A 115,343-nucleotide genomic window follows, 5' to 3' on the forward strand; every position below is an offset into this window, starting at 1 on the left:
TAATAGATATAAGTACTAATTGTTTTTTACGTTTATAATTTATCACCGTAGCTCTTTTATTATTTAATAATTTTTCGGTTTCGTTCTGTTTAGTAGTTTCTATCTGCTCTGCATTTCTATCTTTTACATTAAGATAATCCAAGTATAATTTTAAGTAACCTCTTACGTATACTTCTCCCGGTAAAGCATCAAAATCACCCTCTTCTAAAGCTACTAAATATTTTTTTCTAATTTTTAAATCACTAGATACCTGATTTAAAGTTTTACCTGAATCTAACCTAATTTGCTTAAGCATTGACGACGTAATTTACTCAAGTTTTTGTAAGAATATTTCAAATTTCTTGTTTGCTAAAATAATTATATTTAAGTCTATAGTTTCTTGAGCTTTAATTTCTTTAATAAAATCAAGCAAATTTCTAACTAAGTTATTATTATAATTATCAATCCATAAATCTAAATCAATAGTTGTTTTAGATTTATTAATTATTTTTATTAATAATCTACGTTGTTTGTCATATAAATCATCTTTTAGCGATTGAATACCTAAGCGACGCCAAAATGAATCGTTCAATTGCCTATCACAAGCTTTACGTAACCAATCAAGACTAAACATATCACTTATAACAAAATAAGCTTTTGCTATCTCTTTATTATTCCCTGAAGTCTGTTTTGTTACATATATAATGTCAAATACTGAAATTAAATTGTCAAATGTAGCGATAGTAGCAGCCAATGATTCCTCTACCCCGCTAGTGGTATAATAATTTAATTTTTCTTCAAATCTTATTTTAGTTTCTCCGACTAATAAAGTATCTACCGTTTTTCTTAAGTTTTGTGCAGGAACTCTAAACTCTTCTATAGTTTCACTAATATTAATAGGATGTTTTAAATTTTTAATAAACCACGCAATACCTCGACGCATTAATTTCGTTATTTCGGTAAACATGTCGATTTTTACATTGTAATCAATATTAGTAGGTAGCTTACTTATCGTTTCCCATATATCATCAAGATCAAAAATTTCACAAATAATGGTATATGACCTTATTATATCACAAAGAGGAGCCCCAATCTCACGCTTTACAATACTAATAAGCGGTCCTCCAAGCTGATTCATTATTTTATTTATAGTAACAGTTTTAATAATCTCATGTTTAAGTGGATGAGATAAAATTTCATTACGAAACTTTTTTTGCATCATTTCAGGAAAATAATCTATAAGATATGCATCAAAATATTTATCATGGGAAAAAGTAGAATTAATTAACTCATGATAAGCAGATCTCTTACTATATGATAGCAATATGCAAAGCTCAGGACGAGTTAATACTTCACCGCTAATAGCTCTGCTATTCAATTCTTCTGCACTAGGCAAGAATTCATTTTCCCGCTCTAATACTTTTTCTTCTTCTAAAATATCTATAAATTGACTAAGTATATTAACAGTTAAAGTAGGAGATAGTTGCATAATTGTTATTGCTTCGGTTTGCTTATAATTATCAAGTAATACTAACTCCTCAACTTGCTTTGTCATATCGTTTAGAAGTTTATTACGTTCTTCTAAAGTAATTTTTCCTGAGGTTATCGCACTACTTAAAGCAATCTTGATATTTACCTCATGATCGGAGCAATCAACACCTGCTGAATTATCAATAAAGTCAGCATTTATGCGCCCGCCTTTTTTAGCATATTCAACTCTACCTCTCTGTGATACCCCAACATTACCGCCTTCTGCTATAACTTTTGCTCTAATTTCTTCACCGTTACATCTAAGGTTATCATTTGCTTTATCACCGATTTCTAAATTATTTTCCGTTTTAGCTTTGATATAAGTGCCTATTCCGCCATTCCACAATAAATCAACATCTGCTTTTAAAATAGCTTTAATTAATTCTTCCGGTGATAATTCATTATCATTTATATCAAGTAATTTTTTAATTTCCGGCGATAATTTTATTAATTTACTACTGCGTTCAAATACTTTGCCTCCTTTAGAAATAAGCTTAGAATCATAATCAGACCAATTAGACCCCTTTAAATTAAATAAACGCAAACGCTCATTAAAACTTGATAAAGGATCAGGAGTAGGATCAATAAATATATGTTTATGATTAAAGGCAGCAACTAACTTAATAGTCTCTGATCTGAGCATACCGTTACCGAACACATCTCCCGACATATCTCCTATACCTACGACGGTAATAGGGTCTTTTTGGACATCTAACCCTAAAGTTTTAAAGTGGTTAGTTACGGAAATCCAAGCTCCTTTGGAAGTAATAGCCATTTTTTTATGATCGTAACCTGCAGAACCACCGGAAGCAAAAGCATCATCAAGCCAGTAATTATATTCTCTTGCCACACTATTAGCATAATCCGAAAATGAGGCTGTACCTTTATCGGCAGCAACCACTAAATAAGGATCTTCTTTATCATAAATAATAACGTCTTTTGGATGTACTACTTTACCGTCAATGATATTATCAGTTATGTCTAATAAACCTCTAAGGAAATTCTTATAGCATTCTACCACTTTTTCCATATATTCATCACGAGTAAGCCCTTCCTCAGTAAAATGAACATAAAATCCGCCTTTAGAACCGACAGGGACAATAACAGAATTCTTAGTCATTTGTGCTTTCATAAGCCCAAGGACCTCAAGCCTATAATCTTCTGCTCTATCCGACCATCTAAGCCCTCCGCGTGATACGGGCCCGCCTCTTAAATGCACAGCTTCAAAATTTCTAGAATAAACAAATGCTTCGGCAAACGGAACAGGTTTAGGTAAATCCGGTACTTTTGAAGAATCAAACTTAAATGAAAAAATATGTTTATGTGGTTGATAGTAATTTGTTCTAGTAATAGCATTAACTATACCAAGCATATTACGTAGTACTTTATCTTCACTACTCATCTCAACGGTTACTAAGTAATTATTTAGTTTATCTTTAATTACGTCACAATTATTATCCGAATGTTTAGGATTAAATTTTATATCAAATAGATTTACCAACATTTTTGTATATTCGGGATGTTTAAGTAACGTTAACTGTACATAGCCTTTACCGTAACTAAATCCCGTTTGATGTAAATATCTTGTTAAAGCTTTGACGAGTTTAACTTGCTTCCAATTAAAACCGGCAAGCACTATTAATTTACTTAAAGAATCATTAGCAAGCATCCCAAGTGCCATTTTGTCTAAAGCTTCTTCAACATTTATTTTTAATTCGGTAATATTATCCTTTACAGGTACAATAGAAGTTAAGATAAAATTATATATCCAGCTTTCTTTGATTTCGAGAGCCTCCTTAATTGCAAAAGTTTGTTCATCAATTGCTTTAAAACCTAAATTTTCTATTGGCGGCAATATGTTAGAAAGTGCAAGTTTTACTTTTGGACTATATATTTTTAAGTAAAATTCCGTTTCATTTACAGAAACTAGATTAAACATACATTTTTGTGACTTACTTGCTTCCGTTAGATATTCAATATCTACTAAAGCTATTTCCGGAGAAAATTTTTGCCGATAATCTGCCGAAAAAACATTATCAAAAAGCTTTAAATTAATACCTGTTTGATACTCGCCGAATTTTTTAGAAAACTTAAAATAAAAATCTTCACTCCAACATGTAGAGATACGATCTAAATCTTGCTGTATTATTTCTGCTTCAAAATTTATTTTATGTTCCCCTTGTGCTTCAAGCGTTACAAAAAGATAAGAAAAATTACCGGCTACTTCGGTGATATAGTTGGATAAAATTTTACTACCGAATTTTTCTGCTAAATAACAATCTATCATATTATGGATTTCAGCCGTTAAACGTTCTCGTGGCAGAAAAATTATGATATTAAGAAAAGAACTAGACCAATCATATTGAATAAATAATTTAAGCTTCTTACTCATCATACTTGAGAGCATATGTAAACACATACAATATAAATCGCCTTGATCAATTTGTATTAAAGCTTCTCTCGGTAACGACTCCATTAAAATTCTTAACTTATCGGCATTATAACCAGATAATGCAAAACCGGCTTTCTCAATTACAAAATTAAATTTTTGTCGTAGGATTGGAATATTACTTATTGAATGGTAATACATATTTGAATTATATATACCGAAAATTATACTTCCCGAAATATATTCACCCGAAGAGTCAAAATTTTTCACTAAGATATAGTCGATTAAATTATCTGAATGGATAAGCGACGCACTATTTATTTTACCGAGTATTATTAATTGATTTTGATATAAAGGATTAGCAGAACATTTTATAATATCATCAATCTCGTCTTTTACTTCTTGCCATATTTGTGCTGCTCCTATTTCATTGCTTAATTTTAAAGATTTTACTTCAAAATCAAGAGTCCCTAATAAAACCAAATTATCGTTTTGTAACCAATTTAAGAATTCTTTAGCCTCTTTAAAATTTAATTTATAATTATCAATTATATTTTTAGATAAATCTTGTAATTTTGTGCGTAATTGCGGTAAATGGCTATAGCTTTGCTCTAACTTTTCTAATCTTTCATTTATAGCCTCGGTTAAAAATGTAGTAGTTTTATCGTCAAAATTTCCTAAAATGGTTAAATGTAGTATTGAGTCTGATTTTTCATCCGACACAGAATTTTCTAATATTTTTTCTAATTCTCCTTTACTATTTCGGACACAGTTTATTACCGGATGGAGTAAAAACTTAGTTTGTAAATTCATGTTTTTAAGCAGACATATGATAAAATCAACAATATGCGGCTTATTATCAAGTAATATCAAGACATTTATTGCCGGATCATTTTCGATAACTGCCTTTGTTATTGCTATTTTTCTTGCTCTTGCTATCCTTTGCTTAAAAAACTTAAAGGCTTCATCTGCAAAATTTTGGAATAATTTTGCTCTATTCTCAAAATCATAATCTATCGGAATATAATTTAAAAACTTTTGAACAAAATCTATATATATGGAACTTGACTCACGTTCCTTGCTAAGTTCTAGAATTTTAGTGTTATAATTCGGGATTTGACAATTTAAACGGCTAAAGTTTAAAGAGGTTGTTTTTGGGGTCATGATTTTCTTAAATAATAATATGATTATTTCTGTTGTTATTATATTATATAAAATAACTTAAGCAAGAGGCATAGAAAATAAGTGGAAACGATATTTGCACAAAGCTCTGCATTCGGTAAAGCAGGCGTAGCAGTTTTTAGGATTTCTGGTCCTAAAAGTTTAGAAGTTTTACAGCTACTTACCGGTAGAAAGGACTTTAAATCGAGATTAATGTATTATCAACAAATTACAGTCCCTGAAACTAAGGAGCTAATCGATAATGTTATGGTTGTTTATTTTAAGTCACCTGGTAGCTTTACCGGGGAAGACGTAGTCGAAATTCACACGCATGGCAGTAAAGCTATATCTATAATGCTGACAAATGCATTATTAAATATAGCTGGTATTCGTTTGGCAGAAGCAGGAGAGTTTACCAAAAGAGCTTTTTTAAATAACAAACTTGATTTAACAGCAACAGAGGGGATAGCCGATTTAATTAATGCCGAAACTATAATGCAGCATAAGCAAGCCATTAGACAAGCAAGCGGCAAACTTGAAGCATTATATAATAATTGGCGTAGTCAGCTTTTAAAAATTCTCTCTCTGCTTGAAGCTTATATAGATTTCCCGGATGAAGATATACCTGATACCGTCCTTAATGAAGTTACTAATACTCATACAATTCTTGTAAATACAATATCGGAATATCTTAATGATAACAGAAAAGGAGAATTACTACGAAGTGGTCTTAAGCTTGCAATTATCGGTCCGCCAAACGTTGGTAAGTCTAGCTTACTAAACTTCTTAATGCAGAGAGATATAGCGATTGTCTCAAATATTGCAGGAACTACTAGAGATATAATTGAGGGACATTTAGACATTGGCGGCTATCCTATTATTTTACAGGATACAGCAGGTATAAGAGAAGAAAGTAGTGACATTATCGAGCAGGAAGGTATAAAACGAGCTATAAATTCAGCTAAAACAGCAGATATTAAAATTATAATGTTTGATGCCGAAAAATTAGACTCCTCTATAAATGAAGATATTATTAATTTAATTGATGAAAATACTATCACAATAATTAATAAAATCGATTTAATCGAAGCTAGTAAAATCTTTTCTATTGAAAATAAATATAAATGCTTAAGAGTTTCAGTAAAAAATAATATTGCTCTTTCAAGTATATTAAAAAATATTGAAAATATTGCCGAAAATATGACAGGATTGACCGAAACTCCTTATATAACAAATCAGCGTCATCGTAACTATTTACAACAAGCTCTCTCACATTTAACGGCTTTTAGCTTAGATAATGATTTAGTTCTAGCAACTGAAGATATTAGAATGACGGCACGCTGCATCGGTGCAATTACGGGTGTTATCAACGTAGAAGAAATACTAGGCGAGATCTTTAAAAATTTCTGCATAGGTAAGTAATATTGTATAGCTCGTTCTATGTCATCCCCGCAAGGTATTATTGCATGGACACCAAATCATCATTGCGAGCGACTGTAAGGAGCGTGGCAACCTCATGAAACAGTAGATTTCTTGCATAACCTCCTTCTAAAGATAATTTGTACTTCAATCCGGTACTCACATCCGTTTCCTGTAAATTCCTCTTTATAAGATAGGTTATGCAAGAAGTCTAGTACAAAATGATTGCCACGTCAAGACTTTGTCTCTCCTCGCAATGACGAAAAAACGAAACATTACAGCATAACAATCATCTTTCTCAAATCTTTCCATATATTAATTTATTTTAACTTTATCTTGACAAAAACATTAACATACTTTAGAAACCACGTTTCATTAATTAAAGGAGTAACATTATGGCATCTATATTAAATATAAATTTTAAATGCGTTATGCCTATATTTAGCAATGAAATAGTAAGCCGTTTACCGGGTAATGTAAACCACATCATTCATAAATTAAGCAGTACTATATTTTCATCAGTATATAGTACTATTGAAGGAGCTTTTAAAAAAGGTTATATAGTGGATAATACACAGTGTAATTGGAAAAACATTGAACAATCTTTCAATGAGTCCCCAAATGATTTTTCAATACTATACCAAGAGTGCAACAATGGTTTAAATATTCCAATACATAATGTTTTTATCGATGCTGAAAATAATCCTCATATACTTTTACAACAAGCCGTAACACCTCATCAAAACGGTACGGTTAGTATTCTTAGTCAACTTTATAAAGTAATGAATGATTATATATTCTCTCAAGGCAATATTACCGAAACTAGCGGAGCTGATTTCTTAGGTTTAAATGAATGCACTAAAGAAGAAGCTATGAGTGCTTTACAAAACTATAACGCTTATAAAGAAACTTTAATCCCTCGTGAATCGTTTATAAATACTCTTGAAAATACTCTAAATCACTTAGGTCTCTCTTTAGATAATGTCTCTCCTACAGCACTAGGTCAAAATATTTTAGATCAACTCGGTAAAGCTTACACTGACCCTACTACTACAGAAAGACCTAACAATGATACAAATGACGGTGGATATAGCAGCGGTGCTTATATAGCTGGAATAGCATTAGGAACATTAGCTGTAGGTACGATCTTAGGGTATTGCATTAAATATGGATGGGATTGGTATAAGGGAAGAAATATAAAAAATGAAAATTTAGATTTAGTAATGAAGAATAAAGAATTAGCATTTGTAGAACTACTATATGAAAATTTTAAGCAGAATGCAGTTATATTCGATGAAGTTATAAAAATAAATAATTTAAATGATATTATAAAACTAGCAAAATCTATTAAGGAATATGAATTCTCAATACTACCACTAACTAATTTAAATAATGAAATTGTAAAATTAAATTCCCCATCCGCTATAGCAATAAACTTAGATGATTCAAGCGGAATATTGCATGAAATATGTAAGAGTCTTGGCGGTGATGATAGTTTTCAGACTATCAGCAACTTTGCACGCTTAATAACAATTATACGAACAGCAAATCCCAAGTCTGAAGAATATAAAGAAAGCATTATAGAAATATTTGAGATATTTAATCCTTGTTACACAGAGATTGACTATCAAAATTGCGAAATGCCGTTATTAGCCGATGTATCCACCATATAACTCCTTAGGTATAGAAACATAGAACGTTGTTAGTACCATAACAAACCATAATTGACTTTTTGAAAGTTATATATAAAATGATGCTTAGAGTAGCAAAGTGCTATTTCGGGGTGTCGAAACCTCTGCCAAAAGTGAGAACATTTCTTACAAAACTGATGCAATCCTCGACTTCACGGTCGGGATTATAATAGTTATGTCCAAGGTTTAAAGCTTAAGCTTAGAACCTAAAGGTTATTATGGCTATCGTTGATGGTTTTCTTACTCCCCCGACCGCCAAGAGTTTATTTCTCTTCGGTGGTTGAAACTTAAGCAGTTTAAGTTTAATTAATCGGGAACAAATATGTCTGACCACAATACTAAAACCATCTCAAGACTCATCATAGCATTTATTTTAAATGAAAATAAAAAAATCTAAGAGCCGAGATAGCAGATTTACTAGAAAGACCTATAACAAAAAGCTATATCGAAAGAATAGAACAACGTTTAACAGAATGAGAAAAAATATTTAGTAATGATTTATAACCTTGAAAATATCATCATCTCATTTTATTAACTACCTACTATAAAAATAAGCACTAAGATCATTATTAACCATTATGGTAAATAGTGCAAAAATAGCAAAAGACGGTAAGGTTTCTATACCAGTTTCATCATATTAATGTAGAGAGGTAGATGCTTTAAAAGGAGGAAGAACATACATAATCACACACGCCAATATTAGCATGATTATTCCTAGAATAATAGCTACTATATTAAAATTGCATTTATAAAAGTAATATTAACCTCCTTAATTAATTCGTGAGCAAATGAAGGTGGTAGTTGTTGAGCAAGAATTATTCCTTCACCGATTGAGTCATGAGCTATTTCTGCAATTGATACAGAAACACCGTGAGGCATTACTAAATTGTTACTATATATATAAAGACGTAATACTCACAATAACAGCTATACCTAATTCATATGCTGTTTCTTGTAATGCTGCTGCACCTCCAGATCTCTCTGCCGGTACTGCATGCATCATAACTGTTACGGTGTAGAGAGGCATAGACTACTTCCTATACCACGCAATCCAAGATATATAATATAGTATTCGATAATAAATCTCTATAGTCTAATATACTAGGTACAATCAATTATATAGTAGTAAAGATAAGCCTACTAAACATTATTACACGTGCGATAAATCGTGTGAATAAATATGGCATAACTAAAGATGCAATTAAAGCAAAAACTGCTGCAGGCAACATATAAAGACCTGCATACAAAGGACTTAACCCTTTGATAAACTGTAACCATAAGGACATAAGATACATTATGGATCCTAAGACACACGTAATCAACAAATAAACTATTACTCCTATACTAAAATTGCTAATTAAGAATAAATGCATATCCACTAACGGATCATCACTTTTAAGTTGGCATAACGTAAGGTAAATATTATTAGTAACACAATGCCAATTAATAGCATTCAGCCGGATGCTATATTCATAATACCGTATTTAGCCAACATCTTAATGCCTTGAACTAAAGCTGCCATCCCAAAAAACGATTGAAATACTCCTATCCAATCCCATGGGTTCATTACTAGGATTAGATGATTTAGGAATCCAAACTATACCAAAAGCAATAATTACTAATGCAATAGGTGCATTTTTATTAAAAAATGCAAATTGCCAACTTAAAAGCTCAACCAATACTCCTCCTAGTACTGGTCCTATAGCTGCTCCTACGGTTGCCATTATTCCCCACACGGATATTGCGATCATACGTTCATGTGTATTATAAAGTGGAAGGCATCATCACTGATCCTCCTAACCCAAGTAAAGCACGACATAATACTAATCCCCATGAGCTATCAAATACATAAACTAACATTGAAGCGATGGAAAAAACTAAAAGCCCCCAAAGTAATAATCTTTTACGACCAAATCTATCTCCTAATGCACCTGCGGTAATGAGAAGACCTGATAATACTAATGCATATGCATTGATTATCCATAATTGTTATAAATTAGATGGTTTTAAATCAAGGATTATAGTAGGCATAACAGCATACAAGACTGTAGCATCCATCGATACCAAAAGTAAGCAAATGCTTAAAATAATTAAAATATGCCATCTAAATTTATAAGATATAGATGATGAATTATCTTTAGCGATATATTCAGTTTGCAGAAATTATGGTACCATATGTGATAAGTTATTTAATAAGGGTTTTACTAAATCTATCTTTTTCGAGAACTATGGGACTGTTAACAAGTAATTTAATTAGCTTTAAAATTTCTTTTGTTAATAGTCCTAGGTTAATTCAGTTGGTAACATAGTAAGCAAGTCCAAATCAATTAACCATAACACAAGTAAATTTAACATCTAAGCATCACCTATTATGGAAGTCAAGATTTAATCTTACAAGCACAATAACATAAATAAAATTTGATTTTTCTTTCTCAAGCTTATATTTTAATTGGTAAGTTTATAATATGGAAATTTATGTCAAATACAGATAAGGAAAGAGCCATTGCCGCAGCACTCGCACAAATTGAAAAAAGCTACGGTAAAGGTTCGGTAATGAAACTAGGGCAGCGTCCGCATGTTGATATAGAGGCCGTATCGACCGGCTCACTTGGGCTAGATATAGCTCTTGGAATCGGCGGTGTTCCCAAAGGTAGAATCATCGAAATTTTTGGTCCTGAAAGCTCAGGTAAAACCACTCTAACATTGCATTTAATTGCAGAAGCTCAAAAAAAGGGTGGTACATGTGCTTTTATTGATGCCGAGCATGCATTAGACCCTGCTTATGCTAAAAAATTAGGCGTAAATATTGATGAGCTTATTATTTCACAGCCCGATACAGGTGAACAAGCCCTAGAAATTGCCGATACGTTAATTCGCTCCAGCGGTATTGATATGATAATAATAGATAGTGTTGCGGCTTTAGTACCGAAATCAGAGATTGAGGGCGAAATGGGTGATGCTCAAATGGCTTCTCAAGCAAGGTTAATGAGCCAGGCTTTGCGTAAACTTACTGCATCAATTAATCGCACCAATTGTATTACTGTTTTCATCAATCAAATCAGAATGAAAATAGGTGTGATGTTCGGTAGTCCTGAAACTACGACAGGCGGTAATGCCTTAAAATTCTATGCTTCTGTTAGGATCGATATAAGAAGAATCGGCTCCATTAAAGACAAAGAAGAAGTAATAGGCAGCCAAACCAAAGTAAAAGTAGTCAAAAACAAAGTAGCTCCTCCATTTAAAACTGCAGATTTTGATATAATGTACGGTTCAGGTATTTCAAAAGAAGGCGAGATAATCGACCTTGGAGTTAAGCTTGATATTGTTGAGAAATCCGGCTCTTGGTTTTCCTACAAGAACGTACGCATAGGTCAAGGGCGTGAAAACGTCAAACAATATTTAAAAGAACATCCACAAATTTCCAACGAAATTGAGAAAATAATACGTGAAAAATCGTCAAAAATTACTAATATAAATCTTGATCAAACGGAGGAAGCAAATGATTGATTTAACAGGTAAAACTTCCTTAATTACGGGAGCTTCAGGAGGCATAGGCGGAGCTATAGCGAGGTTACTGCACAAACTCGGAAGCCATGTAATTATTAGCGGTAGTAATGAGGAAAAATTAAAATCCCTTGGAAAGGTTGTAAAAGATAATTATACGATAGAAGTGTGTAATCTTGCCGATAAGGAAGAATGTAGCAATTTAATATCTAAAGCATCAAAGTTAGATATTTTAGTATGTAATGCCGGTATTACTAGCGATACGCTAGCAATTAGAATGAAAGATGAAGATTTTGACAAAGTTATTGATATTAATTTAAAAGCAAATTTTATTTTAAATCGTGAAGCAATAAAAAAAATGATACAAAACAGGTATGGACGTATTATTAACATCTCTTCAATAGTAGGAATTTCAGGTAACCCCGGGCAGGCTAATTATTGTGCTTCTAAAGCAGGTTTAATAGGTATGACCAAATCACTCTCTTACGAAGTTGCAACCAGAGGCATTACGGTTAACACAGTAGCTCCAGGATTTATTAAATCAGATATGACCGATAAACTAAATGAAAAACAAAGAGAAGCTATAGTACAAAAAATTCCGCTAGGCACTTACGGTATGCCGGAAGACGTGGCAAACGCAGTTGCATTTTTAGCAAGCGATCAGGCATCATATATTACCGGTCAAACTATACATGTAAACGGCGGTATGTTAATGGTATAAAAATTAATAAGATTATTTTGTGCTAGCATAAAATAATTTTTTGTGCTAGAAGTTCTTTTAAAGATAAAATGTGATGAATATTTTAAATAAATATTCATACAGTTAAAATAAAGTCTAATAGCTGAATCACCGCTATTATACAGCATATAAAATTAAATGATTTATGGAGTTCAAAATTATGAGTACAACGGATAAGATCGAACAGAAAGTTATTGAAATGGTTGCTGAAAAGCTCAATAAAGATAAATCGATAATAACTACGGATTCAAGATTTATAGAAGATTTGAAAGCTGATAGCCTTGATACCGTAGAGTTAATGATGGCAATAGAAGTTGAATACGGTATTGATATCCCTGATGATGAAGCCACTAAAATTAAAACCGTATCCGATGTTATACAATATATCAAAGAACGCCAATCTTAATCTGCATAACAAATCCCTAATAGATAATTAAAAATGTCGAATCAAAGAGTAAATAAAAGAGTAGTTATTACCGGACTTGGACTTGTTACTCCTGTTGGGCTTAATGTTAACTCGTCTTGGAAAAATATTGTAGATGGAGTAAGCGGTATAAAAACTATTACAGAATTTGACACTTCTAAACTTGCGTGTAAAATTGCCGGACTTATAGATAACTCTGAGCAAGATGGATTTAAACTTGAAAATTTCACACAAGCAGATGACATTAATAGACTAAGTAAAATGGATAAATTTATCCATTACGGAGTAGCAGCCGCAACCGAAGCAGTTGAAGATAGCGGCTGGTTACCCGACGATGAAAAATCTCGTGATAGAACCGGCTTGATATTAGGTTCAGGAATCGGCGGGCTTAAAATGATCGAAGATACCTCTATCAAACTTTATCAAGAAAATAACGGCAAAGTTAGTCCTTTCTTTATCCCCGCTTCATTAATTAATCTTTTATCCGGTCTTGTTTCTATAAAATACGGTTTTAGCGGTCCAAACCAAACGGCAGTAACAGCTTGCGCTACAGGGGCACATGCTATAGGCGATGCTATGCGTATGATAAAGCACGGCTATGCCGATGTTATGATAGCAGGCGGTGCGGAAGCTCCAGTTACACCTGTCGGAGTTGCAGGTTTCGTTGCTGCTAGAGCATTATGTACTAAATATAACGATAATCCTAAAAAAGCCTCAAGACCTTGGGATAAAGACCGCAGCGGCTTTGTTATGGGTGAAGGAGCAGGCGTTGTAGTCTTAGAAGAATATGAGCATGCCTTAAATCGAGGGGCTAAAGTTTACGGTGAAGTTATAGGATACGGCTCTACAGGTGACGCCTATCATATGACAGCTCCACATCCTGAAGGTAGAGGAGCTTATAGAGCGATGAGAGACGCAATGCTAGATGCAACTATCACGCCCGATATGATTGATTATATTAATGCACACGGTACTTCTACTACACTTGGTGATGGAATAGAATTAGCAGCCGTACAAAAATTATTTTTAGAAGCGAATCCCAAAGTTTTAATGTCTTCTACTAAATCATCAATAGGACATTTGCTTGGTGCAGCAGGAAGTGTTGAGTTTATCTTTTCAGCTCTTGCCATTAGAGACCAGATTGCACCGCCAACCTTAAACTTAGATACCCCTATGGATGAGGTGAATATGGATTTAGTTGCACTGAAAGCTAAGAAAACTAAGATAGATTACGTGCTTTCCAACTCGTTCGGATTCGGTGGTACTAATGCTAGTTTAGTGATTAAGAGTATACTCGTTTAATTTAAAAAATTGGCACAAAGTCCTATAAGCACTGTACTCACGTATTAAGTATACGTTCCGCTCCTCGTCTTATGGACTCCTTGTGCTTTTCCAAATTAAACTTCGTTTACCAACCTTTAACTTAAAGTCATTCCTGCGAAAGCAGGAATCCAGTAAAACATATAAAAACTTATTTTTATATGTTTATTCTATCAAATATGTAATTTTGTACCAATATTAAGGTTATTTTTCTAGATTCCTGCTTTCGCAGGAATGACATAAAAACTAGCCAATAATCAACTATGACCCCAATTTATTACATTAAAGACGGTAACTTAAGTTTTGCGGATAAAGTAATTTTATCTGATTTAGAGCTTTATTTGTACACAGGTGATAAGATTTGTCTTATAGGACGTAACGGCTGCGGGAAATCAAGCTTAATGAAAGTCATATCAGGTGATTATGAGTTAGATAACGGTGCATTATTTCAAGATCCTTTAGTTACAACCGGTTATTTAAGACAAGATATTTCTATAAAAACTCATCTAACTGTTTATGATTTTGTCTTACAACAAACAGATAGTACAAAAGAAATAGATAAATACCAAATCGATATAATTCTAGAAAAATTACAAATCAACGGAACAGATAATTTATCCACCTATTCAGGCGGTCAACTGAGCAGAGCAAGCCTTGCTAAAGCTTTAATATTAGAGCCGGAAATATTACTACTTGATGAACCAACTAACCATCTAGATATTGCAACAATCGAATGGTTAGAAGAATTTGTTAAATCTTATAACGGTGCTATTATTTGCGTTAGTCATGATAGAACATTCCTCTCAAATGTTACTAATAAAATTTGGTGGCTTGATAGAGGAATTTTACGTACATCCGATAAAGGATTTAAATTTTTTGATGAATGGCAAACAATTATCATAGACCAAGAAGAAGCCGCTCTTCGGAAATTAAATAAAAAATTATCTCAAGAAAATGAATGGTTAAATGCCGGTGTTACTGCTAGACGTAAACGAAATCAAAAGAGACTTGCGGATTTGAAAGCTTTAAGAGCAATAACACAAGAACAGACTGCAAAACTAGCTAGTTCAACACAAAGAGTTAGGGCAGAGCTTGCCGAAAATATAGCTAAAAGTAAATTCATTATTGAAGCAGATAATATTACTTTTAGTTATAAAAATACTAAAATTATTGATAATTTTAGCTTTCGTGTAAAAAACGGCGAGAAAATTGGTATAATCGGTGCAAATGGCTCAGGCAAATCTACCTTTATCAAACTACTAACAAAACAGCTTACCCCTGAAAGCGGCAAAATTATATATGGCGGTAATTTAGATATTTCATATTTTGATCAACATAGAGAAAAACTAGAGCCTAATCATACATTACAACAAACTTTATGTCCTACAGGCGGTGATCAAGTATTTTTGCCACACGGTAAAACCATGCATGTTGCCGGTTATTTAAAACAATTCATGTTTAATCCTAAACTACTTAATGCAAAAACCGCTATTTTATCAGGCGGTGAAGCTAATAGATTATTACTTGCAAAAATTCTAATGAACCCTGGCAATCTGTTAATTTTAGATGAACCGACTAATGACCTCGATATGGATAGTCTGGAAATTTTACTAGATATACTTACAGATTATTCAGGTACTTTAATAGTCGTGAGCCATGATCGTGACTTTTTAGATAGGTTAGTTACTAGAACTTTAGTTTTCGCTCAAAGTAAAATTCATGATTTAACAGGAGGTTATGAAGATTATAAGCAGTATTTTACTACCTCTCCTATAGCCAAAAAAGCTTCAAAACCACTACCACTAACTGCTCACAAAGAACCTCTAAATAAAAAGCTATCTTATAAATATCAGCGTTTGCTTGAAACATTGCCCAACTATATTGAAAAGCTAGAAATATCCATCAAACACTTAGAAAAAGAACTTGAAGACGTTAATCTATATTTAGATAATCCTCAAAAATATAACCGCATTACTAGCCAACTAATTAATGATCAAAACAAACTAGACGAGTTATTAAATCAATGGCTAGAAATATAAGATTAATTTTTATTAAAATTTTCTTGACTTAATTATTAACTTTTGTTAACGTTTTTTAGCGTTAATATTAAAGATGATGAGCATGTCTGATATAACAGCTACATTAAAATATAAATTCGATAATTTAAAAGAGCATCTTAACAATGCTTATTCTCGCTCTCAAATAGAAATAATTCTAGGAGAATTGAGTAGTTTACAAAGCGAAGCAGCTTCATATGGCTTGAATTTTGACATATCCAATCTAAAAGAGACTGCTGAAACTAAGCTCAAGCACTATGAAGTAGAACAATCTATTGAGAAAGCTAGGGTTCAAGAAGAAGAATTTCTAAAATCACAAAGAGCAAGAAAACTTGCCGAAGAAGAAAAAGAAATCGCACAAAGAGTTGCTGCACTTAATAATTTGCATAATGAATTTATAAGAAATATTACTAAAGATTCTAAAAGAATTGAAGAAAGTAATAAGCGTTTAGATAAGATAATAAATAAACTAGAAAAGGAAAACATTATTGATCATGAAGAGTTAAATCGTGAAATATTAACTCATGAAGAAATATTTAAACTAAATCAAGCGTATAAAGTATTACATAAAAACCATAAAAAAATAACTGAAGAACACAAACAAGCACATACAGAATTAAATGAATTAAATAAAACAATAACGAATTTATCACAACAATTACAAGAAAAAGGCTTAGCACCAAAAAAAGTTAACGAATTAAAAGGAGAATTAGAATTTCACCAAGAAATGTTAAAAATACATAAGGCATATGTAGAGAAGATTGAAAATAGTAAAAAAATATTAGATCAAGAAATTATTAAACATGAAAAAGAACACAACATAAATAAAGATAAAATAAAGAAATTAGGAAGTGATATTAAAGCGCGTTATAAAAAAGAACCAGAAAAATATTTAGATGCATATGAAAAATATTTAGTTCTAAAACATCAGCATAAAGCAATTAAGACAGACGGCGTTGTAAAAGATATAGAGCATCATAATAAAGTACTAAATAAAATTAACGTGGATAAAACTAAATCTTTAGCTAAAAAATCAGAGAACAAACACAAGTAAAAGATACTAATACTGGGAGTTTATCTCCTACTCGTACTCCTAATATTAAAGTTACAAATAATAAAACGAGGGGAATTTAACTAAATTAGTAATTATTATGTCTAAATTTAAACATTTAACTCCTGAACAAAAAAAAGCAGCTTTAGAAGCTGCAAAAGTACAATTTGAAGAACAACAGCAAAAACATAACGCAATATTTAAAGAAGCTATGCAAGCGAGTAGTCAAGTCCATCAATATAATCAAGATTTAGGTAATTGTGTGGATAATGCTTCCAAAGATATCAAACTTGCCGGTAAAGCTTCTAAAGGCGTATGTGAAATAATATAACATTCTAAAAGCTGTAACTATATAGTTGCAGCTTTTGTATCATTTTGAATTAAGCTCGAAAGACCTATTGCCTGTATTTTTTCTGACAATTTAAAGCTAATCTCACCTGGAAATATTACATTAATTTGATCAAGTTTTAAATCTTCTAAAGATATTTGCATTGATTTTGTAATGCTCGGTGTATTTGTATATTTAATTTCAAACCCCAAACGTTTCCCATTTTTAAAAATTAAAAGATCTATTTCCGCTCCATTATGAGATGACCAAAAATAACATTCTTCGGGTTCGGCTTTATAATATCTAACAATTTGTTCTAAGGCAAATCCTTCCCATGATGCACCTATTTTAGGATGGGTGCTTAAAGCTTCATAATTATTTAAGCCTAATAAAGCGTGATATATTCCACTATCTCTAAAAAAGATTTTTGGAGTCTTAACTTGTCTTTTTTTAAGGTTTTCATACCAAGGCTGCAAAATACGGATCATAAAAGTTCCCTCTAAAATATCTAAATAATGCTTTGCGGTATGATATGAGATAGATAAAGAATTTCCAAGTTCTGAAGCATTCAATATATTAGCGTGATAATGGCAAAGCATTAACCAAAACCTACGTAACTGCAGAGACGGAATTGTAAAACCTAAATTTGGTATATCTCTTTCTAAAAATGTTTTAATGTAATTCTGACGCCATAAAGCACTTAACTCTTCATCATCTGCAAGATATGATAAAGGAAATCCGCCGCGTATCCATAATTGCTGAGTACCTGACACTTCAGATAAGGTAAACGGTGTCATTTCAATATAACCTATTCTACCTGCTAGTGTTTCAGAACCTTGTTTAATTAAGTCTCTTGATGCACTGCCTAGTACTAAAAATTTAATATCAGTTGTATCAACAAGAACTCTTAAAATAGGGAATAGATTCGGTTTATACTGAATTTCATCAATAATAACAAATCCTTTTAGATCAGACAAAGCAAGCATCGGTTCATTTAATCTTGCTAAATCTAAAGGATTTTCAAGATCAAAAATATTGATTTTAGGAATATTATAAGCTTCTACGAATTGTTTAGAAAGTGTAGTTTTTCCGCACTGCCTTGGTCCTAACAAGGCACAAACTTTATGAGTTTTAAAATGTTTTATTATTGATGAAAGGAATTGTTGTCTAAACATTTAAATTAGTACTATGAAAATTAGAAACATAACGTCTAATGCTCAGTATAGAAAGAAAAAACGACAAAGTCAAAACGCTTTGTCTCGTGCTGCAACTATAATCGCATGTATTTTTTTAAGCGTCCGGTCAAAGTCATCGTTAGTAACTACATAATCATACTCATTAGCATGTGATATTTCGTTTTGTGCCGACTGCATACGTAATTTTATTGCTTCTTCATTATCGGTCGCTCTATTTCTTAAGCGTTGTTCCAATACTTCAATATTAGGAGGCAATACAAATATAGCAACAACATTAGTAGCATTTTTCTTAATACTCCGTGCTCCTTGCCAATCAATATCAAACAAAACATCCAAGCCTTGATTTAATAACATTTCGACATATTCTTTAGGCGTACCGTAATAATTATCGTATATTTTAGCATATTCAAGGAATTTATTCTGCTTAACTAATTCTTCAAACTCTAGACCGGTCTTAAAGTAATAGTTTATGCCCTCTACTTCTCCTAAACGTGGTTTTCTTGTAGTTGCCGAAATAGATAAACGCAAATTATTATCTATTTTCAATAATGCTTTAGCTAAACTCGACTTACCTGTACCTGAAGGGGAAGATAAAATTATAATCAGTCCTTTAGAGTTCCTCGAAAGTTCTACTTCTAGAGGTAATTTAGACATCGCTGCGGTGCTACGTTCCATGTCTCCTTTAAATTCCTCTCTATAAGCGCATTTCTGAAGAACCCTTTTATTTTTTGTTGTCATATTTTATGTTTTATTTCGTAGGTACAGCATATTTCAGAAAGATTTAGACAAGATGAATTTAAATGCAAACCTGCGAAAAGCAGTAGGTAAACTACGTGCGTGAGTACAGGCGAGTCATGCAAAATTCGCTTGTATCAAGCTTTATGAATTATTCTGTACTTTTCTTTTTATTACCTCATCCATAGTACAATTAAAATATTTTGCTATTTTTAAAATAGTATCTATTTCAGGGTTGAATTCACGATTAGCTTCCGCTCTCATAATTCTGCTAACAGTAGTATAAGGGATATTAGTGACTTCGGCAAGATATTTACGATCTATCTTTTCTTGTTTTAATTTTTCTTCTAAAAATTCTTTTACTTTAGTAGCAAGTGCCATATTAATAACCTCTGAATAAATAAAGGATAGATATATACAAAGTGTGTCGAGTATTACCAGCCTTGTTACATGGATCGAAAAGCCTACTCAATGTCATTCCCGCGTAGGCAAAAACCTAGTAAAACCATATAAAAACAAGTTTTTATATGGTTATTTTATCAAATATATAACTTCTGTAGCAATATTGAAGTTATTTTGCTGAATCCCCACCTACACGGGAAAACTTTGTTGCTAGTATTTTTTATTGTTATTTGGCCCCCCGTGGTCAAGCCACGGGGTGACACACCGGGGATTGTACCGATCTATGCAACAATGCCTACGCGGTAATGACATAGAGTACAAACAAAACAGAAATTACTCCTTAGGCAATAATACTTGTACAAATTCCGTTTTAGATAGATCAGCTGCTACGTTTACCATAACATCATGTTCTGTCACTTTAGACACATAGCCCACTAAAATACCTGCAGGATAAATATTACCGTATCCAGAGGTTACTATCTCCTCATCTTGCTGTACTAAATGATTGTTAGGCAAGTATAAAATTTTACTATTATTATTATTACCTGCTAAAATACCTTGTTCTCTTGAAGAATTAGCTTTAATAGGTATTCTAGAATTAACATCGCTAATTAACATTACTTTCGCATAATTATTACTCACTTCTATTACTTTTCCTACTAATTTTCCTGCATTAACAACGATTTGATCAGGTTCAATGCCTTGCTTTTTACCTGCAGAAATCAAAGCAGTTCTAGAAAAGGGATTAAAGGAAACACTCAGTAATTTAGTAGTAATATATTCAAATTCTTCTTCCTCAGCAATCGTTAACAAATCTTTTAATGCAATGTTTTCGGCTCTTACCAATTCTACTTCACTTTGTAAATGTTGTAATCTTGCTATCTCAAGTTTAAGTTCTATATTTTTTCGTTCTAAATCTTGAAAATAAACAAATTTTTGTGTTATTGAATTTATATATTCAAATATATCTTCATACACTGCTAAACCGATTGATACTATACTACCGGTTACTTCAAGTGATATACTAGATATTTTTTTAGGTGTAGCAAAAAATAAATATACAGACAATCCAAGCCCAAATATAACAAAAAAACGCTTAAGAGTATTTGATATTATTCTTATTAATTCTAATGAATTTGAAGAATTTTTTACTCTATTTGCAAGTATTGCCATTTTTAATCCTGTTTAAATAGTACATGTTTTAGCTTTGTAAAATCTTCAAGTACTTTTCCTGTTCCAAGTGCCACACAAGAGAGGGCATCATCTGCAACTATTACTGGCAATTTAGTGGCTTCACTAAGAACAAAATCAAGATTTCGTAATAATGAGCCGCCGCCTGTTAAAACAATTCCCTTATCAACTATATCTGAAGATAATTCAGGAGGTGTTGCTTCTAGTGCTACTTTTACCGCTTCAACAATTTGACTTACCGGTTCAATTAGACTATCAGCAATTTGTCTTTCGTTCAATATCATTTCTTTAGGAATACCGTAAATTAAATCACGTCCTTTAATTTCCATCTTTCTCGGCTCAGCGTTTTCATCTACATAAGCCGTACCTATTTCTTGCTTTATCTTTTCGGCAGTAGCCTCACCTATCAATAGGTTATAGTGCCTTCTTATATATGAGATAATAGCTTCATCCATCTTATCACCGCCGACTCTTACCGACCTTGCATATACTATGCCCCCTAGTGACAAAACTGCAACTTCGGTAGTGCCTCCTCCAATATCAACAATCATTGAACCGGTTGCTTCCGTTACGGGTAGCCCTGCCCCGATCGCTGCCGCCATAGGTTCTTCAATTAAATAGACATCCCTACCCCCTGCACTTTCTGCTGCTTCTTGGATAGCACGACGCTCAACCGGCGTAGAACCGGAAGGCACACAAATAACAATTGTCGGCCCAAAAAAAGAGCGACGATTATGTACCATTCTAATAAAATACTTTATCATTTCCTCTGCACCCTTAAAATCGGCAATAACACCATCTTTTAAAGGTCTTTTTGCTTCAATATCCGTAGGAGTACGCCCAAGCATCATTTTTGCTTCATGACCATAAGCATAAGGCACAAAAGCACCGTCTTTTTTTATTAACGCAATAACAGAAGGTTCCCTTAGAACAATTCCACAATTTTTTTGATAGACAATAGTATTTGCCGTACCAAGATCTATGGCCATACCGGAAGAAAACCCTTCCAAAAATTTCATTATCATTTTATTTTTTCTCTCTAAATTCTAAAAACACTTCTATAGAACTGTTAACAAAATAAACAGTCCCATAGTAAATAAAAATTTAATATAGACTAAGTTTAATTTGGAAAAGAGCAAGAAGCCTCGGAATTTTTGACCGCAGCGTAGAATACTAAGTGAGGATCAACAATGAGAAGCGACAATGCCAATTTTTCAAATTAAACTTCGTCTATATTAAATTTCTTTATAATGTAACATAATAAAGTTACTAATAAAAAATATTAGCATACTAGGTAATAAAATAGCAGCAATTAAAGACAAATTATTATAAGTAAGTATTTTTAATAATATTTCTGATAACGAATATGCTATAAAACCTGAAAATAAACCTAATAGCAGTATTTTTTCTTGGGAATTATCACGCTGTTTAAGACTAATAAAACAACTTGCTAAAATTACGGTTGCCACCATCATTATAGGTTTAAATAATTGCTTGTAATAATAAATTTGATAATTAATAGCCGGTAAACCTGAATTTAATAATTCATTAATTAATTTAGGTAAAGCCCAAATAGAAACCATTTCAGGACGAATAAATTTATTTACTAAACTATTAATTGATAAATTTGTCTGCATAGTTAAATTATTGTAAGCCTTAGTTTCTTCTGTTGTGAAAACCTTAACTCTATTTAAATGTAACATTTTATTTTCAATAATACCGTATAATGCATCAATTCTCTTTAAAAAAGAATTATTATGATCAACAAATAAAATTGTAATATTATTTAATTTTTTCTCGGCAACATTAATAAATTGTGTTTGGATAATTTGAGTTTCATCATTTAAAGATTCAAAAAATAATAAGCCTGATTTAGATATTATACCCTCACTCAAGGCTTTTTTAGTTAGTTTTGCTTCTAATAACTCATATTTTTGTAAGCCTATAGTACTGATAGGATTCAATATAGTCGTAAAAACTATACCTAACATTAAAGTTACAATACATGGAATAACAAGCACTTGCCAAATATGAATACCGCTAGATAACATAGCCGTTAATTCATTATTTTTTGTTAGATTTCTAAGAAAAAATAACATAGCGGTAAAACTAATTAATGAAGATACTTGACCTAGTAAATAAGGAATCTTATATAAGATAAGTCTCAAAACAAAACTAAAAGGAACATAAATATTTTTGAATTTTTGTAAAAGATCAAAAACATTTGAGATAATTAATAGCCCGATTAAAAGAAATAATATAATAAAGAAACACTTAGAATATAATTTAGTAAGATACCAAGAAAGTGTTTTTAGATTAATCATTATAAATTCAGTGCTAATGCGAATTTAAATAAGAATTTGTGTGGTGGGGCTGGTAGGACTTGAACCTACGACCACACCGTTATGAGCGGCGTGCTCTAACCAACTGAGCTACAGCCCCTTTTCATTTGAAATTTATATAATTATTATGCAGTTAAGTCTAGTAAAATTTTTATATTTTTGAGGTATCGCCTAAAAAACAGGGCAATATGATTCAGTGTTTTCATCATTGTGAGGAATTACAAAGTAATTGACAAAGCAATCTCAGGAGTTTGTTTTTATTTCATGAGATTGCCACACAGCCTATGGCTTGCAATGACGGTTTGGTATCCACGCATCAACGTTTCGCAATAATAACATCAAGTTATAAATAAAAAAAAGGCCGAGTAGTAAACTCGACCTTTTAGGATACTATAATTAGTAAATAATTTTAGTGGTGTACAACTGTTACAGCTCTACGATTATAGGCAAAAGCTTCTTCAGTATTACCCATCATAGCAGGTCTATCTTTACCATAAGAGATTGTATTTAATCTGTTATGATCGATTCCTTTATGAGCTAAGAATTTTTTCGCTGCTGCTGCTCTTCTTTCACCTAAACCTAAGTTATATTCTTTGGTACCTCTTTCATCGCAATGTCCTTCAACAGTAACTTTTACTTCAGGATGCTTTGATAACCAGCAAGCTTGTCTCTCTAGTTCTTCTTTAGCCTTTGGTGATAAATCAGAGCTATCAAAAGCAAACCATACTGCATTTCCTGCATGCTTCTCGAAATCTTTCATTAATGAAGTTTCTTCACTTTGGTTCATATTACCGTCAAATTGCGGTGCTCTTTTTGTTGTATTACACCCTGCAAGCACACATAATGCAAGAAAAGCTAATGTAATTTTTGTTTTCATAATTAAACTCCTTGAGATTATAATTTATTAATATTGAATTCATTTTAGCTAGTCATAAAACTAAACTAACCAAAAGCTATGTGAGTTAGTATATATCATTATTTTATTAGTTTAAAGGCTAAAATATTATAAAATGCAATTACTCATGTATAAATGTGGTAAAAATATCATTTAATACAAGTATATACTTTGGATAAATAGATAGATGCAGTTTAATGAGGAAAAGAGGAATCGATTTTGAAGCTTATAACCGCAGCGTATATATAATATGTGAGAATTATAAACAAATAAGTAGTGTTGCCAATTTTTCAAATAGACATCTTCAGAAACTCGCTTATAGAGAGGAATTTGAAGGAGACACGGCACGCAGAACCGCAGCGTACATAGAGGTACGTGAGGATTCGAGTACAGGATCAACGTACACATTACCTCTAGTAGTAGAGTTTCCGAAGATGTCTAATAAAACGAGTATATTCACCATCTAATGAATGCACTGCCCCAAGTAAGACCTGCACCGATAGCTGAAAATAGTAGAATATCACCTTTTTTTATTTTGCCTGATGCTTTGAGAGTACTCAAAGCAAGCGGAATAGAAGCAGCAGAGCAGTTAGCATGTTTGTCTACGGTTTTCACTACTTTATGCTCTTCTATATTTAATAGTTCAGCGAGTTTATTTATAATACGGATATTTGCTTGATGAGGTATAAAATAATCAATATCGCTTACACTGAATTGATTAGCATGCAGTAAATCTTTTATAGATTGTTGCATTTTTTCTATTGCATGACGAAATAATTTTTGCCCCTGCATAACTATTTTGCCACTAATACCGTTCATACTTACACCACCGTTTGTGTATAATATTTCATCATAATCAGCACCGCTTGAGAAGATATTACTATCTATTAAACCGGAATCATCACTACTACGCTGTAATATTACGCTACCGGCCCCATCACCGAATAAAACGCAAGTAGTCCTATCATTCCAATCTAATAACGACGTCATTTTCTCGGCTCCTATAAGCAAAATAGTTTTATATTTATCTGATGAGATAAGAGAATTTGCTACTTGTAAACCATAAACAAAGCCGGCACATACTGCTTGTAAATCAAAAGACGGTATATTAGTTAAACCAAGATAACCTTGAAGCTTAGAGGCAACCGAAGGGAAGCTATTATCGGGAGTAGTAGTACATGTAATAATTAAATCAATATCATTTACCGATATCCCTGCATCTGCTATAGCTTTTTCAGCTGATTTTAAAGCAAGATGGGAAGTATATTCTGTATCACCTGCTATATGACGCTGCGTAATACCTGTTCTTGTTCTAATCCATTCATCGTTAGTATCTACGAATTTTGCAAGCTCATCATTACTAACTATTTTTGAAGGAAGATACCCGCCGCAACCAATAATTTTACAGGTCATAAATCTTTTAGGCTACTTCTTCTTCAGTTTTAATTTTCTTTGTTACTACTAGACGATTATTATAAGTACCGTCGACTAAAGAAACGTGATGCGGAAGCTTATATTCACCGGTTTGCGAATCAACTATTACGTTAACTTTGCCAAGTGCTAAGTGCGAACGTCTCATATTACGTCTTGATTTTGATGTTTTTTTCTTTGGAACTGCCATTATTAGCCTCTCTAAATATAAATTAAAAAGTATTTGTCAAATTAGTGAAGCAGTATATTATAATCTTGTAATAAAATCTAGATAAAATTAAACTTATGAAAATTTTTATAACATACATTTTTAGTATATTAGCCTTTTTTTCCTTAAGCGGCTGCAAAACTATCGAAAATAGAGGGCACTCTATAGATGATTCGGCACTTGTAAAATTAGAGTCTAAAAAACTAAATAAAACAGAAGTCGTAGAGTTAATAGGTACGCCTACTATAGTACCGGAATATTCCCAAAATACCTGGTATTATGTTGAAAGAGTTATGTCTCAAAGAGCTTGGCTCAATCCAAAAATTGAAAAGCAGAAGATAGTAAAAATTACGTTTGATGCTAATAATTTTATGCAGGAAGTAGTAGTAATAGATGATTCTCATAGACAAGATATAGAAATAGTCCATGAATATACTAGGACATATGGAACAGAACTTAACGGACTACAAAAATTTGTTAAAAATTTAGGTAGATTCAATAAAACCATTGACGGAAATAAAAACAAAAGCAAAAATAAGAAAAAGAGATAAGTACCTTAGTCATCATTGCAAGATGGCTTATCTGTGTAGATACCTAATCGTCATTGCGAGCCATAGGCTGCGTGGCAATCTCATGAAATAACAACAAACTCCTGAGATTGCTTCGTCAATTACTTACGTAATTTCCTCGCAATGACGATTTGATACTCATGCAGGCGTAACACCAACACCCATAAAACAAAAAACTATCTAATATGATTTCGATATTTAGTAAATTAAAACAAAGTTTATCTAAAACTTCTAATAAAATATCGGAAGGTATCGACAAAATATTTTACAAGAAAAAATTAGATGCAGAAACTCTAGAAGCGCTAGAAGAGCTACTTATCTCAAGTGATATGAGTGTTTTGGTAGTAACTAATATTATTGAAGAATTTAAAAAGGTAAAATTTGACAAAGAAATAGATAGTGATACAGTAAAAGAAGCCCTTGCTAAATTAATAGAGCAGCAGCTATCAAAATCAGAAATTCCTTTTACTTTAAGCGAAAATAAATTAAACGTAATTTTAGTTTGCGGTGTTAACGGAGCAGGTAAAACCACGACTATAGGTAAGCTTGCTGCAATGTACTCGGTACAAGGTAAAAAAGTAGCAGTTGCAGCCTGCGATACTTTTAGAGCAGCTGCCGTAAATCAGCTAAGTACTTGGGCAGATAGAGCAAATGCACTACTTATTACCGGTGAAGAATCGGCTGACCCCGCAAGTGTTGCTTATCGCGGGATGGAAGAATCGATAAAACAAAATATCGATATACTTTTTATCGATACAGCAGGTAGGCTTCATAATAAGAAAAATTTGATGGATGAACTGTCTAAGATTGTAAAAGTTATAAAAAAACTAGACGAGAATGCCCCCACTCATAGCGTTTTAGTCATTGATGCTATTACCGGACAAAATACCTATAACCAAGTAGAACATTTTAATGATGCTACTAATTTGACGGGGCTTATCGTGACTAAACTAGACGGCAGTGCTAAAGCGGGCGTAATTGTCGGAGTAGTACAAAAATTTAATTTACCCTTATACTTTATCGGTATAGGTGAGAAGATAGAGGACTTAAAAATATTCAACCAACATGATTTTGCTAGAAATATAGTGGGGTTGTGAGGTTTTGCTACGTCATTGCCCGCACGAATATTGAGTCGTCATTGCGAGTAGCCGTAGGCTGCACGGTAATCTCATGAGGTAATAATAAACTCCTGAGATTGCTTCGTCAATTACTTACGTAATTTCCTCGCAATTACGATCTAATTAAAAATAAAATAATAAAATGACTCAAAAAAATACCTTATTACTCATAGACGGATACGGATTTGTTTTTAGAGCCTATTATGCACAACAGCCTTTAACTTCACCAAAAGGCGAGCCTGTCGGTGCTCTTTACGGTTTTACTTCAATGCTGCTAAAATTACTGAGCGACTTTAAGCCTAAACATGTCGCTGTAGTATTTGACAGCGGCGGGAAAAATTTTCGCCATCAGATTTATCCCGACTATAAAGCTAACCGCCCTCCACCCCCTGAAGATTTAATTGTACAATTACCTTTAGTTCGTGATGTTGCAAGTAACTTAAATTTTCCTATTCTAGAGAAGAACGGTTATGAAGCCGATGACATTATCGCAACCTTTGCTACTAAAACTGCTGCACTTGGCGAACATGTAGTCATTATCTCTTCCGATAAAGATTTATTACAGCTAATGACTGAAAACATCAAGATATATGATCCGTTAAAAGGGAAATATATTACGGAGGATGATGTGGTTAAAAAATTTGGCACTACTTCTGATAAATTACGTGAAGTAATGGCTTTAATCGGCGATAGATCGGATAATATTCCGGGTGTACCATCTATTGGACCAAAAACTGCAAGTAGTCTTATAACACAATTTGGTTCTGTAGAAAATATATTTAACTCTTTAGACCAAGTCTCAAGCGTAAAACAACGTGAAACTTTACAAAATTCAAGAGAAACGGCGTTAATTTCATGGCAGTTAATAGGGCTTAATTCTAATGTTGATTTAGATTTTCAGCTAAATAATTTAGAATGGTCACCTCCAAATAGCGATAAATTAACAGGATTTTTACAGGAATACGGTTTTAGATCTTTATATAAAAGAGTAGAAAATTTATTGGATATTAAAATTAACGACTACAAAGAGATAGCAAATAATAAAGTAACGGAAATAAAAGAAATTAATAATGCTAATGAGTTAGCAGACTTTGCTAAAGAAGCCACGAAAATAGGAATATTCGGGATATATTTATTACAGCATAAAGGAGCTAATCTTGCTTTTATTTTATCACTGCAAAACCAAAGCTATATTATTAAAATTTCAAACACTTTTCATGATCTATTTTCTTATAATACTAAAACTAATAACAACTGGTTTTCGGATATAATCTTCAATTTACTAACCGATAAATCCATAAAAAAAATTACTTACTCTCTTAAACCTCTACTTAAATTTTATGCAAACCAATCTCATGACATTACGGCTATAGAAGATTTAGAATTAATGCAGTATGCGTTATCTGCCGGTTTATCACAGAAAAATTTATTTAAAGAAGTTTTGAAAGAAACTTGGATAGAAAATATAATTATCGAATCAGCAAAAATAGTAATAAACTTTATCACACTTTATAAGCAAACTATATGGGAACTTAAAGACAACAAAACCTTTAGACTTTATAGCAACATTGATTTACCTATTTGTTTTATTTTAGATAAAATGGAGAAAGTGGGTATTACAGTAGATGCTAATTACCTAAAACAATTATCCGCTGAATTTGGAACAGAAATTCTAAAACTTGAAGAAGAAATTTTTGCTCTTAGCGGAACCAAATTTAATATTGGTTCGCCAAAACAATTAGGCGAAATCTTATTCGAAAAAATGCAATTACCTTTCGGTAAAGCTTCAGCTAAAGCAAGCTCTTACTCAACGGGAGCGGAAATACTAGAAAAACTTAGTGAGCATGGATATAATATTGCAGATTTGTTATTAAGATGGAGGCAACTAACAAAATTAAAGAATACCTACACCGATAGTTTGCCGAAACAGATAGATAATATAACACATAGAGTACATACGACATTTTTACAAACTTCTACCACTACAGGAAGAATTAGCTCACAGGAACCTAATCTACAAAATGTACCTATTCGCTCTAGTGAGGGGAATCAAATCAGACAAGCTTTTATTGCTGAAGAAGGTTATAAATTAATATCTGCCGATTATTCTCAAATTGAGCTTAGAATATTAAGCCATATCGCAAATATAGATGCACTAAAACAAGCATTTATCAATAAAGACGATATCCATACTCAAACTGCTTGTCAGATCTTTAACTTACAAAAACACGAACTAACTAGCGAACATAGGCGTAAAGCAAAAGCTATAAATTTTGGTATCATTTACGGTATAAGTGCTTTTGGGCTTGCTAAGCAATTAAACGTTACTAACGGCGAAGCATCCGCATATATCAAGAAATATTTTGCTGAATATAAAGGAGTACAAGAATATATGGAGCAAACAAAAGCTTTTGCAAGTAGCAACGGCTATGTCACAAATTGCTTTGGCAGAAAATGTTTTGTACCTCTAATTCATGATAAAAAGCTTAAACAATTCGCAGAACGTGCGGCTATTAATGCTCCGATTCAAGGAACTAATGCCGATATAATTAAAATTGCTATGATCAATCTAGATCAAGAAATAGAAAAACGTAAACTTAAAACAAGATTAGTACTGCAAATTCATGATGAATTACTATTTGAAGCACCGATTGATGAAGTAGAAATTATAACACCTATTATTAAAAAAATCATGGAAAATTCTACTAATATGGATGTACCGATTATAACCGAAATTAGAGCAGGTAATAACTGGATGGAAATTCATTGAAGGTGTATCATTCCTAGCTAAAGGCGGTGTTATTGCATGACTTGCTGTCATTCCCGCAAAAGCGGGAATCCAGCAAAATAACTTCAACATATAATACAGAATACATATTTGATAAAATAAGCATATAAAAATATATTAATATAACAGTTGAAGAATTTTAAAAGGAGCGTAATGTATGAAAAATTTTATATTTACGTCTGAGTCAGTTTCTGAAGGGCATCCGGACAAAATTGCCGATCAAATTTCAGATACAGTACTTGATGAGATGCTAAAACAAGACCCTAACGGTCGTGTTGCCTGTGAAACATTTGTAACCACCGGTCTAGTTCTAGTGAGCGGCCTAGTACCTATGTAGATATTGAGCAAATAGTACGTAGCAAGATACAAGAAATCGGCTATAATAATCCAAATTATGGATTTGACGGTAGCTGTTGTGTCGTAATTTCAGCTATCATTAACAATCACCCGATATAGCTATGGGTGTTGACAATGCAAATGACGATGAAATAGAGACCAAGGTATGGTTTTCGGTTATGCCTGTAATGAAACGGATAGTTTCATGCCCGCACCGATTTACTACGCTCATTTATTAATGACAAGGCAAGTATATTTACGTAAACAAAATATCGTGTCTTGGCTTAGACCCGATGCACAATCTCAAGTCACGTTACGATATGAAAATAACAAACCAATTGCCATTGATACAGTAGTTTTATCAACTCAGCATCATCCGGCAATACAACAAAAAGACCTTATTGAAGCAGTAATGGAAGAAATTATTAAACAGGCATTACCAAGCAATTTACTGCATAAAGACACTAAATACCTAATTAATCCGACGGGTCGGTTTTTATAGGCGGTCCCGTTGCAGATTGCGGATTTAACCTGTAGGGAATTTATCGTGGACAGCTATGGAGGAATGGCAAGACACGGCGGCGGTTGCTTTTCTGGAAAAGATCCAACAAAAATAGATAGATCGGCTGCTTACATGGCACGCTATATTGCTAAGAATATAGTAGGAGCAGGACTTACCGATCGCTGTGAAATACAAATATCCTACAATAGGCGTAGCTGCTCCCGTATCTGTTTATGCTGAAACTTGCGGTACTAGCACATTAAGCAACGAACAAATTACTAAGCTCATAACACAGCATTTTGATATGCGTCCAGGAAGAATTATTAAACATCTTAAGCTTCGCACTCCATGTTATCAAAAAACGGCTTCTTACGGTCATTTCGGCCGAGAAGACGCAAATTTTACATTGGAACAATTAGATAAAGTAGATATATTGAGGTGAGTAATTATTGACATTTATTCATAATACATGATTATTTTGATCTCTGCTTAACCAATTAGTTGAAAATATGGTTAATGTAAATAATGATAGAAAGTTCGGTAACTTAGAAAATTATGATAATCAACTTACAAATACTGCTCTAAACAAGAATAACCAAAATAAGCTGAAAGAACATTATGAAAATATCACTCAAGCCTTAAATAACATACGGAAATATGAGTATGAAGCAAAAGCAACTCAGTACTGCGAAATTCTTGACGATGCCCGTAACTATGATAAATCCACAAAAGATTATAATTTAGGCTCAGTTCATTTTATAACGGCTAAGCGTATAAAGCTTTAAATCCTGACGAAAATACAGGTAAAAAATTAGACCATTTTATGGATGGCTTAGATGAGATTTATAAGCAATCCTTTTTATGTAAATTAACTAGCTCAACTGAATTACCACCAGCAGAACAGTTAAAAAAATTTTTAGAAAAAACTACAGATGCAATATATGATAAACTGCAAAAAACCGGAGAAGCATATTTATCATATTCTAATGCTCCTACTAATACAGGATTACATACAAATGTTATAAAATATTCTAAAGAAAACGGAAAAAATTATCGTATATATATAATGCCGGTGCTGGGGTAAGAGCAGATAATTCAAAACTAAATCAAACACCAAAAGATCAATTAATACAGGAGTATTAGAAGATAAAAAATAAGAAGTTAAAACCGATAATACATTCAATAAAAATTCAGAACCTAAAAAACAAACTATCAAAAATCAATTTTATAAGTATTTAAGTAAATTAACGAGAAAATTGGGATTAAAATCCATAAGTAATTATTTTAAAGAATTAATTAAAGACCCAAATCTTGAGCAAAATATCAATTTAGAAAAAGAAGCAAAGTTAATAGCAGACAAACATCGACTAACAAAATATATGGAACTTAGCGATAATAAAAATAATAATGCAGTATTTAGCGGTAAAAAAACATCAAAGAATATTACTCAATTATATCAATTATAGATTCATTTTACTGTCAATTCAGGTATTGTCTATAAAAAGTTGACTCAAGGTTTCGATGTCATTCCTGCGAGGCATTGGCTTTGTTGCATGGCTCGGTTTTTTCGTCATTGCGAGGAAAATTACGAAGTAATTGTACGTCCGCAATCTCAAGTTTGTTATTATTTCATGAGATTGCCACGCAGCCTATGGCTGCTCACAATGATGACCCGATATCCACACAACAATGCCTTGCGGGAATGACAGTGGAAAACCGAACCACTCAACAACTACGCTATTTACTATATCCTTTTAAAATCTCAAAATCTTGCCCTTGGAGCAAGAATTTTTCAGGTAATGTAATTTTTGCTACAAAATTCTTTACATCTGCGCTTTGTAAATAGATTGTAGCTTTAGCATTACTCTGATCTTCATTATTTATACGAGCTGCAAGCAAGTTTACTATCTGCCGTAATTCTTCATGATTTTGTGGATAAAACTGTAGTTCAAATTGTTTATTATTAATTGCATCCTCAATTGATGAAAAGCTCTTTGCCGTTAGTTTTATTCCTCCCTCATCTTTAACTATGTCACAATTAACAACTACCAAACTTTTAACATCAAGTAAATGTACATAATCTTTTAAAACTTCCTCACTAAAAATACTAAGTTCAAAGATATTCTCAGGATCGGAAAGCACGAGCGTCACAAACCTACCTCTTGCCGACATACGGGAATCCTTTTTTTGTATTACACCGGCAAGATTTACTCGGTTAGTACCATCAGGTAAGTTATTATGCAAATCCGCAGTATTTAAAATATTTAAACGACTAAATATTTCTTGATATTCCGTAAGAGGATGATTAGAGATAAATAAACCCATAGCCTCAAATTCATAAAAGGCTAAAGTATTTTTATCGGCATAATCGCTTGATACTAAAATAGTTGGACTTAAACTAGAAACTTTAATTAAGCTAAATTGATTAGATTCCTGCTCTTCGTGATATGCAGTTGAATAAGAAAGCAATTTTGGAACGCTTGACAATAATTGCAATCGATTATCATGCAGCTCATCAAAACAGCCTGACTTGATTAAATTTTCCAATAATTTACTGTTAATAGATTTTGGGGGTAATCTTTCAATAAAATCAGTAATTGATTTAAACGCCCCTCTTGCTTTTCGCTCATCCGTTACTAACTTACCGAAATTCGGCGTAACTCCCTTAATAGCACCTAAGGCGAAGATTATTGCACCCGCGATGTTATACCGTGGCTTGACCACGGTATCTTTTGAAATTTCCTGGATACCACGATCAAGTCGCGGTATGACAGGCTTTACGCTATGCGGGATGACAGTGTCCGAAAACTGTACACTAAAATACCCTTCAGAAATATTAATATTAGGTGCAATAATTTTTATGCCGTTATCTTTTGCTTCTTGTAAAAATAAATTAATTTTATCGTGATTATTCAATTCAAGATTTAAGCATGCTACTAAAAATTCAGCAGGATAATTAGCTTTAAGATATGCAGTTTGGTATGAAATAACACCGTAAGACGCAGCATGTGCCTTATTAAAACCGTATCCGGCAAATTTAGCCACGGTCGCAAAAATGGATTTAGCTTGAGATTCCGAAATATTATTAGCAATTGCTCCTTTAACAAAAATTTCTTCCTGCTCCTCCATTTCTTTTTTTATCTTCTTACCCATTGCTCTCCGAAGTAAATCGGCAGCTCCTAGCGTATAACCTGCAAGAACCTGAGCAATTCTTTGTACCTGCTCCTGATATATCACCACTCCGTAAGTTTCTTCTAAGATTGGTTTCAATAGCTCATGTAAATAATCAGGCTGTTGTAATTTATGCTTACAAGCTATATAGGTAGGAATATTTTCCATAGGACCAGGACGGTATAACGCACCAAGAGCTATCAAATCATGTATAGAATCAGGTTTAAGGCGTCTAAGTGCATCTTTCATCCCGATACTTTCAAATTGGAAAACGCCTACTCCTTTACCTTTACACAACATTTGATAAGTCTTATTATCATCAAACGTCATATTGTTAAAATCTACTTCTATCCCTTGCTCTTTAAGCAGTTTCTTACAATCGGTAATAACCGTTAGGGTTTGTAGCCCTAAAAAATCAAATTTAATTAAACCGGCAATCTCGGAATATTTCATAGAATAACCGACTACCAGCATATCGGAGTTAGAATCTTTATATACCGGTACTATATCGACTAAATCAGTACCTGCTATTACGATTCCTGCAGCATGAGTTGAGGAATGCCTATGCAGCCCCTCAAGAATTAACGAAGTATCAATCACTAACTTAATTAACTCCGCTTCACCATCTAAATTATACAACCCATTACCTTTAGCGGCATTTGCAAGCTCCGGAACTTCACGCATTGCCTGTTCTAAGCTAACTGGATTAACTGCACTAAAAGGGACAAGCTCCGTTAGATAATCAGCGAATTTATAAGGTAAGCTAAGCACACGAGCGACATCCTTAATTACAGCCTTTGCCTGCATCTTACCGAAAGTTATAATCTGTCCTACTCTATTATTACCGTATTTGGAACGTACGTAATTAATTACTTCCTCACGCCTTTCCTGACAAAAATCAATATCAAAATCAGGCATTGAAATACGTTCAGGATTTAAAAATCTTTCAAATAATAAGCCAAATTTAATCGGATCGAGATCAGTAATAAGCAAGCTCCAAGCAACAACCGAGCCTGCTCCCGATCCTCTACCCGGTCCGACTAAAATACCCTCTTTTTTACTCCATTTAATAAAATCCGATACAATCAAAAAATAACCGGCAAAATTCATATTACAGATAATATCCAGCTCATAATTAAGACGAGCAAAATATTCGGTTTTCAATGCTTCTTGATTCTCTAACGCAATATTTTCAGATTTAAATTTTGCAGCAAGCCTTGCAAGCAACCCTTCTTTTGCATCTTTTTTAATTAAATCCGTTTCACTAATATCTTTGGTGGCAAAATTAGGCAGCATCGGCGGGTTTGCATGTGCGGCAAAATAACAACGCTCTCTTAAATTCACGGTATTTTGGATGGCACTAGGTAAATCGGAAAAAAGCTCTATCATCTCATGCGGTGATCTAAAATAACAATTTTCGCTAACTGTTTTTCGATCCAGATATTCTTTAGTAACACCGGCTGATATACATAACAATACATCATGTGCATCATGCATGCTTTTCTCACTAAACAAAACTTTATTAGTAGCAACAAGCGGAATAGCAAGCTCGGCAGCAATTCTAATATAACTATCCTCAATAAACTGTTCTTCCGGTAGCTCATGTCTCATAATCTCAAAGTAAAAACGATCTCCTAAAATTTCCTGTAATTTACGTGCAAACAGCATCGCTTGCTCCTCGTTGCGAGCTAGCAAGCATTTTCCGACAATACCGTCGGTATAACAGCATAATCCTATTAATCCTTCTTGATATTCGATTAAATCTTCAAAATTAATATGATCGCATATCTTACGATCATTTTTAGTAAAAGTAAGGCTTGATAGTTTGAGTAAATTTTTATAACCAGTTTCATCTTTAGCTATAAGCAAAATTTGAGCAAAAATATCTATATCGTATTTTATATTTAGAATAACTCCGTGTATCGGCTGCAGTCCTTTTTTTACTGCACATAATGCAAACTCTAATGAGCCGAATAAATTTCCCTTATCTGCCAAACAAATAGCAGGCATTTTATTCGATGAAGCAAGTTCTACTACCTTCTCAATCGTTAATGCACTTTCTAGAAAAGAATAAGAGCTTTGAGTTCTTAAATGAATAAATTCAGGTCGCATTTTAAATTAATGTTAAAGTTTATTGTCTTACTGTATGACTCCTTATGTCATTCCCGCATAGGCGGGAATCCAGGGTAAAGCGAGATAAATATTCCCGCCTACGCGGGAATAACATCGGAAGCCTTAACGACAAGACTAAATTTTACTTCCGACTGCATAATATCTAAAACCGATTTTTTTCATTGCTTCATTATCTAGTATATTTCTAAGATCAATGATTATCGGCGATTTTACTAAATCATAAATTTCTTGCCAATTAAGTTCTTTAAATTCTGACCATTCAGTTGCAATAACTATAATATCTACTGATTTACAGGCGTCAACTGCTGAATCTAAATATAGCAAATTTTTATGTTCCAAATTCTTTTTAGCATTTTCAAGACCGATAGGATCAAATGCTTTAACATATACATCTTTATTTAATAAGATCTTTACAATTGCGATGGCAGGGCTTGCTCTTACATCATCTGTTCCTGCTTTATATGTTAAGCCTAAAATTGCTATATTTTTACCTTTTAAATCTCCGTCTAACACAGTAGCTATTTTATCTACCATATTACTTGGACGCTGCTTATTACTTTTAATGACTGCCTTAAGAATCCTACAATCTATATGATGATTTTCTACAAGATTATTTAATGCTAGAATATCTTTTGGAAAGCACGAACCGCCAAAACCAGGTCCTGCATTTAAAAAATTTTGACCGATTCTTTGGTCAAGTCCTACACCTTTAGATAAATCTTTAATATTACCGCCGATTTTTTCACATAAATCAGCCATCTCATTAATAAAAGCAATTTTGGTAGCTAAGAAACTATTTGAAGCATATTTAATAAGTTCGCTCGTCACTAAATCGGTAACCACAAACTTTGCACCTTGTAAAGGTGCATAAATTTTTCGCAATATTTCCTCTGATTCTTTATTATTTACACCGATAACTATACGATCAGGATATAAAAAATCTTCTACCGCACTACCCTCTCTTAAAAACTCAGGATTAGAAGCAACATTAAATGAAAAGCCTCTTGATTTTAAATAAGCTATAATATTACTGCAACTACCCGGCGGAACGGTAGATTTTATGACTATTAAACAATCTTTATTTATATGCTCGAAAACTTTATCAATAGCATCATAAACATATTTTAAATCCGCTTCTCCCAACCCTTTTGAAGGTGTACCGACCGTAATAAATATTGCATCAGCATTGTGAAGTTCATTATTATAAATATTTGTAAATTTTAACCTATCAGATTCTAAAGCTTGCTTAAGATACTCATCAAGTTTAGCTTCATAAATCGGTAATATTCGCTTATTTAATTTGGATATTTTAACCTCATCATTATCAAGACAAGTAACATTATGACCTAAATAGCCCATAATAATACCTGAGACTAATCCCACATATCCGCTACCGATAAATGTAATATTCATAATTTTTTGTGATTTTTATATTAAATTTTAAAATTATACGTTATATTCCAAGTGTATACCTCAAATAAATGAAGAGTAGTATAGACGAAGCTCAATTTCAAAAAGTACAAGGAGTCCACAAGACGAGGAACAGAGCGTATACTTAATACGTGAGTACCGGAGTACTTGTAGGATGATGTAGCCAATTTTTGCAGTTCTACCCGAGTATATAAAGCTTTTATCATATTTCAATAGATTTACAAGCTCAAATGAATTTTATTAAAAAAACCTTTATTAGTATTTTTATAATTCTGATTTCATTATCTTTGGCTATAACTCTAACTGTTTATAGTGCAAATAAAGGACACTTAAATAAACCTTTGAAAAAAATAATTGAATTTTATTTAAGTAAAAATGATATAAAGGCTGTACTACATAATTTAGAATTTAAAGAAAACCGATTATCCATAGATAAAATTTCCTTAAGTCTTATAGATAATGCTAGAGGAGAAATTAACGATTTTCATCTTTTCTTTAATTTCAAAAATTTCTTCTCTAATTCGTTAATAGAGGCTAATTTTAATATCGATAAAATTTCCGTAATTTCAAATAACGATGAAGAGATTATAAATACTTCAACGACCGGTGATTATTCGTTAAATATAATTAAAAAAAATTCCCTAACCGACATACGACTAACTTCAATAAAAAGTGATATCCTAACTGATGAGCAAGGAGCAGACTTACCTCTAGGAAATGCTTTATGCTCATATAAAACCACCTATTCTAAAGATAATCCAAAGACTGTTAATTGCAAACTCACCTTTGGGAACAAAGCTTTTTTATCACTAAGCGGTATAATAACCAATAAAAATATCGATGCAAGTGCAGCTGCCGCAAATATGCCTTTAATAATTTATCAAACAGTCGAAAAAATCATTCCTAATAATCCTATAATCTCATATTTACGAGAACATATAAAACAAGGTTACATCCAAAACGGAGAATTAAATATTAAATTAGATAAAAAATTTTTTAAAAAAAATATTTTAGTAGAAGATAATTTAAAAGCAAATTTACATATCTCGAATTTTGAATATAAATATCATACAGATTTACCACCTTTGACTAAAGTTGATACTAATATAATCATTTCAGGACCGGAAATAAAATTTCTAATTAATGAAGCATATAGCGGTCAAAGTGTCATTTCAGACGGTATTATGACTTTCAAATGGGAAGGACTGGATAAATCACAATTTGTTTTTAATGCTACTGCTAAAGGTGAAATTAATGACTTAATTGCCTTTGTTCCAAATGATGCATATCAAAATATTAAAGCTCAAAATATTGATCTTAAAAAAATCAAAGGAACGGCAAATTCAATAATAGAGCTAATAATTCCTATTAGCCCCAATATCCCTAATAGCTATAATGTTTTGTCAACATTAACAAATATCTCTTTTAACACCTTAGACAATAATATCCTATTACAAAACGGTGAAGCCAAGGTATTTTTAAAAGATAATAAACTAAATATTAGCGGTAAAGGTAACATTAATAATTATGCAAGCAGCTTTACTTATGATCATGATATATCGGATAAAAATAATGAGTGTTTACTTAAAATAAAAAGCAATATTGCGGCAAATAATCAAAGATTTGGAGTATTTAAATTAATTTCAGGCAGCACCGTTTTAAATTTTGAGTATAAAAAACAGCATAATAATGAGAGTTTTATTACCGTTAATTCTAATCTTAATAATTTAGAATTTTATATAGATAAAGTATCTATTCATAAAAAATTATATAAAAAAGCCAATTTATATTTATATACTAAATTAAATGATAAAAATTTCGATAGAAATATTGTATTTAACCTTTCAGGGCAGGATAATCTAAAAATTAACGGTAATGCCTTAATTAAGAAAAATATTTATAATATTAATCTAGCCTCTGTTAAACATAATCATACGGATTTAAAAGGAAACATAATTATAGATAACCATAATCTTAATACGACACTTTATGGCAACAGATTAGATTTATCAAATGCTAATATGATGCAGTTTTTAGAAAAAGCGGAAGATTCTACACGTAATATTAATTTAAAAACTAATATATCAAAAATACTTTTAAAGAATAATATAATTCTAGATAATCTTGATTTAGCAATTAAATGTGATAAAGTGCGGTGTTTCTCCGGCTTTCTAAATGCTAATATTGATAATAAAAAAGTTAAGATGTCGCTTACTGCTAAGGAAACTTTTGAACAATGGTTCATTGAATCCGATAATGCCGGAGCATTGCTTAAGGGACTTGGAATGTATACCACTATGCAAAACGGTCAAATTAACATCAACTTAAATACAAAAAGATATGAAGTAAAAAAAGGTGAAATAGTGCCAATATTAGACGGCAAATTTTCTATAAAACATTTTACGGTAGTCGATACTCCTTTTTTAACACGGCTTGTTTCCTTTGTTTCGTTGCCGGGTTTTCTTAGTTCAATAACTAATAATAAAAATATTTTATTTGAAGATATGATCGGTCAATTTAATTATAGAGGAAATATAATTACAATTTTTGATACGGAAGCACATGGACCGTTCTTTGATTTTACTATGACAGGTAATATTGATACCAAGCAGCAATTAATTATGGTTAAAGGAAATGTTATTCCTTCCTTTTTCTTAATCAGCACTATTGTAACTAAAATACCGGTAGTCGGTAAAATATTTTCCAAAGTCGCTCCTTACTACCTAAAAATGAAATATTAAGTAACTATTTAAAGCTATTAGATTTCATGTACAAAATTTTTAATCATTCCTTTATGTCATTCCTGCGAGGCATTATTGCGTGTGTACCTAATCGTCATTGCGAGCGACTGAAAGCGTTGTTGCATGGCTCAAAAAACGTGTTCGGTGTCATACCATGGCTTGACCACGGTATCCAGAAAACAACTAAAAATACTAACAATATTAGTATTTTTAACTGGGGCCTGCTACAAACTTGCGGGATGACAGAAGTGGAAGCAAGCCATGCAACAAAGCCACAACTGCAAGGAGCGTGGTGGCAATCCAGAAATAATAATAGAATATTCTGTAAATCAGAATTTTTTACTGGATTGCTTCGTCGCAACTTACAGTTTTTCCTCACAATGAAGTTGAAGATCAATTCATGCAAGAATGACATAAATAACCATACATATTTAATCGGTATTTTACTTTTAGGCTTAATTTCCGGTCTTACGTTCAATTTAATTTTTTTTACAGTTCCATATCAATTATCCGAAGCAAAATACACCACTGATATAATAGGTTCGATATCACTAGCTGCCTTTCCGTATTGCTTAAAGGTCATATGGTCACCTTTTATAGATAAATATTCTATACCTTTTTTATGTTCTAAATTCGGTCACAGGCGTGGCTGGGCATTGGTATCACAAATATTTTTAATCCTAGCGATGACGGGGTTCTTAAACATAAGCCCTTGTAATAACTTATATATTACTGCAATTATCTTATTTATTATTTCATCCTGCAGTTCTACACAAGATATTGTACTTGATGCATATAGAATTGAGAGACCTACATCTAAAGAAGAGCTTTCAATGGCTTTTACCTTTAGTAGCATAGGGTTTCGTTTAGGTATGTTACTTGGCAGCGTCGGTACTTTATATTCATCAATTATTTTCGGCTGGAATACAGTATATAAATCGGCTCTATTCATTACTCTAATTGGACCTATAGTAATTTTATGTATCAAAGAACCACAATCACAAGAAATACACCATACAACTACTCATTTAATAGGATTACAACAATATTTTGAAGTTATTAAAAAAAGTATTATCTCCTTAAAAAATGAACAGCAATATTTACTGCTAATTATATTGTTTATCTTTTTATATAAGGCTGCGGATTCTATACCTATGGCTATGAGTTCGCCTTTATTGCTCGATTTAAGTTTTACTACTCATGAAATTGCCGTTATTTACAAAGCTTACGGGTTACTAATCATGATCGTCGGAGGAGCTTTAAGCGGCGTTTTAGCTGCAAAAATGGGTATATTTCATAGTGTCTTAATTGGTGGAGTTATTCAATTATTGTCACCTCTTATGTTTATGATTCTTGCTACTATCGGCTATGATATAAAGACATTTATAATAACTGTGACAGTACAAAATTTTTGTGCAGGCTTTGCAGGAACTATTATCTCTATCTATTTTGCTAGCCTTTGCAATAGTGAATTTGTTGCCACACAATATTCTATTATTGCATCTTTTAGCTCGCTTAGCCGTATTATTCTAGCTAGCCTTGGCGGTATTTGTGCAAAATATCTTACTTGGCCTGTATTCTTTTTAGGTAATACTCTGTTTAGCATGTTATTTATCCCGATATTTTATAAAATATATAGAAAGAAACTAGGCTTTGTGAATATTTCTAAAAACATATGACAATTATTAAAAAAAGTTTATAATATTGATATATATATTTCTGCGAAATGAAGAGTCAGAATTTTTATGAAACTATATAGTTTTCAAGAACATTTATTAGAATTAAAAATAAGGCTTCTTAGAATATTTACTGCTTTTATAATTATATTTGCTATTTGCTATTATTTTAGCGACAATATTTATAGTGTTTTATTAAAACCGCTTGCTAAGCTAAGCGGTGATACGGTACGAAATATAATTTATACAGGGCTTACAGAAGCATTTTTTACCTATATTAAACTTGCAGCTTTTACTGCTTTTACTATTATTATACCTATAATTGCTTTAGAGTGTTATTTATTTATCAGTCCCGGGTTACACCGCCATGAAAAAAAAATTATCGCTTTTATTCTTTTTATGTCGCCTATTTTATTTTGGTGCGGTAGTATTTTTGTTTTTTACTTTGTAATGCCGAAAGCTTGGAATTTTTTTCTTAGTTTTGAAAAACGTGATATGATCCTACCGATAGTTTTGGAAGCAAGAATTAGCGAGTATCTAAATTTAGTTATTCATTTAATTATTGCTTTTGGAGTCGCCTTTCAACTGCCAGTTGTGATAATGATATTAAATATACTAAAAATAGTTAAGGTACAAACACTCAAGCAAAAAAGATGCATTGCCGTGGTAATTAACTTTATTATTGCAGGAATATTAACGCCTCCTGACATTTTAAGCCAGTTTGCTCTTGCAATACCGCTACTTTTATTATATGAAACTTCAATAATTATATGTAATTTTATAGAAAAACTGAGGACACTAAATGTTAAATATCAAATGGATTAGAGAAAATAAAGAATTGTTCGATGAAAAGCTTAGCCAAAGATTTATTGAACCTATGTCTAGTAAAATTGCTATGCTCGACGGAGAGAAAAGAAAAATTACGAGTTTAATTCAAGAATTGCAGCATGCACGTAAGGTAAAATCAAAGATTTTAGGTAATATGGCCTCTAAAAGCGGCGAAGAATTTGAAGGGTTACAAAGAGATGTCAAACATATAAATGAGAAGTTGGAAGCACTTGAACATGATCTAAATAATAATAACGAATTAAATGAACTATTAAATATGTTTCCTAATATTCCGGACGAAGAAGTACCTTACGGAATGGATGCAAGTATGAATAAATTAGTTCGTACTTACGGAGAGACAAATCCAAATGCTTTGAATAAACAGCATTTTGAACTAGGTATAAAATTAAATTTAATGGATTTTGAACAAACTGCTAAAATTTCTGGAACTAAATTTGTAACGTTAAAAGGTGATTTAGCAAAGCTAGAACGTGCTTTAATTAATTTTATGATTGATGTTCATACTAAAGAGTGGGATTTCTTTGAGATATCACCTCCGGTATTAGTTCGAGATAATGCTATGTATAATGCAGGACAACTACCTAAATTTGCCGAAGAGTCTTTTGCAACAACCAATGGTTACAGACTAATTCCAACCGCAGAAGTATCTTTAGTAAATATGGTCGCCGATACTATTATACCAAGAGAAAAATTACCGATACGTTATGTTGCTTACACCCCGTGCTTTAGATCAGAAGCAGGTAGTAGCGGTAGAGATACAAGAGGTATGATTAGATTACATCAGTTCGGTAAAGTTGAGCTAGTATCTATTACTACCCCTGAAGAATCCACAAATGAGCATGAATATATAACTAATGCATCAGAGACTATTTTACAAAAACTGAATCTTCCTTATCGTGTTATGTTACTTTGCACCGGAGATATGGGATTTGCGGCAAAAAAAACCTATGATATAGAAGTATGGCTTCCGGGACAAAAGCAATATCGCGAAATTGCTAGCTGTTCTAATTGTGGAGATTTTCAAGCACGTAGAATGAAAGCAAGATATAAAGAATTCGGCAGTAACGAAACTACCTTAGTTCATACTTTAAATGCTTCAGGATTACCTATCGGAAGAACTATGGTTGCAATACTTGAAAATTATCAGAATGAAGATGGATCAATAACTATACCGGATGTCTTGATAAATTACATGGGAGGATTACAAAAAATCATTGCCTATAGTGAATAATTGTTTATTAAATATAAAATATAAAGTTTCTAGTTGTTGTTAAATTGGCTTTGTTGCATGGCTCTTATGTCATTCCCGCTTTCGCGGGAATGACATCGAGTAGAGACCTACGGCTGCTCGCAATGACGCCCCTAGCATCCACGCAGGCAAAGTTCATTAGTATATACTCCTGTGAAATGAAGAGTTATTATACGAAGTTCAACTTGGAAAAGAGCAAGGAGCCTGTAAGCCGAGGGGCGGAGCGTATACTTAATACGTGAGCATCCGAGGACTTACAAAGACGACGTAGCCAATTTTTCAAGTTGAACTAGTATACAAAACGATAATTTAAATTCAGGTTATTTGTGTTTAGTGGTTTACGAAAATTTGACAAAGATATATATAATTATAATGCTCCTAATTTTATACCTATAGCATGTCATTATAATGAAAATACTTTACTTACCAAAGACGGTAAATTACTACAAATTATCAAAATACACGGCATTACCTCAGAGAAAATAAGCGATAATATACAAAATTTACGTGAAATGGTTAGAGTTTCTATAAAAAAGAATATAACCGATTATGATTTTGCTTTTTGGCTACATACAATAAGAGAAAAACAAAACTTAGACGATTCAACGCCTTACAAAAAATTATTACCGGCAAATATTCATACCTTATGGCAAAGAAAAAACCATTGGAATGATAAATTCGTTAATACTTTATATATATCTATAGTACATGATTCTGCTAAAGTTAACATCACAAATTTTAACTCTTTAATAAATTCTTTATCTAATAAATTAATTACTGATTTTGAAAATAACTACTTAGATTCAGCTTTTCAAAAATTAGACAATGTCACTAATAATATTTTAAATGATTTAAACGAATTCGGTGCTGAAAAACTCGGTATAATATTTGAAAATGATAATGTTTTTTCTAATCCTTTATTTTTATATAATCGCATAGCTAACCTTAATAATAATGATTGTTTGGTACCTATAATAGATTTATCCGATGCAATAGGTAGAAGTATTTATACAATTAGCAGCGATAAAATGGTAGTTACGGATCATGAGAAAAATAATAAATTCGTTTCTTTACTATCTATAAAAGAATATCATGAAACTCCTTCTAATACACTGGATAAATTTTTACAGTTACCGATTGAATTAATAATAACTGAAATATTTTACTTTGTTAGCAAAAAACAAGTAATATCCAAATTGCGTGGTCAAGATTATATTCTAAAAATTACTAACGACTCAACTTTACTTAATCACAAAGGGATTAATAAGCTTAAGGCAGCTAATTTAGATTTTCAATTTTGTAATCAGCAAGTTTCAATTGCCATTATAGAAGAAGATGAAAATAAACTAGATGCAGCCGTAGCTAAAGCATCAACCGAACTTTTTAAACTTGGTATTATTCATGTAAAAGAAGATATTAATATTGAGCCAATATTTTGGTCGCAATTACCTGCTAACTTTGCCTTTATACGTAGAATGTCGCCATTATCCGTAGAGCATATTGCTTCTCTTACCGCTCTTCATAATACTACACTCGGTAATCAATATAATCCTTGGGGTAAGGCTATAACTTTACTGCGAACCGAGAAAGGTACTCCATATTTCATGAATTTTCATGATAAAACGAATAAAGGTAATACTTGCATCTTTGGTACGGGGAAAACCGGCAAAACCGTATTATTGAACTTTTTAATATCAGAATCGACTAAATACGATCCAACAATAATTTATATCTCTAATAATAATGATTCTAAAATTTTTATCGAGGCAATAGAAGGCAAATGGTTAGAACCGGACAAACAAATTATCAATCCATTTTTAGTAGATGATACAGAAAAATCACAAGCATTTATTTTAGAATTTTTAAAATTAATCAGTGGTCATTATATTTCACCTCTTAGCGAAATAGAGATATCCTTTCTAGAGAAATTAAAAAATAAAATTTTATCAATTGAAAAAGAAAAACGTATTTTTTCCGATATTTTAAAATTAGAAGATTTTAAGGAGGAAGGAGGAATACAAATACTTGATAAACTTAAAGTTTTTACCGAAGAACAATTATATTCCGGATTATTTGACGGATCGTCTCTTAACATTGAAGAAGGGAAAGTTATAGGGTTTAATTTATATAAACTTTCTGATGAGCCGTTTTCTAAACAATTTTACCCGACGGAGAGAAAATTTTTAGAACAATTTAATAATAATTTAAAGAAACACCAAAGTATTAGTGCAGCAGTAATTTATGCTTTTACTTATCATTTAAGTCTAGTTGGCACAAAACCTAAAATATTTGCTGCCGATAATTTTGATCAACTTTACAGACCTGAGATTTATTATGATAATATAAATTTAATCTATAATAATTTGTCTCAAAATAACGGTATTTTCGTCAGTAATTTCAATTTTATTTATCTTAAGTCATATCCAAAATATACTATAAAACCTTGGCTTGATTTAATTAATACTAAAATTATTCTACCGTCTGACGTTAAAATAGAAGATTTAGATAAAATTTTAGGTTTAAGCAAGCCGGAAATACGAAAATTATCACAGCTAATGCTTTCTGCAAGAATGTTCTTAATTAGTAAGGATAATGAATCGATAGCTTCTGAATTAAGTATTGCCGCTTTAATAGGAGTTGTCCGTATTTTATCAAGCAGACAGGAGGAAATGGATATTTATAAAAAAATACTTGAACAACACCAAGGTCCTCCGGATAATTGGGTTAATTACCTATATAATGAGTTAAATACGGACTAATATTTCACTCTGTCATCCCGTGATTTATTATGGGATCCAAAAAAAATTAAAAAGGACTGGATCCCGCTACAAGCTCGTGGGATGACAATAATTTATTATGAACTATAAAAACAACGAGCATAAAGAATACTCAAAGTGTTAAAAAAATATTTACTATTTTTCTTATTTTCATTTTTCTCATTTAATGTATATGCATCTATTTGGGATGATATAGTCACTTGTCTTAGCGATCCATGTAATTGCGGTCAAAGTGAGAGAACGGAAATTTGGAATAAGGATGGAGGCATCAATGCAAAGCCAAGAGGACCTTTTAAACCAGGCACATTATGTCCTCCTTGGAATAAAAGCGACGGTCGCAATAATGATACTTGTTTATTAAAATTTGATTACCCAGGTATATTTATCGGTTTTTTACTCAATAGATGTGCAGAAGAAGCCCCTGATAGTAGTTACTTTACTCCAAAAATTCGTATTAGAATTCAAAGCTGTAATGCCATAGCTTGTTGGCACCAAAACTCTACTTTAAATTGGGATGGAGAATGTGTAGTATGGCCTACAGGTTACGGTATACCTCTAACTAGAGTCTGTGCTAGAGTTGCCGTACCGGATATGCCTCCACCTCCCGGGATCAATGCCCCACCTTCCCCTGCAGATCCAGGTTATACCGATGGAGTACATCTCAATAAAGTCGGTTATACAGAAACTGATAATAAGATAATCGGTATAGACGGAAAAATAATTACTTTAAAACCTCCTAAACTTTGTGCTTATAGCGATCCTGGACTTGTTAACCTTGTTTCAGATTCCGGTGTACATCTTGATCCGATGGACTGGAATCCTAACCGTCAACCTCTTCATCACACTAACGAACTTAGCCCTATTGCAAAAGTATTAAAATTTTTAGTTGAAACGATAAAAGGAGTAAGTTTACCAAGTTTATTAGGGCAGCTTCTTGGTATGATAGATCAAAATTCAGAATTTATAAAAGTACTTCAATCAATACTTAATGCAATAGGAGAGATTTTTAATTTTTTTCCTACTTTAATAATAAAAATTATTGAAGCACTTGGGTCATTAAACGGTTCTGTAGATAGCTATTCTTTTGGTTGTGTACAATTACCTTTAGGGCCTTTTCCACCACCATATTGTCCAAATTTAGATTATATTACCACTAATGCGAGTGCTCATAATGTATGTAGCATAAAAGATGCAAGCGGCCAGTTTGACCAATCTTCTACTAATCCGGCTTGTGTAGTGCCATCTAATATTAATGTTAAAAACAATATTGTTAATAATACCATACGTGTTAGCTTTAGCAATCTTGTTCCACTTTGCACGAGTTCTCGCTCTGACCTCAAAACTTGTGTAGAACCACGTAATATAGATTTTTCTTCAGCAAAAATTACTCATACTAATACGGCTTTTAAAGATTTAATTAAATCGTGTAAGAATACTTCAGGCAACACTCCATGTATTAATACAGAAATTTCTACGCCATGTAGTGTTACGGCTAACGGTTGTAATGAGGGGTTTAGAATAGTATATTCGCAGAAAATTGGAAATGTAGAAACACCCAGCGATTACTACATAAGCGATATACCGGACTGTCCAAGTTCTAATTCAACTACCTGTCAAAAAGTGTGGGGAGTTAATATCGGCGAATTTAAGGATGTAAGCGTAAAATTTCCTGAGGTACAAAAGCAAGATACAACTAGCTTAATGCCTATAAAGACAGATGTCATCTTAAAAGACAACAAAGGTAAAGATAGAAAGCTTTATGTCTCTATTAGTAATACCGAAGACGATAAGCAAAATCCTAATAATATTTGCTTATTTGAGTCCGGTAATTTAATAGATTGTGTACCGCGAGTAAATCATTCTTACAGCTTAGCTGCTTATGAATGTGCAAAGCAATATGCCGGAATTACCTGTACTAATAATAGCAATCCCAACGATGCTTATTATAAACCACAATTCATTGCGTCAGTACAAGTAAGAGAAGGCGACAATATCATAGATGAAACAAGCACTCTTGTAACGCCGTTAGCATACGCCGGACCTCCACCTCCCAACCCCACTGACACAGAAAGCATAGTAATGCTTGCCGGTTATAAGTATAGTTCTTCCGTTGCGTTTATACCTAAAGATTCAAAGGAAGATAAATATATTGCTATGCCGTTTTCAGGAGAGAATGCTCTAAATCAGTTGACTATTCACGGTAAATATAAAGACGATAAAGTACCTTATGATAGTAATGGAAATCCTTACTCAAGTGCGGTATATTTAAAATATTTAGAATATATAAACGGTAAATATATCCAAGGTGGAACGCATGCCTGCTTGATGCCGAAAAATTTCCAACATTGTAACCCTATGCTGCGTCCTACTTTACCTGATGGATCACCTATGCCCGGTTACAATCATGACTCAACAAATTGTGTACTTGCTAAACTCCACAACAACGATACTATAAATTGTAAAGATTTTAAAAAAAAATATAACGTTAAATATCCAAATCTTGGCTTATGTAAAAAAGATATAGATCTAACGCGCTGTACTCTAGAAGAAACAGTGTCAGGTCCAGGAAGAGGTATTACAATTTATACTTGCAATATAAATAAGATTCCGAGTAAATGCTATACCAATAACGATAAGGCTAATACTCCAATATGTGTTTTAAGTAGGGATTATACAGATAGAATCGAGCCGAAACCTAACATAGGACCAATATTAGTACCGGTAGATCCTTCAAAATATTATACAGTGACATATACAAAAGGAGATAACAATACTCCTCCTGAGCCGACATATAACGCTGAGACTGAGGATGTAAGAGATAAAACTTGGCAAGAGCTAAATCTTTGTGTTCCTATATTAGTACCTACTTGTGCTAAAATTCCTAGCACAGAGAAAGCTCCTTCCGGTAACAATCACGGTAATGCAGAATGGCCTGAAAGCGATATAGGAGAACTTGCAAAAGGAAAATGCCCGACGAATTGGAGACCTATTGATCCTAATAAACCTTTAGAACGCCATTGTTTATCATATTTTGATAGAAAGGTTGTCGAGTTTGAACCTTTAGGCCACAATGTCGGCTGTAGAAAATTTAAAGGATTCCCCATAAAAGTTGGTTATAACGACTTTCCATCAGACCAATTACTTGAGACCCCTTATAATCCGGTAACTAAAATAGGTGACTATATCTTCAACAAAAAACCGGTACCACATGGGAGCATTATGGCATTTCCAAAGGATGGAGCACTTATAGCTGCAACAAATAAACCGGACAATACAATATTGCATACTGTAGAATTCAAAGTAACTTTAGATGCAATAATGGACGATATTGAGTATTTTGCAGTAAAAGATTTATGGTATAATGATTGCACATTAATATATGTCAACGGCACAAAGTTACTTAGCTTCCCTACTAACATTGATTCTCTAGATGAGAAAAGGTACTGTAACAATGGAAATAACCAAGATCAAACATTACAAGCTAAAAATTTACCGATTGATATAAAGCGTTATTTAAAACCAGGAGAAAATACTATAAGATTCCAGCTAAGAGTTATGTTTGAGGGAGGACTATATTTCCACATGCAATATAAAATGAAGAGATAAATAAATGAGTTGGATTATTTTTTATACGGTAATCGCTGCTTTACTGATTCTCGATTTGGGAATAATACAAAAAAAAAATACCATAATGAGCTTTAAAGCAAGCGTACTTTTTAGTCTTTTCTATATTGTAATAGCTTGTTTATTCGGTATCTATGTTTACTATAATACGGGGATAGATCATGCTCGTGAATATTATACTTGCTTTCTCATTGAGAAAGCTATGTCACTTGATAATATTTTTGTTATCTCTATTATTTTCCAATTTTTTAAAATTCCCTGGCAATATCAACATCGTGTTTTATTTTTCGGTATAATAGGCGTAATAATATTCAGAGCCGTAATGATTTACGGCGGTATTATTCTTATAAATAAATTTGCCTGGTTATTATATATTTTTGCCGTAATACTTATTGCTACAGGTATAAAAACTTTCTATGTATCACATAAAACTTTTGATATACAGAATTCTTATATTTACAAGTCAATAATAAACAATCTAAATATTACCCCTAACCTTGAAGGGGATAAATTTGTTGTTAAACGTAATAACAAACTATATTGCACTCCCCTTTTTATATCTCTAGTACTGATAGAAGCAATAGATTTAGTCTTTGCTATAGATAGTATACCGGCAATATTCGCAATTACTAATGATGTTTATATAATTTATACTTCAAATATTTTTGCTATTTTAGGGCTTAGAGCGTTATTCTTTTGTTTAGCAGAAATTGTAGAACGTTTCAGTTATATAAAATATTCTTTGGCTTTAATTTTAATATTTATCAGCTTTAAAATATTTATTCATCATTATATAGCGATTCCGGAATATGTTGCGTTCACTGTGACTATTACTTTATTACTATTTGGTATAATTGCTTCCATAATTAGGAAAAATATGATTGACCATTAATAAAGGGGGTATATAATATTTTTTTATTTTTTAAGCAATTATAATGACTAAATTACTAAAATTATTTTTTATTACTATCATCATTTTTAATAACATTGCTTTCGCAAAAGAAACAGGGTTCTATATACGAGTAGAAGGCGGAATAATTGAACCGGTCGTTAGTAAATTCCGACATAAACACTCAAATACCGAAATAATTTTAAAAAAATCAAGTATGTATAGTGGAAAAATAGGCTATATAATATATCCAAAGATAGCTATTGAATTCTCAGCAACTTATCAACCTAAATATAGTCTGCATTACGTATTACCTCAGCAAAATTTAAGTAATGGTCTCACTATTCCTAAAACCCCAGGTAATACTACCGTATTATCAAATATATATATGCTAAATCTTATTTATGATTTAGAAAAAATAAAAACTTTCACACCTTTTGTAATACTTGGAGGTGGAATAGCACAAGTAAAAGTTAAGCCTACCTCTTCTAGGTGGAGTGTTATAAATAGCGATTATTTTAAAGTAAGAAAAACTCATAAAAATTGTGTTGCTTGGCAAGCAGGTCTTGGAATTTCACAAGATGTAACTTCAAATTTAAGTATTGATGCAACTGCAAAATTACAAACGGCATATAGAGTAAGAATTAATTATGATACGCTTGATATGAAAACGGGGCAATTCGTGCCAACAAATCCTATCAAAAAAACTATAGCCGTTGGAGAATTTGGCATAGGATTTACTTATAGATTGCCATTTTAATAATTCTGTGAAATATTTATATGAAAGCTACAATGTCATCATCCCACGGGATGACACGAATAATTCAACTACATAAGGGAAAAATATGTCTCCAAAAGCTACTAACTCTTCTTCTACCCCTAACGGTCATGATAAGATGGCAAAAAAAACACATTCCGCACAATCCGTTGTTAACGGTGCGGTTTCAGATCATAACACTTATGATGAAATACCTTATGAAAGCTACCCATATGCTCTTACAAATCCTTATCACTTAAGTACACTTGCAACTCTTTTCGGTGTAAATGCTCCTGAAGTCGAGAATGCAAAAATATTAGAGCTTGGTTGCGCAGCAGGCGGTAATTTAATACCACATGCAGTTCTTTATCCAAAAGCTTATTTTGTTGGGGTTGATTTGTCTAAGGTACAAATTGACGAAGCAAATAAAAATGTTAAAACGCTAGGATTAAAAAATATAGAGTTCCATCATTGTTCGATAACTGATATTAACGATTCTTTCGGTAAGTTTGATTATATAATTTGCCATGGTGTAATTTCTTGGGTACCAAAAACCGTTAGAGATAAAATTTTTGAAGTTTGTAATAAAAATCTTAGTCCAAACGGAATAGCATATATTAGCTATAATACCCTCCCTGGCTGGAATATGGTCCGTACTATTAGAGATATGATGATGTATCATTCTAGCTCATTTGCAAATGTACGGGATAGAATAGCTCAATCTAGATTGTTACTAGAATTTGTTAAGGATAGCTTAGAAAACTCTAAAACTCCTTATGCAGAAACATTAAAAACCGAAGCAGGGCTACTTGCTAAACAAACCGATCATTATTTACGTCATGATCATCTAGAAGAAGAAAATGCTCAATTCTACTTCCATGAATTTATGAATGAAGCAAGAAAGCACAATTTACAATATTTAGCCGATTGTAATCTTTCGACTATGTATCTCGGTAATATGCCGCCGAAAGTAGTAGAGCAGTTAAAAGCGGTAAACGATATAGTTAGAACCGAACAATATATGGATTTCATTACGAATCGTCGTTTTAGAACCACTTTACTATGTCATAGTGATGTGAAAATTAATAGAAATATTAACAATGATGATATAACGAAATTTAATATAATCTTTAATATAGTGCCTGAAAAACCACTCAAAGAAGTAGATCTTAATAATACTTCCGAAAATTTAAAATTCTTCTTAAACGGCAATCAAGACTCTAACTTAACAACTAGTTCGCCTTATATGAAAGCTATTTTATACACTTTCAGCGAAAATCTAAATAACCCGTTAAGCTTTGAGAAAATAACCACTGAAGCTAATAAAAAGCTACATAATACTAAATTAAACGAAATCAAAGCTGAGCTTTTAAATAATGCAATGAAGCTAGTACTACAAGGTTATATTAGTATTACAAATCAGAAGCATCGAAATAACCCTGAGCTTGATAAGCCTAAAACAACAAAAATGGTGATACATCAAGCAACCCATACACCTTCTATGTGGGTTACAAATTTAAAACATGAACCGATCGGCGTTAATTTCTTTGAGAAGTTTGCACTTAGATATATGGATGGTAAACATGATAAAAAAGCAATCATTGAGGCTGTACTTGGTCATGTAGAAAAAGGCGAGCTAACTTTAAGTAAAGAAGGTCAAAAAGTAGAAAACAAGGAAGAAATACGCAAAGAACTAGAAAGCTTATTTATTCCGATGATCAAGAAATTTTCTTCTAATGCTTTGTTGGTGTAGCCAATTTGCACTCTGTCATACCGTGGTCTTGCCACGGTATCCATGATACTAAACAAAAATTATTTATTGATTCTCCTACGCCAATGGCGTATAATTATTATGAGTAAAAAACTGATTTCAGTTGTTGAGCTTCCAGAGTTTCAAAAATTCGCTAAGAATAATTTAAATGAAAAAGAATGCTTTAAAATAATACATTACATTGCTGCTAATCCTGACCAAGGTGATATAATCAAAGGCACTGGAGGTATAAGAAGAAAGTTATGATTTACTTTAAGTAGTAATAATAAAGGTAAAAGTGGCAGTATAAGAATAATTTATTTTTACTACAATGAAAATATGCCGGTATTTTTAATAACCGGTTTTATAAAAAGTAAGATGGAAAATATTAATCATAATAGTTGTAATGAATTAAAAAAACTAACTGAAGAATTGGAAAATTATATGTCGGACGCGGCAAAAATAAATAATAAAAATACTAATCAAACCGACAAAAGTATATTAATTGGAATGCAAGAGGCTGTTTTATACACTAAAGGAAAATTAAAAGCAAATAAACATGATATAAAATTATCTAATATAGACGTGCATGAAGCAAGAGATAAGTTAAAATTAACACAACAACAATTTGCTACAACATTTGGAGTGAGTGTTGCAACTTTAAGAAACTGGGAACAAGGCAGAAGATTACCTACCGGAGCTGCAAAATTACTTCTTAAGATTATTGAGAAAGAACCTAATGTTGTAAAACGAGTTTTACGAGGATAAAATAGAGATAAGACACAACCTATATAAACACCATGCCTATATTTTTTTATTTATTTGCAACATTAATAACTATCAGTAGCGTATGCGTTGTCTTAAGCAAAAATTCCGTATATTCAGTATTATGGTTAATTTTTGCATTTATCAACGGTGCAGGGCTTATGATTTTGCTTGGAGCAGAATTTTTAGCTATGATGCTGATAGTGATTTATGTTGGAGCTGTAGCAGTATTATTCTTATTTGTGATAATGATGCTAGATATGCATTTTAATAAGACAATAACGCAGCTAAAAGCAAATCTAGCTTTAAGTATTTTTATAGCTTTGATTATGTTTGCCGATTTAGTAATAATTATTTTACTTGGTACTAAAAATATTAATTTCAACTCCAATGTATCGTTTACCATAACAAATAATATCTCAAATACTAAAGCAATAGGAGGCGTACTCTACACAGACTTTATGCTACCGTTTCAAATGGCGGGCCTTATATTATTTGTCGCTATGATTGCATGTATTACGTTAACACTAAAGAAGCGTGAGGGAGTAAAACGTCAAGATATATCAAAACAACTACGTCACAATAAAGAAAATACTGTATTAATGACAAAGCCTATTCTAAATAAAGGTGTTGAGAATATTAAATATGAATGAATATATTTCGCTTAATCATTATTTAATCTTAAGCAGCTTAGTTTTTACTATCGGAATGTTTGGATTATTTATGCATCGCAAAAATATTATCAATATATTAATGTCTATTGAGTTAATGCTGCTTGCAGTTAACATAAATTTTGTTGCATTTTCCGTATATATGCAAGAATTATCGGGACAAATTTTTAGTATTATAATCTTAACCGTAGCAGCTGCCGAAACCTCAATCGGGCTTGCAATATTACTAATATATTTCCGTAATAAAGGCTCCATTGAAATTACCGACATTAATCAGATGTGGGGATAATGATGTATCAAAATATTTGCATAATGATCATCATGTTACCGCTTGCATCTAGCATAATAAACGGGTTATTCGTAAGGGTAATAGACAAAAAATTAGCGCAAGTAATTGCAACCGGCTTTTTATCTTTATCTGCCTTATTCTCATTAATAATATTTTGCGATGCAGGCTTAGATGGGAATATAATCCATATTAAATTATTACCATGGATTGAGGTTGGAAATTTTAAAGTAAATTGGTCGATTTATATCGATCAGCTAACTAGCATAATGTTTATAGCCGTAACATGGGTGTCAAGCATCGTGCATATCTACTCGCTTGGCTATATGGCCGAAGATAAGGGGATTATACGCTTCTTGTCTTTTCTTTCTTTATTCACTTTTTTTATGTTAATGCTAGTATCTAGCGATAATTTCTTACAGTTATTTTTCGGTTGGGAGGGCGTCGGCATTTGCTCATATTTACTAATAGGTTTTTGGTATTCAAAAGAATCAGCTAATAAAGCAGCGATTAAAGCTTTTATAATAAATAGAGCCAGCGATTTTGCTTTTATCTTAGGCATAATGACGATTATTATTTATTGTGGCTCAGCAAATTACAAAGATGTATTGTCATCTGCAGAATTATTATCTAATATAAAAATATTTTTACATTTTTCCATTCTAGACATTATTTGTTTATTATTATTCATCGGTTGTATGGGTAAATCTGCACAGATCGGTTTACATGTATGGCTTCCTGATGCGATGGAAGGACCGACTCCGGTATCTGCACTTATTCATGCAGCAACCATGGTAACGGCAGGAGTATTCTTAGTAGCACGCTGCTCTTATTTATTTGAATATAGCCCTTTAATTCTACAATTTATTACGATTATCGGCGGTGTTACTTGTCTTTTTGCTGCAAGCATCGCTATTATGCACAGCGATATCAAGAAGATTATTGCTTACTCAACTTGTAGTCAGCTTGGTTATATGTTCATGGCGTGCGGAGTATCTGCCTATAATAGCGGAATATTTCACTTAGTAACTCATGCCTTTTTTAAGGCCTTATTATTCTTATCAGCCGGCAGCGTAATACATGCCGTTCACGAGCAGGATATTTTTAAAATGGGTGATTTAAGAAATAAAATGCCGGTAACTTATGGCAACTTCTTAATCGGCTCACTTGCACTAATAGGGATTTATCCTTTGGCAGGATTTTACTCTAAAGACTCGATTTTAGAAGCGGCTTATAGTAGCGGCTCGTTTATGTTTATTTTTGGAATAGCAGCAGCAATACTTACCGCTATTTATTCAATGAAGATTATTATGTTGGTATTTCATGGCAAAACTAAGCTAGAAAAAGATGTTTTTGAGCATGCTCACGAACCGGCTAAAGTAATGAATAATCCACTTATATTACTTGTCGCCGGGAGCTTTTTTAGCGGTATGATCGGCTATTATTTACTTGCTATGGACAAACCAAACGGTTATTTCCATGCAAGCCTATTTAATTTACATATTTATAAATTACTAATTAGCCACCCGCCTTTATATATTAAGCTACTACCTATGGCAGTCGGTATAGTGGGGATTGTTACTGGGATTTACTTATATAAGTCAAGTACTGTTATGTCATTCCCGCAAACGCGGAAATCCAGTAAAAATATTAAAAACGCCTGGATCCTGCGGTCAAGCCGCGGGATGACACCCCTTGTATTAATTTCCAACATATTACGCAATAAATATTACTTCGATGAAATATATAATTGCTTAATTGTGAAACCTATTAACTGTTTAGCTTCTTTATTTTATCTTGGCGATCAGCAAATAATCGATCGTTTTGGACCAAACGGTTTTTCACGAGTCGTTAATTACTTGAGCGTTCTTACCGGCAAAATACAAACAGGATATGTTTTTAATTATGCTTTGTATATAGTATCATTTATTGTTGTAACAATTAGTTATTTTGTTTGGAAAAACATAATGTACTGATGTTATTTGCGTTAAAAACTAAAACCGTCATTGCGAGCGAACGTAAAGAGCGTGGCAATCTCATGAAATAATAACAAATTCCTGAGATTGCTTTGTCAATTACTTCGTAATTTGCTTCGCCATGACGGAAAAAAACTCATAAAATCTTAAAGAATGTTAGAATTACCTATTATATCTATCAGTATTTTTCTGCCGCTAATAAGCGTGCTATATATTTTGCTGTTTATTAGTCAAAGTAAAAAAGCAGATAAACCGATATATATAATGTATGTTGCAGTGCTTAGTTCTGTTTTAACATTCATCTCAACTATCTATATTTTAATAGAGTTTGACTCCTCAAACCCCGCTTATCAATTTGTTGAACGCTACGCTTGGCTTGATAAGATCGGGCTTGAATTCCATGTAGGCGTTGACGGTATATCAATATTTTTTGTGGTTCTAACTTCTTTTCTTACTCTTATTTGTATAATTGGAAGCTTATTTACCGTTAAAAAATATATTAAAGAATACTTGGTATGTTTTTTATTAATGGAATCTTTTTGTATAGGGGCATTTACCTCGGTAAATTTACTATTATTTTATCTGTTTTTTGAAGCAATATTAGTGCCGATGTATATTATTATCGGCGTATGGGGTGGCAAGAATAGAATATATGCGGCTCTTAAATTCTTCTTATACACGTTCTTTGGTTCTGTATTTTTCCTACTTTCATTAATTTATATTTATAGCAAAATGCATAGCTTTGATTTAACCTATCTCTTTCAGCTTACCGATAATATTCCATTATTTGCTCAGCAAATTTTATGGTGGGCTATCTTTATTGCTTTTGCCGTTAAAATCCCTATTATTCCTTTTCATACTTGGCTACCCGATACACACGTACAAGCTCCAACCAGCGGCTCGGTTATTCTTGCCGGTATTTTGCTAAAACTCGGCGGTTACGGTTTTTTAAGAGTATTACTACCTCTATGTCCAAGTGTATCACAAGAATTTGCAATTTACGTACTTTACCTTAGCGTTATTGCTATAATATATGCATCACTCGTTGCGCTTGCTCAAAAAGATATGAAGAAGATGATAGCATATTCATCTATTGCACATATGGGATATGTTACGATAGGTATTTTTAGCTTTACTAAAGCTGGAGTTAGCGGAGCAATATTTCAGATGCTTAGCCACGGTGTGATTTCTTCATGTCTATTCTTAATAGTCGGTACTTTGTACGAAAGATTACATACAAAAGAAATAGCTAAATATGGTGGTGTAGCAAGTAAAATGCCGGTGCTTGCCGCATTTTTTATGATTGCAATGCTCGGCTCTGTCGGGTTACCCGGAACTAGTGGATTTATTGGAGAATTTTTAAGCCTGCTTGGGATTTATAAGGTGAATGTAGTAGCAACCTTTATAGCAGCTCTCGGCATAATCTTCGGGGCGGTTTATATGCTGAAATTATACAAAGAAGTAATGCTCGGTGAAATTACCAATAAAGAAATTATGCATTTCAGAGATTTATATAAATACGAAATAATCTCAATAGCTCCTTTAATATTATTAATTATTTACTTTGGTCTAATGCCGAGTTCTATTTTAAATGTATTTAGCTTATCGGTGGAAAATTTGCTGGTAAAATTTTAATTGCTTACAAAAAATATAAATGCTACTCTAATTATAGAACTTAAAAGTGAGATTTATATGAAAAATAGCAAAAGAAACTAAAAAAAATAAACCATGAATTAAACAACGCAACTAAAAAACTAGGTCAAGAAACTAATAAGGTAACAGGCATAGATATAAGTCATGTGGTAAATCCTGATGCATCAGATCATAAAGAAGCTTGAAGAGATGCTCGTGAGAAACTTGGAATTGGTCATAATAATCAACAATATAATACAGAATTAACGGACTACATCAGAAGAGCATCATGAAAATTAAATTTATTAAAAAGCAACAGATATCACACCGTGGTCAAGCTACGGTATGACAAGGACATGCTATCACTTCATCAATTACAATTTAAAAACTTATTTGATCTAAATATTACTTTTCTTCCTTCTTCTATAACATATATAAAAGGAGCTAACGGTTGTGGGAAAAGCTCGTTGCTACGAATGATAGCAGGAATTATGCAACCGAGTAGCGGTAATATCTACTATAGAAACTGTAATATTAACAATATAGCTAAACTTTACTGCACTTATATCGGTCATAATTTAGGTCTAAAATCAGAAATGACTGTTTTTGAGAATCTAAAATTTTGGTCAGAAATTTATAATTCCGCTGCAACCCTATATGCTGCTATTCATTACTTCAAATTACACGACTTATTAGATAAAAAATGCTATAGTTTGTCTAGCGGAATGCAGAAAATCGTAGCCATAGCAAGGCTTATTGCTTGCCAATCTGACTTATGGCTACTTGATGAAGTTGAAACTAACTTAAGCAAAGAAAATAGGGCTTTACTCAATAATCTAATTGTCATGAAAGCAAATAGCGGTGGTATTGTTCTTCTATCCTCTCATCTAGAAAGCTCTATAAAATCTGCACAGATATTACGGCTTGATTAATTATTATTGTTTTGCGTATTTTTATAAATCTCCCAATGTACAATAAAAAATATAAGGCTAACTATAATCCAAATTGAACAATTAATTATTATACTTACAGCATGTGTTTTAGTAACTTTATATATTATTCTTATAACTAATTCTCTTGTCTTCTAGCTCTTTTGGAGGCTTTTAATTGTATAAATCCTTATCATATGATTTTAGCTTTAAATATTGCTCATTAGTACTATATATTTTATGAGTTTCTCTTATTCCAGTAGGAATATAGCTTTTTAGTTTTTATAATTAAGATGAATAAAAGTCAAAAAAAAGAAAAGCAATAATTAAATTACAAAGGTTTATGAAATCTCGAATGCAAGGTTCGAATTTTCATGATATATTTTTTTAATTTAACTTTTTTGAAATGAACCTATTAACAGAATCACAATAGCATAATATACGTATATATTCCGAATAAATGAAGAGTAATTAAACGAGTATATTACCTATACTCGTAATCTTTGTGTAGTTTACTAGCGAGTGCCTGTTCCCATCTATCACCATTTTGCAGTAATCTTTCCTTATCGTAAATAAGTGCGGTATGAGTTAGACTTGCAAACTCAAAATTAGGACCTTCAACTATTGCATCTACAGGGCAAGCTTCCTGACATAATCCGCAATAAATACATTTTGTCATATCTATATCATAACGAGTAGTACGCCTGCTGCCGTCTTCTCGTTCGTCCGCTTCAATTACTATCGCTTGTGCCGGACAAATCGCCTCACAGAGTTTGCACGCAATGCAGCGTTCTTCACCGTTTTCATAGCGACGCAGGGCATGTTCACCCTTAAATCTTGGACTAATAGGGCTTTTTTCATAAGGATAATTTATGGTAACTTTGGGCTTAAAGAAATACTTTAAAGTCAAAGCCATCCCCCTTACTATCTCATATAGAAAAAACGATTTTAAATAGTTTATCATAAAAATTATATATTAAAGATCGATGTATTTCTGCGGGGCATCACCCGCATGGATACCGAGTTGTCATTGCGAGCAGCCGTAGGCTGCGTGGCAATCTCGTCAAATATCCTGAGATTGCTTCGTCAATTACTTAGTAATTTCCTCGCAATGACGGGTAAACCGATCAAGCAACAATTACAATAACACCTAAATACTCGGTAAATTATCTGTATAAACAAGCACACTTGATACTAACACTACCCAAAATAAAGTTAGAGGTAAAAATACTTTCCAGCCAAGTCGCATTAATTGATCATAGCGATATCTTGGTAAGGTCGCTCTAATCCATAAAAAACAAAACAATAAGAATCCAACCTTAAATACAAACCAAAAGAACCCCGGAATACAATCTAACCACGATATATTAAAGGGCGGCAAGTAACCTCCTAAAAAGAAAGTCGTAGTCATTGCACTAACTAATATCATATTAGCATATTCACCTAGAAAAAATAAAGCAAATCCCATAGAGGAATATTCAACATTATAGCCAGCAACTAACTCCGATTCTGCTTCAGGTAAATCAAAAGGTAATCTATTTGTTTCGGCAAGCACCGAGATAAAAAACACGACACCCATAGGTAGTAGCATTAAATCAATCCACCACGGTATTGTTCTTTGTGCTTCAATGATCTCACTTAAATTGAGAGTACCGGTAGTAAGTAGCACGGTAATAATAACCAGCCCCATCGACACTTCATAAGAAATCATTTGGGCAGAGGAACGTATAGCTCCTAAAAAAGCATATTTTGAGTTACTAGCCCAGCCAGCAATAATAATGCCGTAAACACTTAAAGAAGAAATAGCAAGAATATATAAAACACCTACATTAATATCTGCCAGAACTACGCCCTTTGCAAAGGGTATAACTGCCCAGCCGATTAAACTTAATATAAAAGTTATCATCGGTGCTAAAATAAATAATATTTTATCGGCATTGGTTGGAATGATCGGCTCTTTGAATAAGAGCTTAACCGCATCGGCAATAGGCTGAAGTAATCCAAACGGACCGACAACGTTAGGTCCTCGTCGAAGCTGCATTAATCCAACAACACGACGCTCTGCATATGTTAAATACGCAACGCACAATATTAAAGGGATAGTAATTGCAACTACCTTTAGAGCGATGATAATTAACGGAAAAATATATTCAAAAAAGAGTTCTAGCATGATTGTACTCTTATTATATCATTCCCGCAAAAGTGAAAATCCAGAAAATAATTTACAAAAAAAGAGCTGGATTCCCGCTTTTGCAGGAATGACATACGGGGTGAGAATAGCATATTTTTCATCATGCCGCCTCCTCGTCTCTTGCTTCCTTAGCTTCAACGCACTTAGCCATAGTGACCGAATTTTTACTAATCACGTCAGTCATATAATAATTAATAGGTTCTGCAGTTATAGGCTCTTTTGATAACTTATCTTTAGAGCTAAACTTACTAAATTTATTTTCTATAATTCTATCAATACTAGCAAATACCTTATATTCTTTAGCAAGTCTTACTCTTACTTCTTGCAAATTATCCATTCCGATATCTATTTTTAGATAACCGGCAAGTTCTTTAATAATTTCTATATCTTCTTTAGCTACCCCTACAGGCGATACTGCTTTTTCTGCTATTTGCGGTCTACCTTCTAAATTTACGTAAATTCCGCTCTGCTCGGTATAAGCAGCCGCAGGTAAAATTACATCAGCACTGCTAGCACCTGCGTCCCCGTGATGTCCTTGATATATTATAAAGGTCGATTTCAGCTTATTAAATGGGATGGCGTCCGTTCCAAGTAAATAAGCGAGTTCCAACTCTTCGAGCTTAATAGGAGTATTAAAACCAATATCAAGACCGCCAACTATAGAAGCGTGATTATGCAATATATTAAAACCTTTCCAATCATCACGCATAATATTATATTCAGTCACTATCTTATGAATAAGCGACAATATAGCATATCCGTCATCTCTTGCATATACACCGTCACCTACTATAATCATCAGATATTTTGCTGCTTTTAAGACTTTCGTAAACTCATGAGTACCAATAGCTAGCCCCTCAATAATCTTAATATCACTTCCTAAATCCTGAATTTTATAGGTTTGGTTATGCCCCCCACCTATTCTTGCTACTTTTAGTGAGTCGGCACGTACTCGCATACCTATTCTACTATTTAATACTGGAGCTATTTGCCTTGGATTTGCTCCGATTAGCAAACATAAATCAGCCTTTTCTATCCCTGCAATAGTAGTATTAAATAAATAATTGCCTCGCTGCATGGTATCTAGTTTATAGTCAAACTGATTAACACTGTAATTATTAGAGCCAAGCTTTTGCAATAATGTTTTTAACATAAACATTGATTCGACAGAAGAGAGAGAACCAGCAATAGCAGCAATCTTTTCTGGTTTTACGGATTTTATTTTATCCGCTACTGTCTTTAAAGCTTCACTCCAGCTAGCTTCTACTAACTTACCGTTTTTTCTGATATAAGGACGATCCAAGCGCTGATATTTTAAACCATCATAACTAAAACGATTCTTATCCGAAAGCCACTCTTCATTTATTTCTTCATTAACACGAGGTAATATCCTCATTACCTCATCACCTCTACTATCAATACGAATATTAGAGCCTTCGGCATCATGCACTCCAATGCTAGCGGTATGTTTTAGCTCCCATTTACGAGCTTTAAAAGCATAAGGCTTAGAGTTCAAAGCACCGACGGGACAAATATCGATCATATTACCGGAAATTTCGGAATCTAAAGTTTGCTCTAAATATGAAGTTACTTCAATGTGTTCTCCACGGTGAATAGCGCCCATTTCCTCTATTCCCGCTATATCGCTTGCAAATCTAATACATCGTGTGCATTGTATGCATCTAGTCATCGCTGTTTTAATCAACGGTCCCATATATTTATCTTTAATAGATCTCTTATTTTCGTGGAATCTATTAGTACCTTTGCCGTATCTGAAAGCCTGATCCTGTAAATTACACTCTCCGCCCTGATCACAAATAGGACAATCTAAAGGATGGTTAATCAGTAAAAACTCCATCACCCCTTCACGTGCTTTTTTTACCATCGGCGTATCGGTATGAATAACCATACCGTTACTTACCGGCATAGCACAAGAAGCTATAGGCTTTGGTGATTTTTCCATTTCAACCAAGCACATACGACAATTACCAGCAATTTTTAGACGCTCATGATAACAAAAATGAGGGATTTCTTTTCCTGCTTGTGTACAGGCTTGATAAACGGTGCTACCTTCTGATACTTCTATTTCAGAACCGTCTACATTCAGCTTTATCATTTTTATTTTATCCAATAAGTCATAGGGTTTGGGTATGCTTTGTCTTCTATCATATATTTAAAACCGATGGCAACACGAAGTATATACCAAACAGCGAGTATAACGTATAGTACTACTCCAATCATGATAAACGTAAATATAAAACATACAATCCACCCAAGAACCCCAAGGCAAAAAGTACGAAATAAAAACACGTAATGACTAATTGCAAAGTTATCGCCTTTATCTTTGTTAAGATATGCAAAAAATACCCCGATTAATGGCAATATCGGAGCTACGATCCCGCATAAATATAATATATATACCACAATTAAATTTTTCTTACCGCTCTCGGTATATTCTTTAAGATGCTTGTCCATATTTTTACCTCTTTATGTCGTTCCCATGTGGCGTTGTTGCATGGCTATCTGAATTGTCATTGCGAGCAGCCGTAGACTGCGTGGCAATCTCATAAAATAATAACAAACTCCCAATATTACGCACGTACAATTGCTACGCAATTTCCTCGCAATGACGATACCAGCAAACTACCCCTTCAAACTCTCTACCACAAAATGCATAATACTGCCGTGCTTTATATAATTTATCTCATTATCCGTAAATATTTGCAATATTAAATCGATTGTTCTTATTGCACCGGTTTGTTTTTTTATCACGCATTTAACAGGATGATAAGAGCTTATATTCTCGCTTAAGCCTGTAATGTCAATAGTTTCTGAACCGTCTAACTTTAAATCTAATCTTGTATTATTGCCGGTAAAAGTTAGCGGTAAAATACCCATACCTACTAAATTTGATCGATGTATTCGCTCAAAGCTCTCGGCAATCACTGCCTTTACACCAAGCAAACCAGGTCCTTTTGCTGCCCAGTCTCTAGATGAGCCGCTGCCATATTCTTTACCTGCAAAAATCACTACCGATACATCATGAGCTTTGTAGTCCATAGCTGCATCGTAGATAGTTTGCTGCGTGCCGTTTAACTGGTTTATGGTAAACCCGCCTTCTACACCTTTACACATCTCATTTTTTATACGAATATTAGCAAATGTGCCACGCATCATTACTTCATGATTTCCTCTACGTGATCCGTAAGAGTTGAAATCTAGAGGCTCTATATGATGGTCCGTTAAATATTTAGCAGCAGGGCTGGTTTTACTAATACTACCTGCCGGCGAAATATGATCGGTAGTAATAGAATCACCGAGAATTGCTAGAATTTTTGCAGATTTTATATCTTGTATATTATTCTTGCTGCCTATATCCTTAAAATAAGGCGGATTATTAATATAGGTACTATTCTTATTCCAGTTATAAGTAGAACTATTAGTAACCTGTAAATCTTTCCACTCTGTCGTTCCGCTAAATATATCAGAATATTTTTCTATAAACATAGAGGAATTAATTGAATTTGCAATAACTTCATCTATCTCTTCTTTGCTTGGCCAAAGATCTTTTAAATAAATATTTTCTCCTATGGGCATATTTGTTAGATCTATATTAAGAGTGCCGCTAAGTGCATATGCTACGACTAAAATAGGCGAACCGAGATAGCTTGCTTTAGTAAGCGGATTAATTCGCCCTTCAAAATTCCTATTACCAGATAAAACAGAAGCAACAACTAACCCGTTTTTGTTAATAGTTTCCTCTATTTCTGGATTGAGAGGTCCGGAATTACCGATGCAAGTAGTGCAGCCGTAACCTACTAGATTAAACCCTAATTCATCTAAATATTTATCAAGACCACTAAGCTTCAAATATTCCGTTACGACTTTTGAACCAGGAGCAAGAGAAGTTTTAACCCAAGGTTTTACCTTTAACCCGTGTTCTAGTGCTTTTTTAGCAAGAAGTGCTGCACCAATCATAACCGAAGGATTAGAAGTATTAGTACAGCTAGTAATTGCTGCAATTACCACATCGCCGTTACCAATTTCGTAATTCTGATTTGCTACGGCATATTTTTTATCAATGTCTTTATTTTCTAAAGCAAAATTCGGTAATTCATATTTAAAATTACTTGCTACATCATTTAAGTTTACTCGATCTTGCGGACGTTTTGGACCGGCAAGTGCACTATGTACCATAGATAAATCTAGCTCTAAAACCTCAGTATATTCTACCGCATGTTCAAAATCATACCAAAGATTCTGCTCGGTTGCGTATTGCTCTACTAATCTGATTTGCGTTTTTTCTCTACCTGTTAGCTCTAGATATTTTATAGTTTCTTGATCAATCGGGAAAAAGCCGCAAGTAGCACCGTATTCAGGCGACATATTAGAAATAGTAGCACGATCGGCAATCATTAGGTTTTTAAGACCCTCACCGAAAAACTCGACAAATTTACCTACTACTTTCTTTTTCCGCAACATCTCGGTAACGGTTAAAACTAAATCGGTTGCGGTAGCTATACCTGTTAATTTTCCTGTTAGTTTTACCCCAATTACCTCCGGCAGAATCATAGTAAGAGGTTGACCTAGCATGGCAGCTTCTGCCTCTATTCCGCCGACTCCCCAACCAAGCACCGATAAACCGTTTACCATAGTTGTATGGCTATCCGTTCCAACTAAACTATCAGGATAAAGGGTGCCGTCTTTATGCCACACGACTTTTGCTAAATATTCTAAATTTACCTGATGACAAATACCCGTACCCGGCGGCACTACTTTAAAATTATTAAATGCTTGCTGCCCCCATTTAAGAAATGCATAACGCTCTATATTACGTTTCATTTCCATTTGAACATTTTTATTGAATGACTCCTTAGCTGCATAAGAATCAACGCTTACGGAATGGTCTATTACCAAATCAACAGGAATAAGCGGGTTAATTTTTAACGGATCACCTCCTATTTTCTTCATCGCATCACGCATAGCCGCCAAATCTACAATAGCAGGCACACCAGTAAAGTCCTGCATCAAAACTCTTGCCGGCATAAAATCTATTTCCGCATCAGATTTTTTAGTTTTTAGCCATTCTTTAAATAAAAGTAAGCTTTGCTTTGAACCATTAGAACGTAATACATTCTCAAATAATACTCTTAAACTATATGGAAGCTTTTTTAAGGGAAGATCTACATCGCTTGCCGCTTTATTTATATCGTAAATTTTGTATGAAGTATTATCAACTGATAACTCTTGTATATATTCTGAATTATGTACTTCTGACATTTGTTTCTCACTTGATTATGTGGAATAAACATCGTCATTGTGAGCAGCCGTAGAACTGCTTGGCAATCTCAGGAAGTTTGACAAGATTGCCGCGTCACTTCTCGCTCCTCACAATGACGGAAAAAAGCCTTGCAATGACATTAAAATAACCTTATCCCAAAACGTAGATTTTTCAAACAAATTAATGTTGATCTGATAAAGTTTTTTGAAGATCGAGAAGCTTAGTTGCTATTTCCGCTTCACTTAAATTCGTAACGTTAATAGCCGTTTCCGTAGCTATATTAATATAATTTGCCGTTACTTCGGTTACACCGCCGGAAATAAGATAAGTGTTTTCGGATTTATGCATATCATCTATATAAACCTGCACTAAACCGGCTTTTAAACTAACAATCATCGGAACGTGACTCGGCAGCACTCCAAACATACCCTCCTCACCCGACATTGTTACTATTTTAGCTTGCTTTTCCAATGCAATACTTAAAGGAGTAATTATTTTGACTAGAATTGTTGCGTTCATAGAATAATATAGTAAAATTACTACGTCATTCCCGCCTACGCGGGAATGACATCAACGTCACTTCAACGTTTGCGCCTTCTCTATAGCCTCGTCTATAGTTCCGACCATATAAAAAGCAGCTTCCGGTAAATCATCGTATTTACCCTCTACAAGTCCTTTAAAGCCTGCGATAGTATCAGCTAGATTAACAAATTTGCCTGCAGCTCCGGTAAATACTTCAGCGACATGGAAAGGCTGCGATAAGAAACGCTGTATTTTTCTAGCACGTGCCACGGTTAGTTTATCTTCTTCGGATAGCTCATCCATACCTAAAATAGTGATAATATCCTGCAACGATTTATAAGTTTGTAAAACCTGCTGCACTTGTCTTGCTACACTATAATGTTCTTCACCAACAATCATCGGATCAAGTACCTGCGAATTACTATCTAACGGATCAACTGCCGGATAAATCCCAAACTCAGCTATCTGACGGCTAAGTACCGTTGTAGCATCTAAATGTGCAAAAGAAGTAGCAGGAGCAGGATCAGTTAAATCATCCGCCGGTACATATATAGCCTGCACGGAAGTTATTGAGCCGTGCTTAGTAGAGGTGATACGCTCTTGTAGTTCGCCCATATCGGTTGCAAGAGTAGGCTGATACCCTACCGCTGACGGAATCCTACCGAGTAACGCCGATACTTCAGAACCTGCTTGAGTAAAACGGAAAATATTATCTACAAAAAACAAAACATCTTGCCCTTCATTCATATCTCTAAAACTCTCGGCAATGGTCAGACCGCTTAACGCAACTCTTGCCCTTGCTCCCGGCGGCTCGTTCATTTGTCCATAAACTAAAGCTACTTTTGACTTTTCAGGCTCTGCAAGGTTAATAACACCCGAGTCAATCATTTCATGGTAAAGATCATTACCTTCTCTAGTTCTCTCACCAACTCCTGCAAATACCGTATAACCGCCGTGTGCTTTAGCTACGTTATTAATAAGCTCCATTATAAGCACGGTTTTACCGACTCCTGCACCACCGAATAGTCCTATTTTACCACCTTTAGTATAAGGAGCAAGTAAATCAATAACTTTAATACCGGTTACTAATATATTACGCTCGGTTGACTGATTGGTAAAATCAGGAGCAGGCTTATATATAGAAGAAATATTTGAGCTTTTAATGTCTCCTTTACCGTCAATCGGCTCACCTACAACATTCATAATACGCCCAAGCGTCTCAGTACCTACAGGAATACGAATAGGACTGCCTGTATCTATTACTTCTACGCCCCGCACTAACCCTTCCATAGAATCCATAGCAATACAACGCACTGTATCATCACCTATATGTTGTGCTACTTCCAGGACTATCCTTTGTTTATCGTTATAGCACTCTAGAGCATTTAAAATTTCCGGTAACTTACCGTTATTCGTAAATTTTACATCCACCACCGCTGAAATAATCTGAGTAATTTTTCCAATATTTTTTGTCATGATTTTTTCTTGTGTTAAAAAATATAATACAAATAAAATGAAGAACAGATAGACGCAGTTTAATGTGGAAAAGAGCAAGGCGTTTCATATTTTTTGACAGCGTATATACTAGTACGTGAGGATCAAAAAATATGAAACAACGACGCCAATTTTTCAAATTAAACGAGTATATCTAAACCGCTTCTGAACCGGCTATAATCTCTATTAATTCCGTAGTAATAATAGCCTGTCTTGATCTATTTAGCTTTAAAACTAACTTGCTTATTAAATCATTAGCATTATTTGTTGCATTTTCCATAGCAGTCATTCTAGCTCCCTCCTCACTTGCTCTACTTTGTAGTAAAGCATAATTTATTTGGGAATTCACATATAAATTAATGAGATTAGAAATGAGATTTTCTCCCTCATATTCATAATTATAGTCAATTGATTTGGACTCGCCTACTATGTCACTCGTCGCGCTCCTATTATTTATAGGCTTCGCTCCTCGTTCCTTGTATCCGAATCCGACTAAATTAACTATAGGATTATCTATCATAGAATCATCCTGATATTTTGCTACTGGTAAAATCTGTTGTCTAGTCATAATTTGAGTCATTGCGTTCTTAAATTTATTAAAATATATAACACAATTACTAACTTCTAGATTTTCTACTGCCGACATAATTTTTTGTTTTACTTGTAGCATCAGATTTTCATCATGAATTTTGGGTAACTCAAAATAACTATCAATATAATTTACATATTGCCTTTTTAGTGCTTCGTAACCTTTTTTTCCAATAATGATAAGTTTTATTTGTTCGCCTTTATTTTCTAACTCTTTAATATCATTCTTAACTTGCTGAATTATACTGTAATTAAACGTTCCGCATAAACCACGCTGTGATGTCATAACTATCAATAAATTTGCTTTATTCGGCACGGTATTAAAAAATTTCTGCTCTTCTATAGATAACTCATACATATCAATTGATAATATAGCAGACATCATTTTACTAACAGCCTCAATATAAAAATTTGAATTGGCTATTTGACTCTTTATTTTTGCCATTTTAGAAGCTGATACTAGTTGCATTGCTTTAGTAATCTTTTGTGTAGATTTAACGCTTTTAATTCTAGTTCTTAACTGCTTTAAATTTGACATATTTATTTAGTATTTTTATGTCATTGCGCGGAACGAAGCTTTGTTGCAATCTCGTCAAATATCCTGAGATTGCCACGCTCCTTTCAGTCACTCGCAATGACGATTTAGTATCCACACAAAAACAACATCATCTCATTTAACAAATTCCTTAACGAAGTTTTCTAAAAATGCTTTCAGTTTCTGCTCGGTTTCTTCGGTTATACATTGCTCGTTTTTTATTGATTCCAAAATATCTTTTTTATTTAACCTTATCTCCGTAAGCATTTTATCTTCAAATTCTTTTACTTTCTGAAGCGGGACATCACTTAAATATTTCTTAGTGCCGACATAAATACTTACTATTTGTTCTTCTACCGGAAAAGGATGATATTGAGCTTGTTTTAATATCTCAACTAATCTTTTACCGTGATCGATTTGTGCTTTAGTGGCAGGGTCTAAATCTGATCCAAATTGCGAGAAAGACTCAAGCTCTCTAAATTGAGCAAGCTCTAGCTTTACCGAACCTGCTACCTGCTTCATAGCCTTTATTTGTGCTGCAGAACCAACACGGCTTACCGAAATACCGACATTAACGGCAGGTCTTACGCCTTTATAAAATAGCTCACTTTCTAAGAAAATTTGACCGTCGGTAATCGAAATAACATTTGTTGGGATATATGCGGATACATCACCTGCCTGCGTTTCGATTATAGGAAGAGCAGTAAGTGAACCGCTGCCTTTTTCCTCTGACATTTTAGCAGCACGCTCAAGCAACCTTGAATGCAGGTAGAACACGTCGCCGGGATAGGCTTCTCGCCCGGGAGGTCTTCTAAGTAATAATGAGATTTGTCTATATGCAACGGCATGCTTACTTAAATCATCATAAATAATAAGTGCGTGCATGCCGTTATCACGAAAATATTCGCCCATACTACAGGCAGAATAAGGGGCAATGAATTGAAGAGCTGCAGCTTCCGAAGCAGTAGCCGAAACAATGAGTGTATAGTCCATGGCTCCGGCATCTTCTAGTTTTTTTACTATTTGTGCAACACTTGATCTTTTCTGCCCAATAGCTACATAAATACAATAAATTTTATCACTTTCATTAGTAAGTGAATGAGCTTGTTTTTGATTAATAATAGTATCAACGGCTATAGCTGTTTTTCCAGTTTGCCTATCACCGATTATTAACTCTCTTTGTCCTCTACCTATTGGGATTAACGAATCTATAGCCTTTATTCCGGTTTGTACGGGTTCACTCACGCTCGTTCTTTCTATTATCCCCGGAGCCTTCATCTCGATATGTCTGTACTCTTTACTTGCAATATCGCCTTTGCCGTCAATAGGATTACCTAGAGCATCAACAACACGACCAAGCAAAGCTTTTCCTACCGGTACTTCTAAAACTTCTTTAGTTCTTTTGACATTATCACCTTGCTGTACTTGGTTATCATCCCCCATAATTACAGCACCGACACTATCGTTTTCCAAGTTTAAAACAAGGCCCTTAACACCGGATTTAAATTCTACTACTTCACCGGATTTTACATTAGCAAGACCGTAAATTTGGGCTATACCGTCACCGACGGTTATTACCTGCCCTACTTCCTCAAGCTCACTTAAGCAATTAATATTAGCTATTTCCTTTTGTAATATTTCAGCTACTTCAATAGGCTTTAGTTTCATGTGGTTTATGTCTCCTAATTTTCTTGTCATTGCGAACGAGCATTGCCCGTGTGGATACCGAGCCGTCATTGCGAGCAGCCTTAGGCCTCGTGGCAATCTCATAAAATATCCTGAGATTGCTTTGTCAATTACTTCGTAATTTCCTCGCAATGACTATATAAATATCTATACAGCAATATTAACTGTCTTTAAAACTTTCGTTATTTTCTCTAAACTACCTTTTATTGAGTAATCTTGCAACATACTATCATATTTAATTACAATACCGCCAATAATAGTATTATCTATATCAAATAATATTTCTGTTTTTTGATTTAATTCTTTTTCTATACGAGATTTAATCCACTCCTGCTCTTTAGGTTGTAACTTATTTGCAGAAATAACCTGAACTATCTTTATGTTTTTACTTTCATATAGTAAAGTATTATAAGCATCTACTATATTAGATAAAATAGCAGTACGCGAATTTTTTACCAATAACAATAAAAAATTTTGTACTATTGTGCTAATTTTGATATTTTTTGCTAATGAATTAACTGCGTTAATTTTGTCGTTCTTATTTACTATAGGAGAAAATAGGAACTCTCTAATATCAAAATTATCGGTAATTATACGGTTTATAGAAGTAATTTCTTCAAAGATCTTATCTTGTATATTATCAACCATAGCGTTATTAAATAACGCTACTGCATAATTCTTGATTAAATTACCTTTGTTCATTTTCTTAATTTATATCTCCGAAGTAAAATGAAACGTATATACGAAGATCAACTTCAACAAGAGCAAGGAGTCTATAAGGCGAGGAGCGGAACATATACTTAATACGTGAGCACCACAGCTCTTATAAGACGACGTAGCCAATTTTTGAAGTTCATCGAGTATTATATATGTATTGCCCTATCATAAGCAGAGAATACTGATTCATGCATCATTTCCGATAAAGTCGGATGCGGGAAGATAGTGTTAATTAAATCCAACTCCGTTCCTTCTAAATTTTTTGAAACCACATATCCTTGTATTAATTCCGTAACTTCCGAGCCTATCATATGAGCTCCAAGCAACTCACCCGTCTTAGCATCAAATATAGTTTTAATTAAGCCATCGCTATCACCGCTTACTAAAGCCTTACCGTTAGCTATAAAAGGAAATCTGCCTATTTTAAGTTCATAACCTAAGGTTGTTGCTGCTTCTTCAGTCAAACCGACGCTTGCTATTTGCGGCGAAGAATAAGTGCAACCAGGAATATTATGTTTATTAATAGTATGCGGTTTTAAGCCCGCTATGCTTTCCGCTGCAATAATACCTTCATGGCTTGCTTTATGAGCTAAACAAGGCACTCCTGCTACATCGCCTATAGCATAAATTCCTGATACCGCAGTTTGCATTAACCCGTTAGTAGTTATATAGCCGTTTTCTACTTTAATTTTTGTTTTCTCAAGACCTAAATTTTCCGTATTAGCTGTAATACCTACTGCCATAAGTAAAATTTCAGCTTGTAATTTTTGTGTTTTATCTGCTAACTCTAACTCAACTTCTATCTTATCTTTTGATTTTGTTTGCTTAATTAACTTAGCATTTGTAATAATTTTTATACCTTTCTTCTCAAAGTTCTTATGAGCGATTCCGCTAATTTCCATATCTTCAGCAGGCAATATTCTATTATGTGCCTCAATTACTGTAACATCCACACCAATACTATTATAAAACGAAGCGAATTCTATACCGATTGCACCTGAGCCGACAATAATCATAGATTTCGGCACATGCTGAGGTATCATAGCTTCTTTAGAAGTCCAAATTTGTTTACCGTCAGGCTTAAAGCCTTTTAAAACCCTAGATCTTGCGCCGGTAGCTATAATAATATTTCCTGCTTTTACTGTAGGTTTATCATTTATATTTATTACCTTATTTCCTGCAAGACTTGCTACTCCATCTATCACGGTCACTTTGTTTTTTTTCAGTAGTAATTTAACACCGCCTGCAAGCTTATTTGAAATCTCTCTTGAGCGTTCGACTATTTTCTTAATGTTGATTTCAGCACCTTTAGCATCAATTCCATAATCTTTAGCATGTTTTATATATTCAAAAACCTCAGCAGATTTAAGCAGGGATTTAGTCGGTATACACCCCCAATTAAGACATACCCCACCCAAATGCTCTTTTTCTATTAATACAACTTTTTTCTTTAATTGTGCTGCTCTAATTGCTGCAACATACCCACCTGGACCACCGCCTATAACGGCTACATCATATTGTTCCATTTTATTTTTATTTTGTTAGTTTGTTTGTTATGAACATTAACGTCATTGCGATGAGATGCACAGCATCGACGCAGCAATCTCAGGAATCATACGCTATCTCCTGAGATTGCTACGCTCCTTTCAGTCGCTTGCAATGACGAAAATGGAAATGACACTAGAGTATACTACTCTTCAGCATCCATCTATTCTTTTCATGCACCTTAATTCGTCCAATAATCATATCGGCTGTACCCTCATCGCCCTCTGCTTGTGCTACTTTGAGTCCCTTATATAATGTATCTCTAATAATATCTTGATCTTTTGTTAGACTTTTAAGCATTTCATTTGCCGTTGCGTTTAGATTTGCCTCATCTATAGATGCAAGTTTTATTAAATCTGATAATGCGGGAACTTTAGCATTTAAACTTCTTATTCTTTCAGCAAGCTCATCTAAGCTTTCAGCTAAATCTTCATACTGCCCCTCAAATAATAAATGTAGACTTCTAAACTCTGCTCCTTCTACATTCCAATGATAATTTTGTGTTTTAAAATATAAAGCATAGCTATCTGCTAAAATTTGTTCTAAAGCTTTTACTACTTGCATAATACCCTTAAATTTCTATGAACTTTTTGACTTTATAACATTTCTTTAGATACTTCAAGCGATATTGAAATTTATATAATTTCACCTAATTGCAATTATTATATATTAATTATTAATTTTTGTTAATAATTTCTTGACTATCAAATAAGTACTGCTGACTATGCCCTTCAATTTTAAAAATCCAAAGGAATAGCAAAATGATACATCAATTAACTTCATTTTTAACCACTGTGGCAAGAATTACTATAACAGTAAGAGCAACAATTGGAGATCAAGAATATAATATGCTTCAAATAGGATATAACGGAGAAAATTATTATATAGATCCTACTACAAAAAATTTAATTGTATCGAATTGTCCTAAAAACAATATGGCAGCGATGGAGTATAGCAAAGGAATTGAATTATTAAATAACGATATAATAATAATGGAGACAATATACGAGATTATATATTAAAAAAAACAAGGTGATAATACTTTTATGTATGAGGAAGCATTGATGAAAATATGTCAAGAAAATTTTCGTTATTATTTTGATCCACAAAATTATACTAAAATTTAAAACCCTACTATTGAGTATATACTTAATACTGCAGCAACTAATAACCCTATTACTATAGGTTATAGTAAAGGATGCAAAATATTTGAGGTACTTAAAGGAAATAATTTGAATGGAATTTCTTCAGAAATAAAGGATTTAATATCTAACCCGATATCTAGCACTACTCAAGGTACTAACACAATAGAAAACTTATTAGAACTCATAACAAAAGACTTATCTGAAATAGCAGCTAATCCGATTAATAACACAATAACAAGCTCTACTGCCGAAATTTCTGAATCAATCTTTTCCGATAACACCGAAAGTTAGACTGAAACGGGAATAAATTTAATTAATAACACCGTAGCAACCCTTACTAATACTGCTTTCAATACAACTTACAACTTTCAAGAAAATATGTTTGATGAGAGTGATAACGATAATTCCTTAGTTGCTCAATATATAAGCATTGGCACAGCTGTAGTTGCCTCCATAGCTGTTATAATAGGTGTAGGGGTAACTTGGGGGGTATGTTAGAAATAAAAACGCAACAAAAGCTAAATTAAAACAATATATTGATGAAATTGAAGCTGAAAAACTTGCTGCTGAAATTAATGAAGATGTTACTACTGAAAATAACACTCTACTTGATAATGATCATGCTGTGGTAGATATGACTGGAGTCTCTATGAAGAAGAAGGTACTTTAGTATAGATAACCTAGAGTATTGCTTTTTAATCAACAACCAATAGCAAATTCACTTTTGGTTGTTCCTCGAAAATAAAAATTGAGATTTATTTCAATTCTTGATTTATCAATTCTTTTAGCTTTTCTTTCGCTGCTTCTTTAGAACGTTGCCCTGCATAAGAATAATAATTTTTATTATCTTCAATGAAATGTACAAAGAAAACTGTTCTGTCATTTTTTTGTAGCCAACCTATAAACCATCCAATTTTACGATCCTTTAACTTTACAGTTCTATCTTGGCTAAGTTTATTACCACTACCTGTTTTACCGTAACGCTTCCAACAATCTACAAAATCTTCAATAAACAAAATATTTTTAGTCATTTCTTGGGCTTGAACACTTACAGGCAATTTATTCTCTGCTAGTTTCTGAAGAAAAGCTAATTGTTCTTACGGTGAAATTTCTAAAGAACTAGAAAGCCATACATTAGTTAAACAGTTATTCTTGCCTTTATCTCCTCCTGAAATATCACGATTACCATAATCACATTATGTTACATAATCACGAAATTTTTCAATACCTAATTCTTTAGTAATAATCTGCGAATACCAAACACAGCTATTCTTCATCCAATCTTTAGGTGTTTGGGATTGTTTCCAAACTTCAAGATAGTCAGCATATCCTGCTTTAACAGGTAATTTTGGATGAGTTTCATCAATTAAAAACCCATCATCATAACCCATTAAACTTATAGCAATTTTAAATGTTGAGCATGGAGCATAACGAGACTCACAATTACCTTCTTGTTTTATAATTTTCATTAACTAAAAAACAATCCGCTTGAGTTATAAAAGTTATAGTAAGTGATATTAGGGCAGTGAGATATAAAATAATTTTTTTCATAGGTTAAAATAAAAATAGGTGGTTTTGTTGTATGATACCGATGTCATGCCCGCGGAAGCGGGAATCCAGGAAAAAAGCAGCAATACAGCAAATTTTAAAAATTAAAAGTTCTATTTATCGTGCACCCTGGATTCCCGCTTCCGCGGGCATGACATAGAAAACAGGGAATGACATCGGCTTAAACTAATTATACAGTTTAGTAAATTTCCTGCGATTGATCTTCCTTACTCGGTACATAATCAAAAATATCATTATTATCTTGATTATCAATCATATATTCATTCTCAAGCATCTGAACATTATTTACTTTAAATGCTTCTATAACAGTACCGCTTGGTGTAATTTTACCAGTTGCTCTATCTACGGCAATTAGCTTAATTGAATCTGGAACTTTGAAAGGCAGCGATGGCTTATCCTTATAAGCATTACTCATAAAATCAATAAAAATCGGTAATACTACGTTTGAGCCTGTTGCTCTTTTTCCAAGCTCTTTCGGTGTATCATAACCCACATAACTGCCGACTACTATTGTGGGTGTAAAACCTACAAACCATGTATCTTTACTATTGTTACTAGTACCAGTTTTTCCGCCGATAATTTTCCCTAACTTCTTCGCAGCATAACCGGTACCTCTATCTATTGCTCCGGTTAAAAACGAAGTAATTTGATAATCACTAGCTTCATCCGTAACTCTATAGATATATTCTTTCGGTATTTCTAATATTGCGGTATCTAAATTACTATCCGAAACATTACAAGCAAGACATTCTCTATCATCTCGCCTATAAATAATTTTACCGTTACGATCTTTAATTAATTCTACAAAATGAGGCTCAACTTTTTTACCGCCGTTAGCAATAATTGCATAAGCATTAGTCATTCTGCTAAGTGTGGTTTCAATTGAACCAAGTACCATAGAGTAAACTTTTTTTGGTTCATTATTAATACCGAAACGCTTAATTATATCAACGATTTTTGTAAGTCCTACGGCAGTTGCAACTCTTACGGTTATAAGATTACGAGATTTTTCAAGACCAGTACGCATAGTGATTTCACCTAAAAACTTACCCTCATAATTTTTAGGACGCCAACTAGGCATCCCTGGACCTTGCGAAATCTCAATAGGTCCATCATTAAAAATCTGATTCGGCTTAACACCGTTTTCAAGAGCTGCTAAATAAACAAAGGTTTTACTCAAAGAACCGGGTTGACGCAGTGCTTGAGTTACTCTATCAAATTTACTTGTGGAAAAATCATAACCGCCAACGCTTGCAAGTACCTGTCCGGTATTTGGGTTCATAACCATAATAGCACCGTTTATTTCAGGAATCTGACGAAGAGCATACCCCTCTTTTATAGCCTCAACCACTATCACATCACCTTTTTTAAGCAAGGTCTTAACTGATTTAAGATTACTTCTTGCCCATTTCATTTCAGCAATAGGCATCTTAGATTTACTGCCGTCTATAAGTCCAATCTCTACATGATTATCGGCTACATCTAGAACTACAGCTAATTTATACTCTAAAAGCGATGGAGGAGTTGGTAGTTTTTTTAGCTCTCCTTGCCAATTATCAAGAGAAATATTAGCTATAGGCTTTCTAAAACCACGCCTTCTATCAAACTCCCTTAGACCTTTTCTTAGAGAGTTTTCAGCTAATTGCTGCATCTTTGCATCTAAAGAAGTAATGATAGTAAGACCTCCGGTATAAAATTCTTCCTGACTATTTAACATCCTAATTACTTCTTCTCTGACCTGTGCAGCATAATAATCTGCCGTAACAGTTTCTTCCTTAGCTCGTTTACGTAAAACTATCGGGCTATCCATAGCTTCTTTCGCAGCATCTCTTGTTATATAACCATCTTCAAACATACGTGCTATTACGTAATCACGACGAGCTTTTACTCTAGCATAGTTTCTCTCAGGATTAAGTTCGGAAGGGGCTTTAGGCAGTGCCGCAATAAAAGCTGATTCTGCAATAGTAAGTTCCTCTACGGATTTATTAAAATAATTTTGTGCAGCTACCGCAACACCGTATGCACCACGACCAAAAAATGTTTGATTAAGATATAATTCTAAAATTTGATCCTTAGTAAATACTCTTGAAATCATATAAGAAAGAATCGCTTCTTTAATCTTACGTTCAAGAGAAACTTCGTTAGTTAGCAGAAAATTTTTAACCACTTGCTGAGTAATGGTAGACGCTCCTTCCATACGCCTATTATGTAAATAATTAGATATGTTTAAAAATGCCGCTCTAACTATTCCAAACAAATCAACGCCGGGATGGTTATAGAAATTCTTATCCTCAGCTGCAATAAAACTTTCTATTAGCGAACTCGGTACGCTATTAATCGGTACAAACACACGACGTTCAAAAGCGTACTCCTCCATTAATTTGCCGTCACGGGAATAAATACGCGTTACCGACGGCGGATAATAACGTGCAAGCTGTGAGTAATCAGGCAAATCACGTGAATAGTGGTATATTATATAAGCAGTAATCCCGCAACCTACTAAAATAAGGAAGACAAAAATTTTTAAACAAAAAAGAAGAGATTTATACATGACTTATAATATTTCGCCGGTTAAACTATTAAGTGAAGCCTTAGTAATTTTTACATCAATGATTTTACCAAGTAAAGACTTATTAGGGTTTTGGATATATACGGACTGCATGTATGGAGTTTTACCTATTATCTGGTCGTCGAATTTACCATTGCGATCAAATAGAACTTTCATAGTACTACCAACACAACTTGTATTAAAAGCTAGTTGCTGAGCCATGAGTTCTTGTTGTAATATAGTTAATCTCTCTGATTTTATATGTTCAGGTATTTGGTCGGTTCTAGTTGCACCAGGTGTGCCGGGACGTGGGCTATATTTAAACGAATAACACTGACCGTATTTTACTCTACGGACCAAATCTAATGTATCTTCAAAATCTTCATCTGTTTCACCGGGAAACCCGACAATAAAATCAGAGGATAAAACTATATCAGGCCTTGCTTCTCTTAAGCGATTAATTATATCAAAATAATATTCCCGATCATGTTTGCGGTTCATGGCTTTTAATATTTTATTTGAACCTGACTGCACCGGTAGATGTAGAAACGGCATTAATTTAGGTTCGGTGCCGTACAGCTTTATTAGATCATTATTCATATCTATCGGGTGTGAGGTGGTATAACGTAATCTCTCTAAATTGGGAATTTGTGCTAGATGTTTGAGTAAATCGGCTAGACTAAATATTTTATCTGCAGGACCTTTACCGTGATATGCATTGACATTTTGTCCAAGTAACATAATTTCTTTAGCACCGCTACTAACTACTTTTAGTGCTTCTCTGTAAACCTGCTCTACATTTCTTGAAAATTCAGCACCTCTAGTATAAGGTACTACGCAGAAAGTACAAAATTTATCGCACCCTTCCTGTACCGATATAAAGGCACTTGTTCCTTGCGGATATAATTGCTCAGGTAGCTGATCAAATTTTGCTTCTTCAACAAAATCAAGATCGATTAAGTGTTTTTCATGTCTAACGACTTTTGAGATTAATTCCGGTAGGTTATAATAAGATTGCGGACCGACAACAATATCAACATAAGGAGTTCTTGTAAAAATCTCCTCCCCTTCCGCCTGTGCAACACAACCAGCTACAACTATTATTGCAGACCTTAAACCTTGTTTTGTTCTGGTATCTTGTAGTTTCTTAATACGACCGAGTTCAGAATAAGTTTTCTCAGCTGCTTTCTCTCTGATATGACAAGTATTTAGAATAATAACATCTGCTTCTTCAATATTTTCAGTAGGTTCATAGCCAAAGGGATAAAGCAAATCCTGCATCTTAATGGAATCATAAACATTCATCTGACATCCGTAGGTCTTAATATAAAGCTTCTTACTCATAATTTTATATATATATCTTTAAACTAAAAGCCTAGTATACGAAGATCAAATTCAAAAAGAGCGAGGAGTTCACAAGGCAAGATGAGCTGCGTATAACGTAATACGCGAGAACCGAAGCTCTTGTAGAACGACTCAGCCAATTTTTACAGTTCATCGAATATACTAAAGGTTTATATTATACTATATTTATATCAATCTTTAAACTAAAACCTTAATGGGCATTGCTCAATAACTATAGATATCTTTAAAAGCCCAGTCATTGCGAGGAAAAACTGCAAGTTTTGACGAAGCAATCCAGTTAAAAATGCTAATATTTAGATTTTTATTATTTTTGCTAGATTGCTACGCTCCTTGCAGTCGCTCGCAATGACGACTCGGTATCCAGGCAGGTAATACTGAGTTAGTAATGACACTCAATCCTTACGGATTAATTCTTGCTGTACAGATTCTTGCGGTGATTTCTTTTAATTTTTCTATTCTTTCAATAAGACAAAGCAGCTGTTCTTTAGTAATTTTATAGTTTTTATCATATCTTGCATCAACATAAGCTTTTTCAAGAAGCTCAAAACACTTTTTTTGTTCTTCGGTTAATTGAAGAAATACACTCCATAATTCATTGTCATAATTTCCTGCCATGCTACCTAGTTCTTGTAAATTATGTAATTGAGGTTTGTAGTTTGAGGAAACTAATAAAATAGTACTGTAAAGACTTTCTGTAGCTTGATGAAGGTCAAAGGCTGATAAAAAGCATACTACAAATCGCTTAAATAAGTAGTTGCCCCTTTTAAAAAACCTTTACCTCTACCAATCGCTCCAAGATAAATCTTTAGCCTCGCTAAGTATAAATTCACCGCTATCATATATAAAGAATACCTTCTTTTTTTATATCGGTATAAAAATAACGTCCTTTTTCTAACTGCCTACTTATTTCCTCTATTGACTCTAGAATTATCGATATTCTTGAATCATACGGAATAATTTGCTTAGGGTTTATTATTCCTGTGTTTTCTAATCTTATATATTTATATTATCTTTTAATCTTAAAGCAGTGTATCCTTTATATTTACCTTTTTTCAGAATTATCAAAATATCAGTATCGCTATGATAGCCGTAAGGTAGATCATGTACCCAATCACCTCTAGCAAAAGAGCCGTACAAGAAATCATAGCGATTTTTCCTGTGCAATATCTAAAATCTGCTGCACTATAAAATTAAGCCTTGCTCTAATTTTAAGAGAACGTTCGGGCAAGGTGGTTTTCATTTAAATATCTATACTTTATATTTTTCTGCTTTTAGCTTTTTTATTTCTTCTATTGTAAGCTTAATATATCGTGCTATTTTCTCTATAGGCTCATTCCCTATTAGCATTTCTTTTGCAGTTTCAATTTTCTCTTTTTCTATGCCCTTCTCCATCCCGGCATTAAACTTTTCTTCAAACTTATCTATTTCTTGTTATATAGCCATTTCAGCTCTAAAATAATCATCATGCTCTTGTTCTGTCCATTTATATTGCTCTAAACTTGCATATGCCGATAACACAATTTCATTTTTAATCTCTTTTGGCGGTTCTTGTTCTTGCGAAGCATATTTTAATAAATGCAACCATTCATCGGTATCATCTTTAAGATCATTTTTTTAAACTTCCCTAGTTCAATAAATACATAAGTTAATGAAAACAAATATTATTTATGGATATTGCTTTCTTTTATATGATGATAGCTAATATACGGCAATTCATCAGGCAAAGCTTTTGCTCCTATGAGAGCAATTATTACTACCGGCAATAAATCCTTATGTTTCATACCCTTCTTAATTTGACTAACGTAGGTATAACAACCGTAAAGCTGCGTTCTATTAAGATAATCTTGCTCCATTTTACGCTGCATCTCGATTATATACCATCTACCGGTTTCATCTTTAACTTTTATATCGAACAAACTTCTTTGCCCTTCAAGAAATACAGGTAACTGTTCAGTAGTTATATAGCTTAAATCTATGATTCTATCTCCTTGCGATAACCTAAGAAGAGAGGTCAATAAATTTATTAATTTTACTTTATCGCTAAATAGTTTTTTAAATGCGATATCATTTGTACCGTCTAAATATCTTTGGATAAATAATTATATCTTTGGTAAATCTTTATTAGCAAATTAACTTCAGGCAGTAAATTACTTTTACAATTTATTATCGGTACTAGGCTTCTTGTATCACCTATCTTATAAAGAGGCACTTGAAGGAAACACGGAACACAGCACTGCAGCGTACATAAAAGTACGTGAGGATGCGAGTACCGGATTGACGTACAAATTACCTTTAGAAGGAGGTTATGCAAGAAGCCTATTAATACCTATCATTATCATCATACACTCCCCAAATTACTTTCTTGGAAATCCAACCTGTGTAATCCTTACATGTAATTTGGCAGAATTGTTCTTTACATTTTTTCAAACTACAACGAACTTTTGGCATTAATTTTGCTATAACTCGGCTTTTATGGTCTGCGGATTTGGTAAGTTCTATTTCCTTATCAGAAGTAATAACTACTGATCTTTTACCTGATAAAACGCTTGAATGTATCCAACCACCTTCGCCGTTAATGTCACGTACTTGTCGCCATTGCTTGTACTCTGCAGTTATTTCTACCGGTTCGCCTTTTTTAACAAAAACCCATTCTACGGCAGATTTAGTAGTTGGTCCGCTCCTTGCATTTACTTCATTAGATTTTATTGAAACAAATCTCGGAATAGGCAATTTTTTATTATCGGCATTAATTGTTGTTGATAATATTACAATAATTAAAGTAATAAGAATTTTAATCATTATCTTCCGCTTCAGATAAAGCATCCTCTTTTTTTGCTATTATATAATTACCAAGCCTAAATTGTACTTTTATTCTATTAATTTCCTGCTCACTAATACCTATATTTTTTAGGACTGTTCCACCTATTTGTAATCCAGTCTCATAACTTTCTGGAATAATAGTTGTGGCACCTAAATCATAAAACTCTCTAGCATTTTTTAAATTTTTTAACTTAACGACAACCGGTATATCCTGATAATTACCACTAATTGTTTTAAGCGATTTCTTGATAGTTACTTGATTATTCATAGTAAGTATTATAGCGAATGCTCTTTCCGTACCTAATGCCTTTAGAGTATCGGCTTGCGATACATCACCTTTAAAAACCGGCAAACCGTTTGATAGCTCTTCTTTTACTCTATCATCATCTAAATCAAGTATTACGTAACTTATACCTTCTGCTTCCAAAACTCTTGCTACCATTTTACCGGTATTACCGAGTCCGGCAATAATAATATGGTTTGTTAAATCTCTTGCCCCAAGCTCAATCATTTGAGTCGGAGTTTTACCAAGTCCTTTATCAACTTTCTCAGCAATCTTTTGCCCTAAAGCTGCGAGTAATGGAGTAAGTGCCATAGTAAAAGTAACTACGAGTAATAATATATCGGCAGTACTTTCTTCTAATACTCCACTATCTTTACCTAAACTGAATAATATAAAACCAAACTCTCCACCTTGCGATAATAATAAACCTGAATAAAAAGCAACTCCTTTATTAAAACCGAATAAAATACAAAAAGCCGTTATGATTAAGGTTTTTATACCTATTAAAGCAATAGATAAAGTAAGAATATGAGATATTTTTTCATACATTTCTAGGGCATCGATATTCATACCCACGGTCATGAAAAACAATCCTAAAAATAAACTTTTGAAAGGATAAATACTTTCCTCTGCCTGCAATCTAAATTCAGTTTCTGCAACTAATACTCCGGCAACAAACGCTCCTAGAGCTAAAGATAAACCAAATGTTTCGGTAGCCCAAGCAGCAGAAAGTACTATTAACAAAGTCATCGAAATAGGTAACTCGCTTGCATTATTACTTTCTGATGAAATGAATGAAAATACAGGACGAAGAAAAACACGACCGACAATAAATATTGTAAGTAAGGCCGTTACGGCTTTTAAGAGTGCAATACCAAGAGCCGCTGCAAGCGAGGCTTTATTGTTACCGGCAAGTAACGGAACTATCACAAGCAATGGCACTACGGCCAAATCTTGTAGTAACAGAATAGCTAAAGAAACTCTTCCTATTTGCGTTGATTGACTACGATTTTCCTCAATCACCTGCATAACAAGTGCTGTAGATGAAAGGGCCAGACCACCGCCGGTAATAATAGCCGCACTACTATTGCCGTCTATAAGCACCATTGCACCGGCAATTACTATAGCGGTTGTTAAAACTTGCAAACTACCGAGACCAAATACATATCGTCTCATAGCTTTTAATCGCTCGAAGGATAACTCAAGTCCTATCGCAAATAATAGAAATACTACACCAAGTTCACCTAGTAACTTAGTTTGGTCATATGTTACGATTTTTAAACCGTGATCACCTATTGCAGCTCCGGCAATTAAGTAACCAAGTACCGGACTTAATCTAAGACGCTTAAGTATAGCCACGATAAAAACCGCAGTACCGAGTAAAATTATAACGTTAATAAGAATATGATCGTTCATCTTTTCCAAATTTCTTCTAACTTAAAATGCTCCCGTACTTCAGGATAAAAAATATTAATTAAAATAGTACCGGCATCTATTAGTACCCATTCTGATTTACCAAGCCCCTCAATATTACTATTTATACCAGCATTATTTTTTAATTCTAAAGCTACATATTCAGCAATTGCTCCAACATTTTTAGTCGAACGACCGCTAGCAAATATAATATAATCGGCTAATTTATGTTTTCCTGTTAAATCAATTACCTCAATATCTTCTGCTTTTTTCTCACTTAAACATTCTAAGATAAATAATTTTAATTCTTCAGTTTCTTTTTTCATAATAATTAATAGAATGACATAATAATATTAATTATTATATGCATAAGAGTCGATTTTATCAATGAATGTTTAAAATTCTATAATAAAAATTCATATAAAGCTTTACTTTAAGCAAAAAAACTTTAATTAATACTTAAATTAATATTGATAAAATAATGGCAATATCTGTAGAAGAGTTAGAAAAAATACTTAAAGAATCATTTCCGAACAGTACAATGAAAATTACTGATTTAGTAGGAGATCAAGACCATTATGCCTTAGAAATATCAGATGTTCAATTTAATGGACTTTCTTTAATTAATCAACATAAATTAGTAAAAAACGCCCTGTCTGAAATATTAAATAAAAAACTACATGCAATTACCATAAAAACTATCGCAGTTCCCGAAAAATAATTACAAATATTAATATGATAATCCTTGTATAAATTCAACTTATTATTTAATTTTATGCAAACAGCTGATTATATAGTAATCCGCTATTCGGTGTGTAATTAAGAATAAGGATTTTAAAATCCTTATTCTTAATTGATGCGGGTTTTTAGAAGTTTACTTTAAATCTTAGCGTACCGAACTGGGCATGGTATTTTTTAGCTAAGTTCAGACTGTAATGCACTCCGTACTCCATTCTACCCTTCTTAATTACTGCACCTGCCCCTAAATCATATAGCATTTTAGTAGGTTTGCCAGTACCGGTAGAGGCTCATTAAGACCGTTAAGATCTGCAACGATTGCCGGTGTTTTACCTTTGAAATCGTAATTAATAAAGGCATGAATTTGCGGTCTAATTATGCATTCATCCTTATAGTAGGTTGTCTTAATTTCACCGCCGAGTATACCTTCAACCTTGTTATATTGACGTTTCTGAATAGTTAGGTTTTGGAAAGAAGTACCGTATTCCTGATAACCGAAATCTTTAATCTTAGTAAGCCTGATTCCTGCCATCGGTGCAAATGAAGTTTCTTTCCATAGATAATTATAACCCCCAACTACTTGACCGCTATAAAAAGTTGAATTATATTTACCGTGTGCTGTTTCATAACCGCCTATAATATTACGTAGTTCATTAGTTTTAATATCACTTCGTGCATAGATGGTTACGCCTTCTATAAATAGGTTATTTATAAAGCTATATAAACCGTATATAGAGCCCATATTAGTTCCGACCTTAGTAGTATTGCCGGCTTTAGCATTTTACGTAACTTCGTATCGACTCTAATAAGCAGCACCCAGAACTATATTATCGTTTATAACGGTATCAATCCCGATTGAGCCACCGGTAGATTTAGCTTTATAAAGTCCGTTAAAGGCTTTTTGTACTGCCTTACCGTAATACAGGCTAGCCCATACCCCGTAAATGGAATTATTAGCTTTACTTTCATCAAGTTCACAATCACCGCCTCCGACAACTACACCTCTCTTACGTGATGTAGCATCTTCTGCTGTAGGATTCGTAGCATTGTTATTTTCATCTTCAAGAGCCTTAATTCTCTCCCTTACTTTTTGATTAGCGGTACTAGTATTATCTTGTGCAGCATTAAAGCTGTCATTCGCTTTAGCACGACTTATTCCGCTACCTGAGCTTCCACCGCTACTTGTACCTGCAGAATTATCTCGGCTACTACCTATAGCAGACATATCGCTACCGGAACTACTTCCCATGCCGTTACTATTATTAGCGGGAGAAACACCTGTTGCTTTAGGATTACAACTATTACCGTATGGACTACTTCCGCTGTTGGTTACACCGCCTTTAGTTGTACCTCCCAAACTAGAACTGCTCCCTTGTGCTGAAGAGTTACCGCTATTAGCAGGAGCAATACCGGTTGCAGCAGGACTATTATAACTTGAGCCACCGGCACCACTCTAACCACTAGCAGCCGTTGATGGACTGTATACATCCGAACCGAAAACTGAACTATTGTAGCTTGAGCCACCTGTTGACGGACTGTTATAACCCGTAGTACCTCCAAAGCTACCGCCTCCTCCAGTTGATAACTGGTTAGCGCCTAAGTTTGAAGTTGGAGTCGTTACGACCGAAGCATTCGGACCGTAAGGATTGCCTCCGACATTAGCAGGACCGTTAGGACCAAATTCGCCTGTGCCTGTAACCGGAGTAGTCGGAGTATTATATCCCGCCGGATTGCTAGGTGTTACGTCGTAGCTGCCCGGAGTGGTAGGCGGAACATATAACTACACTACCGCTAGTTGGTGGCGGCTGTAGAGGGTTAAAACCTCCAACACTCGAACCGACGGAAGGACCCCATTGGGGTAATAAGCGGAGTAGTTATTCTATGTATTTCATTTGAAGGTCTTTGTAATTATAGGTAATAGATGTTCAACGACTTCTCATCTTTGCCCTACAATGGTATTTACTATAACATTACCAACAGTAGTATTTATTAAAATTTTGATGATATTATCTATTGTTCATCTCCTGTTGGTTCTATCGTTAAAAGTACAAAGGAATTACCTGTAATTTGCCATCTGACAAAACCACCTTCATTAGCGGTTACATTAAACGGTAAGCTTACAGAATTACCAACTATGATATTACCTCCTGCCGTGGTGATGATAGGATAAGCACTACCTTGCCCAATAGCAAACGGATTATTTTGTGCAGTTAAAAATACTTTAATTGAAGAAACATTTGATAAATCAAAGGTACTACCGCTTGCGAGTACTATATTACCGCTATTAGCGTTGCCTGTTTGCCCTGCATTTATAGTATCATAGAAGACATTTATAATAAGCTCACCGGTAGGAGTAGCAGAACCTGTATAAGTAACTTTATTATTACCAAGATCGAACAGTTATATTACTTCCTGAGATATTGCCCCCGACATTTACGCTAGTATTATCACAGGTAAACACCATTGTTGCTTGATCGGCAACTTATAGTATTTGCTCCTAAATCTGATGCAATAATAAAAGCGGTTTTCTTCGGTGCAAAAGTAATAGTATTAGTGCCTGTTACCGCTTTTTGTAACTATACATCATCATCGCATTTATGACTACCGCCATTAATCTGTGCTTGTACAAGTGCAGCATTAGTGTATTCCGCTGAAGAGTTGCTGCTGCTCCCTTTGAAGTTCTCTGAAACGATTTTTGTTTTGTAATGAAATTTTGTTGTTGCTCTTGGCACTTTAACACCACCGACCGTGGCTGACGGAATGTCTAAACTTCTACTGTTATAACCGGTAAATACCGCTGATTTACCAGCATCAATAGTAATATCTTTAGCATAGGTATCCCCTTTTACCGTGCCTTTATTACTACTGCACTAGTTTAAGGTTTAAATTCTCACCGCCTAAATCATCGGTCAAACCATTATTAGCGTTAAATATTGCCGTACCTTGATTATTAGTCTTGGTTGTTATACTCGAGTAAAAATCTTCGCTATCGATTGTGATTTTACTGTCTACACCCTTGAACTGAACAGTTTTAAGGTGATTTGAGTCTGTGAACCTACCGAACCACTACCGCTAGCTCCAGTTGTTAAATCATTTGATATTGCAAGAGTATGGATTTTATTACCTGTGGTCGTAATTGATTCATTTATTATACTTGTATTATTAAGGCTTAAAGTTGCAGACTGAGCAGTAGTAAATGAAATCGAGCCTGTTTTCACGGTACCTTGAATTGTAACATCACCCCCGTCTATTTGAACTATATCGACCATTCCTTTAGTACCTATACTACCGGAATAAGTAATAGCAGTCAATTCATCAAAAATCACCATGCTCTATCCTCAGGATTTAAAAACAAAAGGAGAAAAGCTTGATCCTTCAGAAATATCTAAACTATTCGTTGTTTCCTTAAATTTTATGTCGCCAACATTTATTAAAATTATATATCCTGCATTAATACCTCCTGTACAATTTAATATATCACCGCTAATAGTTATATCACCCACTTTTGAAGTACTGCTACCTATAGCTCCACTAACGCTGCTTGGACCGGTAAACATTAAATCCACAACTTTACCACCTGTGATGTTAATACCACTGGTTAAATTAGTTGCTTGAGTAAACACTTATTACCCGTGCCGGTTCCTTGGATTTCAGCAATTGACATATTACCGCCGGCATTAATCGTAACGGTGCTGTTGTCAACACCCGCTTTTAACATTGCAAGGTTCGTAATTGTATTCGTTGAGTTTCCATTACCGTCAACTGTACCTATAGTACCGTTAGTACCTCCGGTACTTGTTATATTACCGGTAATAGCTAATGTTATATTATTTGCTATATCACTAGCAAATATTGCTACGGTACCGACATTATTTTGGAAATTCATATTACCGTCAATCTTTACAGCCCCAAACTCGCTATTAATAGGACCGGAAGGAGTGGAGAAAAAAATTTGATCCAAACTTTGATCCTATAGCAACTTTTGCAACGGATACGTCGATATTTGGGGTATTAAGAGCAGTTATTACCAGTGTTCCGTGCCCTGTAAGTTGTACTTTACTCACCGGATTTGCTTTTGTTCCGATAGCATACTTATTAGCCATACCATCTATTGTTAACTTGGTATTAGCATTTCTTGCATTTATCTCAACTACACCGGTATTTGGAACAACTGGCTCTATATTACCTGTTAACTCTATAGTACTGTTTTTGCCGCTAGCTACGGTAGTCATTAACTTTAAAACAGATGCGGGATTCACGAATGTAACACCTGGTGCATCTAATGGAAAATCACCGTTTAATGCATCAAGGGCATAAACGGCTGGTCCAGCATTAACCTCACCGATATTAATTTTGGCAATCTTAGCCGAGGTAAGTGATGCATCGGCAAAAACCCCGCCAGCAGCAATATTAAGCACTGCAGTATTAATCATATCAAGTCCATTTGTACCTAACGTAGCATTAGTACCCACAACGCCGACATTACCACTAACATTTATAACAGCAAAGGTTTGCCTTTGTGCCAAGAGTTTCATTACCCAAATTACCCTACAAAGTTAACACATTGTTATTAGGTATAGTACTAGAAGTACTACTTAAATTGACGCTACCGCCTCCACCGGCAAACCCATCGACACTATTCATAAAGGTAACTTGTTGATTTTTACTAGTAGTTAAACCAAATACGGATTTAGTATTATTCAAATTAATATCACTTCCTAGCGTTAAAGCCTTGTTAGATACATCTATCGTAAATGCCGCGACTGCATTTCTCTGCCCGATATTAATTGTGTTTACCATACCTATACTTGAATCAGTAGCCATTAAAGTAGTACCGGTAGTATAAACGTTTAATGTTCCTGTGTTCCCATTTTTGATTTGGCTGTTAAGTAAATAACCTGCAGGATTTGCTCCCGAAAACTCTAAAACACCGCCATTGGTAAAATCCACGTTACCGCTTTTTGTAAGCGAGTCTTGTAAATTCGCCACAGCATTGTTACCAAGTGTTAAAGAAGTAGCGGATACACTTTTTTGCAAGATAAACGTTTTATTACCTGCTGCATTAACAGTAATTGCTCCAATATTATTTATGACTCCGGTAACGTTACCGCCTCCTAAAAATACTAAATTACTGTTAGTTGCTGCACTACTTGTCACTGCTACTAAAGTACCGGTATCATTAACGTTAACCGTACCTGCAGACCCTTTAAAATCAGTCTGTCCTGTAATAACTGTTGTGTTAATAGTTCCGGCCCCGCAAAAAGTTGCATTACCGGTAATATTGCCTGTATATGTTCCTGTTCCAACAGTAACATTACCCGTAGTATTTGTTGTAAGTTGGCCTGCTCCGACCGCAGCATTACGCGTACCTACTCCTAAAACATTAACAATGCCGTTAACACCTCCGCTACTTGTTACTGCCGCTAAATTACCGCCCGCAGCAAGGTTTATTGTACCGGCATTATTGCCTTGAACATTTAATATATTAACCGGATTTATAGCTCCTACATTACCGATAACCGTACTATTACCGACAAAATTTAATATATTCACACCTCCTCCTAATTTATTATCTATATTACCACCGGTAGTCCCACCAACATTCTTACCATCAACGATTGTTACTTGTGCGGCCGTACCGTTAAAATCTATATCAGAAATTACATCTTGCTAAAATCGTACTAACGAGTTCTGCGTAAATTGTACTAATCCTCCCGCGCCAGTATCCAATCCACACCATACGGCGTTTCTACTCCTATATTAATAGGCTGATACTGGTTCCCTATCTGAATAGTTTAGGCAAAGATGGTTCCTGTAATTGTAGCTGGAGTGTGATTTAGAGGAGCTCCTATCCCAATCGGTTAAAAATTTGTTAAGCCTTATTGTCCCTCCTGTTCCATTACCGCTACCTGCATTAAGTGCAATTTCTCGGCTACCGGAAGCCACTTGTACTCTTAATTGACCATCTACATCATTTGCTGGAACTAGGTTGAAGCTAGCCACAAATTCTGCAGCATTTGGCGATTCATTACTTACGTCATAAGTAGCATTTTGGCCGCCGAACTTGATACTATGTCTATAGGTTGTATATCCATAACTTCATTAACGTAAAGACCTGCGGCTGGTGAAGTATCAGTAGCAAAATTAAGTAACTTATTATTTGCAATATTAAAAGTTTTTGCCTTAATCCAACTTGGATGTTTAAATTGAAAGTCAGTGTCAATCTGTAATGTAAGATCTGCCTGGCCTTGAACAGAAGTTACTATACTACCTGAACCTGAGATAAAGGCGATGCTATTATCACCAGTAGGAGGAAAAAGTAGATGTAGCCTGAAAAATCAAAGTACTAGCTAAATCGTTAAAATTAAAGCTGTTAAAATAGTAAGTCCTGGTGCTTCTCCTGGTCCTGGAGCAACAGGAGGAACCACTGCAAGTACTTGTGCATTTGTAACTGGCGTACCTGTTAAAGTGATATTTATAGAGTTAGGGACATCTACAACACGCCCGACATTGTCTTTAGTAAGATCAACAGGTATAACCGGTCCAAAATATGTTATTTGGCACAGTCATTGTTGCATTATTAAAGGTATCTAAAGATATAGAAGGAATTGCTGGCACATCTACAGTAAAATTATTTACTTCGCCAAGGGTTACAAATGAACCTGGTACATATGCTCCTCCGCCAAAAGCACTACCATCAGCTACTGAGCCACCCCCTACTGTTACGATTCGGTTAGCAGTACCAAGGGCACTAACTAGTGCTAGCAAGCATCAATGCCGCAATTGATGTAAACATGCCTTTTTTTTATTATGATTTTGTTATATAAATAATATATTACTTTTAATTGCAAAACATTAATTAATACTAAAAATATCTATAAAAATACTTATAAATAAGGTATTTTCTATATAGAAAAGTAACTGATGATTACTTTTTCTTGTTTAAAATAAATTACACTTTATGTACTTTTTATAGAAATTCGGTAAATCGTATATAAAAATTAAGAAATACAAGGGTAAAACCTATCTATTTTAGCTTCTTAGTGAAAACCGCAAAACTTTATTAATTTTTGTACCTCTTATGTCATTCCTGCGAAAGCAGGAATCCAGTAATCTTTAATGTCATCCCGCAACTTGATTGCGGGATCTCAGGACACAGTCTGTTATACAAGATCGGGGTCAAGTCACAGTATAACAGCAAAAAAGACTGGATTCCCGCTTCCCCACGGGTATGAACCATAAGGGCCATACAACAAAGCCGCAGGACTAATACAATGACGCTTAGAACCTAACAAAACCACTTTTTCTAGGTAAAATCTATAAATTTTTACATAAACAAATTGATTTGCTACGAATAATAGAGTATATAGTATAGATATAATTAATTATCGGGGCGTAGCGCAGCCTGGTAGCGCATCTGGTTTGGGACCAGAGGGTCGGGAGTTCGAATCTCTCCGCCCCGACCATAAAAACATAAATTATAATGTCAAAAGACGACCTCATTCAGTTTACAGGTACAGTACTTGAACTTTTACCTAATGCTACTTTCAGAGTAAAGCTTGAGAATGATCATGTAATTATTGCTCATACTTCCGGTAGGATGCGTAAAAATCGTATCAGAATATTACTAGGAGATAAAGTTATGGTAGAAATGACTCCTTATGATTTAACTAAGGGGCGTGTGATTCATCGTCACTAGTCTTTATAAGTATGAAGCAGAACAGAAAAAACCTACCGATTATATTAGCATCAAGCTCTCCTGCAAGAATTGAGTTACTAAACAGAATCAAAATTATCCCTTCACAAATTATTCCGGCAGATATAGACGAAACACCTAATTTGCGTGAATTACCCGCTCCCTTAGCCATAAGACTTGCTTACGAAAAAGCTATAAAAATTGCATCTCAAATAGAGGAATCAGCTATAATTATAGCTGCCGATACCGTAGCAGCAGTAGGTAGAAGAATATTGCCGAAAGCTACTACTTATGAAGAAGTCAAGAATTGTATTAAGATGTTATCCGGACGTCGTCACCGTGTCTATACCGGTTTATGTATTATCAAAAAAGAGAATGATCAGCTTACAGTGAGACAAAAAATAGTTCAGACTATTGTTAAGTTCAAAAAATTAAGTGATGAAGAGATTAATTTTTATTGTTCTTTGGATGAGGGAATAGATAAAGCCGGCGGATGTAAAATTTCCGGTTATGCAGAAGCTTTTATCTCATTTATTTCCGGCTCATATTCAAATGTTATGGGATTACCTTTATTTGAAACAGTAAATGCTCTAACTTCTTTAGGTTTTAGATGTTCAAGTATCATGCCTGCAAAAATGAATTATTGTCATTCCGCGACTTGATCGCGGAATCTAGTTAAAAATACTAAAATTATTAATATAATAATTTGTTTTTCTAGACCCCGTTGTCAAGCCACGGGGCGGCATTAAATGTTTTTGGATTCCTGCGATCCACGCACATAAATTACCTAGCTACTTAATTCCCAGGCTCATCCAAATGACTTCTCTCATAATTTTCATGACGCTCTTGAGCTTCAATACATAATGCAGCAATAGGTCGTGCTTCTAATCTTTTTATACCTATTGGGTTGCCTGTTTCTTCACAGTAACCATATTCCCCATTTTTAATACGTGATAATGCTTCTTCTATTTTACTCATTAATTTACAATATCTATTTCTACTACGAAGCTCAAAAGCTCTTTCTGTTTCATGAGTAGCACAATCGTTAAGATCGGATTCTTTTAAATTTGCTTCCTTTAAATGATTTAAAGTCTCTTGAGATTCCTTTAATAAATCCTCTTTCCATATTAAAAGTTTTTGTCTAAAATATTCTAGGTGATTAGGACACATATATTCTTCATCTTGAGAAGGTTTATATCCCATAGGTAATTTAGGTGTTTCTAGCATATTAATATCTCAATATTAACTGTAATATATTATGTTTATAAGGTTTTTAAAATAATATATAACTTAAAATTAAGCAGATTATGAATATTAATATATTTTATTTTTTAATTGGATATGCGGTAGTATATACAGCTTCTAAATGCTTTATACTTGTTTTAGTATAGTTTTGTGTAGTAGATAGACTTTTATGACCTAATAGTGCTTGAAGAGAGCGTAAATCTGCACCATGCTCAAGCAAATGTGAAGCAAAACTATGTCTAAATGAATGAGCAGTTAAATGCTGCGGTAAACCATAAAAATGCTTTAATTTAATTAATTCACGATTAAATACCGATGGTTGCAATTTCTTACCCTGCTTTCCTCTAAATATGGGTTCATTATCACCTAACTTATACGGCAATATTTCTAAATATTGGGTAATTAAATTTTTAGCAATCGGTAACCACGGAATTATTCTTTCTTTACTACCTTTACCTATTATTCTTATAAATTCTAGATTTTGTAGATGAAGTTTCGTAATTGATAATGCTTCCGATATACGTAGACCTGAAGCATATATAAGGACAAGTAGGGCTTTATTTCTAAGTTCTACCCACTTAACATTCCCGTATTCTTCAATATGTTCAAGTGATATTACTACATCATCTTCCGATAAAGCTTTTGGTAACAATTTAGTCTTTTTAGGAGATTTTATAGAAAAAATTATATGACTATTTAATTGTGTTGTTTTCTCTAAAAACCTATAAAAATTTTTTACTGCAGATAAACCACGTGAAATTGAAGAAGCGGTAAAATTATCACAGTTACGTTTTGCAAGCCAACTTCGGATTAATCTGATATCTGCGGTTTTAATATGATTTATCGTTACAAGCTCTGAATTATAATAATTCATAAACTCAAGAAAATGCTTAAGGTCATTATTATAAGAAATTACTGTATGATTAGAGTAATTTCTTTGCAAAACGAGGTATTTTTGCCACTTATTTATTAACGCTTGAATTGATGTATCTAACATTTATAAAAATTTATAAAATTATGAGTTAATAATTGTTAGCATTAAACTTAACTATTTTTAATATTATTCTTAATGCTAACAATTATTAACTCATAATTTTATAAATGTGAGCATGAATTGAGAATTTATACATATACGTAACCTATAAAACACAAAAAATTTTTTAGGATAATGAATAATGTGAAATAATACACAATTTTAGATTTAATGAAATCCTATATGAATCCAGAATTTTATATGAGTTCTATAAAAAATATCCCTAGTGTAGATCTAGCATCTATCACAAATACAATGCAAAGAGCTATGAATATTCTTTTAATAACTAACCAAATTGCTACAGAAAGCATGCTATCTTTGCTTAAGAAAAATTCCGAAATTATACAAAATAATGTTAATACTATTTTGAATACTACTAAAGAAGCAGCAACTTCTAAAGATTTCAAACAAGCTAGTAAATGTCATCAAAAATGTTTAAAATCTATTTATATCTTTTAGCTACTGGATTCCTGCTTTCGCAAGAATGACATAGTGGGAATCTCCTCTCAGTTGCTCGCCTTTCTGTTTAACCAATTTTGTAAATAAGATTCTGCTAGCTCCTGATCTTCTATAATAATTACATTTTCAGCATTACGTTTATCGGCAGCAGCCGTGAAATTAAACGAACCGGTTATTACTTTCTTTTTATCAATAATTATAACTTTATTATGAGCGATTCCCGGTACTTTATCTATATATACATCAATTTTTGCTCGTTGTAATTCATGTAATTTAGAAAATTGTTGCTTTAAATTACTACGATCAAGCAATATTCTAACCTTTACTCCTCGCGCTTGTGCATTAATAAGTGCAGTAGTAATTAACGCATCGCTCATACCGTATGCCTGCATATAAATAGATTCTTCAGCTTTATCTATCTGATTGGCTATAAACTTAGTACAACCGGCAGGCGGAGTAAAACATGTACTAACTTTACTTCTTGAAAGCTCTGAAATATTGTAATGCTTTATTTGCAGAGCAGATAAAGCTAATGATTTTTTACTTATTAGATTAGTAAAATAATCCGGATTCTGTCCATAAATACCTAAAGCAATTCCCAAAATAAAGGCAATAGATATTTCTATAAATTTATTATTTTTTCTCTTCATGACTTATTTATATTTTAGGCATTGCATAGATCGGCTTTTCCGTCATTGCGAGGAAAATTACAAAGTAATTGACGAAGCAAAATCTCATGAGATTGCCATGCAGCCTATGGCTGCTCACAATGACGATTTAGTATCCCCACAAACAACACCTACTTCCTTACGTAACTTCCTGGAGCTTCTTCAATAACCTCTAGATTCTGATAATCTAAAGAATCTACTAGCTTATTATTATTATTTTTTATAAGCCAATTAAGCCAATAATTCCACCATGAGCCTTTATATTCTGTAGCTTTCATAAGCCACTCATGACTACTGAAACTTAAGTCGTCATTAAACCGATAATTATATTTAGCACTAGCGGGAGGGTTAACTACAACTGCTACATGCCCTGAATCCGTGAGACAAAAAATCTTATGTCCGTTTAATAATACGAAAAAAGAGTTACAATTAACTTTTCCAAGATCTATTTTTGTTCAGAGTACCTCTAAATTATTAGACTCTTTTAGCAAGTTATTGCAATATGTATTTTGTAAATATTCCTCATACATTTTTGCCAGCAAATTAGTAGAATCCGCATTCCAATATAGCAAATCAAAAGGCATCGGTTTTTTACCGAGTAAGTAATTATTGACAAAAAACGTCTAAATTAAATCATTAGCCCTACGTGAGGATCAAAAAATATGAAACAACAACGCCAATTTTTCAAATTAAACGAGTATACCTTATATCTTTAAACGATTCCACATACTATTAACCTTGTCGATAACTTCCTGACTCATTTCTATTTTTTTACCCCATTTTCTATTTGTCTCAGGGTATATTTTATCGGTTGCATCTATTCCCATTTTACTACCAAGGCCTGACTCAGGAGATGCAAAATCCAAATAATCTATCGGGGAATTATCTATAAAGCTCGTATCACGCCTTGGGTCGCTTCTTGTTGCTATTGCCCAAATTACTTCTTGCCAATTACGAACATCAATATCGTCATCTACAACTATAATAAACTTACTATACATAAAGTGCCGTAAGTAAGACCAAATCCCAAGCATTATTCTTTTAGCATGACCGGGATAGGATTTTTTAATCGATACTACCGCAACTCTATATGAACAACCTTCAGGTGGAAGCCAAAAATCGACTATTTCCGGAAATTGTTGCTGTAATATAGGAATAAAAATTTCATTTAATGCTTCACCTAAGATTGATGGCTCATCAGGCGGTTCTCCTGTATAGGTACTTAAATATACTGGATTTTTCTTCATCGTTATTGCGGTAACCGTAAATACAGGAAATTCCTCAACATCATTATAATATCCGGTGTGATCCCCAAAAGGACCTTCAGGCAAATACTCCTCTAAACTTACATAGCCTTCCAGAACTATTTCACTATGTGCAGGTACTTTGAGGTCAATAGTTTTGCATTGTACCAACTCTACTTTTTTATTACCGAGTAAACCAGCAAAATTATACTCCGAGATATTCTCAGGTATCGGCATAACTGCTGCCAAAGTTACCGCTGGATTTGCCCCGATAACGATAGCAGTAGGAAAAGGTTCTTTTTTTGCTTCTTTCCAACGTTTATGATGCTCTGCTCCCCCCCGTAACTTTAACCAACGCATCAATAGCTTATTTTCTGAAATAACCTGCATTCTATATATGCCAAGGTTGTAATTATCGATTTTATCTTTTGTTGGACCTTTAGTAAATACTATACCCCAAGTAATTAAAGGCGAAATATCATCCGGCCAACATCTTTGGATCGGCAATATATTAATATTCGGTTTGTCAATGACGATTTCATGACAAGCTGCTTTTGATACGGTTTTAGGAGACATAGCAAATATACGCTTAGCAAGCGGTAACATTGACAATGTTTCTTTAAAAGATGCGGGTGGTTGCGGCTGTTTAAGGAATGCTAGTAAAACGCCAAGTTCTCTTAATTCTTTGGGTGACTTAAGTTTAAGCCCCATACAAATACGATTTATACTAGCATAAAGATTAGTTAGAACAGGTATGTCGGACTTAATGCCGTCGACTTTTATAACATTTTCAAAAAGTAATGCAGGTCCGCCTTGTGCTAATACTCTTCTACTAATTTCAGTAATTTCTAAGTCAGTTTTAACCTCAAGAGCAATACGCTTTAACTCACCGTTTTTTTCTAAAAATTTTAAAAACTCCGGTAAATCTTTAAAGCTCATAGTTTTTTTTTGTTTATAATGTGCGGCTTATTTTATCGTCATTGCGAGCAGCCATAGGCTGCGTGGCAATCTCATTAAATATCCTGAGATTGCTTCGTCAATTACTTCGTAATTTCCTCGCAATGACGATACGGTATGACCTGATGGATTTCGCTACTTACTAAAATTAGCTTTTACCTGCATATCATTCTGAATAATTGTGTAGTTAATTAGCTCATCAATTACAGAATTTTTAATATTATATATTATATTTTTTTCTGAATTGACATGAATATTTTTAGCTGTTAATTCATCGATACTGCTAGATTTAATATGTGCAAAATATACTTCATCACCTACTTGAAATACAGGCGTATTACTTCCTATTGTAGTATTAAAAATTGATAATAATATTTCAGGAGTTAGTGTTAGATCATTTTCCATTTCGGATCTAATATAGCTTTTTTTGCTTATTTTTATTCCGGTAGCTTTAAGCTCTGTTATGTTCTCTTGATCTGCATTATATTCCTTTGCTAAATCCTTGATAATTTTTAAGTTTACATCTGCAATATTCCGCTTTATCCAAGCTTTATTTACCTGCTCTTTAATAGCATCAAATTCAGGTATTTTTGCCGGCTGAATAGATTTTAATTCTACCAATATAAGATAGCTTTTATCCTCTGTTTCTATAGGATAAGATAATTCACCTTCCGAAAGCTCAAAAATATTATCGGCACTTTCAGCAATTATTTTATCTTCAATAAGCTCTGCATAACTGATATAGTTAACGTTTTGTATCGGTAGCTTATATTTTTCGGCAATTTCAACTAAGCTAGAACCGGCTGCCGTCTCATCTTCCAGCTTTTTAGCAAACTCCATATTAAGTATGTCGATTTTTTGAGCCTTTAATAAATCATGTAATTGTTTTTGTACCGCTTCAAAACTTTGATCACCGAATTCATCTTTATTTTCATTATAAAATTCTAACAACTCATCTTGAGTAACTGAGACTTTTAAATCCTTAATATTAGCTTTAATATAAGAAAAGCTGCGTTTCTCAGGTACCTCAAACGCGGTTTTATTATCTTGGTAAAAATCCTTCAATTGCTGACCGGTAGGAGTAGGGATTTGTAAATCTTTCGGTTTATTTTGTAAATCTATTTGTATTAATTCTACTTCTCTTTTTTCAGCCATATAATCTACTATATTGTCAGTCATAGCTTTAGGAACATAGAAACTTTCTATAAAAGTACCAACAAAAATATTTTTTAGAGCTTTTTCTTTGAAGTTTAATAAATATTTTTCTTCATCCATATAAGAATTTCTAAAATAAGTTTTAAAAATTTTTATATTGAAAACACCTTGCTCATTTTTAAAAACCGGTGATTCTTTAACTAAAATTTTAACTGTATCATCACTTAGATCTAAGTCATAATAACTCACTAAATAATCTAAGACATTATCGTAAACAAGCCTTTTTAGGATTCGGTTATCAATATTTAACTGTGCTATTTCTTCATCCGTTAAACTTGTTCCCGTTTGCTTACTTATAGCATTAATTTCTAAAGATTTTGCTCTCAAAAAATCTTCCTGGGAGATATTTTTCACATGAGAAAAAGTAACAATATCGCCGCTTCTTCTTCCATTTAATACATCTTTAATACCAAAGCCGACAAAAGCAAAAGCTATCATTGCGAATAAAACCCGCATTATAAAACTATCGGCAGTTTTTCTAATATTATTTAACATAATTTTTTATTTAAGTTTTTATCTTCATTGCAAGGAAATTACGAAGTAAGTGACGAAGCAATCTCATGATATTTGACGAGATTGCCACGTTGCTTCGCTCCTCGCAATGACACTTCTCAAAACTACATTATAAAGCAAAAAAGCCTATATAGTCAAACTATATAGGCTTTTTTTATGATTATAGAACGGTTAATTAAAAATTAACACGAACTTTTACACTACCTTGCTGAGCGAAATACTTACTTCCGATATTGGTATCGTAGTTAATCCTGTATTCCATCATTTTATGCTTAGCAGTAACACCGACACCGACATCAAAACTTGTTTTGCTTTGCTTAAAGCTGTTGGTTGGAAGAGGAGCAGTCATACCTTGTAATCTTGCATCAATCGCCGAAACTTTATTCTTGAATGCATAATCGACCATTGCGTAAAGCTCAGGTGTTAGCACTATTTCATTGACATTGATATTACTTGATACTTTAGCACCGAGTAAACCGTCGAAAGTATTATAGTTCTTGCCTTTAACGGTAAGATTTTGGTAAGTAGTACCGGTTTCCTTATAGCCCTTATCTTTGATAGTCGAATATCTAAGCCCAGCTAGCGGTGTTAAGTTAATGTTCTCAGGCATCATATAGTTATAACCAGCCATTAACTGACCTGTATAGCTTTCGGATTTATACTTACCGTTTGCAGTTTGATAACCGACAGTCTCTAGTGTCGTTGCAATAACACGTCTTGATTTGCTTCTTATCTTATTATCTGAGTAAGATGCTATAGCTTCAACGAAGAGATTTTCATAAGGTACATTATATAAACCGTATAAAGAATAGATGTTGCTCTCTACCTTATTCTTATCGCCCGTTTTATTATTTTTTAGCTTAATGTCAGTATCGGCTCTTGTATATGCAAGTCCGAGTGCTAGATCATCGCTAACGAAGCCGTCAAAACCTATAGTGCCACCAGTTGTATCAGACTTATAACCACTTATACTGTTACACATCTTCTGCGTTGCATTACCGACAAACGGGCTTATCCACGCACCAAACTTAGCATCCATATCTTCATCACCAGAAGAAACAGGACCTTTATTCCCTGATTGTACTTTATCCATTCTAGCATTTAGAGCAGTTATATTACTTGATATATTACTCGCTACAACTTGATTATTAACGGCAGCTATAGTGTCGCTAGGTTTTACAACATCTTGAATGAGATGAGTTGTAGCATCTGCTTCCTGTAGCGGTGTCATTAGACCAAAGTTATTGAAAGCTTGACGTGCATCTGAACCATTGGGAGCATCCTCCATTAACTCAAGCGATTTCTTTATATTTGCAGCATTTGGGATATTTGCAAGCGGCCCACCCGGTGCAAAATCTTCATCTATAACATCTGCAGCTATATCTTCTGCAAATAACGTTAAAGTCGATGCATCAAAAGTAAAGTCAACAAAACGGTTGTCATTATTAATAGTTATTTTAACATTCTCTTTAGAAGTAGGCTTTAAACCACCTGCTGTTTCTGCAGATATTACCGTATATTTTGTATCTGGGCTTATATTATTCATGTCGAAATTAGTAGCAGTAACAACAAGTGCTAAAGTTGAAACCCCTGATAAATCAAGAGTACTACCTGATTTAATTAAGATATTACCACCTGACTTAGCTGCTCCGTCAAAAGTAGTATTTAAGGTTAGCGTATCGGTAAAGCTACCGGTGCCAGTATATGTTACTTGATTTGCACCTAAAGTAAGTGTAGTACCGCCACCTGTTATATTACTATTAAAGGCTAGGCTATTGCCGAAATTAATAGTAGCACTGTTAGCTACAAAGCTGGTAGCCGTTACATTTTTAGCAAAACTAGTGATAGAACCTTTGGCTAAAGTAACCGCACCTGTATTAGTGAATGTATTGGCAAAACTTGTAGTACCGCCAAGTGTCGCCGTACCTTTTGCGTTAACACTGCTTGCAAAACTTGTAGCACCTGCCGTTGTGATATCACCAACCGAATTAGCCGCAGTCCCTACAACACCGCTAACACTACCGCCATTCATGAAGTTTAGCTTCAGAGCCTGACCACCGGTTTTATTTATGCTGCCTGTTAAGTTAAAGTGTGCAGGTAATGTTAAAGTATTTGTGCCTGTACCTTGGATTTCGCCGATTTTAACGTTACCGCCTTTGGCAATAGTTACATTTCCTGCACCTACTTTTAACATAGCAATCCCGTTTACTCTATTAAGATTACTTGCACCTAAAACTATTAACGTACCGTTATTAGTACCGCCGGTATTTTGGACTGCTCCCGCAACATTTACATTGTTATTTAATGTTACCATACCGTTTTTTGCATTAAAATCTAAGAAACCGCCAATATTACCGGTTTGCGTTAATTGAACAGCATCATTAAATAAAACTACATTTGCCGTAGTAGCTCCAAGTTCTAATTGACCTGTAATATCAAGCACTATATTTGTTGTATTAAAAGTGGTACCTGCCGTGCTACAATCTCCCGCTCCTTTGAACAATATAGTTTGTAACTTATGAGCTCCACCAAACGTCTTGCCTCCGGCTATCGTTAATTTTTTTCCTGCAGTTACAGAATTTAATATTACTATACCCTCATCGTCATTATCAGGGTCTATATTCGCACCTAGTGTTATCGTACGGTCGTTTCCTGAACTATTTTGTAATACTAATTGAGCATCCGCATGTGCAAATTGAATATTTCCTGCCGGTATATTTAAATTACCATTATTTGCATCAATCGTATAAGTAGCATCGTTTATTTGTATAGCACCAGCATTAAATGCTGTACTACTAGTAAAATCTGCATTATTGTTAATAAGCACGTTCTGTATACCTTCTAAATTTACATCGTCAGTTATTGTAACGGCATTATAAATAAGTAAAGTGTTAAATTTATTACCGCCTCCATCACCGATATTTCTAGCGGTACCTGCTACATTACTCCCAATATTCAGGCCATTAACCCCACCATTAAAGACTACCGTACCTTCATCAGCACCGGGAGCTACTAAATCAGCTGCTAATAATATATTATTTACTCCGACTCCGGTTAAGTTAGAAAGTACTAAAACAGAATCTCGAGCTCTAAAATTAATATTTTGAGCATTTAATATAGTAACATCACCAACACTTGCATCAATTGTAAAAAGATTACCAGCTCCAATATTGATTTCTGCAACTGTTCCTATAGTTAAATGAGATGCCGTAAGTAACTTTGTATTAACATTTAATATAGCATTATTGCCGTTTGCTATAGCTCCTTTAAAATAATAAGGGATTGCTTTACCACCACCATCAAGAGGTCCGTTAAACTCTAAAGTACTCCTGGCTCCAAAATCTATATTATTCGCAGCTAGGCTTCCTCCAGCTTGTAATGTTATTCCTGCTCCTACATTCACTGTTGCTAATGCATTTGTATTACCTATATCCCCAGTTACTGTACTATTACCGGTAAACGTTACTATACCATTATTTGCATTACCGGTATTATCTATCGCTCCGGTCACCACTACAGGATTCGTAAATGTCACTGCTGACGCATTATCCGTTAAGTTTATTGTATTTGCTTTTACCACTCCACCTTGTACTTGTAGCAAACCTGCTCCTACATTCACTGTTGCTAATGCATTTGTATTACCTACATTCCCAGTTACTGTACTATTACCGGTAAACGTTACTATACCATTATTTGCATTACCGGTATTATCTATCGCTCCGGTCACCACTACAGGATTCGTAAATGTCACTGCTGACGCATTATCCGTTAAGTTTATTGTATTTGCTTTTACCACTCCACCTTGTACTTGTAGCAAACCTGCTCCTACATTCACTGTTGCTAATGCATTTGTATTACCTACATTCCCAGTTACTGTACTATTACCGGTAAACGTTACTATACCATTATTTGCATTACCGGTATTATCTATCGCTCCGGTCACCACTACAGGATTCGTAAATGTCACTGCTGACGCATTATCCGTTAAGTTTATTGTATTTGCTTTTACCACTCCACCTTGTACTTGTAGCAAACCTGCTCCTACATTCACTGTTGCTAATGCATTTGTATTACCTACATTCCCAGTTACTGTACTATTACCGGTAAACGTTACTATACCATTATTTGCATTACCGGTATTATCTATCGCTCCGGTCACCACTACAGGATTCGTAAATGTCACTGCTGACGCATTATCCGTTAAGTTTATTGTATTTGCTTTTACCACTCCACCTTGTACTTGTAGCAAACCTGCTCCTACATTCACTGTTGCTAATGCATTTGTATTACCTACATTCCCAGTTACTGTACTATTACCGGTAAACGTTACTATACCATTATTTGCATTACCGGTATTATCTATCGCTCCGGTCACCACTACAGGATTCGTAAATGTCACTGCTGACGCATTATCCGTTAAGTTTATTGTATTTGCTTTTACCACTCCACCTTGTACTTGTAGCAAACCTGCTCCTACATTCACTGTTGCTAATGCATTTGTATTACCTATATCCCCAGTTACTGTACTATTACCGGTAAACGTTACTATACCATTATTTGCATTACCGGTATTATCTATCGCTCCAGTCACCACTACAGGATTCGTAAATTTCACTGCTGACGCAGCATTCGTTAATTTAGTTGTAGTAGCTTTAATAACCGCTCCCCCTAACGTGGCTGTACCTGCTCCTACACTTATCGTGGCTAATGAATTTGTATTACCTATATCCCCAGTTACTTGACTTAATTCACCATTTAAATTTAAGACACCTACATTATCACCGCCTGTGGTGTTATCAATCGCACCTGTTAATACTGCATTTGCATTTGTAAGGGTTAATACCGACGCAGCATTCGTTAATTTAGTCGTAGTAGCTTTAATAACCGCTCCCCCTAACGTGGCTGTACCTGCTCCTACATTCACTGTTGCTAATGCATTTGTATTACCTATATCCCCAGTTACTGTACTATTACCGGTAAACGTTACTATACCATTATTTGCATTACCGGTATTATCTATCGCTCCAGTCACCACTACAGGATTCGTAAATTTCACTGCTGACGCAGCATTCGTTAATTTAGTTGTAGTAGCTTTAATAACCGCTCCCCCTAACGTGGCTGTACCTGCTCCTACACTTATCGTGGCTAATGAATTTGTATTACCTATATCCCCAGTTACTTGACTTAATTCACCATTTAAATTTAAGACACCTACATTATCACCGCCTGTGGTGTTATCAATCGCACCTGTTAATACTGCATTTGCATTTGTAAGGGTTAATACCGACGCAGCATTCGTTAATTTAGTCGTAGTAGCTTTAATAACCGCTCCCCCTAACGTGGCTGTACCTGCTCCTACATTCACTGTTGCTAATGCATTTGTATTACCTATATCCCCAGTTACTGTACTATTACCGGTAAACGTTACTATACCATTATTTGCATTACCGGTATTATCTATCGCTCCGGTCACCACTACAGGATTCGTAAATGTCACTGCTGACGCATTATCCGTTAAGTTTATTGTATTTGCTTTTACCACTCCACCTTGTACTTGTAGCAAACCTGCTCCTACATTCACTGTTGCTAATGCATTTGTATTACCTATTGTTCCGTTAATGGCAGCATCTGTCTTGACAGTTATTATACCTCCTCCATCTATATTTCCTGCAAGTGTTATCTTTGACGGAGCTGCAGATTGTATAATTAGTGCAGCATTCGCTCCCCCTAAAGCTATATTTCCTAAACCTGTATAATTATCGGCAGGCGCATCAAAACCATGATTTGCAGCAACAGCATTATTACCATTTAAAGTTAAGCTTTTGCCGGCAGTAATAGTAACAGGCAACAAGTTACCTTTCGTTATAATCGAACCAACGACGGTATTTTGAGTAATATTTAGACCTACGGGAGTAGTACCCGCAACATTTATAGCCTTAATAATACGATCGGCTGCATCTGCAGTGACAGTATAATCACCACCGTAAGTAAATGCCCAATTGTTTTGAGGACCGCCAGCAGGAGTACCATTAGCTACCCCTGCAGCCGTTATCTCATTCCAATTATTATTGCCAACATTATTACTAAATGCTGCATTATTATTAGTAGCAATAACACCTGTAGCAACACCGAGTGCCCCGCTACTACTCAGCATTATCGCTGCGGTTGAGGTGGTGAATAAAGCGGCTTTAAGACCTTGTTGTATTGCTTTTTTAAATAATTTTGGAGAAATATTCGCCATATGTAAAACCTTAATCAAAATTAAATCACTTAAAAAGTGTTATAACGCAACTTTTTTAATATGTCTATTATAATTAATAACATAGATGATATTTTTATGTATAGATGATATGTCATTCCGTAGCGGTGTTGGCCTTGTTGCATGGCTCGAGAAATCTGCTGGGTGTCATCCCGTGGACAAACCATGGGATGACAGGGAGGGAATCGCTCCACGCGGGCAATGCCTGCTTGCAATGACTATTTAGTATCCATATTCTCCTAACACCTTAATAACATCATCATACATTAATTCTGTAACCGGGACACAATGATTACTCTTCACCATAACCAGCGGTGTTAGACCTGATTTATCACGATAATTAATATACGCAGTGTGTTCAATTAAAAACTGTATTAATTCTTCACCGCAATTAGCTTTTATAGCATGATGCAGAGCTATACGTCCTAATTGGTCTTTGTACTGGGCATCAACACCTTTACTATATAAATAAAGTTTCTACTAACTCTAAATCACCGGCATATATTGCTTTTTGTAAAAGCTTTTGTCCTAAAGCTTTATCAAATTCGAATGTCAATGATAAATATATTTATGTCATTCCTGCAAAAGCAGAAATCCAGCATAAAGCGAGCTTTAAATTTCAAAAATTTGCTGTATCTATAATTTTTTCTTGGATTCCTGCTTTCGCAGGAATGACATAAGAGCCATGCAACAACGCCTACGGCTGCGTAGCGCATGACGAAAAAATACCCTACCTCTCAGACAATAATATCTCTCTTTTACCTGTATGATTCGGTGGTGAGACTATTCCCTCTTTCTCCATCTTCTCAACTAAGTTGGCAGCTTTGTTATAGCCAATTCTAAGCGACCTTTGGATATAGCTAATGGAAGACTTGCGTTCGTCACGCACTATCTGCACAGCTTTTTTGTAAAGCACGTCATCAGAGGTGCCGTCACCGATATCAATGCTACTATCGTCTTCTTCAGGTTGCTCGATAACGGCAGAGATATATTCAGGCGTACCTCTCTCTTTCAAATATTCCGTAATTTGCTCAATTTCGGCTTCATTAACAAACGGTCCGTGTACCCTACTTATCTTGGAAGTACTCCCCATAAATAACATATCACCCATACCGAGTAACTGCTCGGAACCTTGCTCTCCTAAAATCGTTCGGCTATCGATTTTAGAGGTAACTTTAAAACTAATACGACTTGGAAAATTGGCTTTAATGACACCAGTAATAACGTCTACAGAAGGTCTTTGCGTTGCCATAATAATATGGATGCCTGCCGCTCTTGCCATCTGAGCAAGCCTTTGAATCAGCATTTCAATATCCTTACCGGCAACTAACATTAAATCAGCCATCTCATCAACAATAACCACTATGTAAGGCAGTTTTTCCATGTTCATTGTAACGGTTTCGTAAATAGGCTTACCTGTTTCAGGGTCAAAACCAGTTTGAATCGAACGCTCAATTACCCTATTCTCTTTAACCGCTTCTAAGATTTTTGCATTATAACCTGCGATATTCTTAACACCGATATTGCTCATCATTCTATAACGGTTTTCCATTTCCTTAACTGCCCATTTAAGAGCAACTACCGCTTTAGAAGGCTCGGTTACCACAGGAGTTAACAAATGCGGTATTCCATCATAAGCCGATAATTCAAGCATTTTCGGATCAATCATGATAAAGCGACATTCTTCGGGAGTATAGCGGTATAAGAGCGACACAATCATCACATTAATACCGACGGATTTACCCGAGCCGGTGGTTCCTGCTACTAATAAATGAGGCATTTTAGCAAGATCGGCAATCAGCGGCTTACCTGCTAAATCTTTACCCAAGACTAACGGCAATAAAGTTGATTTGTCTTGGTATTCTGGGGTCTCTATAAGTTCTTTTAAGCAAAAGAATTCACGCTGCTTATTAGGAAGCTCAATACCAAGTACATTTTTGCCGGGTATGACTGCTATCCTTGTTGATAAAGCAGATAGTGAGCGTGCTATATCGTCAGATAATCCTACTACCCTTGATGTTTTCGTACCTGCTGCCGGCTCAAATTCATATTGAGTTACCACCGGTCCTTGATTGATATTAATTATCTGCCCTTTAACTCCAAAATCATTCAGCACGGTTAATAACTCTTCAGCCTTTTGTTTAAGCTCTGAGGACGAAGCTCCTTTTACATGATGTTTTTCAGGATCACGTAATAACGAAATAGGCGGCAATTCTGCTATTTCGCTTTGAGATATTTTAGGGCTAACAGGTTTGCTAAAGAATTTTATAGGATTTGCAGGTACGGATCTCGCTTCTTCAGGAAATTTTACTTTTTCACTTACAGGCTTTTGGTAAGAAGAAGTTATATTTATCTTATCATTGTTTTTAGTAGGGAATAATCTTATCGACGACAATCGTGAAAATACATTATGTAAAAAAGATTGTATCCGATAGATTAAAAATTTCCCTATCTTAATAATAAAATTACTTAAAGAAGTAAATTTAATTTCAAATAAAACAACTAATATAATAAAGGTAAAAAATATTAATAATAAGTATAGTTGATTTGTAAATCGCTCAAAAAAATTAGAAGCTATTATTCCGATAGCTCCACCTGCATTTGCCGGTATGAATTCTAGCTTAATCTTAGATAATAATGTGCTACTGCTAACGAGAGCAAGCAACATTACAAACATACGGATAAATGAGCCGCGATATCTTCCATACCAACAATTTCTCCCCCAAACAAAGCAAGCAAGCGGTATGATAAAAGCAGCCAACCCAAAAAATTGATATAAACAATCCGATAAATAAGAGCCAAAAATTCCTACTAAATTACTATGGTACTCTGTTGTGACCGAGTTAAACGACGGATCGTCTATATTATATGACGTGAGAACAGTAACAATCCCAAGCCCGATTATCCCTAAGATAACCGCTTGTACCTTATTGTTTGAAAGAATTTTATTTATGTAATATAGCATAGTTTTAAATATTAAGCTAAATTATGAGTTTTATATCTTTTTCTATAATACTCTATAGGCTTTTCAATAAAGAAATATTATTACTGTTATAAAAGTAACCAACGTATTAAGAAATGTCCCATTATCAGCCCAATATGAAATAACAGGTAATATATTATACAAGACAATTAAATGACAACAATATATTGGGTAGAGAGTAAAGCAATTAATTTGTCTAACTTATTATCTTTGGTTAAGTCAAATATTTTTCCTAAAGATAGAGCAAATAAACAATAAAAAAGTAATTTTTTTAGTTGAGGCTCTATTGGGATAAACGGAAAAGTAATAATTATTAATATAATATATAAATAGAGTAATTGACTAAGCCAAGACTTTTTTTCGTTTATTTCTTGATTAGTATAAATATAAAATGCTTGACTACCAATTAAGAAAACTGCAAGTTCAGAAGGAAAGAATCTATAAGACCAAGAATCTCCTATAAATCCATTAAACTGAAGAATAATTCTAGTAATTAAAGATATACAAATTATGGATAAAATATAGATATTTTTCTTTTTTAGAATCCAAGGTGCCATTAAATAAAAAGAAATTTCTAGCCCAATTGACCAACCAGGAGGTATCAACAAAAATTGATAAAGAGGAGGCGTGGAGTCAATAAAGTATTTTGTAAAATGTACTGTATTATTATTAATTCCAATAAACATTGTTACATCTTGCAACAACATTGTTAGGTTTGCAAAAATTAAAAAAACCAGCCGGAAATGAAAGATTACACAATTGCTTAAAAAAGAAAATTTTTGCTGCAAGAAGAAAGTAACTAAAATACAAAAGATATAAGTAGGATAAAGCCTTAAATATCTACGTTTCCAAAATTTTATTTTGCTTGTATAGTTGCTCTGAATCATAGCCATATAAAAGCCGGAAATCATGAAAAAAGATTGTACTGCAATTGTTGTACCTATAAATTTAAGCAATGGATGAGAAGTTGAATGTGCAGCCACAACAGAAAGAGCAAATAATAACCTCACTACACCCATTATATTAAATAATAATTATATTAGCAATTATATAATATCCAAAACCTACATCAAGTAACATAGCAGCACTTCTCACAATAATAGGATAAGTTATTTACATTAAAAGAGCCATTTTGTATTATGAAAATATATTTTTTTGAGCGAAAGGTAACCAAAATTCATGACCATAAAAATCCACACGGGCAAAGATTTCATAAAGATGCGGGCAGCAGGAAAATTAGCTGCAGAGACGCTCGATTTTATTACTGATCACGTAAAACCGAATGTCACTACTAATAGTTTAAATGGCCTTTGTCATAATTTTATTACTTCTCATAATGCCATTCCTGCACCGTTAAATTACAAAGGCTTTCCGAAATCGATTTGTACTTCTATAAATCATGTGGTTTGTCACGGCATTCCAAACGATAAACCGTTAAAAAACGGTGATATAGTAAATATTGATGTTACGGTAATTTTAGACGGTTGGTACGGTGATACTAGCCGTATGTATTATGTCGGTGACGTAGCAATTAAGCCCAAGCGTCTTATTCAAGTAACTTATGATGCAATGATGAAAGGGATTGAAGTAGTTAGACCCGGTGCTAAACTCGGTGATATCGGACATGCTATTCAAAGCTATGCCGAGAAACATAATTATTCTGTGGTTAGGGATTATACGGGTCACGGTATCGGAAGAGTTTTTCATGACGAACCGTCAATATTAAATTACGGTCGCAGCGGCACGGGTCTAACGTTAGAAGAAGGGATGTTTTTCACCGTTGAACCTATGATAAATGCCGGTAATTATGACACTATATTAAGTAAACTAGATGGATGGACAGTTACTACACGTGATAAATCATTATCGGCTCAATTTGAGCATACTATAGGCGTGACTAAAGACGGTTTTGAAATATTTACGTTATCACCTAAAAAACTTGATTATCCTCCATACTAAACTGTAGGGTAAAAATTGATTTTGTTGTATGGCTATCTATGTCATTCCCGCGGGACATTGTTGCGTGGATCAAAAAACGCACTCAGTGTCATCCCGTGGCTTGACCACAGGATCCAAAAAGCATTTAAAAAGACTAGATCCCGCAATCAAGTTAGCTAGGATGACATTAAAGATTACTGGATTCCCGCTTTTAGCTAGGAATGACATCAGCAACATTTTACTTTATTTATAATTTGAATAAACATAAAGAATGTTAGAAAATAATTTGTTAGAATTTAGTAATGATGAAATAATAGATACGCCTCATTATATAGGTCACCGTAAAAGAGTAAAAGAACGCTTCGTTGCCGCTGGAGCAGAACATTTTTCTGATTACGAATTACTTGAAGTAATGTTATTTTCGGCTATCCCTCGTAAAGACATCAAACCTCTTGCTAAAAAATTACTTGATCATTTTGATATTACGGATTTAATTAACCTTGATAAGGAAAGGCTACTTAGTATTAAAGGCACCAATGAAAATTTATATATCAATTTTGCTCTACGTGAGCTGATACATTAGAGTATTGAAACAAAAAATAATAAATAAAAATATTAATGCTTCTTGGAGTTCTTGGATTGATTATTTAAAAGTTAATATGGGCAATATGCGACTCGAGCAATTTCGTATATTATTTTTGAATAAGAAAAATATTTTAATTGCTGATGAGGTTTTAAGTCAAGGAACTATAGACCAAGCTGCGGTATATCCACGTGAGATAATTAAACGAGCTTTATTTAACGAAGCAAGCAGCCTTATACTTGTGCATCATCATCCAAGCGGTAGCCCTGAACCTTCAAAAACCAACATTCATATGACAAATAAGATAGTAGAGACATGCCAAACCGTAAATATTATAGTTTTAAATCTAATATATTCCTATGAATATAAATAGCTACAGCACATTATTTATTTTTTCTTTTATATCCACCGCTATATTAACATATATATTAACTAAATATCTTCCTACTATCGGTTTAGTTGATATACCAAGTAACCGTCGTTCTCATGATAAGATAACACCGCGCGGCGGCGGTCTTGCTATTGTAGTTGTTGTAATGATTGCTTTGAGCGGGTTTGAATATATAACGAGCAATAACTTTGTTAATTCAATAAAAATATTACCGTTATTATTGGCAATTGCTTCGATTTCCTTTTTAGATGACTTAAAAGCCGTACCTATTCTAATTCGTTTAATAGTCCACTTAATTTGTGCAGCTTTTGCTATTTTTCTTTTTTCGCAGCTAAACTCTGTACATATACTAATATATTCTATTTTAGTTATAGCTTTAAGCGGTTTTATTAATATATATAATTTTATGGACGGTATAGACGGTATGAGTTGTGTGGAATCTATCCATCTATCTAGCACTATGCTTATATTATGTTTTTTACAATTTCCGACTATTAATAATCCATATTTTATAGCTAGTGTAAATGTTATTATTCTTGGTTGTTCTTGTGGTTTTTTAATATTTAATTGGCACCCGGCAAAAATATTTTTAGGAGACGTGGGAAGTATTAGTCTTGGATTCTTAACGGGTCTTTGTTTGCTCCTGCTGGCTCTTACAAGCACTAATTTATTTATAGCTTGTGCTATTGCTAGCTTATATTACATCACTGATGCAGTGCTAACCATATTAATTCGGCTACTCAATAAAGAAAAAATTTGGCAGCCTCATTTAAAACATTTTTTTCAAAAAGCAGTACAAAAAGGCAAATCTCATAAACAAGTAGTATCGATTATAGCAGTTTGTAATATATTTTTAATGATCATATCGATTACATCTTTACATTTTCCCGTAATATCTATAATGCTTGCTTTAGCCGTCATAACTTTAACAGTGCAGAGTTTATTAAAATGAAGCTAATTAAAGAGGATATCGATAAAATAGTTAGGCGTATATTTGCTAAACAACATCCATTGCTGCCTGAAATCATGATTAACTGGAATAAAATAGTCGGGTTTAACTTCAGCACTAAAGCATTACCTTTAAAAATCACCACCTATACTTATAAAA

The 115,343-nt window shown here is 33.7% G+C and carries 103 protein-coding genes, 2 tRNA genes and 3 pseudogenes (2 of these 108 cut by a window edge); 48 read left to right on the forward strand and 60 right to left on the reverse strand.

Annotation, left to right across the window (positions count from 1 at the left end):
• On the reverse strand, positions 1 to 295 hold the 5' portion of the coding sequence (locus tag RSA_RS05815; RefSeq protein WP_014365000.1) for a helix-turn-helix domain-containing protein. Its footprint begins 50 nt before the window's first position; only the first 295 of its 345 coding nucleotides appear in the window; it begins with the start codon at positions 293 to 295; its stop codon lies off the left edge, out of view.
• Positions 296 to 307: 12 nt separating this feature from the next.
• Positions 308 to 5,062, reverse strand: a complete 4,755-nt coding sequence (locus RSA_RS05820; RefSeq protein ID WP_014365001.1) for an NAD-glutamate dehydrogenase — start codon at positions 5,060 to 5,062, stop codon at positions 308 to 310.
• Between the two features lie 81 nt (positions 5,063 to 5,143).
• Between RSA_RS05820 and mnmE the strand changes: the two genes are divergently transcribed.
• Together mnmE and RSA_RS05830 are read left to right on the forward strand one after the other, a co-directional pair.
• Positions 5,144 to 6,481, forward strand: a complete 1,338-nt coding sequence (mnmE, locus tag RSA_RS05825; RefSeq protein WP_014365002.1) for a tRNA uridine-5-carboxymethylaminomethyl(34) synthesis GTPase MnmE — start codon at positions 5,144 to 5,146, stop codon at positions 6,479 to 6,481.
• Positions 6,482 to 6,873: 392 nt separating this feature from the next.
• Positions 6,874 to 8,173: pseudogene (locus RSA_RS05830) on the forward strand (DUF5460 family protein).
• A 725-nt stretch (positions 8,174 to 8,898) separates the two neighbouring features.
• Here RSA_RS05830 and RSA_RS09765 read toward each other — a convergent pair.
• The 4 genes from RSA_RS09765 to RSA_RS10110 all read right to left on the reverse strand — a co-directional run bounded on the left by RSA_RS09765 (position 8,899) and on the right by RSA_RS10110 (position 10,110).
• A complete protein-coding gene (locus tag RSA_RS09765; RefSeq protein ID WP_231284225.1) occupies positions 8,899 to 9,048 on the reverse strand; it encodes a hypothetical protein in 150 nt (49 codons plus the stop codon).
• A 13-nt stretch (positions 9,049 to 9,061) separates the two neighbouring features.
• A complete protein-coding gene (locus RSA_RS10100; RefSeq protein ID WP_269208623.1) occupies positions 9,062 to 9,196 on the reverse strand; it encodes a hypothetical protein in 135 nt (44 codons plus the stop codon).
• Positions 9,197 to 9,665: 469 nt separating this feature from the next.
• Positions 9,666 to 9,893 (reverse strand): hypothetical protein, encoded by a 228-nt coding sequence (locus RSA_RS10105; protein ID WP_014365004.1) that lies wholly within the window; start codon positions 9,891 to 9,893, stop codon positions 9,666 to 9,668.
• Between the two features lie 40 nt (positions 9,894 to 9,933).
• Positions 9,934 to 10,110, reverse strand: a complete 177-nt coding sequence (locus RSA_RS10110; protein ID WP_269208636.1) for an MFS transporter — start codon at positions 10,108 to 10,110, stop codon at positions 9,934 to 9,936.
• Between RSA_RS10110 and RSA_RS09775 the strand changes: the two genes are divergently transcribed.
• The 8 genes and pseudogenes from RSA_RS09775 (at position 10,037) to RSA_RS05880 (ending at position 17,595) form a co-directional block, all read left to right on the forward strand.
• Positions 10,037 to 10,285 carry a hypothetical protein gene (locus RSA_RS09775; protein ID WP_014365005.1) on the forward strand — a complete coding sequence of 83 codons (249 nt, stop codon included), beginning with the start codon at positions 10,037 to 10,039 and terminating at the stop codon, positions 10,283 to 10,285. The genes RSA_RS10110 and RSA_RS09775 overlap by 74 nt on opposite strands.
• A gap of 359 nt (positions 10,286 to 10,644) precedes the next feature.
• On the forward strand, positions 10,645 to 11,676 hold the full coding sequence (recA, locus tag RSA_RS05850; protein ID WP_014365006.1) for a recombinase RecA: 1,032 nt from the start codon (positions 10,645 to 10,647) through the stop codon (positions 11,674 to 11,676).
• A complete protein-coding gene (fabG, locus tag RSA_RS05855) occupies positions 11,669 to 12,394 on the forward strand; it encodes a 3-oxoacyl-ACP reductase FabG (RefSeq protein WP_012151300.1) in 726 nt (241 codons plus the stop codon). The genes recA and fabG overlap by 8 nt, the downstream gene beginning before the upstream one ends.
• Positions 12,395 to 12,557: 163 nt before the next feature.
• The gene (gene acpP, locus RSA_RS05860; RefSeq protein WP_012149091.1) at positions 12,558 to 12,818 is read left to right on the forward strand and encodes an acyl carrier protein; all 261 of its coding nucleotides are present in this window, start codon (positions 12,558 to 12,560) and stop codon (positions 12,816 to 12,818) included.
• Between the two features lie 33 nt (positions 12,819 to 12,851).
• On the forward strand, positions 12,852 to 14,138 hold the full coding sequence (fabF, locus tag RSA_RS05865; RefSeq protein ID WP_014365007.1) for a beta-ketoacyl-ACP synthase II: 1,287 nt from the start codon (positions 12,852 to 12,854) through the stop codon (positions 14,136 to 14,138).
• 281 nt (positions 14,139 to 14,419) lie between these two features.
• Complete coding sequence (locus tag RSA_RS05870; protein ID WP_014365008.1) at positions 14,420 to 16,195, forward strand: ABC-F family ATP-binding cassette domain-containing protein; 1,776 nt, start codon at positions 14,420 to 14,422, stop codon at positions 16,193 to 16,195.
• A gap of 82 nt (positions 16,196 to 16,277) precedes the next feature.
• Positions 16,278 to 17,347 (forward strand): annotated as a pseudogene (locus RSA_RS05875) (hypothetical protein).
• 17 nt (positions 17,348 to 17,364) lie between these two features.
• Positions 17,365 to 17,595 (forward strand): hypothetical protein, encoded by a 231-nt coding sequence (locus RSA_RS05880; RefSeq protein ID WP_014365010.1) that lies wholly within the window; start codon positions 17,365 to 17,367, stop codon positions 17,593 to 17,595.
• A 17-nt stretch (positions 17,596 to 17,612) separates the two neighbouring features.
• Here RSA_RS05880 and RSA_RS05885 read toward each other — a convergent pair whose 3' ends face one another.
• The 8 genes from RSA_RS05885 to pal form a co-directional block, all read right to left on the reverse strand.
• On the reverse strand, positions 17,613 to 18,767 hold the full coding sequence (locus RSA_RS05885) for an ATP-binding protein (RefSeq protein WP_014365011.1): 1,155 nt from the start codon (positions 18,765 to 18,767) through the stop codon (positions 17,613 to 17,615).
• Positions 18,768 to 18,836: 69 nt separating this feature from the next.
• A complete protein-coding gene (gene gmk / locus RSA_RS05890; RefSeq protein WP_014365012.1) occupies positions 18,837 to 19,526 on the reverse strand; it encodes a guanylate kinase in 690 nt (229 codons plus the stop codon).
• Between the two features lie 141 nt (positions 19,527 to 19,667).
• On the reverse strand, positions 19,668 to 19,904 hold the full coding sequence (locus RSA_RS05895) for a helix-turn-helix domain-containing protein (RefSeq protein WP_004997409.1): 237 nt from the start codon (positions 19,902 to 19,904) through the stop codon (positions 19,668 to 19,670).
• Positions 19,905 to 20,258: 354 nt separating this feature from the next.
• Positions 20,259 to 21,098: a rod shape-determining protein MreC gene (gene mreC, locus RSA_RS05900; RefSeq protein ID WP_012151309.1), complete on the reverse strand. Its 840-nt coding sequence runs from the start codon at positions 21,096 to 21,098 to the stop codon at positions 20,259 to 20,261.
• A gap of 2 nt (positions 21,099 to 21,100) precedes the next feature.
• Positions 21,101 to 22,141, reverse strand: a complete 1,041-nt coding sequence (locus RSA_RS05905; RefSeq protein WP_010977764.1) for a rod shape-determining protein — start codon at positions 22,139 to 22,141, stop codon at positions 21,101 to 21,103.
• 210 nt (positions 22,142 to 22,351) lie between these two features.
• Positions 22,352 to 23,440, reverse strand: a complete 1,089-nt coding sequence (locus tag RSA_RS05910) for an LptF/LptG family permease (RefSeq protein ID WP_014365013.1) — start codon at positions 23,438 to 23,440, stop codon at positions 22,352 to 22,354.
• A 41-nt stretch (positions 23,441 to 23,481) separates the two neighbouring features.
• Positions 23,482 to 23,558: transfer RNA gene (locus RSA_RS05915), tRNA-Ile, on the reverse strand.
• Positions 23,559 to 23,867: 309 nt separating this feature from the next.
• On the reverse strand, positions 23,868 to 24,335 hold the full coding sequence (pal, locus tag RSA_RS05920) for a peptidoglycan-associated lipoprotein Pal (RefSeq protein ID WP_014365014.1): 468 nt from the start codon (positions 24,333 to 24,335) through the stop codon (positions 23,868 to 23,870).
• Between the two features lie 215 nt (positions 24,336 to 24,550).
• Here pal and RSA_RS05925 point away from each other — a divergent pair, with 215 nt between their 5' ends.
• A complete protein-coding gene (locus RSA_RS05925) occupies positions 24,551 to 24,820 on the forward strand; it encodes a palindromic element RPE1 domain-containing protein (RefSeq protein ID WP_014365015.1) in 270 nt (89 codons plus the stop codon).
• Here RSA_RS05925 and RSA_RS05930 read toward each other — a convergent pair.
• Together RSA_RS05930 and rpmF are read right to left on the reverse strand one after the other, a co-directional pair.
• A complete protein-coding gene (locus tag RSA_RS05930) occupies positions 24,810 to 25,766 on the reverse strand; it encodes a beta-ketoacyl-ACP synthase III (RefSeq protein WP_010977768.1) in 957 nt (318 codons plus the stop codon). The two genes, RSA_RS05925 and RSA_RS05930, sit on opposite strands and share 11 nt — an antisense overlap.
• Positions 25,767 to 25,773: 7 nt before the next feature.
• Entirely contained in the window at positions 25,774 to 25,974 is a 201-nt protein-coding gene (rpmF, locus tag RSA_RS05935) for a 50S ribosomal protein L32 (protein ID WP_004997395.1), read from the reverse strand.
• A 95-nt stretch (positions 25,975 to 26,069) separates the two neighbouring features.
• Here rpmF and RSA_RS05940 point away from each other — a divergent pair, with 95 nt between their 5' ends.
• The 7 genes and pseudogenes from RSA_RS05940 to RSA_RS05980 all read left to right on the forward strand — a co-directional run bounded on the left by RSA_RS05940 (position 26,070) and on the right by RSA_RS05980 (position 32,771).
• Positions 26,070 to 26,543, forward strand: a complete 474-nt coding sequence (locus RSA_RS05940; protein ID WP_014365016.1) for an outer membrane protein assembly factor BamE — start codon at positions 26,070 to 26,072, stop codon at positions 26,541 to 26,543.
• Positions 26,544 to 26,746: 203 nt separating this feature from the next.
• A complete protein-coding gene (ftsY, locus tag RSA_RS05945; RefSeq protein WP_014365017.1) occupies positions 26,747 to 27,658 on the forward strand; it encodes a signal recognition particle-docking protein FtsY in 912 nt (303 codons plus the stop codon).
• 163 nt (positions 27,659 to 27,821) lie between these two features.
• On the forward strand, positions 27,822 to 30,449 hold the full coding sequence (gene polA, locus RSA_RS05950) for a DNA polymerase I (RefSeq protein WP_014365018.1): 2,628 nt from the start codon (positions 27,822 to 27,824) through the stop codon (positions 30,447 to 30,449).
• 175 nt (positions 30,450 to 30,624) lie between these two features.
• A pseudogene (metK, locus tag RSA_RS08655) lies at positions 30,625 to 31,747 on the forward strand (methionine adenosyltransferase).
• Positions 31,748 to 31,814: 67 nt separating this feature from the next.
• Entirely contained in the window at positions 31,815 to 32,090 is a 276-nt protein-coding gene (locus tag RSA_RS05970) for a hypothetical protein (RefSeq protein WP_014363280.1), read from the forward strand.
• A gap of 38 nt (positions 32,091 to 32,128) precedes the next feature.
• Positions 32,129 to 32,389 (forward strand): hypothetical protein, encoded by a 261-nt coding sequence (locus RSA_RS05975; protein WP_014365021.1) that lies wholly within the window; start codon positions 32,129 to 32,131, stop codon positions 32,387 to 32,389.
• Positions 32,390 to 32,561: 172 nt separating this feature from the next.
• Positions 32,562 to 32,771, forward strand: a complete 210-nt coding sequence (locus RSA_RS05980; RefSeq protein ID WP_014365022.1) for a hypothetical protein — start codon at positions 32,562 to 32,564, stop codon at positions 32,769 to 32,771.
• Positions 32,772 to 33,042: 271 nt separating this feature from the next.
• Here RSA_RS05980 and dnaE read toward each other — a convergent pair whose 3' ends face one another.
• A complete protein-coding gene (dnaE, locus tag RSA_RS05985) occupies positions 33,043 to 36,588 on the reverse strand; it encodes a DNA polymerase III subunit alpha (RefSeq protein WP_014365023.1) in 3,546 nt (1,181 codons plus the stop codon).
• A gap of 135 nt (positions 36,589 to 36,723) precedes the next feature.
• Complete coding sequence (locus tag RSA_RS05990; RefSeq protein WP_014365024.1) at positions 36,724 to 38,022, reverse strand: UDP-glucose dehydrogenase family protein; 1,299 nt, start codon at positions 38,020 to 38,022, stop codon at positions 36,724 to 36,726.
• A 248-nt stretch (positions 38,023 to 38,270) separates the two neighbouring features.
• Between RSA_RS05990 and RSA_RS05995 the strand changes: the two genes are divergently transcribed.
• The 17 genes from RSA_RS05995 (at position 38,271) to ccmA (ending at position 60,614) form a co-directional block, all read left to right on the forward strand.
• Complete coding sequence (locus tag RSA_RS05995) at positions 38,271 to 40,781, forward strand: YhdP family protein (protein ID WP_014365025.1); 2,511 nt, start codon at positions 38,271 to 38,273, stop codon at positions 40,779 to 40,781.
• Between the two features lie 26 nt (positions 40,782 to 40,807).
• Positions 40,808 to 42,460: an MFS transporter gene (locus RSA_RS06000; protein WP_231284226.1), complete on the forward strand. Its 1,653-nt coding sequence runs from the start codon at positions 40,808 to 40,810 to the stop codon at positions 42,458 to 42,460.
• A 66-nt stretch (positions 42,461 to 42,526) separates the two neighbouring features.
• Positions 42,527 to 43,282, forward strand: a complete 756-nt coding sequence (gene tatC / locus RSA_RS06005; RefSeq protein WP_014365027.1) for a twin-arginine translocase subunit TatC — start codon at positions 42,527 to 42,529, stop codon at positions 43,280 to 43,282.
• Positions 43,260 to 44,537, forward strand: a complete 1,278-nt coding sequence (gene serS / locus RSA_RS06010; protein WP_014363286.1) for a serine--tRNA ligase — start codon at positions 43,260 to 43,262, stop codon at positions 44,535 to 44,537. Before tatC ends, serS begins: the two co-directional genes overlap by 23 nt.
• A gap of 44 nt (positions 44,538 to 44,581) precedes the next feature.
• A complete protein-coding gene (locus RSA_RS10360) occupies positions 44,582 to 44,797 on the forward strand; it encodes a palindromic element RPE5 domain-containing protein (RefSeq protein ID WP_012262598.1) in 216 nt (71 codons plus the stop codon).
• Positions 44,798 to 44,881: 84 nt separating this feature from the next.
• Positions 44,882 to 47,314 carry a VirB4 family type IV secretion/conjugal transfer ATPase gene (locus RSA_RS06015; protein ID WP_014365028.1) on the forward strand — a complete coding sequence of 811 codons (2,433 nt, stop codon included), beginning with the start codon at positions 44,882 to 44,884 and terminating at the stop codon, positions 47,312 to 47,314.
• Positions 47,315 to 47,449: 135 nt separating this feature from the next.
• On the forward strand, positions 47,450 to 50,938 hold the full coding sequence (locus RSA_RS06020; protein WP_014365029.1) for a hypothetical protein: 3,489 nt from the start codon (positions 47,450 to 47,452) through the stop codon (positions 50,936 to 50,938).
• A gap of 4 nt (positions 50,939 to 50,942) precedes the next feature.
• Positions 50,943 to 51,848, forward strand: a complete 906-nt coding sequence (locus RSA_RS06025) for a TerC/Alx family metal homeostasis membrane protein (protein WP_014365030.1) — start codon at positions 50,943 to 50,945, stop codon at positions 51,846 to 51,848.
• A 43-nt stretch (positions 51,849 to 51,891) separates the two neighbouring features.
• Positions 51,892 to 52,605: an outer membrane protein gene (locus RSA_RS06030; RefSeq protein WP_014365031.1), complete on the forward strand. Its 714-nt coding sequence runs from the start codon at positions 51,892 to 51,894 to the stop codon at positions 52,603 to 52,605.
• A gap of 85 nt (positions 52,606 to 52,690) precedes the next feature.
• A complete protein-coding gene (locus tag RSA_RS06035) occupies positions 52,691 to 54,355 on the forward strand; it encodes a methyltransferase regulatory domain-containing protein (RefSeq protein ID WP_014365032.1) in 1,665 nt (554 codons plus the stop codon).
• Between the two features lie 42 nt (positions 54,356 to 54,397).
• Complete coding sequence (locus RSA_RS09105; RefSeq protein ID WP_041472364.1) at positions 54,398 to 54,619, forward strand: hypothetical protein; 222 nt, start codon at positions 54,398 to 54,400, stop codon at positions 54,617 to 54,619.
• A gap of 72 nt (positions 54,620 to 54,691) precedes the next feature.
• The gene (locus tag RSA_RS09110; RefSeq protein ID WP_014365033.1) at positions 54,692 to 55,120 is read left to right on the forward strand and encodes a helix-turn-helix domain-containing protein; all 429 of its coding nucleotides are present in this window, start codon (positions 54,692 to 54,694) and stop codon (positions 55,118 to 55,120) included.
• A gap of 32 nt (positions 55,121 to 55,152) precedes the next feature.
• Positions 55,153 to 55,770: an NADH-quinone oxidoreductase subunit J gene (locus tag RSA_RS06050; protein ID WP_010977789.1), complete on the forward strand. Its 618-nt coding sequence runs from the start codon at positions 55,153 to 55,155 to the stop codon at positions 55,768 to 55,770.
• Complete coding sequence (nuoK, locus tag RSA_RS06055; protein ID WP_012151334.1) at positions 55,763 to 56,077, forward strand: NADH-quinone oxidoreductase subunit NuoK; 315 nt, start codon at positions 55,763 to 55,765, stop codon at positions 56,075 to 56,077. Before RSA_RS06050 ends, nuoK begins: the two co-directional genes overlap by 8 nt.
• On the forward strand, positions 56,077 to 58,050 hold the full coding sequence (gene nuoL / locus RSA_RS06060) for an NADH-quinone oxidoreductase subunit L (protein ID WP_014365034.1): 1,974 nt from the start codon (positions 56,077 to 56,079) through the stop codon (positions 58,048 to 58,050). The genes nuoK and nuoL overlap by 1 nt, the downstream gene beginning before the upstream one ends.
• A 153-nt stretch (positions 58,051 to 58,203) precedes the next feature.
• Positions 58,204 to 59,685: an NADH-quinone oxidoreductase subunit M gene (locus RSA_RS06065; RefSeq protein ID WP_014365035.1), complete on the forward strand. Its 1,482-nt coding sequence runs from the start codon at positions 58,204 to 58,206 to the stop codon at positions 59,683 to 59,685.
• A 353-nt stretch (positions 59,686 to 60,038) separates the two neighbouring features.
• On the forward strand, positions 60,039 to 60,614 hold the full coding sequence (gene ccmA / locus RSA_RS06070) for a heme ABC exporter ATP-binding protein CcmA (RefSeq protein ID WP_012151337.1): 576 nt from the start codon (positions 60,039 to 60,041) through the stop codon (positions 60,612 to 60,614).
• Positions 60,615 to 61,095: 481 nt separating this feature from the next.
• Here the strand turns inward: ccmA and nuoI are convergent, their stop codons facing one another.
• The 12 genes from nuoI to RSA_RS06130 form a co-directional block, all read right to left on the reverse strand.
• Positions 61,096 to 61,575 carry an NADH-quinone oxidoreductase subunit NuoI gene (gene nuoI, locus RSA_RS06075; protein WP_012736832.1) on the reverse strand — a complete coding sequence of 160 codons (480 nt, stop codon included), beginning with the start codon at positions 61,573 to 61,575 and terminating at the stop codon, positions 61,096 to 61,098.
• A gap of 186 nt (positions 61,576 to 61,761) precedes the next feature.
• Positions 61,762 to 62,781 carry an NADH-quinone oxidoreductase subunit NuoH gene (nuoH, locus tag RSA_RS06080; RefSeq protein WP_014365036.1) on the reverse strand — a complete coding sequence of 340 codons (1,020 nt, stop codon included), beginning with the start codon at positions 62,779 to 62,781 and terminating at the stop codon, positions 61,762 to 61,764.
• Between the two features lie 121 nt (positions 62,782 to 62,902).
• Positions 62,903 to 64,918 carry an NADH-quinone oxidoreductase subunit NuoG gene (gene nuoG / locus RSA_RS06085; protein WP_014363296.1) on the reverse strand — a complete coding sequence of 672 codons (2,016 nt, stop codon included), beginning with the start codon at positions 64,916 to 64,918 and terminating at the stop codon, positions 62,903 to 62,905.
• A 2-nt stretch (positions 64,919 to 64,920) separates the two neighbouring features.
• A complete protein-coding gene (locus RSA_RS06090) occupies positions 64,921 to 65,277 on the reverse strand; it encodes a DUF4870 family protein (RefSeq protein WP_004997331.1) in 357 nt (118 codons plus the stop codon).
• Positions 65,278 to 65,445: 168 nt separating this feature from the next.
• Positions 65,446 to 68,082 (reverse strand): aconitate hydratase AcnA, encoded by a 2,637-nt coding sequence (gene acnA, locus RSA_RS06095; RefSeq protein ID WP_014365037.1) that lies wholly within the window; start codon positions 68,080 to 68,082, stop codon positions 65,446 to 65,448.
• 181 nt (positions 68,083 to 68,263) lie between these two features.
• Entirely contained in the window at positions 68,264 to 68,602 is a 339-nt protein-coding gene (locus RSA_RS06100; protein WP_012151342.1) for a F0F1 ATP synthase subunit epsilon, read from the reverse strand.
• Positions 68,603 to 68,659: 57 nt separating this feature from the next.
• Entirely contained in the window at positions 68,660 to 70,081 is a 1,422-nt protein-coding gene (gene atpD / locus RSA_RS06105) for a F0F1 ATP synthase subunit beta (protein WP_014363298.1), read from the reverse strand.
• A 172-nt stretch (positions 70,082 to 70,253) separates the two neighbouring features.
• Positions 70,254 to 71,225: an ATP synthase F1 subunit gamma gene (gene atpG, locus RSA_RS06110; protein WP_012151344.1), complete on the reverse strand. Its 972-nt coding sequence runs from the start codon at positions 71,223 to 71,225 to the stop codon at positions 70,254 to 70,256.
• A gap of 132 nt (positions 71,226 to 71,357) precedes the next feature.
• Positions 71,358 to 72,890 (reverse strand): F0F1 ATP synthase subunit alpha, encoded by a 1,533-nt coding sequence (atpA, locus tag RSA_RS06115; RefSeq protein WP_014365038.1) that lies wholly within the window; start codon positions 72,888 to 72,890, stop codon positions 71,358 to 71,360.
• A 165-nt stretch (positions 72,891 to 73,055) separates the two neighbouring features.
• A complete protein-coding gene (gene atpH, locus RSA_RS06120; RefSeq protein ID WP_014365039.1) occupies positions 73,056 to 73,610 on the reverse strand; it encodes an ATP synthase F1 subunit delta in 555 nt (184 codons plus the stop codon).
• A gap of 161 nt (positions 73,611 to 73,771) precedes the next feature.
• On the reverse strand, positions 73,772 to 75,151 hold the full coding sequence (lpdA, locus tag RSA_RS06125) for a dihydrolipoyl dehydrogenase (protein ID WP_012151347.1): 1,380 nt from the start codon (positions 75,149 to 75,151) through the stop codon (positions 73,772 to 73,774).
• Positions 75,152 to 75,305: 154 nt separating this feature from the next.
• A complete protein-coding gene (locus tag RSA_RS06130) occupies positions 75,306 to 75,734 on the reverse strand; it encodes a Dps family protein (protein WP_012151348.1) in 429 nt (142 codons plus the stop codon).
• 197 nt (positions 75,735 to 75,931) lie between these two features.
• On the opposite strand from RSA_RS06130, the gene RSA_RS06135 reads away from it, so the two are divergent.
• Positions 75,932 to 76,192, forward strand: a complete 261-nt coding sequence (locus RSA_RS06135; protein ID WP_041472365.1) for a hypothetical protein — start codon at positions 75,932 to 75,934, stop codon at positions 76,190 to 76,192.
• A gap of 210 nt (positions 76,193 to 76,402) precedes the next feature.
• A complete protein-coding gene (locus RSA_RS06140; protein ID WP_016728372.1) occupies positions 76,403 to 76,606 on the forward strand; it encodes a hypothetical protein in 204 nt (67 codons plus the stop codon).
• 464 nt (positions 76,607 to 77,070) lie between these two features.
• On the opposite strand, the gene RSA_RS09790 is transcribed toward RSA_RS06140, so the two are convergent.
• The 12 genes from RSA_RS09790 to rsfS all read right to left on the reverse strand — a co-directional run bounded on the left by RSA_RS09790 (position 77,071) and on the right by rsfS (position 86,639).
• Positions 77,071 to 77,346: a penicillin-binding transpeptidase domain-containing protein gene (locus RSA_RS09790; protein WP_196218320.1), complete on the reverse strand. Its 276-nt coding sequence runs from the start codon at positions 77,344 to 77,346 to the stop codon at positions 77,071 to 77,073.
• Between the two features lie 165 nt (positions 77,347 to 77,511).
• Positions 77,512 to 77,784, reverse strand: coding sequence for a penicillin-binding transpeptidase domain-containing protein (locus tag RSA_RS09795; RefSeq protein ID WP_012151353.1), 273 nt, complete (start codon positions 77,782 to 77,784; stop codon positions 77,512 to 77,514).
• 278 nt (positions 77,785 to 78,062) lie between these two features.
• Positions 78,063 to 80,435: a penicillin-binding protein 1A gene (locus RSA_RS06160; RefSeq protein WP_014365041.1), complete on the reverse strand. Its 2,373-nt coding sequence runs from the start codon at positions 80,433 to 80,435 to the stop codon at positions 78,063 to 78,065.
• Positions 80,436 to 80,438: 3 nt separating this feature from the next.
• Positions 80,439 to 81,776 (reverse strand): tRNA (N6-isopentenyl adenosine(37)-C2)-methylthiotransferase MiaB, encoded by a 1,338-nt coding sequence (gene miaB / locus RSA_RS06165; RefSeq protein ID WP_014365042.1) that lies wholly within the window; start codon positions 81,774 to 81,776, stop codon positions 80,439 to 80,441.
• A gap of 420 nt (positions 81,777 to 82,196) precedes the next feature.
• Positions 82,197 to 82,472, reverse strand: a complete 276-nt coding sequence (locus RSA_RS06170) for a HEPN domain-containing protein (protein ID WP_081498235.1) — start codon at positions 82,470 to 82,472, stop codon at positions 82,197 to 82,199.
• Between the two features lie 318 nt (positions 82,473 to 82,790).
• Positions 82,791 to 82,961, reverse strand: coding sequence for a hypothetical protein (locus RSA_RS09800; protein WP_231284228.1), 171 nt, complete (start codon positions 82,959 to 82,961; stop codon positions 82,791 to 82,793).
• A gap of 84 nt (positions 82,962 to 83,045) precedes the next feature.
• The gene (locus RSA_RS09805) at positions 83,046 to 83,189 is read right to left on the reverse strand and encodes a hypothetical protein (RefSeq protein WP_014365043.1); all 144 of its coding nucleotides are present in this window, start codon (positions 83,187 to 83,189) and stop codon (positions 83,046 to 83,048) included.
• Positions 83,190 to 83,228: 39 nt separating this feature from the next.
• Complete coding sequence (locus RSA_RS09810) at positions 83,229 to 83,378, reverse strand: hypothetical protein (RefSeq protein WP_012151358.1); 150 nt, start codon at positions 83,376 to 83,378, stop codon at positions 83,229 to 83,231.
• 80 nt (positions 83,379 to 83,458) lie between these two features.
• A complete protein-coding gene (locus tag RSA_RS09815) occupies positions 83,459 to 83,812 on the reverse strand; it encodes a PD-(D/E)XK nuclease family transposase (protein ID WP_014365044.1) in 354 nt (117 codons plus the stop codon).
• A 304-nt stretch (positions 83,813 to 84,116) separates the two neighbouring features.
• Positions 84,117 to 84,596 (reverse strand): SH3 domain-containing protein, encoded by a 480-nt coding sequence (locus RSA_RS06180; RefSeq protein WP_004997294.1) that lies wholly within the window; start codon positions 84,594 to 84,596, stop codon positions 84,117 to 84,119.
• Entirely contained in the window at positions 84,589 to 86,316 is a 1,728-nt protein-coding gene (locus RSA_RS06185) for a monovalent cation:proton antiporter-2 (CPA2) family protein (protein ID WP_012736865.1), read from the reverse strand. Before RSA_RS06185 ends, RSA_RS06180 begins: the two co-directional genes overlap by 8 nt.
• Positions 86,313 to 86,639: a ribosome silencing factor gene (gene rsfS, locus RSA_RS06190; protein ID WP_004997291.1), complete on the reverse strand. Its 327-nt coding sequence runs from the start codon at positions 86,637 to 86,639 to the stop codon at positions 86,313 to 86,315. The genes RSA_RS06185 and rsfS overlap by 4 nt, the downstream gene beginning before the upstream one ends.
• A gap of 155 nt (positions 86,640 to 86,794) precedes the next feature.
• Between rsfS and RSA_RS06195 the strand changes: the two genes are divergently transcribed.
• Positions 86,795 to 87,034 (forward strand): BolA/IbaG family iron-sulfur metabolism protein, encoded by a 240-nt coding sequence (locus RSA_RS06195; RefSeq protein ID WP_012151363.1) that lies wholly within the window; start codon positions 86,795 to 86,797, stop codon positions 87,032 to 87,034.
• A 261-nt stretch (positions 87,035 to 87,295) separates the two neighbouring features.
• Here the strand turns inward: RSA_RS06195 and RSA_RS06200 are convergent, their stop codons facing one another.
• Together RSA_RS06200 and RSA_RS06205 are read right to left on the reverse strand one after the other, a co-directional pair.
• Positions 87,296 to 87,793, reverse strand: a complete 498-nt coding sequence (locus RSA_RS06200) for an autotransporter outer membrane beta-barrel domain-containing protein (protein ID WP_231284229.1) — start codon at positions 87,791 to 87,793, stop codon at positions 87,296 to 87,298.
• 60 nt (positions 87,794 to 87,853) lie between these two features.
• On the reverse strand, positions 87,854 to 88,408 hold the full coding sequence (locus RSA_RS06205) for a hypothetical protein (RefSeq protein ID WP_196792863.1): 555 nt from the start codon (positions 88,406 to 88,408) through the stop codon (positions 87,854 to 87,856).
• Positions 88,409 to 89,517: 1,109 nt separating this feature from the next.
• Here RSA_RS06205 and RSA_RS10125 point away from each other — a divergent pair.
• Positions 89,518 to 89,652: a hypothetical protein gene (locus RSA_RS10125; protein WP_014365046.1), complete on the forward strand. Its 135-nt coding sequence runs from the start codon at positions 89,518 to 89,520 to the stop codon at positions 89,650 to 89,652.
• 407 nt (positions 89,653 to 90,059) lie between these two features.
• On the opposite strand, the gene RSA_RS09115 is transcribed toward RSA_RS10125, so the two are convergent.
• The 6 genes from RSA_RS09115 to RSA_RS06245 form a co-directional block, all read right to left on the reverse strand.
• Positions 90,060 to 90,380: a hypothetical protein gene (locus tag RSA_RS09115; protein WP_014365047.1), complete on the reverse strand. Its 321-nt coding sequence runs from the start codon at positions 90,378 to 90,380 to the stop codon at positions 90,060 to 90,062.
• A 9-nt stretch (positions 90,381 to 90,389) separates the two neighbouring features.
• Positions 90,390 to 90,674 (reverse strand): hypothetical protein, encoded by a 285-nt coding sequence (locus RSA_RS06220; protein WP_012151368.1) that lies wholly within the window; start codon positions 90,672 to 90,674, stop codon positions 90,390 to 90,392.
• Positions 90,650 to 91,012 carry a hypothetical protein gene (locus tag RSA_RS06225; RefSeq protein ID WP_041472367.1) on the reverse strand — a complete coding sequence of 121 codons (363 nt, stop codon included), beginning with the start codon at positions 91,010 to 91,012 and terminating at the stop codon, positions 90,650 to 90,652. The genes RSA_RS06220 and RSA_RS06225 overlap by 25 nt, the downstream gene beginning before the upstream one ends.
• A complete protein-coding gene (locus tag RSA_RS06230; protein ID WP_231284230.1) occupies positions 90,972 to 91,586 on the reverse strand; it encodes a hypothetical protein in 615 nt (204 codons plus the stop codon). Before RSA_RS06230 ends, RSA_RS06225 begins: the two co-directional genes overlap by 41 nt.
• Before the next feature lie 13 nt (positions 91,587 to 91,599).
• The gene (locus RSA_RS09825; protein WP_231284231.1) at positions 91,600 to 92,604 is read right to left on the reverse strand and encodes a hypothetical protein; all 1,005 of its coding nucleotides are present in this window, start codon (positions 92,602 to 92,604) and stop codon (positions 91,600 to 91,602) included.
• 972 nt (positions 92,605 to 93,576) lie between these two features.
• Positions 93,577 to 93,819: a hypothetical protein gene (locus tag RSA_RS06245; protein ID WP_014365048.1), complete on the reverse strand. Its 243-nt coding sequence runs from the start codon at positions 93,817 to 93,819 to the stop codon at positions 93,577 to 93,579.
• A 621-nt stretch (positions 93,820 to 94,440) separates the two neighbouring features.
• Here RSA_RS06245 and RSA_RS06250 point away from each other — a divergent pair.
• The 3 genes from RSA_RS06250 to RSA_RS06260 all read left to right on the forward strand — a co-directional run bounded on the left by RSA_RS06250 (position 94,441) and on the right by RSA_RS06260 (position 95,409).
• Positions 94,441 to 94,517, forward strand: a tRNA-Pro gene (locus RSA_RS06250).
• Positions 94,518 to 94,534: 17 nt separating this feature from the next.
• Positions 94,535 to 94,750, forward strand: a complete 216-nt coding sequence (gene infA, locus RSA_RS06255) for a translation initiation factor IF-1 (protein ID WP_010977828.1) — start codon at positions 94,535 to 94,537, stop codon at positions 94,748 to 94,750.
• 11 nt (positions 94,751 to 94,761) lie between these two features.
• Complete coding sequence (locus tag RSA_RS06260; protein ID WP_012151371.1) at positions 94,762 to 95,409, forward strand: Maf family protein; 648 nt, start codon at positions 94,762 to 94,764, stop codon at positions 95,407 to 95,409.
• 133 nt (positions 95,410 to 95,542) lie between these two features.
• On the opposite strand, the gene dksA is transcribed toward RSA_RS06260, so the two are convergent.
• Complete coding sequence (gene dksA, locus RSA_RS06265; protein ID WP_012151372.1) at positions 95,543 to 95,974, reverse strand: RNA polymerase-binding protein DksA; 432 nt, start codon at positions 95,972 to 95,974, stop codon at positions 95,543 to 95,545.
• A 97-nt stretch (positions 95,975 to 96,071) separates the two neighbouring features.
• The gene (locus tag RSA_RS06270; RefSeq protein WP_014365049.1) at positions 96,072 to 96,989 is read right to left on the reverse strand and encodes a tyrosine recombinase XerC; all 918 of its coding nucleotides are present in this window, start codon (positions 96,987 to 96,989) and stop codon (positions 96,072 to 96,074) included.
• Between the two features lie 207 nt (positions 96,990 to 97,196).
• Between RSA_RS06270 and RSA_RS06275 the strand changes: the two genes are divergently transcribed.
• Positions 97,197 to 97,484: a phasin family protein gene (locus tag RSA_RS06275; protein ID WP_014365050.1), complete on the forward strand. Its 288-nt coding sequence runs from the start codon at positions 97,197 to 97,199 to the stop codon at positions 97,482 to 97,484.
• A 47-nt stretch (positions 97,485 to 97,531) separates the two neighbouring features.
• Here RSA_RS06275 and pld read toward each other — a convergent pair whose 3' ends face one another.
• The 8 genes from pld to RSA_RS06315 form a co-directional block, all read right to left on the reverse strand.
• On the reverse strand, positions 97,532 to 98,134 hold the full coding sequence (gene pld, locus RSA_RS06280) for a phospholipase D (protein ID WP_014365051.1): 603 nt from the start codon (positions 98,132 to 98,134) through the stop codon (positions 97,532 to 97,534).
• Between the two features lie 149 nt (positions 98,135 to 98,283).
• Positions 98,284 to 98,430 (reverse strand): hypothetical protein, encoded by a 147-nt coding sequence (locus tag RSA_RS09120; protein ID WP_014363312.1) that lies wholly within the window; start codon positions 98,428 to 98,430, stop codon positions 98,284 to 98,286.
• A gap of 426 nt (positions 98,431 to 98,856) precedes the next feature.
• The gene (locus RSA_RS06295) at positions 98,857 to 100,335 is read right to left on the reverse strand and encodes a UbiD family decarboxylase (protein ID WP_012151377.1); all 1,479 of its coding nucleotides are present in this window, start codon (positions 100,333 to 100,335) and stop codon (positions 98,857 to 98,859) included.
• Between the two features lie 153 nt (positions 100,336 to 100,488).
• Positions 100,489 to 102,063, reverse strand: a complete 1,575-nt coding sequence (locus tag RSA_RS06300; protein WP_014365052.1) for a SurA N-terminal domain-containing protein — start codon at positions 102,061 to 102,063, stop codon at positions 100,489 to 100,491.
• 193 nt (positions 102,064 to 102,256) lie between these two features.
• Positions 102,257 to 108,322: an autotransporter outer membrane beta-barrel domain-containing protein gene (locus tag RSA_RS06305; RefSeq protein WP_014365053.1), complete on the reverse strand. Its 6,066-nt coding sequence runs from the start codon at positions 108,320 to 108,322 to the stop codon at positions 102,257 to 102,259.
• Between the two features lie 240 nt (positions 108,323 to 108,562).
• A complete protein-coding gene (locus tag RSA_RS10370; RefSeq protein ID WP_081498237.1) occupies positions 108,563 to 108,760 on the reverse strand; it encodes an ankyrin repeat domain-containing protein in 198 nt (65 codons plus the stop codon).
• A 310-nt stretch (positions 108,761 to 109,070) separates the two neighbouring features.
• Positions 109,071 to 111,305, reverse strand: coding sequence for a DNA translocase FtsK (locus tag RSA_RS06310; RefSeq protein ID WP_014365055.1), 2,235 nt, complete (start codon positions 111,303 to 111,305; stop codon positions 109,071 to 109,073).
• 167 nt (positions 111,306 to 111,472) lie between these two features.
• Positions 111,473 to 112,342, reverse strand: coding sequence for an acyltransferase family protein (locus RSA_RS06315; protein WP_014365056.1), 870 nt, complete (start codon positions 112,340 to 112,342; stop codon positions 111,473 to 111,475).
• 160 nt (positions 112,343 to 112,502) lie between these two features.
• Here RSA_RS06315 and map point away from each other — a divergent pair, with 160 nt between their 5' ends.
• From map to RSA_RS06340, 5 genes are all read left to right on the forward strand, one after another.
• A complete protein-coding gene (map, locus tag RSA_RS06320) occupies positions 112,503 to 113,282 on the forward strand; it encodes a type I methionyl aminopeptidase (RefSeq protein WP_012151385.1) in 780 nt (259 codons plus the stop codon).
• A gap of 250 nt (positions 113,283 to 113,532) precedes the next feature.
• Positions 113,533 to 113,844: a UPF0758 domain-containing protein gene (locus RSA_RS06325; RefSeq protein ID WP_014365057.1), complete on the forward strand. Its 312-nt coding sequence runs from the start codon at positions 113,533 to 113,535 to the stop codon at positions 113,842 to 113,844.
• 4 nt (positions 113,845 to 113,848) lie between these two features.
• Complete coding sequence (locus RSA_RS06330) at positions 113,849 to 114,217, forward strand: JAB domain-containing protein (RefSeq protein WP_014365058.1); 369 nt, start codon at positions 113,849 to 113,851, stop codon at positions 114,215 to 114,217.
• Positions 114,204 to 115,187, forward strand: coding sequence for an MraY family glycosyltransferase (locus RSA_RS06335; RefSeq protein ID WP_014365059.1), 984 nt, complete (start codon positions 114,204 to 114,206; stop codon positions 115,185 to 115,187). Before RSA_RS06330 ends, RSA_RS06335 begins: the two co-directional genes overlap by 14 nt.
• A protein-coding gene (locus tag RSA_RS06340) for a DUF721 domain-containing protein (RefSeq protein ID WP_014365060.1) crosses the window boundary here: on the forward strand, positions 115,184 to 115,343 show its 5' end (the start). It continues 164 nt past the right edge of the window; the window shows 160 of its 324 coding nt (coding positions 1–160); the start codon lies at positions 115,184 to 115,186; its stop codon lies off the right edge, out of view. The genes RSA_RS06335 and RSA_RS06340 overlap by 4 nt, the downstream gene beginning before the upstream one ends.

Origin of the sequence: Rickettsia philipii str. 364D (assembly GCF_000283995.1) — a bacterium.
Taxonomy (GTDB): domain Bacteria; phylum Pseudomonadota; class Alphaproteobacteria; order Rickettsiales; family Rickettsiaceae; genus Rickettsia; species Rickettsia rickettsii.

What these genes read in the sequence shown, in the direction of transcription:
- RSA_RS05820 (WP_014365001.1), bottom strand. Translation starts at nt 5,062, where the DNA reads ATGACCCCAAAAACAACCTCTTTAAACTTTAGCCGTTTAAATTGTCAA.
- RSA_RS09765 (WP_231284225.1), bottom strand. Translation starts at nt 9,048, where the DNA reads ATGCCTCACGGTGTTTCTGTATCAATTGCAGAAATAGCTCATGACTCA.
- RSA_RS10100 (WP_269208623.1), bottom strand. Translation starts at nt 9,196, where the DNA reads ATGCCTCTCTACACCGTAACAGTTATGATGCATGCAGTACCGGCAGAG.
- RSA_RS10105 (WP_014365004.1), bottom strand. Translation starts at nt 9,893, where the DNA reads ATGGCAACCGTAGGAGCAGCTATAGGACCAGTACTAGGAGGAGTATTG.
- RSA_RS09775 (WP_014365005.1), top strand. Translation starts at nt 10,037, where the DNA reads ATGGAAAAAACTAAAAGCCCCCAAAGTAATAATCTTTTACGACCAAAT.
- recA (WP_014365006.1), top strand. Translation starts at nt 10,645, where the DNA reads ATGTCAAATACAGATAAGGAAAGAGCCATTGCCGCAGCACTCGCACAA.
- fabG (WP_012151300.1), top strand. Translation starts at nt 11,669, where the DNA reads ATGATTGATTTAACAGGTAAAACTTCCTTAATTACGGGAGCTTCAGGA.
- acpP (WP_012149091.1), top strand. Translation starts at nt 12,558, where the DNA reads ATGGAGTTCAAAATTATGAGTACAACGGATAAGATCGAACAGAAAGTT.
- fabF (WP_014365007.1), top strand. Translation starts at nt 12,852, where the DNA reads ATGTCGAATCAAAGAGTAAATAAAAGAGTAGTTATTACCGGACTTGGA.
- RSA_RS05870 (WP_014365008.1), top strand. Translation starts at nt 14,420, where the DNA reads ATGACCCCAATTTATTACATTAAAGACGGTAACTTAAGTTTTGCGGAT.
- RSA_RS05880 (WP_014365010.1), top strand. Translation starts at nt 17,365, where the DNA reads ATGTCTAAATTTAAACATTTAACTCCTGAACAAAAAAAAGCAGCTTTA.
- RSA_RS05885 (WP_014365011.1), bottom strand. Translation starts at nt 18,767, where the DNA reads ATGTTTAGACAACAATTCCTTTCATCAATAATAAAACATTTTAAAACT.
- gmk (WP_014365012.1), bottom strand. Translation starts at nt 19,526, where the DNA reads ATGACAACAAAAAATAAAAGGGTTCTTCAGAAATGCGCTTATAGAGAG.
- RSA_RS05895 (WP_004997409.1), bottom strand. Translation starts at nt 19,904, where the DNA reads ATGGCACTTGCTACTAAAGTAAAAGAATTTTTAGAAGAAAAATTAAAA.
- mreC (WP_012151309.1), bottom strand. Translation starts at nt 21,098, where the DNA reads ATGGCAATACTTGCAAATAGAGTAAAAAATTCTTCAAATTCATTAGAA.
- RSA_RS05905 (WP_010977764.1), bottom strand. Translation starts at nt 22,141, where the DNA reads ATGATAATGAAATTTTTGGAAGGGTTTTCTTCCGGTATGGCCATAGAT.
- RSA_RS05910 (WP_014365013.1), bottom strand. Translation starts at nt 23,440, where the DNA reads ATGATTAATCTAAAAACACTTTCTTGGTATCTTACTAAATTATATTCT.
- pal (WP_014365014.1), bottom strand. Translation starts at nt 24,335, where the DNA reads ATGAAAACAAAAATTACATTAGCTTTTCTTGCATTATGTGTGCTTGCA.
- RSA_RS05925 (WP_014365015.1), top strand. Translation starts at nt 24,551, where the DNA reads ATGAGGAAAAGAGGAATCGATTTTGAAGCTTATAACCGCAGCGTATAT.
- RSA_RS05930 (WP_010977768.1), bottom strand. Translation starts at nt 25,766, where the DNA reads ATGACCTGTAAAATTATTGGTTGCGGCGGGTATCTTCCTTCAAAAATA.
- rpmF (WP_004997395.1), bottom strand. Translation starts at nt 25,974, where the DNA reads ATGGCAGTTCCAAAGAAAAAAACATCAAAATCAAGACGTAATATGAGA.
- RSA_RS05940 (WP_014365016.1), top strand. Translation starts at nt 26,070, where the DNA reads ATGAAAATTTTTATAACATACATTTTTAGTATATTAGCCTTTTTTTCC.
- ftsY (WP_014365017.1), top strand. Translation starts at nt 26,747, where the DNA reads ATGATTTCGATATTTAGTAAATTAAAACAAAGTTTATCTAAAACTTCT.
- polA (WP_014365018.1), top strand. Translation starts at nt 27,822, where the DNA reads ATGACTCAAAAAAATACCTTATTACTCATAGACGGATACGGATTTGTT.
- RSA_RS05970 (WP_014363280.1), top strand. Translation starts at nt 31,815, where the DNA reads ATGGTTAATGTAAATAATGATAGAAAGTTCGGTAACTTAGAAAATTAT.
- RSA_RS05975 (WP_014365021.1), top strand. Translation starts at nt 32,129, where the DNA reads ATGGATGGCTTAGATGAGATTTATAAGCAATCCTTTTTATGTAAATTA.
- dnaE (WP_014365023.1), bottom strand. Translation starts at nt 36,588, where the DNA reads ATGCGACCTGAATTTATTCATTTAAGAACTCAAAGCTCTTATTCTTTT.
- RSA_RS05990 (WP_014365024.1), bottom strand. Translation starts at nt 38,022, where the DNA reads ATGAATATTACATTTATCGGTAGCGGATATGTGGGATTAGTCTCAGGT.
- RSA_RS05995 (WP_014365025.1), top strand. Translation starts at nt 38,271, where the DNA reads ATGAATTTTATTAAAAAAACCTTTATTAGTATTTTTATAATTCTGATT.
- RSA_RS06000 (WP_231284226.1), top strand. Translation starts at nt 40,808, where the DNA reads ATGTACAAAATTTTTAATCATTCCTTTATGTCATTCCTGCGAGGCATT.
- tatC (WP_014365027.1), top strand. Translation starts at nt 42,527, where the DNA reads ATGAAACTATATAGTTTTCAAGAACATTTATTAGAATTAAAAATAAGG.
- serS (WP_014363286.1), top strand. Translation starts at nt 43,260, where the DNA reads ATGTTAAATATCAAATGGATTAGAGAAAATAAAGAATTGTTCGATGAA.
- RSA_RS06025 (WP_014365030.1), top strand. Translation starts at nt 50,943, where the DNA reads ATGAGTTGGATTATTTTTTATACGGTAATCGCTGCTTTACTGATTCTC.
- RSA_RS06030 (WP_014365031.1), top strand. Translation starts at nt 51,892, where the DNA reads ATGACTAAATTACTAAAATTATTTTTTATTACTATCATCATTTTTAAT.
- RSA_RS06035 (WP_014365032.1), top strand. Translation starts at nt 52,691, where the DNA reads ATGTCTCCAAAAGCTACTAACTCTTCTTCTACCCCTAACGGTCATGAT.
- RSA_RS09105 (WP_041472364.1), top strand. Translation starts at nt 54,398, where the DNA reads ATGATACTAAACAAAAATTATTTATTGATTCTCCTACGCCAATGGCGT.
- RSA_RS09110 (WP_014365033.1), top strand. Translation starts at nt 54,692, where the DNA reads ATGCCGGTATTTTTAATAACCGGTTTTATAAAAAGTAAGATGGAAAAT.
- RSA_RS06050 (WP_010977789.1), top strand. Translation starts at nt 55,153, where the DNA reads ATGCCTATATTTTTTTATTTATTTGCAACATTAATAACTATCAGTAGC.
- nuoK (WP_012151334.1), top strand. Translation starts at nt 55,763, where the DNA reads ATGAATGAATATATTTCGCTTAATCATTATTTAATCTTAAGCAGCTTA.
- nuoL (WP_014365034.1), top strand. Translation starts at nt 56,077, where the DNA reads ATGATGTATCAAAATATTTGCATAATGATCATCATGTTACCGCTTGCA.
- RSA_RS06065 (WP_014365035.1), top strand. Translation starts at nt 58,204, where the DNA reads ATGTTAGAATTACCTATTATATCTATCAGTATTTTTCTGCCGCTAATA.
- ccmA (WP_012151337.1), top strand. Translation starts at nt 60,039, where the DNA reads ATGCTATCACTTCATCAATTACAATTTAAAAACTTATTTGATCTAAAT.
- nuoI (WP_012736832.1), bottom strand. Translation starts at nt 61,575, where the DNA reads ATGATAAACTATTTAAAATCGTTTTTTCTATATGAGATAGTAAGGGGG.
- nuoH (WP_014365036.1), bottom strand. Translation starts at nt 62,781, where the DNA reads ATGCTAGAACTCTTTTTTGAATATATTTTTCCGTTAATTATCATCGCT.
- nuoG (WP_014363296.1), bottom strand. Translation starts at nt 64,918, where the DNA reads ATGATAAAGCTGAATGTAGACGGTTCTGAAATAGAAGTATCAGAAGGT.
- RSA_RS06090 (WP_004997331.1), bottom strand. Translation starts at nt 65,277, where the DNA reads ATGGACAAGCATCTTAAAGAATATACCGAGAGCGGTAAGAAAAATTTA.
- acnA (WP_014365037.1), bottom strand. Translation starts at nt 68,082, where the DNA reads ATGTCAGAAGTACATAATTCAGAATATATACAAGAGTTATCAGTTGAT.
- RSA_RS06100 (WP_012151342.1), bottom strand. Translation starts at nt 68,602, where the DNA reads ATGAACGCAACAATTCTAGTCAAAATAATTACTCCTTTAAGTATTGCA.
- atpD (WP_014363298.1), bottom strand. Translation starts at nt 70,081, where the DNA reads ATGACAAAAAATATTGGAAAAATTACTCAGATTATTTCAGCGGTGGTG.
- atpG (WP_012151344.1), bottom strand. Translation starts at nt 71,225, where the DNA reads ATGTCAAATTTAAAGCAGTTAAGAACTAGAATTAAAAGCGTTAAATCT.
- atpA (WP_014365038.1), bottom strand. Translation starts at nt 72,890, where the DNA reads ATGAAACTAAAGCCTATTGAAGTAGCTGAAATATTACAAAAGGAAATA.
- atpH (WP_014365039.1), bottom strand. Translation starts at nt 73,610, where the DNA reads ATGAACAAAGGTAATTTAATCAAGAATTATGCAGTAGCGTTATTTAAT.
- lpdA (WP_012151347.1), bottom strand. Translation starts at nt 75,151, where the DNA reads ATGGAACAATATGATGTAGCCGTTATAGGCGGTGGTCCAGGTGGGTAT.
- RSA_RS06130 (WP_012151348.1), bottom strand. Translation starts at nt 75,734, where the DNA reads ATGCAAGTAGTAAAAGCTTTAGAACAAATTTTAGCAGATAGCTATGCT.
- RSA_RS06135 (WP_041472365.1), top strand. Translation starts at nt 75,932, where the DNA reads ATGATACATCAATTAACTTCATTTTTAACCACTGTGGCAAGAATTACT.
- RSA_RS09790 (WP_196218320.1), bottom strand. Translation starts at nt 77,346, where the DNA reads ATGACTAAAAATATTTTGTTTATTGAAGATTTTGTAGATTGTTGGAAG.
- RSA_RS09795 (WP_012151353.1), bottom strand. Translation starts at nt 77,784, where the DNA reads ATGAAAATTATAAAACAAGAAGGTAATTGTGAGTCTCGTTATGCTCCA.
- RSA_RS06160 (WP_014365041.1), bottom strand. Translation starts at nt 80,435, where the DNA reads ATGTATAAATCTCTTCTTTTTTGTTTAAAAATTTTTGTCTTCCTTATT.
- miaB (WP_014365042.1), bottom strand. Translation starts at nt 81,776, where the DNA reads ATGAGTAAGAAGCTTTATATTAAGACCTACGGATGTCAGATGAATGTT.
- RSA_RS09805 (WP_014365043.1), bottom strand. Translation starts at nt 83,189, where the DNA reads ATGGAGAAGGGCATAGAAAAAGAGAAAATTGAAACTGCAAAAGAAATG.
- RSA_RS06180 (WP_004997294.1), bottom strand. Translation starts at nt 84,596, where the DNA reads ATGATTAAAATTCTTATTACTTTAATTATTGTAATATTATCAACAACA.
- RSA_RS06185 (WP_012736865.1), bottom strand. Translation starts at nt 86,316, where the DNA reads ATGAACGATCATATTCTTATTAACGTTATAATTTTACTCGGTACTGCG.
- rsfS (WP_004997291.1), bottom strand. Translation starts at nt 86,639, where the DNA reads ATGAAAAAAGAAACTGAAGAATTAAAATTATTTATCTTAGAATGTTTA.
- RSA_RS06195 (WP_012151363.1), top strand. Translation starts at nt 86,795, where the DNA reads ATGGCAATATCTGTAGAAGAGTTAGAAAAAATACTTAAAGAATCATTT.
- RSA_RS06200 (WP_231284229.1), bottom strand. Translation starts at nt 87,793, where the DNA reads ATGGGCTCTATATACGGTTTATATAGCTTTATAAATAACCTATTTATA.
- RSA_RS09115 (WP_014365047.1), bottom strand. Translation starts at nt 90,380, where the DNA reads ATGGTGATTTTTGATGAATTGACTGCTATTACTTATTCCGGTAGTATA.
- RSA_RS06230 (WP_231284230.1), bottom strand. Translation starts at nt 91,586, where the DNA reads ATGAAACTCTTGGCACAAAGGCAAACCTTTGCTGTTATAAATGTTAGT.
- infA (WP_010977828.1), top strand. Translation starts at nt 94,535, where the DNA reads ATGTCAAAAGACGACCTCATTCAGTTTACAGGTACAGTACTTGAACTT.
- RSA_RS06260 (WP_012151371.1), top strand. Translation starts at nt 94,762, where the DNA reads ATGAAGCAGAACAGAAAAAACCTACCGATTATATTAGCATCAAGCTCT.
- dksA (WP_012151372.1), bottom strand. Translation starts at nt 95,974, where the DNA reads ATGCTAGAAACACCTAAATTACCTATGGGATATAAACCTTCTCAAGAT.
- RSA_RS06270 (WP_014365049.1), bottom strand. Translation starts at nt 96,989, where the DNA reads ATGTTAGATACATCAATTCAAGCGTTAATAAATAAGTGGCAAAAATAC.
- RSA_RS06275 (WP_014365050.1), top strand. Translation starts at nt 97,197, where the DNA reads ATGAAATCCTATATGAATCCAGAATTTTATATGAGTTCTATAAAAAAT.
- pld (WP_014365051.1), bottom strand. Translation starts at nt 98,134, where the DNA reads ATGAAGAGAAAAAATAATAAATTTATAGAAATATCTATTGCCTTTATT.
- RSA_RS09120 (WP_014363312.1), bottom strand. Translation starts at nt 98,430, where the DNA reads ATGAAAGCTACAGAATATAAAGGCTCATGGTGGAATTATTGGCTTAAT.
- RSA_RS06295 (WP_012151377.1), bottom strand. Translation starts at nt 100,335, where the DNA reads ATGAGCTTTAAAGATTTACCGGAGTTTTTAAAATTTTTAGAAAAAAAC.
- RSA_RS06300 (WP_014365052.1), bottom strand. Translation starts at nt 102,063, where the DNA reads ATGTTAAATAATATTAGAAAAACTGCCGATAGTTTTATAATGCGGGTT.
- RSA_RS06305 (WP_014365053.1), bottom strand. Translation starts at nt 108,322, where the DNA reads ATGGCGAATATTTCTCCAAAATTATTTAAAAAAGCAATACAACAAGGT.
- RSA_RS06310 (WP_014365055.1), bottom strand. Translation starts at nt 111,305, where the DNA reads ATGCTATATTACATAAATAAAATTCTTTCAAACAATAAGGTACAAGCG.
- RSA_RS06315 (WP_014365056.1), bottom strand. Translation starts at nt 112,342, where the DNA reads ATGGGTGTAGTGAGGTTATTATTTGCTCTTTCTGTTGTGGCTGCACAT.
- map (WP_012151385.1), top strand. Translation starts at nt 112,503, where the DNA reads ATGACCATAAAAATCCACACGGGCAAAGATTTCATAAAGATGCGGGCA.
- RSA_RS06325 (WP_014365057.1), top strand. Translation starts at nt 113,533, where the DNA reads ATGTTAGAAAATAATTTGTTAGAATTTAGTAATGATGAAATAATAGAT.
- RSA_RS06335 (WP_014365059.1), top strand. Translation starts at nt 114,204, where the DNA reads ATGAATATAAATAGCTACAGCACATTATTTATTTTTTCTTTTATATCC.